Origin of the sequence: Antarctobacter sp. (genome assembly GCF_965277915.1) — a bacterium.
Taxonomy (GTDB): Bacteria; Pseudomonadota; Alphaproteobacteria; order Rhodobacterales; family Rhodobacteraceae; genus Antarctobacter.
This window is the reverse complement of the sequence record NZ_OZ255849.1, coordinates 1,087,671-1,201,595: the sequence shown is the minus strand read 5'-3', so window position 1 is coordinate 1,201,595 and position 113,925 is coordinate 1,087,671. Positions and strand designations below refer to the sequence as shown.

100 protein-coding genes, 2 tRNA genes, 1 pseudogene and 1 riboswitch (2 of these 104 running past the window's edge) are annotated in these 113,925 nt (G+C 65.9%); of the genes and pseudogenes, 39 read left to right on the top strand and 64 right to left on the bottom strand.

Annotated features, from left to right (window positions below; all coding sequences use genetic code 11):
- The 9 genes from ACQY5B_RS06645 to ACQY5B_RS06605 all read left to right on the top strand — a co-directional run.
- On the top strand, nt 1-1,058 hold the 3' portion of the coding sequence (locus ACQY5B_RS06645) for a PucC family protein (RefSeq protein ID WP_420325861.1). It extends 379 nt beyond the left edge of the window; only the last 1,058 of its 1,437 coding nucleotides appear in the window; its start codon lies beyond the left edge, outside the window; it ends in the stop codon at nt 1,056-1,058.
- A gap of 43 nt (nt 1,059-1,101) precedes the next feature.
- Entirely contained in the window at nt 1,102-1,869 is a 768-nt protein-coding gene (gene puhA, locus ACQY5B_RS06640; protein ID WP_420325862.1) for a photosynthetic reaction center subunit H, read from the top strand.
- Nucleotides 1,870-1,890: 21 nt separating this feature from the next.
- Nucleotides 1,891-2,532 (top strand): photosynthetic complex putative assembly protein PuhB, encoded by a 642-nt coding sequence (gene puhB, locus ACQY5B_RS06635; RefSeq protein WP_420325863.1) that lies wholly within the window; start codon nt 1,891-1,893, stop codon nt 2,530-2,532.
- Between the two features lie 10 nt (nt 2,533-2,542).
- Nucleotides 2,543-3,016, top strand: coding sequence for a photosynthetic complex assembly protein PuhC (gene puhC / locus ACQY5B_RS06630; protein ID WP_420325864.1), 474 nt, complete (start codon nt 2,543-2,545; stop codon nt 3,014-3,016).
- A 17-nt stretch (nt 3,017-3,033) separates the two neighbouring features.
- Nucleotides 3,034-3,330, top strand: coding sequence for an O2-dependent cyclase accessory protein (locus ACQY5B_RS06625; RefSeq protein ID WP_420325866.1), 297 nt, complete (start codon nt 3,034-3,036; stop codon nt 3,328-3,330).
- Entirely contained in the window at nt 3,327-4,451 is a 1,125-nt protein-coding gene (gene acsF, locus ACQY5B_RS06620) for a magnesium-protoporphyrin IX monomethyl ester (oxidative) cyclase (RefSeq protein ID WP_420325867.1), read from the top strand. Before ACQY5B_RS06625 ends, acsF begins: the two co-directional genes overlap by 4 nt.
- Before the next feature lie 61 nt (nt 4,452-4,512).
- Nucleotides 4,513-5,328 (top strand): putative photosynthetic complex assembly protein PuhE, encoded by an 816-nt coding sequence (gene puhE / locus ACQY5B_RS06615; RefSeq protein ID WP_420325868.1) that lies wholly within the window; start codon nt 4,513-4,515, stop codon nt 5,326-5,328.
- Nucleotides 5,318-6,532, top strand: a complete 1,215-nt coding sequence (gene hemA, locus ACQY5B_RS06610; RefSeq protein WP_420325869.1) for a 5-aminolevulinate synthase — start codon at nt 5,318-5,320, stop codon at nt 6,530-6,532. The genes puhE and hemA overlap by 11 nt, the downstream gene beginning before the upstream one ends.
- A 58-nt stretch (nt 6,533-6,590) precedes the next feature.
- Complete coding sequence (locus ACQY5B_RS06605) at nt 6,591-7,049, top strand: c-type cytochrome (RefSeq protein WP_420325870.1); 459 nt, start codon at nt 6,591-6,593, stop codon at nt 7,047-7,049.
- A 67-nt stretch (nt 7,050-7,116) separates the two neighbouring features.
- Here the strand turns inward: ACQY5B_RS06605 and dxs are convergent, their stop codons facing one another.
- The 13 genes from dxs to ACQY5B_RS06540 form a co-directional block, all read right to left on the bottom strand.
- Nucleotides 7,117-9,054 (bottom strand): 1-deoxy-D-xylulose-5-phosphate synthase, encoded by a 1,938-nt coding sequence (gene dxs / locus ACQY5B_RS06600; protein ID WP_420325871.1) that lies wholly within the window; start codon nt 9,052-9,054, stop codon nt 7,117-7,119.
- Nucleotides 9,055-9,161: 107 nt separating this feature from the next.
- Nucleotides 9,162-10,277 (bottom strand): photosynthetic reaction center cytochrome PufC, encoded by a 1,116-nt coding sequence (pufC, locus tag ACQY5B_RS06595; RefSeq protein ID WP_305972469.1) that lies wholly within the window; start codon nt 10,275-10,277, stop codon nt 9,162-9,164.
- 5 nt (nt 10,278-10,282) lie between these two features.
- Nucleotides 10,283-11,266 carry a photosynthetic reaction center subunit M gene (gene pufM / locus ACQY5B_RS06590; RefSeq protein ID WP_420325872.1) on the bottom strand — a complete coding sequence of 328 codons (984 nt, stop codon included), beginning with the start codon at nt 11,264-11,266 and terminating at the stop codon, nt 10,283-10,285.
- A gap of 2 nt (nt 11,267-11,268) precedes the next feature.
- Nucleotides 11,269-12,108, bottom strand: a complete 840-nt coding sequence (gene pufL / locus ACQY5B_RS06585) for a photosynthetic reaction center subunit L (protein WP_420325873.1) — start codon at nt 12,106-12,108, stop codon at nt 11,269-11,271.
- A 124-nt stretch (nt 12,109-12,232) separates the two neighbouring features.
- The gene (gene pufA / locus ACQY5B_RS06580) at nt 12,233-12,400 is read right to left on the bottom strand and encodes a light-harvesting antenna LH1, alpha subunit (RefSeq protein WP_043145809.1); all 168 of its coding nucleotides are present in this window, start codon (nt 12,398-12,400) and stop codon (nt 12,233-12,235) included.
- Between the two features lie 14 nt (nt 12,401-12,414).
- Nucleotides 12,415-12,564, bottom strand: coding sequence for a light-harvesting antenna LH1, beta subunit (gene pufB / locus ACQY5B_RS06575; protein WP_043145768.1), 150 nt, complete (start codon nt 12,562-12,564; stop codon nt 12,415-12,417).
- A 134-nt stretch (nt 12,565-12,698) separates the two neighbouring features.
- Entirely contained in the window at nt 12,699-12,923 is a 225-nt protein-coding gene (pufQ, locus tag ACQY5B_RS06570; RefSeq protein WP_043145765.1) for a cytochrome PufQ, read from the bottom strand.
- A gap of 3 nt (nt 12,924-12,926) precedes the next feature.
- On the bottom strand, nt 12,927-14,399 hold the full coding sequence (gene bchZ / locus ACQY5B_RS06565) for a chlorophyllide a reductase subunit Z (RefSeq protein WP_420325874.1): 1,473 nt from the start codon (nt 14,397-14,399) through the stop codon (nt 12,927-12,929).
- A gap of 61 nt (nt 14,400-14,460) precedes the next feature.
- Entirely contained in the window at nt 14,461-15,960 is a 1,500-nt protein-coding gene (gene bchY / locus ACQY5B_RS06560) for a chlorophyllide a reductase subunit Y (RefSeq protein WP_420325875.1), read from the bottom strand.
- A complete protein-coding gene (locus ACQY5B_RS06555) occupies nt 15,947-16,972 on the bottom strand; it encodes a chlorophyllide a reductase iron protein subunit X (RefSeq protein WP_420325876.1) in 1,026 nt (341 codons plus the stop codon). Before ACQY5B_RS06555 ends, bchY begins: the two co-directional genes overlap by 14 nt.
- On the bottom strand, nt 16,969-17,910 hold the full coding sequence (bchC, locus tag ACQY5B_RS06550; protein WP_420325877.1) for a chlorophyll synthesis pathway protein BchC: 942 nt from the start codon (nt 17,908-17,910) through the stop codon (nt 16,969-16,971). Before bchC ends, ACQY5B_RS06555 begins: the two co-directional genes overlap by 4 nt.
- A gap of 94 nt (nt 17,911-18,004) precedes the next feature.
- Entirely contained in the window at nt 18,005-19,156 is a 1,152-nt protein-coding gene (locus ACQY5B_RS06545; protein WP_420325878.1) for a methyltransferase, read from the bottom strand.
- 4 nt (nt 19,157-19,160) lie between these two features.
- Nucleotides 19,161-20,030, bottom strand: a complete 870-nt coding sequence (locus tag ACQY5B_RS06540; protein ID WP_420325879.1) for a polyprenyl synthetase family protein — start codon at nt 20,028-20,030, stop codon at nt 19,161-19,163.
- Nucleotides 20,031-20,117: 87 nt separating this feature from the next.
- On the opposite strand from ACQY5B_RS06540, the gene crtD reads away from it, so the two are divergent.
- Complete coding sequence (gene crtD, locus ACQY5B_RS06535; RefSeq protein ID WP_306043405.1) at nt 20,118-21,701, top strand: 1-hydroxycarotenoid 3,4-desaturase CrtD; 1,584 nt, start codon at nt 20,118-20,120, stop codon at nt 21,699-21,701.
- Nucleotides 21,593-22,537, top strand: coding sequence for a carotenoid 1,2-hydratase (gene crtC / locus ACQY5B_RS06530; protein ID WP_500862041.1), 945 nt, complete (start codon nt 21,593-21,595; stop codon nt 22,535-22,537). Before crtD ends, crtC begins: the two co-directional genes overlap by 109 nt.
- A gap of 6 nt (nt 22,538-22,543) precedes the next feature.
- Here crtC and tspO read toward each other — a convergent pair whose 3' ends face one another.
- From tspO to ACQY5B_RS06515, 3 genes are read right to left on the bottom strand one after another with little or no spacing between them, the layout of a single operon-like run.
- Complete coding sequence (gene tspO, locus ACQY5B_RS06525; protein WP_420325880.1) at nt 22,544-23,008, bottom strand: tryptophan-rich sensory protein TspO; 465 nt, start codon at nt 23,006-23,008, stop codon at nt 22,544-22,546.
- A gap of 6 nt (nt 23,009-23,014) precedes the next feature.
- Complete coding sequence (gene crtB, locus ACQY5B_RS06520) at nt 23,015-24,049, bottom strand: 15-cis-phytoene synthase (protein WP_420325881.1); 1,035 nt, start codon at nt 24,047-24,049, stop codon at nt 23,015-23,017.
- Nucleotides 24,046-25,614 carry a phytoene desaturase gene (locus ACQY5B_RS06515; protein ID WP_420325882.1) on the bottom strand — a complete coding sequence of 523 codons (1,569 nt, stop codon included), beginning with the start codon at nt 25,612-25,614 and terminating at the stop codon, nt 24,046-24,048. Before ACQY5B_RS06515 ends, crtB begins: the two co-directional genes overlap by 4 nt.
- Nucleotides 25,615-25,739: 125 nt before the next feature.
- Here ACQY5B_RS06515 and crtA point away from each other — a divergent pair, with 125 nt between their 5' ends.
- Genes crtA through bchO form a run of 4 tightly spaced genes read left to right on the top strand, consistent with a single transcriptional unit; the run spans nt 25,740 to nt 30,017 of the window.
- Nucleotides 25,740-26,450 carry a spheroidene monooxygenase gene (crtA, locus tag ACQY5B_RS06510; RefSeq protein ID WP_420328697.1) on the top strand — a complete coding sequence of 237 codons (711 nt, stop codon included), beginning with the start codon at nt 25,740-25,742 and terminating at the stop codon, nt 26,448-26,450.
- The gene (gene bchI / locus ACQY5B_RS06505; RefSeq protein ID WP_420325883.1) at nt 26,447-27,448 is read left to right on the top strand and encodes a magnesium chelatase ATPase subunit I; all 1,002 of its coding nucleotides are present in this window, start codon (nt 26,447-26,449) and stop codon (nt 27,446-27,448) included. The genes crtA and bchI overlap by 4 nt, the downstream gene beginning before the upstream one ends.
- A 5-nt stretch (nt 27,449-27,453) precedes the next feature.
- Nucleotides 27,454-29,121, top strand: a complete 1,668-nt coding sequence (locus ACQY5B_RS06500; RefSeq protein ID WP_428400349.1) for a magnesium chelatase subunit D — start codon at nt 27,454-27,456, stop codon at nt 29,119-29,121.
- A 5-nt stretch (nt 29,122-29,126) separates the two neighbouring features.
- Nucleotides 29,127-30,017 (top strand): alpha/beta fold hydrolase BchO, encoded by an 891-nt coding sequence (gene bchO / locus ACQY5B_RS06495; protein WP_420325885.1) that lies wholly within the window; start codon nt 29,127-29,129, stop codon nt 30,015-30,017.
- A gap of 4 nt (nt 30,018-30,021) precedes the next feature.
- Here the strand turns inward: bchO and ACQY5B_RS06490 are convergent, their stop codons facing one another.
- Nucleotides 30,022-31,194: an aspartate aminotransferase family protein gene (locus ACQY5B_RS06490; protein WP_428400329.1), complete on the bottom strand. Its 1,173-nt coding sequence runs from the start codon at nt 31,192-31,194 to the stop codon at nt 30,022-30,024.
- 474 nt (nt 31,195-31,668) lie between these two features.
- On the opposite strand from ACQY5B_RS06490, the gene ACQY5B_RS06485 reads away from it, so the two are divergent.
- From ACQY5B_RS06485 to ACQY5B_RS06470, 4 genes and pseudogenes are all read left to right on the top strand, one after another.
- Complete coding sequence (locus ACQY5B_RS06485; protein WP_420325887.1) at nt 31,669-32,544, top strand: MurR/RpiR family transcriptional regulator; 876 nt, start codon at nt 31,669-31,671, stop codon at nt 32,542-32,544.
- Between the two features lie 20 nt (nt 32,545-32,564).
- On the top strand, nt 32,565-33,530 hold the full coding sequence (locus ACQY5B_RS06480) for a TAXI family TRAP transporter solute-binding subunit (RefSeq protein WP_305972195.1): 966 nt from the start codon (nt 32,565-32,567) through the stop codon (nt 33,528-33,530).
- A gap of 234 nt (nt 33,531-33,764) precedes the next feature.
- Nucleotides 33,765-36,382 (top strand): annotated as a pseudogene (locus tag ACQY5B_RS06475) (TRAP transporter permease).
- Between the two features lie 23 nt (nt 36,383-36,405).
- Entirely contained in the window at nt 36,406-36,825 is a 420-nt protein-coding gene (locus tag ACQY5B_RS06470) for a universal stress protein (protein WP_420325888.1), read from the top strand.
- A gap of 199 nt (nt 36,826-37,024) precedes the next feature.
- On the opposite strand, the gene ACQY5B_RS06465 is transcribed toward ACQY5B_RS06470, so the two are convergent.
- The 10 genes from ACQY5B_RS06465 to ACQY5B_RS06420 all read right to left on the bottom strand — a co-directional run bounded on the left by ACQY5B_RS06465 (nt 37,025) and on the right by ACQY5B_RS06420 (nt 54,416).
- Nucleotides 37,025-41,086, bottom strand: a complete 4,062-nt coding sequence (locus ACQY5B_RS06465; RefSeq protein WP_420325889.1) for a translocation/assembly module TamB domain-containing protein — start codon at nt 41,084-41,086, stop codon at nt 37,025-37,027.
- The gene (locus tag ACQY5B_RS06460; RefSeq protein ID WP_420325890.1) at nt 41,086-42,969 is read right to left on the bottom strand and encodes an autotransporter assembly complex protein TamA; all 1,884 of its coding nucleotides are present in this window, start codon (nt 42,967-42,969) and stop codon (nt 41,086-41,088) included. Before ACQY5B_RS06460 ends, ACQY5B_RS06465 begins: the two co-directional genes overlap by 1 nt.
- A 95-nt stretch (nt 42,970-43,064) precedes the next feature.
- Nucleotides 43,065-43,592 carry a hypothetical protein gene (locus ACQY5B_RS06455; protein WP_420325892.1) on the bottom strand — a complete coding sequence of 176 codons (528 nt, stop codon included), beginning with the start codon at nt 43,590-43,592 and terminating at the stop codon, nt 43,065-43,067.
- Nucleotides 43,582-46,392 carry a 2Fe-2S iron-sulfur cluster-binding protein gene (locus tag ACQY5B_RS06450; protein WP_420325893.1) on the bottom strand — a complete coding sequence of 937 codons (2,811 nt, stop codon included), beginning with the start codon at nt 46,390-46,392 and terminating at the stop codon, nt 43,582-43,584. Before ACQY5B_RS06450 ends, ACQY5B_RS06455 begins: the two co-directional genes overlap by 11 nt.
- Complete coding sequence (locus tag ACQY5B_RS06445) at nt 46,389-46,664, bottom strand: sarcosine oxidase subunit delta (RefSeq protein WP_420325894.1); 276 nt, start codon at nt 46,662-46,664, stop codon at nt 46,389-46,391. Before ACQY5B_RS06445 ends, ACQY5B_RS06450 begins: the two co-directional genes overlap by 4 nt.
- 69 nt (nt 46,665-46,733) lie before the next feature.
- The gene (locus ACQY5B_RS06440; protein ID WP_420325895.1) at nt 46,734-47,984 is read right to left on the bottom strand and encodes a sarcosine oxidase subunit beta family protein; all 1,251 of its coding nucleotides are present in this window, start codon (nt 47,982-47,984) and stop codon (nt 46,734-46,736) included.
- Nucleotides 47,981-48,643 carry a TetR/AcrR family transcriptional regulator gene (locus tag ACQY5B_RS06435; RefSeq protein WP_305972186.1) on the bottom strand — a complete coding sequence of 221 codons (663 nt, stop codon included), beginning with the start codon at nt 48,641-48,643 and terminating at the stop codon, nt 47,981-47,983. Before ACQY5B_RS06435 ends, ACQY5B_RS06440 begins: the two co-directional genes overlap by 4 nt.
- Entirely contained in the window at nt 48,643-50,190 is a 1,548-nt protein-coding gene (locus ACQY5B_RS06430) for a trimethylamine methyltransferase family protein (protein ID WP_420325896.1), read from the bottom strand. Before ACQY5B_RS06430 ends, ACQY5B_RS06435 begins: the two co-directional genes overlap by 1 nt.
- Entirely contained in the window at nt 50,190-52,595 is a 2,406-nt protein-coding gene (locus tag ACQY5B_RS06425; protein WP_420325897.1) for a GcvT family protein, read from the bottom strand. Before ACQY5B_RS06425 ends, ACQY5B_RS06430 begins: the two co-directional genes overlap by 1 nt.
- 207 nt (nt 52,596-52,802) lie before the next feature.
- A complete protein-coding gene (locus ACQY5B_RS06420; protein ID WP_420325898.1) occupies nt 52,803-54,416 on the bottom strand; it encodes a PIG-L family deacetylase in 1,614 nt (537 codons plus the stop codon).
- 365 nt (nt 54,417-54,781) lie between these two features.
- On the opposite strand from ACQY5B_RS06420, the gene ACQY5B_RS06415 reads away from it, so the two are divergent.
- Nucleotides 54,782-57,100: a mechanosensitive ion channel family protein gene (locus ACQY5B_RS06415; protein ID WP_420325899.1), complete on the top strand. Its 2,319-nt coding sequence runs from the start codon at nt 54,782-54,784 to the stop codon at nt 57,098-57,100.
- Between the two features lie 20 nt (nt 57,101-57,120).
- Here ACQY5B_RS06415 and ACQY5B_RS06410 read toward each other — a convergent pair whose 3' ends face one another.
- Nucleotides 57,121-57,423 (bottom strand): hypothetical protein, encoded by a 303-nt coding sequence (locus ACQY5B_RS06410; RefSeq protein WP_420325900.1) that lies wholly within the window; start codon nt 57,421-57,423, stop codon nt 57,121-57,123.
- A gap of 116 nt (nt 57,424-57,539) precedes the next feature.
- A riboswitch (cobalamin riboswitch) is annotated at nt 57,540-57,743 on the bottom strand.
- A gap of 112 nt (nt 57,744-57,855) precedes the next feature.
- Here ACQY5B_RS06410 and ACQY5B_RS06405 point away from each other — a divergent pair.
- The 5 genes from ACQY5B_RS06405 (at nt 57,856) to ACQY5B_RS06385 (ending at nt 64,728) form a co-directional block, all read left to right on the top strand.
- Entirely contained in the window at nt 57,856-58,782 is a 927-nt protein-coding gene (locus ACQY5B_RS06405) for a LysR family transcriptional regulator (protein ID WP_420325901.1), read from the top strand.
- 70 nt (nt 58,783-58,852) lie between these two features.
- Nucleotides 58,853-60,961, top strand: coding sequence for a hydantoinase/oxoprolinase family protein (locus tag ACQY5B_RS06400; protein WP_420325903.1), 2,109 nt, complete (start codon nt 58,853-58,855; stop codon nt 60,959-60,961).
- A complete protein-coding gene (locus tag ACQY5B_RS06395) occupies nt 60,954-62,651 on the top strand; it encodes a hydantoinase B/oxoprolinase family protein (protein ID WP_420325904.1) in 1,698 nt (565 codons plus the stop codon). Before ACQY5B_RS06400 ends, ACQY5B_RS06395 begins: the two co-directional genes overlap by 8 nt.
- Nucleotides 62,651-63,865, top strand: coding sequence for an NAD(P)/FAD-dependent oxidoreductase (locus ACQY5B_RS06390; protein WP_420325905.1), 1,215 nt, complete (start codon nt 62,651-62,653; stop codon nt 63,863-63,865). The genes ACQY5B_RS06395 and ACQY5B_RS06390 overlap by 1 nt, the downstream gene beginning before the upstream one ends.
- Nucleotides 63,866-63,891: 26 nt before the next feature.
- A complete protein-coding gene (locus ACQY5B_RS06385) occupies nt 63,892-64,728 on the top strand; it encodes an NAD-dependent epimerase/dehydratase family protein (protein ID WP_420325906.1) in 837 nt (278 codons plus the stop codon).
- 24 nt (nt 64,729-64,752) lie between these two features.
- On the opposite strand, the gene ACQY5B_RS06380 is transcribed toward ACQY5B_RS06385, so the two are convergent.
- Nucleotides 64,753-65,229, bottom strand: a complete 477-nt coding sequence (locus ACQY5B_RS06380; RefSeq protein WP_420325907.1) for a MarR family winged helix-turn-helix transcriptional regulator — start codon at nt 65,227-65,229, stop codon at nt 64,753-64,755.
- Nucleotides 65,230-65,522: 293 nt separating this feature from the next.
- On the opposite strand from ACQY5B_RS06380, the gene ACQY5B_RS06375 reads away from it, so the two are divergent.
- Nucleotides 65,523-67,124 (top strand): acyl-CoA dehydrogenase family protein, encoded by a 1,602-nt coding sequence (locus ACQY5B_RS06375; protein ID WP_420325908.1) that lies wholly within the window; start codon nt 65,523-65,525, stop codon nt 67,122-67,124.
- A 753-nt stretch (nt 67,125-67,877) separates the two neighbouring features.
- The gene (locus ACQY5B_RS06370) at nt 67,878-69,152 is read left to right on the top strand and encodes a tyrosine-type recombinase/integrase (RefSeq protein WP_420325909.1); all 1,275 of its coding nucleotides are present in this window, start codon (nt 67,878-67,880) and stop codon (nt 69,150-69,152) included.
- 84 nt (nt 69,153-69,236) lie between these two features.
- Here ACQY5B_RS06370 and ACQY5B_RS06365 read toward each other — a convergent pair whose 3' ends face one another.
- The 7 genes from ACQY5B_RS06365 to ACQY5B_RS06335 all read right to left on the bottom strand — a co-directional run bounded on the left by ACQY5B_RS06365 (nt 69,237) and on the right by ACQY5B_RS06335 (nt 76,499).
- A complete protein-coding gene (locus ACQY5B_RS06365; protein WP_420325911.1) occupies nt 69,237-69,905 on the bottom strand; it encodes a hypothetical protein in 669 nt (222 codons plus the stop codon).
- Nucleotides 69,902-71,239, bottom strand: coding sequence for an AAA family ATPase (locus tag ACQY5B_RS06360; RefSeq protein ID WP_420325913.1), 1,338 nt, complete (start codon nt 71,237-71,239; stop codon nt 69,902-69,904). The genes ACQY5B_RS06365 and ACQY5B_RS06360 overlap by 4 nt, the downstream gene beginning before the upstream one ends.
- Nucleotides 71,240-71,630: 391 nt before the next feature.
- A tRNA-Glu gene (locus ACQY5B_RS06355) sits at nt 71,631-71,705 on the bottom strand.
- Between the two features lie 137 nt (nt 71,706-71,842).
- Complete coding sequence (gene recJ, locus ACQY5B_RS06350; RefSeq protein ID WP_420325914.1) at nt 71,843-73,597, bottom strand: single-stranded-DNA-specific exonuclease RecJ; 1,755 nt, start codon at nt 73,595-73,597, stop codon at nt 71,843-71,845.
- A 97-nt stretch (nt 73,598-73,694) separates the two neighbouring features.
- Nucleotides 73,695-74,669, bottom strand: coding sequence for a class II fructose-bisphosphatase (gene glpX, locus ACQY5B_RS06345; RefSeq protein WP_420325915.1), 975 nt, complete (start codon nt 74,667-74,669; stop codon nt 73,695-73,697).
- A 77-nt stretch (nt 74,670-74,746) separates the two neighbouring features.
- Entirely contained in the window at nt 74,747-76,033 is a 1,287-nt protein-coding gene (locus tag ACQY5B_RS06340) for a homoserine dehydrogenase (protein ID WP_305971726.1), read from the bottom strand.
- A gap of 145 nt (nt 76,034-76,178) precedes the next feature.
- On the bottom strand, nt 76,179-76,499 hold the full coding sequence (locus ACQY5B_RS06335; protein ID WP_420325917.1) for a hypothetical protein: 321 nt from the start codon (nt 76,497-76,499) through the stop codon (nt 76,179-76,181).
- Nucleotides 76,500-76,578: 79 nt separating this feature from the next.
- Between ACQY5B_RS06335 and ACQY5B_RS06330 the strand changes: the two genes are divergently transcribed.
- A complete protein-coding gene (locus ACQY5B_RS06330; RefSeq protein ID WP_420325918.1) occupies nt 76,579-77,166 on the top strand; it encodes a TetR/AcrR family transcriptional regulator in 588 nt (195 codons plus the stop codon).
- 77 nt (nt 77,167-77,243) lie between these two features.
- On the opposite strand, the gene ACQY5B_RS06325 is transcribed toward ACQY5B_RS06330, so the two are convergent.
- Nucleotides 77,244-77,648 (bottom strand): c-type cytochrome, encoded by a 405-nt coding sequence (locus ACQY5B_RS06325; RefSeq protein ID WP_420325919.1) that lies wholly within the window; start codon nt 77,646-77,648, stop codon nt 77,244-77,246.
- Between the two features lie 74 nt (nt 77,649-77,722).
- Nucleotides 77,723-78,181 carry a c-type cytochrome gene (locus ACQY5B_RS06320; protein WP_420325920.1) on the bottom strand — a complete coding sequence of 153 codons (459 nt, stop codon included), beginning with the start codon at nt 78,179-78,181 and terminating at the stop codon, nt 77,723-77,725.
- A gap of 127 nt (nt 78,182-78,308) precedes the next feature.
- On the opposite strand from ACQY5B_RS06320, the gene ACQY5B_RS06315 reads away from it, so the two are divergent.
- Together ACQY5B_RS06315 and ACQY5B_RS06310 are read left to right on the top strand one after the other, a co-directional pair.
- Entirely contained in the window at nt 78,309-78,719 is a 411-nt protein-coding gene (locus tag ACQY5B_RS06315) for a PaaI family thioesterase (RefSeq protein WP_420325922.1), read from the top strand.
- A gap of 11 nt (nt 78,720-78,730) precedes the next feature.
- Nucleotides 78,731-79,165, top strand: coding sequence for a DMT family transporter (locus ACQY5B_RS06310; RefSeq protein ID WP_305971720.1), 435 nt, complete (start codon nt 78,731-78,733; stop codon nt 79,163-79,165).
- A 9-nt stretch (nt 79,166-79,174) separates the two neighbouring features.
- On the opposite strand, the gene ACQY5B_RS06305 is transcribed toward ACQY5B_RS06310, so the two are convergent.
- The 3 genes from ACQY5B_RS06305 to ACQY5B_RS06295 all read right to left on the bottom strand — a co-directional run bounded on the left by ACQY5B_RS06305 (nt 79,175) and on the right by ACQY5B_RS06295 (nt 81,654).
- Nucleotides 79,175-80,152 carry an Ldh family oxidoreductase gene (locus ACQY5B_RS06305; protein WP_420325923.1) on the bottom strand — a complete coding sequence of 326 codons (978 nt, stop codon included), beginning with the start codon at nt 80,150-80,152 and terminating at the stop codon, nt 79,175-79,177.
- A 62-nt stretch (nt 80,153-80,214) separates the two neighbouring features.
- A complete protein-coding gene (locus ACQY5B_RS06300; protein WP_305971718.1) occupies nt 80,215-80,421 on the bottom strand; it encodes a histidinol phosphate aminotransferase in 207 nt (68 codons plus the stop codon).
- Between the two features lie 114 nt (nt 80,422-80,535).
- Nucleotides 80,536-81,654: a pyridoxal phosphate-dependent aminotransferase gene (locus tag ACQY5B_RS06295; protein WP_420325924.1), complete on the bottom strand. Its 1,119-nt coding sequence runs from the start codon at nt 81,652-81,654 to the stop codon at nt 80,536-80,538.
- Nucleotides 81,655-81,850: 196 nt separating this feature from the next.
- Here ACQY5B_RS06295 and ACQY5B_RS06290 point away from each other — a divergent pair, with 196 nt between their 5' ends.
- Nucleotides 81,851-83,137 carry a lipoprotein-releasing ABC transporter permease subunit gene (locus ACQY5B_RS06290; RefSeq protein WP_420325926.1) on the top strand — a complete coding sequence of 429 codons (1,287 nt, stop codon included), beginning with the start codon at nt 81,851-81,853 and terminating at the stop codon, nt 83,135-83,137.
- Nucleotides 83,130-83,813 (top strand): ABC transporter ATP-binding protein, encoded by a 684-nt coding sequence (locus tag ACQY5B_RS06285; RefSeq protein ID WP_420325927.1) that lies wholly within the window; start codon nt 83,130-83,132, stop codon nt 83,811-83,813. Before ACQY5B_RS06290 ends, ACQY5B_RS06285 begins: the two co-directional genes overlap by 8 nt.
- Nucleotides 83,814-83,890: 77 nt before the next feature.
- Here the strand turns inward: ACQY5B_RS06285 and ACQY5B_RS06280 are convergent, their stop codons facing one another.
- On the bottom strand, nt 83,891-85,084 hold the full coding sequence (locus tag ACQY5B_RS06280) for a pyridoxal-phosphate-dependent aminotransferase family protein (RefSeq protein ID WP_420325928.1): 1,194 nt from the start codon (nt 85,082-85,084) through the stop codon (nt 83,891-83,893).
- Nucleotides 85,085-85,212: 128 nt separating this feature from the next.
- On the opposite strand from ACQY5B_RS06280, the gene ACQY5B_RS06275 reads away from it, so the two are divergent.
- Both ACQY5B_RS06275 and ACQY5B_RS06270 read left to right on the top strand, forming a co-directional pair.
- Nucleotides 85,213-85,926, top strand: a complete 714-nt coding sequence (locus ACQY5B_RS06275; RefSeq protein WP_420325929.1) for a phosphatase domain-containing protein — start codon at nt 85,213-85,215, stop codon at nt 85,924-85,926.
- Nucleotides 85,927-86,002: 76 nt separating this feature from the next.
- On the top strand, nt 86,003-87,673 hold the full coding sequence (locus tag ACQY5B_RS06270; RefSeq protein WP_420328699.1) for an ABC transporter ATP-binding protein: 1,671 nt from the start codon (nt 86,003-86,005) through the stop codon (nt 87,671-87,673).
- A gap of 31 nt (nt 87,674-87,704) precedes the next feature.
- Here ACQY5B_RS06270 and ACQY5B_RS06265 read toward each other — a convergent pair whose 3' ends face one another.
- Complete coding sequence (locus ACQY5B_RS06265; protein ID WP_420325930.1) at nt 87,705-88,382, bottom strand: TIGR04283 family arsenosugar biosynthesis glycosyltransferase; 678 nt, start codon at nt 88,380-88,382, stop codon at nt 87,705-87,707.
- Nucleotides 88,383-88,442: 60 nt separating this feature from the next.
- Here ACQY5B_RS06265 and ygfZ point away from each other — a divergent pair, with 60 nt between their 5' ends.
- Both ygfZ and ACQY5B_RS06255 read left to right on the top strand, forming a co-directional pair.
- Nucleotides 88,443-89,180: a CAF17-like 4Fe-4S cluster assembly/insertion protein YgfZ gene (gene ygfZ, locus ACQY5B_RS06260; RefSeq protein ID WP_420325931.1), complete on the top strand. Its 738-nt coding sequence runs from the start codon at nt 88,443-88,445 to the stop codon at nt 89,178-89,180.
- Nucleotides 89,177-89,977 carry a fructosamine kinase family protein gene (locus ACQY5B_RS06255; protein ID WP_420325932.1) on the top strand — a complete coding sequence of 267 codons (801 nt, stop codon included), beginning with the start codon at nt 89,177-89,179 and terminating at the stop codon, nt 89,975-89,977. The genes ygfZ and ACQY5B_RS06255 overlap by 4 nt, the downstream gene beginning before the upstream one ends.
- Here ACQY5B_RS06255 and ACQY5B_RS06250 read toward each other — a convergent pair.
- The gene (locus ACQY5B_RS06250) at nt 89,962-90,438 is read right to left on the bottom strand and encodes a GNAT family N-acetyltransferase (RefSeq protein WP_420325933.1); all 477 of its coding nucleotides are present in this window, start codon (nt 90,436-90,438) and stop codon (nt 89,962-89,964) included. The genes ACQY5B_RS06255 and ACQY5B_RS06250 overlap by 16 nt on opposite strands.
- A 93-nt stretch (nt 90,439-90,531) precedes the next feature.
- A complete protein-coding gene (gene efp, locus ACQY5B_RS06245) occupies nt 90,532-91,095 on the bottom strand; it encodes an elongation factor P (RefSeq protein ID WP_305971708.1) in 564 nt (187 codons plus the stop codon).
- Nucleotides 91,096-91,310: 215 nt separating this feature from the next.
- On the opposite strand from efp, the gene ACQY5B_RS06240 reads away from it, so the two are divergent.
- The gene (locus ACQY5B_RS06240; protein WP_043146277.1) at nt 91,311-91,631 is read left to right on the top strand and encodes a DUF6280 family protein; all 321 of its coding nucleotides are present in this window, start codon (nt 91,311-91,313) and stop codon (nt 91,629-91,631) included.
- Between the two features lie 116 nt (nt 91,632-91,747).
- Here the strand turns inward: ACQY5B_RS06240 and ACQY5B_RS06235 are convergent, their stop codons facing one another.
- The 3 genes from ACQY5B_RS06235 to ACQY5B_RS06225 all read right to left on the bottom strand — a co-directional run bounded on the left by ACQY5B_RS06235 (nt 91,748) and on the right by ACQY5B_RS06225 (nt 95,188).
- Nucleotides 91,748-92,884 (bottom strand): hypothetical protein, encoded by a 1,137-nt coding sequence (locus ACQY5B_RS06235; RefSeq protein WP_420325934.1) that lies wholly within the window; start codon nt 92,882-92,884, stop codon nt 91,748-91,750.
- 175 nt (nt 92,885-93,059) lie between these two features.
- Nucleotides 93,060-94,496, bottom strand: a complete 1,437-nt coding sequence (locus ACQY5B_RS06230; protein ID WP_420325935.1) for a TolC family outer membrane protein — start codon at nt 94,494-94,496, stop codon at nt 93,060-93,062.
- Between the two features lie 38 nt (nt 94,497-94,534).
- Entirely contained in the window at nt 94,535-95,188 is a 654-nt protein-coding gene (locus tag ACQY5B_RS06225; RefSeq protein ID WP_305971705.1) for a protein-L-isoaspartate O-methyltransferase family protein, read from the bottom strand.
- A 171-nt stretch (nt 95,189-95,359) separates the two neighbouring features.
- On the opposite strand from ACQY5B_RS06225, the gene ACQY5B_RS06220 reads away from it, so the two are divergent.
- A tRNA-Cys gene (locus ACQY5B_RS06220) sits at nt 95,360-95,433 on the top strand.
- Between the two features lie 297 nt (nt 95,434-95,730).
- On the opposite strand, the gene ACQY5B_RS06215 is transcribed toward ACQY5B_RS06220, so the two are convergent.
- The 15 genes from ACQY5B_RS06215 to ACQY5B_RS06145 all read right to left on the bottom strand — a co-directional run bounded on the left by ACQY5B_RS06215 (nt 95,731) and on the right by ACQY5B_RS06145 (nt 112,667).
- Nucleotides 95,731-96,123 carry a hypothetical protein gene (locus tag ACQY5B_RS06215; RefSeq protein ID WP_420325936.1) on the bottom strand — a complete coding sequence of 131 codons (393 nt, stop codon included), beginning with the start codon at nt 96,121-96,123 and terminating at the stop codon, nt 95,731-95,733.
- Between the two features lie 225 nt (nt 96,124-96,348).
- Nucleotides 96,349-96,837: a hypothetical protein gene (locus tag ACQY5B_RS06210; protein ID WP_420325937.1), complete on the bottom strand. Its 489-nt coding sequence runs from the start codon at nt 96,835-96,837 to the stop codon at nt 96,349-96,351.
- Between the two features lie 60 nt (nt 96,838-96,897).
- The gene (gene katG, locus ACQY5B_RS06205; RefSeq protein WP_420328700.1) at nt 96,898-99,099 is read right to left on the bottom strand and encodes a catalase/peroxidase HPI; all 2,202 of its coding nucleotides are present in this window, start codon (nt 99,097-99,099) and stop codon (nt 96,898-96,900) included.
- 96 nt (nt 99,100-99,195) lie between these two features.
- The gene (locus tag ACQY5B_RS06200) at nt 99,196-100,767 is read right to left on the bottom strand and encodes a GMC family oxidoreductase (RefSeq protein WP_420325938.1); all 1,572 of its coding nucleotides are present in this window, start codon (nt 100,765-100,767) and stop codon (nt 99,196-99,198) included.
- A 13-nt stretch (nt 100,768-100,780) separates the two neighbouring features.
- Nucleotides 100,781-101,305 (bottom strand): twin-arginine translocation signal domain-containing protein, encoded by a 525-nt coding sequence (locus tag ACQY5B_RS06195; RefSeq protein WP_305972229.1) that lies wholly within the window; start codon nt 101,303-101,305, stop codon nt 100,781-100,783.
- A gap of 26 nt (nt 101,306-101,331) precedes the next feature.
- Complete coding sequence (locus ACQY5B_RS06190; protein WP_420325939.1) at nt 101,332-101,727, bottom strand: VOC family protein; 396 nt, start codon at nt 101,725-101,727, stop codon at nt 101,332-101,334.
- Nucleotides 101,728-101,846: 119 nt separating this feature from the next.
- On the bottom strand, nt 101,847-102,890 hold the full coding sequence (locus ACQY5B_RS06185; RefSeq protein WP_305972227.1) for an NAD(P)-dependent alcohol dehydrogenase: 1,044 nt from the start codon (nt 102,888-102,890) through the stop codon (nt 101,847-101,849).
- 69 nt (nt 102,891-102,959) lie between these two features.
- A complete protein-coding gene (locus ACQY5B_RS06180; RefSeq protein WP_305972226.1) occupies nt 102,960-104,591 on the bottom strand; it encodes a molecular chaperone GroEL in 1,632 nt (543 codons plus the stop codon).
- Nucleotides 104,592-104,656: 65 nt separating this feature from the next.
- Nucleotides 104,657-105,460, bottom strand: a complete 804-nt coding sequence (locus ACQY5B_RS06175; RefSeq protein ID WP_306043816.1) for an iron-sulfur cluster assembly protein — start codon at nt 105,458-105,460, stop codon at nt 104,657-104,659.
- A gap of 4 nt (nt 105,461-105,464) precedes the next feature.
- Nucleotides 105,465-106,487, bottom strand: coding sequence for an amidohydrolase family protein (locus ACQY5B_RS06170; protein WP_420325940.1), 1,023 nt, complete (start codon nt 106,485-106,487; stop codon nt 105,465-105,467).
- 81 nt (nt 106,488-106,568) lie between these two features.
- Nucleotides 106,569-106,943: an MmoB/DmpM family protein gene (locus tag ACQY5B_RS06165; protein ID WP_305972223.1), complete on the bottom strand. Its 375-nt coding sequence runs from the start codon at nt 106,941-106,943 to the stop codon at nt 106,569-106,571.
- Between the two features lie 25 nt (nt 106,944-106,968).
- Nucleotides 106,969-108,033 (bottom strand): aromatic/alkene monooxygenase hydroxylase subunit beta, encoded by a 1,065-nt coding sequence (locus ACQY5B_RS06160; RefSeq protein ID WP_305972222.1) that lies wholly within the window; start codon nt 108,031-108,033, stop codon nt 106,969-106,971.
- A 53-nt stretch (nt 108,034-108,086) separates the two neighbouring features.
- Nucleotides 108,087-109,145, bottom strand: a complete 1,059-nt coding sequence (locus ACQY5B_RS06155; protein WP_305972221.1) for a 2Fe-2S iron-sulfur cluster-binding protein — start codon at nt 109,143-109,145, stop codon at nt 108,087-108,089.
- 87 nt (nt 109,146-109,232) lie between these two features.
- Nucleotides 109,233-110,897 (bottom strand): aromatic/alkene/methane monooxygenase hydroxylase/oxygenase subunit alpha, encoded by a 1,665-nt coding sequence (locus ACQY5B_RS06150; RefSeq protein ID WP_305972220.1) that lies wholly within the window; start codon nt 110,895-110,897, stop codon nt 109,233-109,235.
- 513 nt (nt 110,898-111,410) lie between these two features.
- Nucleotides 111,411-112,667, bottom strand: coding sequence for an RNA polymerase factor sigma-54 (locus ACQY5B_RS06145; RefSeq protein ID WP_420325941.1), 1,257 nt, complete (start codon nt 112,665-112,667; stop codon nt 111,411-111,413).
- 98 nt (nt 112,668-112,765) lie between these two features.
- On the opposite strand from ACQY5B_RS06145, the gene ACQY5B_RS06140 reads away from it, so the two are divergent.
- Nucleotides 112,766-113,722: a hypothetical protein gene (locus ACQY5B_RS06140; RefSeq protein WP_420325942.1), complete on the top strand. Its 957-nt coding sequence runs from the start codon at nt 112,766-112,768 to the stop codon at nt 113,720-113,722.
- A 106-nt stretch (nt 113,723-113,828) separates the two neighbouring features.
- On the opposite strand, the gene ACQY5B_RS06135 is transcribed toward ACQY5B_RS06140, so the two are convergent.
- Nucleotides 113,829-113,925, bottom strand: partial view of a hypothetical protein gene (locus tag ACQY5B_RS06135; RefSeq protein WP_305972217.1) — the 3' portion only. The gene runs 83 nt beyond the window's last position; the window shows 97 of its 180 coding nt (coding positions 84-180); the start codon falls outside the window, past its right edge; it ends in the stop codon at nt 113,829-113,831.

Sequence of the window (113,925 nt, the reverse complement as noted above, 5' to 3'; positions counted from 1 at the left end):
ACGCGGTGCACCAACTTCCCTTCGCCGGAGAGGTGCTGGCGGCGCTGGCCTTCCTGATGACGGGGCTTGGCCTGCACATGACCCAGACCGCCGGGCTGGCCCTGGCCACGGACCGCGCCGATGCGGAAACGCGTCCGCGCGTGGTGGCGCTGCTTTACGTCATGTTCCTGCTGGGCATGGGGGGATCGGCGCTGCTGATCGGCTGGCTGTTGCGGGACTTCAGCCCCCTGACGCTGGTCCGCGTGGTACAGGGCGCGGCCGTCGTCGGCATCCTGCTGAACCTGATCGCGCTGTGGAAACAGGAGCACATGCGCCCTATGTCGCGCGCCGAACGCGAAGCGCCCCGGCCGCGCTTTGCCGAAGCCTGGGCCGACCTGCTGGCTGGCGGAGAGGCCGGGCGGTTGCTGGCGGTGGTCTTCCTCGGCACGCTGGCCTTCAACATGCAGGACGTGCTGCTGGAACCCTACGGCGGCGAGATCCTGGGCCTGCGCGTATCCACCACCACGCTCTTGACCGCCATCTGGGCAGCCGGCGCGCTGGCGGGCTTTGGGCTGGCGGGCCGGGCCCTGGCGCACGGTCGGGACGCCATGCGCATGGCGGGAACCGGGATTCTGACCGGGATCGCGGGATTCTGCGCGGTGATCTTTGCCGCGCCGTTGCAGGCCCCCGGGCTGTTCTTTGCCGGTGCCGGGCTGATCGGCCTGGGTGGCGGGCTCTTTGCCGTCTCGACCCTTTTGGCAGCAATGCGGATGCCCGCCACGGGACGGGCCGGGCACGGCCTGGCCCTGGGCGCCTGGGGGGCCGCACAGGCCACAGGCGCCGGGCTGGCCATCGCGCTTGGTGGGGGCCTGCGCGACTGGATCGGGGCGCTGGCCATTGCCGGCGACCTGGGCACTGCGCTGCAATCCCCCGCCACCGGCTATGCCTTTGTCTATCACATGGAAATCGGGCTGCTTTTCGTGACCCTCGCGGCCCTTGGTCCGCTGGTGCGCCTGCGCAGACAGCCCCCCACCCCGCAATCGGAGACCCGCATCGGACTTGCGGATTTCCCCACCTGAGACCCCGAGGCGAGCACACGGACACCCTGGAAAGGACAGACCAATGGTAGACCCCTTCTTTGGAAACTTCGACCTGGCGAGCCTTGCGCTCTGGCTGTTTCTCGTCTTTTTCGCCCTGCTGATCTACTATATCCAGCGCGAGAACATGCGCGAGGGCTATCCGCTCGAGAACGACGACGGCGATCCGGCGCCCAACCAGGGCATGTTCCCGGTTCCCGACGACAAGACCTTTGCGCTGCCCCACGGGCGCGGCACCGTTACCGTGCCATCGGGCCAGAACCGGGAACGGGCCGACCTGGCGCTGGCGCGTACCGCCGCCTCGGACGGGTTCCCCTTTGAGCCGACCGGCGACCCGATGGCCGATGGTGTCGGCCCCGCCTCCTGGGCGGCACGGCGCGACGTACCGGAACTGGACGGCCACGGCCACCCCAAGATCGTGCCGATGAATGCCACCGGCACCTTTCACGTCGCCGCCGGGCGCGACCCGCGCGGGCTGCCCGTGGTGGCCGGGGACGGCACCGTCGTCGGCAAGATTTCCGACATGTGGGTGGACGCGCCGGAACAGCTGGTCCGCTACCTGGAGGTGACGCTGGACGACGAGGCGGGCAAGCGGCTGATCCCGATGACGATGGCCCGCATCGGCAAGCACGGCGTTCGCGTGCGCTCGATCTTTGGCGCGCAGTTCGCGGGCGTGCCGCAACATGCCTCGCCACGGCAGGTAACGCTGCTGGAAGAGGAAAAGATCTGCGCCTGGTTCGGCGGCGGCACGCTTTACGCCAGCGCCGCGCGGCAAGAGCCGCAGCTGGGCTGAGACCCTGAAAGGAAAAGCGCCATGAGCCACGACGATTTCGCCTTCGAGCCGGTCCGCGGCCTGCCCGAACACCCGCCGGAGGGAGAGCGGATCCTCTGGCAGGGGCGTCCGGACTGGTGGGTGCTGACGGTGGAGGCACTGAACCTGAAATGGGTGGCGCTCTACTTTGCCGGGCTGGCGGCCTGGCGCTTTGTCACGCTGGTCGACCAGGGCAGCGCGGTTCAGGCCTTTGCGGCCTCGTCCCCCTTCCTGATCCTGGGCGCGATCGTCTGCGCGCTGCTGATGGTCGTCGGCTTTGTCCAGGCCCGGGCCACGGTCTACACGATCACCAATCGCCGGGTCGCGATGCGCATCGGTGCTGCGCTGACCGTGACGCTGAACCTGCCCTACAGCCAGATCCGCAGCGCCGACCTGTCATTGCGCCGCCGGGGCACAGGAACCATCGCGCTGGACCTGCTGCCCGGGGACGTGCGCCTGTCCTACCTGGTGTGCTGGCCGCATGTGCGCCCCTGGGTGCTGCGCCGCACGCAGCCCGCGTTGCGCTGCATCCCCGAGGCCGAAAACGTCGCGCGCCTGCTGGCAAACCAGGCTGAGGCCGAGATCGCGACGCCCCGCGTAGCCCGTGGCACCCCTGCCCGTCCCGCGACCCTGGCCGCAGAATAGAGGTTTCGCAATGTCCCGCACCGCCATGCCGCCCCGCCTGAGACGCCCCGCCGACGACAAGGAGCTTGTCCCGCGCGTCATGGTGCGGCTGGTTGGCCTGCTGATGCTGACGGTGCTGGCACTGGTGACCGCCGCCCGCCTGACCGACCGTCCGCTGGAGGCCCTGCCGCCCGGCGGCGCCGTGACCCTCAGCCGCGAGATCGTGCTGTCCGGCGACATGGCCGGTGCCGCGCGGGTCCACACGCCCGAGGGTGTGCTGATCGCCGATCTTGCGCCCGAAGAGGGCGGATTCATCTCCGGTGTCTACCGGGTCCTGCTGCACGAGCGTGGCAAACACGGCGTCGCGCCTGACGCCCCCGTCACGCTCTTGCAACGCGATACCGGAAGGCTCGAACTGCACGACCGCAGCACCGGGTGGCGCGCCGACCTGATGGGGTTCGGCGCAGGCAATGCCAGGGCCTTCGGGCGTTTGCTGGCGCAATGAGGGAAGGAGGCCAATAAATGGGATGGCTGACACATGAACTGGAAAGGGCGCACTGCACGGTAGAGATCTCTCACCGGTTCGAGAGCCTGCACGCGCATGTGTGTTTCGACAACGGCACCACTGTCTACCCGGGCGACAGCGTCCGGGTCCACGGACCTGAGATCATGGCGCCCTATGGTGAGGTGATCCGCGAGGCGCGCGAGGCGACGATTATCCGCGCCTCCGGGCTGGAACGGCTCTGGACCCGGCTGACCGGCGATTTCGAGGTTATGGAGCTCTGCGAATTCTCCTTCTCCGAGGAGGTCACGCTATGAACGTCCAGAACATGCACAGCGCCGACGCCACCACCGCCGAGGAAGGCCTGGCGATCCAGGCGGAACAGGCGAAGTTCGACAGCAAGGCTGCCACCGAGACGGCGATGCAGAACACCCTGCTGACGCCGCGCTTTTACACCACCGATTTCGACGAGCTGGACGCCATCGACGTCAGCCCGGTGCGCGACGACTGGGACCGGCTGATCGCGCAGATGGTCAGCGACCCGAACAAGGGCCATTTCAAGAAGAACGAGGACTGGGACCGGATCGACTGGGACGGGATGGAGCCGCAGTTGCGCAAGGAATTCATCGACTTCCTGATCTCCTCCTGCACTGCCGAATTCTCGGGCTGCGTGCTCTACAAGGAGATGAAGCGGCGCGGCACCAACAAGGACGTGACCCAGCTGTTCCAGCTGATGGCACGGGACGAGGCGCGGCACGCGGGCTTTATCAACGACGCTCTGCGCGAGGCAGGCGTGGCGGTGAACCTCGGCTTTCTGACACAGAAGAAGAAATACACCTATTTCCGGCCCAAGTTCATCTACTACGCCACCTACCTGTCGGAAAAGATCGGCTACGCGCGGTACATCACCATTTATCGCCACCTCGAGGCGCATCCCGAGCACCGCTTTCACCCGATCTTCAAGTGGTTCCAGGAATGGTGCAACGACGAGTTCAGCCACGGCGAGGCCTTTGCCCTGCTGATGAAGACCGATCCGAAACTGACCTCGGGCGTCAACGTGCTGTGGATCAAGTTCTTTCTCACGGCGGTCTTTGCCACGATGTATGTCCGCGACCACCAGCGCCCGGCCTTTCACAAGGCGCTTGGCGTCGATCCGGATTGGTACGGGCAAGAGGTCTTTGCCAAGACCAGCACCCTGTCGAAACAGATCTTTCCGATCACGCTGGACATCGACAGCCCGCGCTGGTCGGCCGGGCTGAAGCGGTTGCAACGGGCCAATGCCGATCTTGACCGCGCCCGCAAACAGGGCGGCGTGGCCGGGTTCGCGCGGCGGATCTCGGCGCAGATGCGGGCGGTGACCGCCTTTGCCGGGCTCTATTTCATCCCGGCGAAAAAGCATCGTCTGCCGGCCAGCACCCGGCTGGAGCCGGCCTATTGACTGACCGGGCGCATATCCCCCGGTGCCTCTGCGCAGGCGGCGCCTTTCGGCCGGGCCCATCATGACGGGCGCGCCATGGGTCGCCGCGCTGGCCGCGCTGTTTCTCTGGTGGTTTTCCACCGGGGCGATCCTGATCGCCGTTCGCATGGCAGACCGGCACGGCCCGCGCGCACGGCGAGCGGTCACGCTGGCGGGTCTGCCCCTGCTGGCACTGGGCGCCTGGGGCATTCACGTCACCCAGGGGCTGAACGGCCCTGGCGCCGCCTACTGGGCCTTCCTGTCGGCGCTGGCGGTCTGGGGCTGGATTGAATTGTCGTTCATGACCGGTGCGATCACCGGCCCCAATCCCTATGCCTGCCCCGGTGACCTGCCGGAATGGGAACGCTTTATCCGCGCCTGGGGCACCATCGCCTACCATGAGATGTTGCTGGCCGCGGTGCTGATCGCGATCTGGCTGCACGGCCATGACGCCACGAACAGCGTCGCCCCCTGGACCTTTACCATCCTCTACTTCGCGCGCATCTCGGCCAAGCTGAACCTCTTTTTCGGCGTACCCCGGATCAACAACGAGTTCATCCCCGAGGCGCTCTCGCACCTTGCCAGCCATTTCCGCGTGCAGCGGCTCAATTGGCTGTTCCCGGTTTCGGTCATGGCGCTGAGCCTGGCCACCGCCTGCTGGCTGGAACGGCTGGCGGCAGCGGCAATGCCCGGGGCGGCCACGGGGTTCGCCCTGCTGGCGGCCCTGACCGCGCTGGCGCTGCTGGAACACTGGCTGATGGTGTTGCCCCTGCCCGATGCGAAACTCTGGCGCTGGATGCTGCCCGCGCCCCGCCCTGCCAAGACGACACGACACCCGGAGGAACCTCATGGAATTTGACGCCCTGTTCACCGCCCAGCTCGACGCGCTCAAACACGAGGGCAACTACCGGATCTTCGCGGAACTCGAACGCCGCTGCGGGGCCTTTCCCGCCGCGCGCAGCCATGACGCCGACACGCCGGACGAAGTGACCGTCTGGTGTTCGAACGACTACCTCGGGATGGGGCAGCATCCGGCGGTTCGCGCGCGGATGAAGGAGGTGGTGGACCAGTGCGGCACCGGGGCGGGCGGCACGCGCAACATCTCGGGCACCAATGCGCACCACGTCGCGCTGGAACGTGAACTCGCCGACCTGCACGGCAAGGAGGCGGCGCTGCTCTTCACCTCGGGCTATGTCTCGAACTGGGCCGCGCTCTCGACCCTGGGCAGCCGGCTGGCGGATGCGGTGATCCTCTCGGACGCCGCCAACCACGCCAGCATGATCGAAGGCATCCGCCATTCCCGCGCGCAGAAGGTGATCTGGCGCCACAACGACCCCGAGGACCTGGACCGCAAGCTGGCGGCGCTGCCCGCCAATGCGCCCAAGATCGTCGCCTTCGAGTCCGTCTACTCGATGGATGGCGACATCTGCCCGATGGCCGAGATCGTCGACGTGGCGGAACGGCACGGCGCCATGACCTATCTCGACGAGGTGCATGCCGTGGGTCTCTATGGCCCGCGCGGCGGCGGCATCGCCGAGGCGCGCGGCCTGGCCGACAGGATCACCCTGATCGAAGGCACGCTGGGCAAGGCCTATGGCTGCATGGGCGGCTATGTCTCGGGCTCGCGCGCGCTGTGCGATTTCATCCGCAGCTTTGCCTCGGGGTTCATCTTTACCACCGCGCTGCCGCCGGCGGTTGCGGCCGCGGCCCAGGCCTCGATCGCGCATCTGAAGGTCTCGGACACCGAGCGCCGGCAGCAGCGCCGCCAGGTGGCGCGTCTGCGCGCGGCACTGGACCGGCGGGGCATCCCGCACCTGGCCAACGACAGCCACATCATCCCTGTGATGATCAAGGACCCGGTCAAATGCCGGATGCTGGCGGACATCCTGATGCGCGACTGGGGGATCTACGTGCAGCCGATCAACTATCCAACCGTGCCCAAGGGCACCGAGCGCCTGCGCTTCACCCCCGGCCCGCTGCATTCCGACGCCGACATCGACCACCTGGTCGAGGCGCTCACCGTGCTCTGGAAACAATGCGCCATCGCGCATGCGGTCGCCTGAAGGCTGGTCTCGTTTCCCGGCAGAACCGCACTACGTCATCCGAAAGGGAGAAGTACGAATGAAACCACTTGTGATAGCCGCCGCCTTCTGCGCGGTCGCGCCCCCCGTGCTGGCGGAAAGCCATGCGACCGGCGATCCGGAGGAAGGGGAAAAGGTCTTTCGACAGTGCCGAGCCTGCCACATGGTCGTCACGCCCGAGGGCGATGAAATCCAGAAGGGCGGCAAGGTCGGCCCCAACCTGTATGGCATCGCCGGACGAACGGCGGGCACCTACGAGGATTTCAACTACTCGGACTCGATGGTCGCCGCCGGAGAGGCAGGCCTTGCCTGGGACGAAGAGCATTTCGTGCCCTACGTCCGCAATGCCACCGATTTCCTCAAGGACTACCTCGACGACAGCTCGGCCCGGGGCAAGATGACCTTCCGCGCCCGCAGCGACGAGGATGCGGCGAACGTCTGGGCCTACCTGGTCTCTGTCGAGCCCGAACCCGAGCTGGACGAGGACAGCGCCGACTGACACATCGCTGGACAAGGATTCGCCGCGTCACCGGTCGCCGGGGGCGCGGCGTTTTCGTTTGCGCGGGTCAGCGCGCCAGGGCCAGCGGCGTCACCTTGGCTCGGGTGCCCAGCGCCCCCTGGGCGACATGGAAAATGTCACCGGCGGTCATCGCCGCGTCTGCGTACATCTCGTCCGGGCTGGCCTGTTCGATGATCCGGTCCGGCAGGCAGATGGTCCGGATCGCAAGACCACTGTCCAGCAGCCCCATCCGGGCCAGCGCGTGCAGCACGACGCAACCGAACCCGCCCTCAGCCCCCTGCTCGACCGTCACCAGCGCCCTGTGGGCAAGTGCGAGGCGGCGCAGAAGATCGCTGTCGAGCGGCTTGACGAAACGGGCATCGGCCAGGGTGACGGTATGGCCCGCCTCGCGCAGCGCGGCGGCGGCCTCTCGGCATTGCGTCAGGTGCGCTCCGCAGGACAGGATCGCGATATCTTCGCCCTCTTCCAGCACGCGGCCGCGCCCGATCTCCAGCACTTCGCCCCGTTCGGGAAGCGCGACACCAGTGCCAGCACCGCGCGGGTAGCGAAAGGCGATGGGCCCTTCGTCATGGGCGGCGGCGGTGGCGACCATGTGCATCAGCTCGGCCTCGTCGGCGGCGGCCATGACGGTGAACCCCGGCAGGTTCGACAGGTAGGCCATGTCATAGGCCCCTGCATGAGTGGCCCCATCCGCCCCCACCAGGCCCGCCCGGTCTATGGCAAAACGCACCGGCAGGTTCTGCAGGGCGACGTCATGCACCACCTGATCATAGCCACGCTGAAGGAAGGTCGAGTAGATCGCGCAGAAAGGGCGCAGCCCGCTGGCCGCCATGCCGGCGGCAAAGGTCACGCCATGCTGTTCGGCGATGCCCACGTCGAAGACACGGTTCGGAAAGCGTGCCGCCATCCTGGACACGCCGGTCCCATCGGGCATGGCTGCCGTAACGGCAACGATCCGGTCGTCGCGCGCAGCCTCCTGCGTCAGGGCCGTGCCGAATACGCTGGTATAGCTGGGCGCGGTGCCCGGTTTGGCGGGGCCGGCTTGCGGCCCGGTGGCGGGGTCGAACCTGGACACGCCATGCCCGCGGTCGGCGCTGGTTTCGGCGGGGGCATAGCCCTTGCCCTTGACGGTGCAGCAATGGATCAGGACCGGGCCGCGCGCCCGCGCCCGCGCCGCGCGCAGCACCGGCAAGAGCTGGGTCATGTCGTGACCGTCGATCGGCCCGACATAGTCGAATCCCAGTTCCTCGAAGAGCGTGCCAGACCCGCCCAACCCGGTCACCAGCTGGCGCGCGCGGCGGGCGCCGCTGCGCATCGGTTCGGGCATGGCGGCCTCCATCCCCTCGACCATCGAGCGCATCCGCGCCACCGGTTCGGCGGCGTACATGCGGCTGAGGTAGGACGACATGGCCCCAACCGGGGGCGCGATACTCATCTCGTTGTCATTGAGGATCACGAACAGCCGCCGCCCCGCGGCGCCGGCGTTGTTCAGGGCCTCATAGGCCATACCGGCGCTGATCGCCCCGTCGCCGATCACGGCGATGGCGTCACCCGTGGGCCGGCCCATGTCGCGGCCCACCGCGAACCCGAGGGCCGCGCTGATCGAGGTCGAGCTATGCGCCGCACCAAAGGGGTCATGTTCGGATTCCGTGCGCTTGGTGAAACCCGACAGCCCGTCCTTCTGGCGCAGGGTGCGGATGCGGTCGCGGCGCCCGGTCAGGATCTTGTGCGGGTAGCACTGGTGGCCCACGTCCCAGATCAGCTTGTCCTTTGGCGTGTCAAAGACCGCGTGGATCGCCACGCTCAGCTCGACCACACCCAGCGAGGACCCGAGATGCCCGCCGGTCTGCGACACGGCCGAGATCACCTCGGTCCGCAACTCGTCCGCCAGCGCGGCGAGATCCGTGTCGGGCATCCGGCGCAGGTCAGACGGACCGGCCACCCGGTCCAGCAGCGGTGTGTGGGGGTTGTCGGCAAGGGTCATGGCGCGCTCCTGTCGCTGGTCCGGCATGGCGCCACCACGGGGATGCAGACGGCGCGGCAGGCCGGACGAAAGGACCGGGGCGACGCAGCGCCGCCCCGCCCCGGGGTTCACTGGCCGTAGTCCGGCGCGTCAGAGGTCGCCAGTTCGGGCCAGTCGGCAATCACGTTGGTGCCCTGCAGAGGCTGCTGATAGCCCTTGTGACAGGTACGGCAGGCGACCTTGGGTGCGTCCCCCGCCACCGGTCCCAGCCGGTCCTCGGGCAGGACCTCGGCCAGCGGCACCAGGTAGTCGTTGTTCAGTTCCAGCACCATCTGGATGCCCAGGCTTTCGGTCGCCCATTGCGGCGTCACCTGCCCTCCGTCGTAGAAGGCGCGGGTGTTGTGGCAGAAGGTGCAGTTCACCCCCAGCGAGTTGGCGACGTAGTTCATCAACGCATAGGTGCGTTCCGCGTCCTGGATCGTTGGCACGCCTTCGTCCCCCGGTCGCGCGGCGACGCGGCTTTCGAGGTCGTGCACGCCGATGAGATCACCATCCAGCAGGTATTTCTCCAGCGCGTCGGAGGGCAGCGAGGTGTAGGAACTAAGCGGCGTCGCCCGGTTCTGCACTGCCGACCAGCCGGCGGCGGCCATGTTGACCTCGCCCATCTTGAACCAGATGTCGCTGGGCACGTTCTGGCCCCGGTGACAGGTCATGCAGGTGACGCCGACCTGCTTGTTGGCGTTCACATGCACGTCCCAGTTCTCGTTGATGTTGCGGGTCATCTCGATCATCCGGCGCGAGACGACCTTGGTGTATAGATTGTCCTCGCCGTAGGTTTCGAGATCGCCGTCGCCGTGGCAATAGGCACAGCCCTGCTCTGGCGCGACCCATCGGGTCATCGCCGCCATCAACCGGTTGAAGTTGGCGTCGGTCAGATCGCCCAGGATCTGGACGTTCTGGTAGATGTCGCCCGCCAGTTCCTCGCCCTCTTCGGGGACATAGGGCGGGTCATCGAACAGCTCGGCGATGGCCGGGTCAGGCACGGCGAGGTCGGATACGAACTCGGGCACCGACATGCCGTTGCCGCGCGGGCCGGTCTGCAGGCTGTCGGTCTTGTATGGCTGGCCCAGCGCCATCACGGCAACCACGGCCACCACCACCGCGCCCGCCACGCCGGTCAGGATCGCCGGGCGTTCTATATCGGTGGGGTGCTCGCGGTTCCATTTGTCAAACCATTTGAACATCGCGCTCACTCCCGTCCGATGAAGGCTTCGTAGGTCCCGTAGGCCTCGTAGCCATAGCTGCCGTCATACATCGGCGCGAAATGGTGTTCCTGCGCCCAGATGAACCAGTTGTCGACGACCGTTCCCGTCAGCAGGATGCCGATGCCGCCGGTGATCGGGGTCAGCACAGCAAACCACCAGGCCCAGCGGTGAATGCCCTCCATCGTCGCGTTGAACCCCATCGTCCAGCGCCAGAACAGCGCCGCCCGTTCCGAGGCGGTGCCCCGGTCGACGATCTGTTCCAGCTCGCGGTCGCCGCCGAACCGGCTGACCGCCAGGATCGTTGCGCCGTGCATCGCGAAGAGCAGCACCGAACCGTAAAGGAAGACGATCGAGAGACAGTGGAACGGATTGTAGTAGAGGTTGCCGTAGCGGATGCTGAACGCGGTGGTCCAGTCGAGGTGCGGGAAGATCCCGTAGGGCACCGCCTCTGACCAGGATCCCATCAGGATCGGCCGGAACAGGCCCAGCACCAGGAACAGCCAGATCGCGCTGGCAAAGGCCCAGGCGACATGTTTGCCCATCTTGTGCTGTTCGGCCAGCAGGTAGGTGCGCAACCACCAGGTACAAACCGCAACCAGCAGGAACAGCGATGCGATGATGTACCAACCGCCGTCGTTCAGCGGCGGGATGGTCAACCCGTATTCCGGGCTGGGCGGCTCCAGCGCCAGCCAGAATCCCTGGCGCAGGAACTCGGGTATCGACCAGCCGACCTGCGCCAGCATGTTGAGCCCGATGATGAAGATCGCCAGCGCGCCGGTGGCCAGGCTGATCATCCCGGTCCAGCCCAGATAGATCGGCCCCAGCTGGGCGTTGCCCACCCAGCCGACGAGGCGGCTGAAACCGGGGGTGACGATACGTTCCGAGGCAAGGTCGTTCTCGTTATCCATGCCCCATTCGGCCGGCCCTTCGACCTGAACCTGGGTGAAGATGTTCTGATATTCGCTCATGATCACATTCCCGCCTGAGAGGGCCAGATCGGCAGATCGAGCCACCAGTTCCACCATTCCGGCCAGCCGCTGGTCCAGACCGGCCCCGAGATGATGATGCAGACCGCCGAGAAGAAGACCGCGTTTATCGCCAGCAGGAAGCCCAGCCGGTGAATGCCCAGTGTGCCGATCGAGTAGCCGATGAAGTCACGGAAGAAGCTGTCCTCGTGATCCGGCGTCTTCATCTCCTCGCCCTTCTCAGGATTGGCTGCCGAGAGGATCAGCCCGCCATGCAGCGCCAGGGCCAGGGTGGTGCCGAAGAACAGGCTGACCGCCAGCATGTGCGCGGGATTGTAGTGGAAATGCAGGTAGGCGTAGCCGGTGTTGCTGACCCAGTCGAGGTGACTGAAGATGCCATAGGGAAAGCCATGCCCCCAGGCGCCCATCAGCACCGGACGAAAGATCACCAGCGTGACATAGGCCAGGATGGCAAAGCCGAAGGCGAAAGGCACATGATAGCCCATCCCCAACTTGCGGCAGATCTCGACCTCGCGAAGGGCCCAGCTGATGAAGGCGCCGGTGGCACAGATCGTTATGATCTGCCACAGCCCCCCTTCCATCAGGGGCGCTGCCCCCAGCCCGTAGGACAGGTCGGGCGGTGCGATGTTGATGAGCCAGGGGTTGAAGGTGCCCTGGTGGGCCGCCCCCCAGAAGATCAGGATGGTGCCGAGGGCCGCAAAGAAGGCCATCGTGACACCGAAGAAACCGACATAGAAGGGGCCGACCCAGAAATCGAAGAGATCCCCGCCGATCAGCGTCCCCCCGCGGACGCGGTACTTTTTCTCGAAGCTGAGCAACGCCATCGTATTTCCCCGCTTTTGGCGGCCCGTTCGATCAGATCTCAAGCCGTCGTTAAGGTGTGAGGTGCGCGTTCGCTGCGGGCGGGCCGGCCGCCCGCAACGCTTTCATGGGACGATTGTCCCCTGGTCACTCATCGGCCGCGGCACGCGATGCGGCCGCGTTCTCGAACCAGTTGACGCCGTTCGACAGAACCACGAGGTGGATCATGACGGCCAACAGGAACAGGAAGACGCCTTGCGCGACGAACACGCGGCGAGGATCGAAGATGAGCCAAATCTTGTAGAACTTGGACACGTCCATATCCTTTCCTAGAACCAGGGGGCCCAGATGTAGGTTGCCAGGTGGGCAACCACTGCGACCGCCGCGAACAGCCAGAGGCCGCTCATGTAGACGGAATGCAGTTCCTGGGCCTGCTCGTCGGTGAGACCTGTGAAGGACAGGTCGTTTTGATCAGCCATAAACTTTCCTCCGGAACGCTATGCTGACGCCGCGAACCCCGCGGCCGGGTCCCTTGGGGCCTTCACGGTCCCTCAGGGGGTCTGTCCGCCCGTGACGGGCAGTCAGGTCGGATCTCGGTGGCTGCCCCTGTGGGTCAGACCGAGAAGATCATCGGCGTGATCCGGTCCGCCTCGCGCCAGGCGCGGGCCAGCGGGCCGTGCAGGTTCAGCGACCTCTGGCGGATCACCGCCCGCGCCCAGCCGATCGTTTCCGAGGGCAGCGCAAGCAGGAAGATCAGGGTGAAATAGACGTGGAACTCGGCCCGGCGCCGGCGCCGGACATGCGTCTGTCCCAGGCTGCTGGATGTGACGTCGGTCATCGGTCAGTCCTCCTTTTGGAATGGGCCGGCTAGGCCAGAAACTCTCTCGACAGCGGCCAGGGCCACGCGCTCGGCGCCCGCGCGCTGTGCGTCCTCCTCGGCGGCGTCGCGCAGCGTCTTGGCCGCGGAAATGCGTGTCAGTACCGGATGCGCGGCCACAAGGCGGTCCAGCGCGCGGCTGGCATCCTTGTCCCAGGGCAGGTTTCGGTGCAGCGGTGTCGGCGTCGCCTGTACCGCGTCCATCTCGGAGCCCAGCGGCAGGATGTGGAACAGTGCGTCGAACAGGCCGTTGCAGACCTCCTGCAACAGGTAGGTGGCCCCGGCGTAGCCCATTATCGGCGTGCCGGTGGCGCGGCGGATCGCGGCGCCGGGAAAGCTGGCCGGGATGAAGGCGGGGCTGGGTCCGTAACCGGACTTCAGCTCTGCCATGTACATCTTCTCGTTGATCGACCCCAGCAGCACCAGTGGCCGGTCGCGGGCGATCATGGCGCGGATCGCGTCGTTGTCGGTCTTTTTCCCCGCGCAACGCGAAACGGCAAAGGCGCAGGGCAGGCCCAGGTCGCCCTCCAGGTACTGGCGGATGCCGCGGGCATAGGTCTCACCGGCGACGATGCCGAAAGTCGCGGTGGCAAAGAAATCCTGCGTAACCGATCGCCAGAGGTCCCAGACCGGCTTTATGGTCGAGTGTTTCTCGCGCTCGATGAAGGGTTCGGGATCGAGCTCCAGCAGCTCACCCAGCTTGCGCAGGAACAGCGTCGTGCTTTCGACCCCGATGGGGGCCTGCAGGTAGGGTTTGCCCAGCACCTCGGCCAGGCCGCGCCCGTATTCACGGTACATGACGACGTTGGCGTCGGCATTCACCAGGTTGCGCATCTCGGCCAGGTGGGCCCCCATGGGCATCACCATGTTGACCTCTGCGCCGATCCCCTCAACGAGGCGACGGATCTCGGCCAGGTCGCTGGGCATGTTGAAGACGCCGTACGTGGGGCCAAGGATATTGACCCGGGGTGGCGCCCCTTGCTCGCGCTTTTTCTCTTTGGGCATCCGCCCCTTGGTCATGCCGAATTCGGTGAACAGCCAGGTCATCGCCCGGTCGGCGGCCTGCCACTGGTCCTCGTCGATGGTGCGCGGCAGGAAGCGCTGAATGCTGGTGCCCTGGGGCGTGACCCCGCCGCCGATCATCTCGGCGATCGAGCCGGTGACGACCACGGCGGGCAGCGCCGGATCCAGCGTACCCCAGGCACGTTTCATCGCGCCCTCTGTGCCGTCACGGCCCAGTTCCTCCTCGCCCAGCCCGCTGACCACGATGGGCAGTTCATGCGGCGGCAGCGCATCGGTGTAGTGCAGGACGGAGGTGACGGGCAGGTTCTCGCAGCCCACGGGGCCGTCGATGATGACCTGCAGGCCCTTGACGGCACAGAACGCATAGACCGCGCCCCAGTACCCCCCGGCCCTGTCGTGATCCTGAATCAGCATGGAGCACCTCCCCGGCTGGCAGCAGGGCGTAGAGGCGGCCGAATATGAAATGTCCCCCCCCTCATATCATCTGCTCCGCCTTGGCGGCGCGAGCCTTCTTTTCCAGTTTCTTGAGGTTCAGCGCGCGGAAATCCGGGCGCAGTTTGGGCGCGCCCTCCCAGACCCCCGCAGTATCGCCTTCGCCGACGCCTTCGAAAAAGGCCTTCATCCGGTCCATGCGGCGCTTGTTGCCGATGGCCGCATTCACGACCTCGGCCAGGCTCCCCGCCCCCGCCGGTCCCATCAGGGGCCGGGCCGAGATCAGGTTGGTGAAGTATAGCGCGGGAATGCCCAGCGCCTTGGCCTTTTGCACCACCGGCGTCGTGCCGATGGCGAGGTCCGGGCGCAGCCCTTCCATCGCGGCCAGGTCATCCTCCAGCGAGGCGCGGAACCTCACCGACACGCCCCGGGCGCGCAGCCATTCGGCATCTGCCGCGGACCAGGGGGATTTCGCGCAGGCGGTCCCGACATAGGGCACCTCGGCGCCGCTTTCGATCAGCAGGCGTGCCACCAGCAGTTCGCTGCCCTCGTAGCCCGACAGCGTGATCCGCCCCTTGATCGGGGCCGCCTCCAGCGCCCTCCGGATCGCGGGCAAAAAGGCATTCTGTGCGGCGGCCACCCTGTTCGTTGACAGACCAAAGGCCTCGCCGATGCTGGCCAGCCAGGCGGCCGTGCCGTAATGGCCCACGGGCGCGCTGCCCACGATCGGGCGCCCGGCGGCCTGGAACTCGCGCACGGCAGCGGTATAAAAGGGATGGATGGCAGCGACGGCGCCACAGTCCAGAGCCGCGTACAGCTCGCGCCACTCTCGGCACGGCACCACGGGTCCGGCGGCCAGTCCCATCGGTGCCAGCATCGCGCCAATCATCATCGGATCGGCGGGAAACATTTCTCCCAGCAGGGTCACGGTGGGCAGGTCGGATACGCCGCCCTCGGGCGCCGCCACCGGCCCGGCCTCGACCTCGCGACGGGCATAGTTGAGCATCGCGCCCGCCAGCACGTCCTTGGCCTCGGCATGGGTGGGAATGCCGAAGCCCGGCACGTCGATGCCCACGATGCGCACACCGTCGATCTCGTCCGGAAGCAGCCGCAGCGGCACGCCGGAAGCGGTCGGCACACAGAGGTTCGTGACCACGATGGCGTCGAAACGGTCCGGATCGGCAAGCTTGTGCACCGCCTCGCGGATGTCCTCGAACAGCTTGCCGGTCACCAGGCTTTCGGAATCGAAAGGCACGTAGCCCACCGACCTCCGCGCCCCGTAGAAATGCGACACGAAGGTCAACCCGTAGACACAGCAGGCCGACCCGGACAGAACCGTGGCCACCCGTTTCATCCGCAGCCCCACGCGCAACGAGCCGAAGGCCGGACACATGCTTTGCGGTTTGTCATGGGGGCCTTGCGGGTAGTCGCGGGCGTATTGATCCAGCAACTCGCTTTGACCGGCGCTGCGCGCGACCCGGTCCAGGTCGGCGGCGGAATGGCAACCGTCGCCCCCCGGGCTGGTTGGTTCAGGCGTCGTCATAGATCACCTCCAGCGACTCCACCGGATTGGCGTTCTTGCCGCGCATGTCGGCATCGGTGGCAGGGACCAGCGTCACGCCCGCCCCGGTGTCCGAACCGTCGAAGAGCGCCAGCAGGGCGTCCTGATCCAGCGGCGCGGGCCGTACCGGCGGCGCGTCCGAGACCGCCTGAGACAGGCCGGCGAACAGCTCGCCCCATTGGCTTTGTGCCGTGCCGACGATCTGGTAGTTCGCGGATTTCTTGCGCAGGTCGTCGTCCTGCGGGATCGCCGCCAGCACCGGGATGTCCACGGCCCTGGCAAAGGCCTGCGCCTCGCCCGAAAGATCGTCCTTGTTGACGACCAGGCCCGCCACGCCGACGTTGCCGCCCAGCTTGCGGAAGTATTCCACCGCCGAGCAGACGTTGTTGGCGACATAAAGCGATTGCAGGTCGTTCGAGGCGACGAGGATCACCTTCTGCGCCATGTCCCGCGCGATCGGCAGGCCGAAACCGCCGCAGACGACATCGCCCAGGAAATCCAGCAGGACATAGTCGAAGTCCCAGTCGTGGAACCCCAGCTTTTCCAGCAGTTCGAACCCGTGGATGATGCCGCGTCCGCCACAGCCGCGCCCCACCTCGGGGCCGCCCAGTTCCATCGCGAAGACACCGCCGCGCTTGAAACAGACATCGCCGATCTGGACCTCTTCACCGGCCAGCTTTTTCTTGGTCGAGGTCTCGATGATCGTCGGGCATGCCTTGCCGCCAAAGAGCAGTGAGGTCGTGTCCGATTTCGGATCGCACCCGATCAGCAGCACGCGCTTGCCCTGTTCGGCCATCATGTGGCTGAGATTGGCCAGGGTGAAGGACTTGCCGATGCCGCCCTTGCCGTAGATCGCGATGATCTGGGTCTTGCTGGTCGGTTCCTCGGTGATCAGGTCGGCCAGGTCCTCCTGCGCTTCGTCGCGCAGCCTCTGGTCGAAGGTCTTGAGGTCGGGCACGTCGGTCTCGGTGTGTTTCTGCACGTCGTCCTTCACGCTGCTTCCTTCCAGTTGAGTATCATTTTCAGGCAGGCCGGGTCCTCGAAGGCGGTCCGGTAAGCCCCGGCGGCCCGCTCGGCCGGCACCGCATGAGAGATCAGCCCGGCCAGAGACAGCGCGCCGCTTTCCACGAGGGCGCGCACGGCGACGAGGTCCTCGCGCTGCCATTCCGCGGCGACCCGCAGGCGGGCCTCGCGCATGAAGGCGGGCGGAAAGGCAAAGTGCAGGCCGTCAGGATAGAACCCGGCCAGGACGATCTCGCCGCCCTTCGCAAGGCGTCCGATCAGCTCGTCGAGGATCGCGGCATTGCCGGAAGCGTCGTATATCGCGCTGTAGTCGCGGCGGGGATCGTCCTCGGGCGCTATGACCTCATAGCCCTCGGCGCCCTGAAGACGATTGGCCTGGCACTCCCAGACGATGGGCGCCGGGGCACCGGCCGCCACGGTCAGGCGCGCCAGCAGGCGGCCAAGGACCCCGTGACCGACGATCAGCTCGGGCATCCGCTTTTCCAGGCCCGCCATCGCGTGCCGCGCGGTGGCGGCCAGCGCCAGCAAGGCGCCTTCGGCCCCCAGGGCGGGATCTATGCGCGTGACCCGCGCGGCGTCGGTGACCAGCACGCCCGCCGCCCCACCGAACAGGCCATAGGCTCCGTCGAAACAATCGGCCCCGGGCACAAAGACCCGGTCGCCGGGGCGAAAACCGGTGCCGGACGCGGTTTCGACCACTTCTCCTGCGGCCTCGTAGCCGGGCACCAGCGGATAGCCCATGCCCGGAAAGGGCGGCATGGCGCCGAACCAGAACAGTTTTTCGGTGCCGGTGGAAATCCCCGAATGCGCGATCTCGACCACGATGTCGCCCGCGCCGGGCACCTTGAGGTCGAGCTGTTCCAGGGAAAGATCCCCTGGACCATTCAGAAGGACAGCGCGTGTCTGCATGTTCGCCCCTCCCCCATTTTTTCGTCCGCGCGGCGGGCGTCGCCGTCGCGGCCGTTCTCAAATGTCAGGGTAACACGACGCAAATATGTGTCAATTAAACTTTACACTCTTGATTGTCAGGACGCCGTGCCACGAGGACAGAGGTGATGTAGGGACGCGCCGTGTATGGCCCCTCGATGCCATCGAACCCGGCCTCCCTGCACAGGGCGGCGATGCGGCCGGCAGAGCGGACCCGCCCGGTGCCCATCGACATGGTGTAAAAGGAAAAATAAACATCCGTCGCCCGATCCGGCCGCGCACCACCCGACATCGGTTCCGACACGATCAGGCGCCCGCCGGGTGGCAGAGTTTCCAGCACGGAGGCCAGCAGGGCGCGCACGGTCGTGTCGTCGTGGTCGTAGAGAACCCGCACCAAGGAAATGGCATCCGCCCCCCGGGGCAGCGCGTTCTCTCGGAAACTGCCGGGCGCCAGGGCGACTCGGTTCGCCAGACCGGCACGGGTCAGTTCCGCCTCTGCCAGCGGCATGACCCCCGGCAGATCGAACAACACCCCCCTCAGACCGCGATGGCGCCGCAGGGCTTCGGCCAGGAAAACCCCGGCCCCGCCGCCCACATCCATCAACCGCGAGACATCTTTCAATGAAACCGCCCGCAGGGTGTCCTGCGCAACCAAACGCTGCGAGCGGGCCATGAGATCGGAATAGCGCGCCGCGACCTCGGCCGGGATTTCCCCGGTCTGGCCGAGGACATAGGGCCAGAATCGCGCCATCTGCGTCTCAGCCTCCCCCCGCAAGAGCGCAACCGGATCGGCCATGTCGGCATAGAAGGCGCGGTTGTGACGGATCATTCCGGTCAGGCCGGGAACGCCAAGGATCGCCGCCCCCTTGCGGGCGAGACCAAAGGCGCCATCCCGCCGCCGCCGCAACAGGCCCAACGCCGCCCCCGCCTGCAGCAGCGCCGCCATGCGGTCCGCTGCGATGCCGGTCTCTGCCCCCAGCACATCGGGCGGTTGGGCACCGTCCAGTAGGCGGTCCAGCACGCCAAGCTCGACAAGGGCTGCCAGCACCTGGGCCGAGACGAACCCTTGCAATATGTCGAAGATCTCTGCCCCATCACGCCGGGCAAGACGAGCCCCGAAGGGCAGCCGCGCCGCCCAGTCCTGCACGCCGGGGCGCGACACCAGCCGCGCCAGCCAGCCGCCGCGACGCCTGCGGCGCGGGCCGGGCTGGTCGGCGGAGGCCACCACCCGCTCAGGCCCGGTAGCGCGCGGGCACGGCCGGCATGATCTTGTCCGCCTGGTGGCTGACCATCTGCGCCAACATGGCCTCCCCCGGGCAGGAGGGGATCGAGGCGATGGCCGCCGCGAGGATCTTGGAGAGGTGATCGACCGCCCCGCCGATGCCCATTTCGCAGACCGCGTTGGGCCGACAGTGCAGGTCATCCTGCCCTACCGGCTTGCCCAGCGACTCTTCGTCCAGCAGGGCATCGCGCAGATCGTCGGCCACCTGGAAGGCCTCACCGATGAGGGCACCCAGGTCCAGCCATTCTTCGGGGGCGTGGCCCGCCGCGATGGCCCCCATTTCGGTCGCCGCGATGAACAGCGCCGCCGTTTTGGAGCGGTGATAGGCGCCAAGGTCGATCTCTGCCTCGCTTTCCCAACCCTGCCCGGCGCAGATGCCTCCGGGCATCCCCGTGCGCCGGCTGAGCGCCAGGAGCAGTTGCGCCCCCCGGTCGGTATGATCCACCGTCGCCCGCGCCAGCACCTCGAAGGCCAGGATGATGAGGCTATCGCCGGTCAGCACCGCCAGCGGCTCGGAATAGGCGCGATGCACCGACGGTTTGCCGCGCCGCAGGTCCGCGTCGTCGAAACAGGGCAGATCGTCATGCACCAGACTGGCGCAATGGATCAGTTCCAGCGCGGCCGCGGCGGCATCGGCCAGCGCGGGTCGGTCATCGCCACAGGAGGTCGCCACCGACAAGAGGATCGTCGGGCGGATGCGTGCGCCACCGGGCTGTGTGGCATACGGCAAGGCAGAGGCCAGTTTCGCCGGGGCCGCCGCCCCTTGCGACAGCGCCAACGCCCGGGCTATCGCCCTTTCGATCCGTGCGGTCATGGGCATGGGCCACCTCCAGTATGTAATTATGAAATTACATTTGTTGTGTCAATTATACTGGACACATCCAGGCACCGAGTCAATAATTGCCGCATGACGCCTTCCGGGTTCAGCACGCATCAGGGGTGCGACGTCCTTATCGTCGGCGCCGGGATCGGTGGGCTGGCCGCCGCCGCGCGGCTGGCCCACGCCGGCCTTCGGATCACGGTGGTCGAACGCGCCCAGCGTTCCGGCGGCAAGATGCGCTGCCTGCCCTCGCCCGCCGGGCCGGTGGACGCGGGCCCAACCGTTCTGACCTTGCGTCCCGTGCTCGACAACCTGTTCACCAGCCTGGACGAGCGGCTGGATGCGCACCTGGAGCTGATCCGCCAACCCCTGATCGCGCGGCACTTCTGGCCGGACGGGTCGCGGCTGGACCTCTTCGACAGCGAACCGGATAACCTGGAGGCGCTGCGCGCCTTCGGCGGCGCCCCCGCCGTGGCGCAGTTCCGCGCCTTCTGCGACAGGGCGCGCGCCCTGTTCGAGGCCTTTGACGGCCCGGTGATGCAGGCACCTGATCCCTCGCTGGCCGCGCTCGCGGGCCGAACCCTGCGCGCGCCCGGCCTTTTGCGCCACATGGCCCCGCATCGCAGCCTGGCCTCGCTTCTGGTGAGGACATTCGACGATCCGCGTCTGGCGCAGCTGTTCGGGCGCTATGCCACCTATGTCGGCGCCTCGCCCTATCGCGCCCCTGCCCTGCTGTCGCTGATCTGGCAGGCGGAATTCGCGGGCGTCTGGAAAATCGCGGGCGGGATGCACCGGCTGGCCCAGGCGCTGGAAGGGATCGCGCGCACGCGCGCGGCACGGTTTTTCCACAACGCCCATGTGGCCCGGATCGACATCACCGGTGGCCGCGCGCGGGGCGTCACCCTCGCAGATGGCAGAACGCTGCGGGCAAAGCGTGTCCTGTTCAACGGCGACCCCCGGGCGCTGGCAATCGGCGCCCTGGGTCCGGAGGCTGTTCCCGCGGGCGGCCAGAGCGGCAAACGCCAACGCAGCCTGTCGGCCCAGGTCTGGGCTTTCGCGGCACGGGCCCGGGGGGTGGAGCTGGCCCATCACAACGTCTTCTTTCGCGCCGATCCGAAACCTGAATTCGACGCCCTGTCGCGTGGGACGCTGGTCGCGGATCCCACGCTGTACATCTGCGCGATGGACCGGGGCGGACTTGCACCGCCACCGGATCTCGAACGGTTCGAGATCATCGCGAACGCCCCGCCGCTTCCCGCCCCCGACCAGGAGCCAGACCAATGCCGCACCCGTTGTTTCGACACCCTGACCAGGGCGGGGCTGCACTTTGCCCCGATGCCGGACGCGCAAAGCCTGACCACCCCGACGGGGTTCGAGAGCCTGTTTCCCGCCTCGCAAGGCGCACTCTACGGGCAGAGCCCGGAGGCGCTGATGGCCGCCTTTCAGAGACCGAAGGCCCGCAGCCCGGTGCCGGGGCTCTACCTGGCGGGCGGCGGGGCGCATCCGGGGGCGGGTGTCCCGATGGCCATGCTCTCCGCCCGGCACGCGGCCGAGGCGATCTTGTGCGACCGAACTTCGCCCTTGCCGTCCCCCCGAACGGCTACGCCTGGTGGTACGTCGACGGCATCCGCGACGGCGGCGGGCGGGCGGTCAGCGTCATCGCCTTCATAGGTTCGGTGTTTTCGCCCTGGTACGCCTGGTCCGGGCGGCGCGACCCAGAGAATCATATCTGTCTGAACGTCGCCACCTATGGACCGGGCGGGCGCTTTGCCATGACGGACAGGGGGCGCGGCGCGCTGCGGCAAACGCCACAAAGCCTGACCATCGGCCCGTCCTCGCTGCACTGGCAGGACGGCCAGTTGGACATCCGTGTCGACGAGCGCGGCGTGCCCCCCCTGTTCGGGCGCCTGCGCGGGCGCATCACGGTGACGCCCTCGGCCCTGACGCAGGTCGAACTGCCCCTGACGCCGGACGGGGCGCATGTCTGGCGGCCCTTCGCGCCGACCTGCCACATCGACGTCGACCTGGACGCACCCGGCTGGCGCTGGCAGGGGCATGGCTATTTCGATGGCAATTTCGGTACCCGGGCGCTGGAAGAGGATTTCGACAACTGGACGTGGGGGCGCTTTCCCACCGGCTCGGGCAGCACCTGTTTCTACGACGCCCGGCGACGGGACGGGAGTTCGCTGGCCACGGCGATCCGCTTTGACGCGGAGGGCCCGGCCCGGTCGGTGACACCGCCGCCCCCGGCGCGGTTGCGACGCTCGCTCTGGCAGGTGGCGCGGCAGACGCGGGCCGACCCCGGTCAAGCGCCGCGGCAGGTACAGAACATGCTGGACGCGCCCTTTTACAGCCGCAGCATGGTGACGACCCGGCTGGACGGGACGGAGACGACCGGCGTCCACGAGGCACTGGACCTGCGCCGTTTTCGGTCTGCGCTGGTCAAGCCGATGCTGGCGCTGCGCGTCCCGCGCAGGGCGTGCTGGTCCTTCGGCCCAGACACCTGAAACAGGTCAGGCTGGTGCCACGTCCGGGTTGCGGCGCAAGACCGACAGGTTCAGCGCCCAAGCCACGGAGACCCAGCAGAGATACGGCACAAAGGCCAGGCCCGCCCAGGCATCGACCTGCCAGAGCGCAACCAGGCAGGCCGCCACCGCAAGCCAGAGCGCGCTGAGCACCACCAGTCCTGCCCGCATCCGCCGCAGCCCGAAAAAGACCGGCGTCCACAGGGTGTTGAGCGCGATCTGAAGAGCCCAGAAGGCCAGGGCAAGGCCATTGTCCGGCGCCAGGGCCACCCGCGCACCCGCAAAGGCCATCAGCAGATAGAGCGTGGTCCAGGTCACCGGAAAGGCCCAGTCCGGCGGCGTCCAGCGCGGCTTGTCCAGAGACCGATACCAGTCGCCCGGCGGAAACATTCCGCCGGTGGCCCCCGCCGCGAAACAGGCTGCGAGAAAGATCAGGAAGGTTATCCAGAACATGCTCTTCTACCTAGCGGCGGGCATGGGCGCCATCAACGGCGCGCGGCGGTTTTGTTCCTGCATTTTCAGCGCGACCAGCGCCTCGTGCAGGCTCTCGCTCCAGTCCGGCGCGGCGTCCTTGGCGGCGGCGCGCACCAGGAAATCGGTTTCCGGCAACGTGCGCGCATGGATCACCGCCGAGCGCGGCAGCGCCACCGTCAGACCCGCGCGCAGGCCCGACAGCATCAGCCAACCCAGTTTTTGCGCCCCCGTAGTCCGGGCGCGCCGGGTGATGGAGTCATACCCGTTGCGTACCACCGCGCCGCCGATCCCGGCATAGATGAACCGCGCCGCAAAGATCCCCGGACGCGTCGAGAGAGGCAGCGCGGCAATCCCGGCCTCTGACCGGTGGTACAGTTGCCCGGCTTCGCGCAGCAAGCGCTTCAGGACCAAGGCCAGTTCCGGCGACGCACGCGGCTTGCGCAACAGGTCGGCGGGGTCGACGCCCGCCCCCTGCAGCCAGTCGGTCGGCAAATAGAGCCGCCCCTCGCGCGCATCCTCGCCAACGTCGCGTGCGATGTTGGTCAACTGCATGGCGACCCCCAGGTCGCAGGCCCGGGCCAGCGCATCACGGTCGCGTACCCGCATCAGCACGCACATCATCGCCCCCACGGCCGAGGCGACACGGGCCGAATAGGCGCGCAACTCCGACAGGGTGGCATAGCGGCGGCCCATCGCATCCCAGGCCAGCCCCTCGAGCAGGGCATCCGGCAAGGCGCGCGGCATGTCGAAATCCTCGATCACGGCGGCAAACGCGCGGTCGGCGGGCGCATCGAGGGGGCGGCCCGCATAGGCCCGGTCCAGCCTGTCATGCAGGCGCAGGACGGCATCCGCCTTTTCCAGTTGCAAATCCACCGCGTCATCCGCCAGGCGGCAGAAGGAATAAAGCGCCAAAGCCGGCTCGCGCACCCGGGTCGGCAAGAGCCGCGATGCCGCATGGAACGACCGCGACCCGTGCCGGATCGCCTCGACGCAATGGGCCATGTCATCTGGCGCGATCATTCCGCCGCCACCGGCAGGCTCGGCACCGCTTGGGCATCAGGCACCAACTGGTCCAGGATCTCGGCGCTGCCGACAACGCCCGGCAGACCGGCACCGGGATGCGTGCCCGCGCCCACCAGGTAGAGGCCCTGCACCTCTTCGCTGATGTTGTGTGGGCGGAACCAGGCGCTTTGCAGGATACGCGGCTCTATCGAGAAGGCCGCGCCATGAGGGCTGAGATACCGGTCCCGGAAGGTCTCTGGCGTAAAGACCAGCGACTGGGTCAGGTGCTCGGACAGCCCCGGCAGCAATTCCCGTTCCAACACCTTGCGAACGCGGTCCCGGTAGCGCCCAGCCATATTCGACCAGTCGACACGCGTCTTGTGACCAAGGTGCGGCACGGGACTGAGCGCGTAAAAGGTGTCGCCGCCATCAGGGGCGACACCGGGATCGGTGATGCTGGGACGATGGACATAAAGGCTCATATCCTCGGCCAGGTGGCCCTTGATGAAGACATCGCGCAGCAACCCGCGGTAGCGCGGACCGTTGAGGATCGTGTGGTGACCCACGTCCTGCCATTTGCCGCGCGTACCACGGGTGCCGAAGTACCAGACAAACAGGCTCATCGACCAGCGTGTGCGGCGCAGTCGCGGCGAGGTCCAGCGGCGTCGGCCATGGCCGCGCAGAAGATGGTCGTAAGTGTGCCCGGCATCGGCGTTCGAGACCACGATATCCCCAGGCACCTCCTCGCCCCCGGTCAGCCTGACGCCCCGGGCGCGCCCGCGCTCGACCCGAATTTCATCGACCTCGGCCCGCTGGCGGATCACCCCGCCCTGCCCTGTCACGACATTGGCCATCGCCTCTGCGATCCGGGCCACGCCCCCCATCGCGTAATGCACGCCGAAGGCGGATTCTAGATGGTTCACCAGCGCATAGATCGAAGTGACATGACAAGGGTCGCCACCGATGAATAGCGGATGAAAGGACAGCGCCATGCGCAACCTCTCGTCCCGCACGCAGCGCGCCGCGTGGCCATAGACCGACCGATCCGCCCGCAGGCGCGCAAATGTCGGCAGCACGCGGATCAGGTCGGCCAGCCGATGCATCGGGCGACGGCCCAGGTCCTCGAACCCGATCCGGTAGCGTTCTTCACTGTCGCGCAGGAACCGGGCGTATCCCGCGAGGTCGCCGGGCGAGAGGCGCGCCACCTCCTGCCGCATCGTCCCGGGGTCCGGGCCAACCCGAAACCGCGCCCCGTCCGGCCAGCGGATCTCGTAGAAGGGATCGAGCGGACGCAGGTCAACGTCATCGTCGAAACGCCGCCCGCAGGCTGCCCAGAGATCGCGAAACACCTGCGGCACGGTGACGATCGTCGGGCCGAGGTCGAAACGGTGCCCACCCTGATGGATGGCCGATCCACGCCCGCCGGGCGTGTCCAGCCGGTCCAGAACCGTGACGCGATACCCCCGGGTGCCCAGCCGCATCGCGGCGGCAAGGCCGCCCAGCCCCGCCCCTACAACGAGCGCCTGCGGCGCCTCGGGATCGACCGGCCTGTGGCTATGAAAGGAGTCTGCGCCTGTAAACATTACCCAAGCCTACATGTGTAATTCTAAATTGACAATCTCGTATCGAACCCCTTCTCTAAGAGGGGTTTCCATGTCAGGGTACCCTGACACCAGCCAAGGAAGGCCAGCCAAGAGGAGGAAAGGCCATCCAGGTCGTCAGCCTGAGTTTCTTTCGCTTTCCGCACGGGGTCAGCCGGCTCTGGGCCTTTGCGATGATGGGCCTTGCGCGCCCGGCCCTGCGTCGGACCGAAGGCATCGGCTTCTGGAAGCTCTGCGGCTCGGGCACGGGCGAAGGCTTTACGCCACTGCCGGAAACCGGGGTCTACGCGATCCTTGCTACGTGGCCGGACCTGCAAAGCGCCCGGCGCCAGACCCGCGACGCCCCGGTCTATCGGCGGTATCACAGACGCGCTGAAGACAGCTGGACCGTGTTCCTGTCCCCGGTTTCGGTCCGTGGGGCCTGGTCACGGCAAAGCCCGTTCGAGGTGGGCGACACAACGGCCGTACCCGGCCCCGTCGCGGCGCTGACCCGGGCCACGCTGCGGGTGTCAAACCTCTGGCGGTTCTGGCGCCGGGTTCCAGACATCAGCGCCGCCATCGGGACCGACCCCGCCGTCTCCTTCAAGATCGGCATCGGAGAGGTTCCCCTGCTGCACCAGGTGACCTTTTCGATCTGGCCCGACAGCGCCAGCATGTCCCGCTTTGCCCGCGCCGACGGCCCACATGCCCGCGCCATACGCGCCGTGCGCGAGGGCGACTGGTTCCGTGAGGAGCTCTACGCCCGGTTCCGCATCCTCGGCGCCAGCGGTCGCTGGCCGGGCGGGCCTCACCTGACACCAGCCGGACCGAAGCCATGACCCAGAGCTTTCCCTTTTCGGCCATCGTCGGCCAGGACCAGATGAAGCAGGCGATGATCCTGACCGCCATCGACCCCGGGCTGGGCGGCGTGCTGGTCTTCGGCGACCGGGGCACCGGCAAGTCCACCGCCGTGCGCGCCCTGGCCGCGCTTTTGCCGCCGATCACCGTTGTTGCGGGCTGCCCGGTCAATTCCGCGCAACTGGATGATGTCCCCGACTGGGCTGGTCCCGTCGACGAGACATTGACGGAACGCCCGACCCCGGTCGTGGACCTTCCGCTGGGCGTGACCGAGGACCGCGTGACCGGCGCGCTGGATATCGAGCGTGCCCTGACCCGTGGCGAAAAGGCCTTTGAACCCGGTCTGCTGGCAAGGGCCAATCGAGGCTATCTCTATATCGACGAGGTCAACCTGCTGGAGGATCACATCGTCGACCTCTTGCTGGACGTGGCACAATCGGGCCTCAACGCCGTTGAGCGCGAGGGTTTGTCGATCCGCCATGCCGCACGCTTTGTCCTTGTCGGCTCGGGCAACCCCGAGGAGGGCGAGCTGCGTCCGCAGTTGCTGGACCGGTTCGGCCTTTCGGTCGAGGTCCGCTCTCCCGACAGTATCGAAGAGCGGGTGGAGGTCATCCGCCGCCGCCATGCCTTTGAAACCGATCACGACGGTTTCATGGCCGGCTGGCAGGCCGAGGATGCCGCGCTGCGCAGCGCCATCCTGGAAGCGCGCGCGGCCCTGGCGGGAACGGCGCCAACCGAAGAGGTGCTGACAGATTGCGCACGGCTCAGCATGGCGCTTGGGGCTGACGGCCTGCGCGGCGAACTGACCCTTTTGCGGGCAGCTCGGGCGCAGGCGGCCTTTGAAGACACCGCGATCACCCGCGACCACTTGCGTCAGGTGGCGCCATTGGCGCTGAGCCACCGGTTGCGCCGCGATCCCCTGGACGAGGCGGGATCGGCCGCGCGGGTCGCCCGCGTCGTCGCCGAGACCCTGCCATGACCGTCATGCCCTCCGACTGGATGCGGGCGCAGCGGGCGCTTGCGGCGCTGGCCATCGACCCGGCGGGGCTGGGCGGCATGGTGATCCGGGCACGGCCCGGCCCTGTGCGCCAGCGGCTGGAAGATGGGCTGGGGGTATTGCCGTTGCCGCTGCGCCGGGTCCATCCCGGGCTGGACGATATCCAGCTCTTTGGCGGACTCGATGTCGCGGCATCGCTTGCGGGCGGAGGACTGGTGCGCCAGCCCGGCCTTGTAGCCCGAGCCGCGGCGCTGGTCATGCCAATGGCGGAACGGGTCCCGCCCGGGCTGACAGCGCGTCTTGCCGGTGTGCTGGATGGCGACACGGGGCATTGCCTGATCCTGCTGGACGAGGGCGCCGACCCGGACGAGACCGCGCCGCAGGTCCTGACCGACCGGCTTGCCTTTCACCTTGACCTGTCCGAAATCCGGGCCACGGACGCCCTGCTGCGCCTGCCAGCCCCGGCGGACATGGACGCTGCGCGGGCGCACCTGCCAAGGGTCGAGGTGCCGGATGATCACCTTGCGCAGCTTGTCCACCTGGCCGCGCGCTTTGGCATCCACGGTTTGCGCGCGCCGCTGCTGGCACTGCGCTGCGCGCGCGCGCTGGCCGCGCTCGACCTTCGGAACCGCGTAATAGCGGAACACCTGCGCGAAGCGGCGGAACTGGTCTTGCCCAGCCGCGCCACGCAGATCCCCCAGGCACCGGACGACAACGACAGCCCGGAACCGCCACCGCAAGACGAGAGCGAGGCGCAGGGCGATGGCGCCGCGATAAAGGATCTCCCGGACGAATTGCTGGTCGAGGCCATTTCCGCCATCCTGCCGCCGGACCTGCTGACCCGGCTGGACCGGGGGGGCCCCACGCGCGGTGGCGGACAGGGCTTTGGCGCCGGGGGCAAGCGCAAGGGCAACCGACGCGGGCGGCCCCTCCCCTCTCGGCCCAGTCGCCCGGACGGGCGCGCACGGATCGACGTGGTGGCAACGCTGCGCGCGGCCGCGCCCTGGCAACCGCTGCGGCGCGCGGCGACGCCCGGCAAGAAACATCTGATCATCCACCCCGGCGACCTGCGCCTGCGCCAGACCGAGGAGCATTCCGACCGGCTGGTGATCCTGGCGGTCGACAGCTCGGGGTCTGCCGCGCTGGCCCGTATGGCCGAGGCAAAGGGCGCCGTCGAGCTTTTGCTGGCACAAGCCTACGCCAAGCGCGATCTCGTGGCGCTGGTCACCTTCCGCGACACCTGCGCCGACGTGCCCCTTCCGCCGACCCGGTCGCTGGTACAGGCCAAGCGCCGCATCGCCGCCCTGCCCGGCGGTGGCGGCACCCCCTTGGCAGCGGGTCTGCGCGCCGCGCATGACCTGGCGCTGCAAGGGCTGCGCAACGGGCAAAGCCCCTGCCTGGCGCTGCTGACGGACGGGCGCGGAAACATCGCCCTGAACGGCAGCCCGGGCCGCGCCGCCGCCGCTGCCGATGCCCGCGACATGGCCCGCCTGTGGCGGGGACTGGGCCTGCCCGCCATCGTGATCGACACCGCCAACCGGCCCGGTGCCGAAGGCGCCGAGCTGGCGGGCTGGCTGGATGCTCGCTACCTCGCCCTGCCGCGCGCCGATGCGCGGCGCATCAGCGCCGCCGCCGACGCCGCCCTGTCGGGATAGCCGCCGTGGACTGGGACAGGGATCTGCCCGGCTGGCCGCATAGCGGCCTGTCGCGCCGCATCGCCCAACGCCCGCACCTTTGGCATGTGCAGGAAACCGGGACCGGCGACACGGTTCTGCTATTGCACGGCGCAGGCGCATCGACCCACAGCTGGCGCGACATGATCCCCCTGCTGGCCGGGCAGTTCCGGGTGGTCGCAGTGGATCTGCCCGGCCAGGGGTTCACACGGCTGGGCAGCCGCGCCCGTTGTAGCCTGACCCACATGACAGAGGACATAGCCACGCTATGTGCCGCGCAGGGCTGGAACCCCGCCGTGATCATCGGCCATTCCGCCGGGGGGGCCATCGCGCTGAACCTAGCACGCAGGCTGCGGCCCGCGCCGGCGGTGATCTGCCTGAACGCCGCGCTGGGGCGGTTCGATGGCGCGGCGGGCTGGCTGTTTCCGATCCTGGCCAAGCTGATGGCGGCGACGCCGCTGGCGGCAATGGCCTTTACGGCCGCAGGGGCCAGCCCGGCGCGTACCCGCCGCCTGATCGCCAGCACCGGCAGCCGGTTGAGCGACGAAGGCATCGGTTTTTACGCCCGGCTGACCGCCGACCGCGAGCATGTGGACGGAACCCTGCAGATGATGGCCCGCTGGAATGTCGACCCGGTGCTGGACTGGCTGCCCCGGATCGAAACGCCCTGCCTGATGCTGGCCGCAGAAGGCGACCAGGCCGTGGCGCCCGAGATTTCGCGACGCGCCGCCGCCCGCCTGCCCCTGGGCCAGTTCCGGGCAATTCCCGGTCTTGGCCACCTCGCGCATGAAGAGGACCCCGACGCCGTGATGCGCCCACTGCTGGATTGGGTGTCGGACCTGCCGCCCACCCTTGGTTCCGCCGCCAAGTCGCGGTGAGTCCCTACAGCCCCACCGCCGTGAAGGCGCGGGACAGCTTGTCGACCAGTTCCGACGCCTGATCCTCTGTCAGGATGAAGGGCGGGGCCAGCAGGACATGTGCGCCCTGCTTGCCGTCGATGGTGCCGCCGTTCGGGTAGCAGATCAGGCCCTCGGCAAAGGCCGCCGCCTTGATCTGGGCATGTATCTTGCGCGCGGGGTCGATGGGCGCCCCTGTGGCGCGATCCTGCACAAGTTCCAGCCCCAGGAACAGCCCCCTGCCCCGGATGTCGCCGACATGGGAATGCTGGCCGAACCGATCCTCCAGCATCCCGCGCAGAACGGCTCCCATCGGATGCACGCGGCCCAGCAGGTCATCGCCGACCAGCCTGTCCAGCACCGCGCCCGCCGCCGCACAGGCGACCGGGTGGCCGACATAGGTGTGGCCGTGCTGGAAAAAGCCGCTGCCCTGCGCAATCACATCGTGCATGACCTCGGTGCAGAGCATCGCGCCGATGGGTTGATAGCCCGCGCCCAGCCCCTTGGCCACACAGAGAATGTCCGGCGCCACCCCATCCTGCTCGCAGGCATACAGCGTGCCGGTCCGGCCCATGCCGCACATCACCTCGTCGAGGATCATCAGGATGCCGTGGCGGTCGCAGATCTCGCGGATCCGCTTGAAATACCCGGGCACGGAGGGCACCGCGCCCAGCGTGGCGCCCACCACCGGCTCTGCCACGAATGCCATGACGGTCTCCGGCCCGACGCGCGCGATCTCGTCCTCGATCTCGGCGATCAGCCGGTCGCAATAGTCGACCTCGCTCTCGCCCTCTTGCTGGCCGCGATAGGCGTAGCAGGGCGAGACATGGCAGACCTCCATCAGGAGCGGCGAGAAAGGTTCGCGCCGCCAGGCATTGCCGCCGGTGGCCAGGGCACCCAGCGTATTGCCGTGATAGCTTTGCCGGCGGGCGATGATCCGGCTGCGACCCGCCTCGCCGCGTTCGAGGTGGTACTGCCGCGCAAGCTTCAGCGCCGCCTCCATCGCCTCGGAGCCGCCGGAGACGAAATAGACGCGGTTCAGGTCACCCGGCGCAAGCGCCACCAGCCGGTCGGCCAGAGCCTCGGCGGGCGGAGAAGTGAAGAACCCGGTATGGGCAAAGGCGATCTCGGCCAGCTGGCTTCGGATCGCCTCTGTCACGTGGGCGTCGCCGTGCCCCAGGCAGGAGACGGCCGCGCCGCCCCGTCGAGGTAGGCCTTGCCGGACTGGTCGTAGAGATAAGCCCCCTCGCCTTGCCGGACTGGTCGTAGAGATAAGCCCCCTCGCCGCGGGAAACCGCGGGCGGCGCCTTGACGCTGCTGCGATGGAAGACATGGGACATGGGCGTTTACCACCTTGGTTGTGCACCTTTCTCGGCCCGCCGGCGCGCGCCTCTGCCGCCAGTTCAGCGGGGGTCATCGGAAGGGCATCATGATCGGAGTCGGGACGTCGGGCGCCGTTGGGCGCGGCCTTGGTTTTCACGGTAGGTTCGGATGACGCGAAGTCATGGCCCATGACACAGGCACTTTTCGGCTAAGCTGCGAACAGGAACGTTTGAAACATATGTTTCTCATGTTGACAAGATTCAAAACATATGAAACACCCTGAAACAGTCGAAACGATCCAGGAGAGCGGATGCCGGCCCAGCGTCTCGAAGCGCGCATCGCGCACCGCTACGGCGGGTTGAGCCACAAGCTCCGGGAGGCGGCGGACTACGTCATTGCCCATCCCGTCGAGGTGGCCACTCGTTCGCTGCGGTCTGTTTCGGCGGCAAGCGCGGTGTCCCCGGCCACCTTTTCGCGGCTGGCGCGGGCGCTGGACTTCGCCAGCTACGAAGAGCTGCGCGAACTGTCGCGCCAGGCCATCGGCGACCAGGTGGTTTCCTTTGCCGAGAAGGCAGCGCAATTGCAGACCCCCGGCGAAGAGGATGCCTCGATGCTGGACCGGCAGGCCGGGGCCTGCATGTCGAACATCGCCAGCCTGGCCCAGGGGATCGACCGCGAACGCCTGCAAGAGGCGGTGGACGCCCTGGCCCAGGCGCGCCGCGTCACCGTTTTCGGGGCCTTCGCCTCGCACGGGATCGCCGAGCATCTTGCCTACCTCGCCAACTATTTCCAGTCCGACTGGACCGTCCTGTCGCGCGCGGGCAGCGCGCTGTCGGCGGCGATCGGGCTGTTGGAACCGGGCGATGTCTTTCTGGTCATCACCAAGACCCCCTATGCCCGCCGCGCCGTCCTTGCCACGCAGATGGCCCGTGAAAGCGGTGCAACCACGATTGTTCTGACCGACACCCACGCAAGCCCGGCACTGATGCATGCCGACCTCGGCTTTTGCGTGCCGTCGGACAGCCCGCAGTTCTTTTCCTCTTACGTGGCGACTCTTGCGCTCATGGAAACTCTGGTTGCGATGATCGTCTCGCAGTCCGAAGATGACATTGGTGAAAAGATTCGCCTGGTGGAGGAAAGAAACCGACGCCTGGGAGATTTCTGGGCGGACGAGAGCTCACCATAACGACAACAGGAGAGAAAGTTATGTTCGACAATGTGAAACTCGGCGCCGTCGTGGCACTGGGTGTTGCGTGCGCGGCACCGATGGCTTCGGCGCAAGAGTTCATCTCGATCGGCACCGGCGGTGTGACCGGGGTCTACTATCCCACCGGCGGTGCGATTTGCCGCCTCGTCAACAAGTCCCGCAAGGAACACGGCATCCGCTGCGCAGTCGAGTCCACCGGCGGCTCTGTCTACAACATCAACACCATCAAGGCCGGCGAGCTGGAATTCGGCGTCGCGCAGTCCGACTGGCAGTACCATGCCTACAACGGCACGTCGAAGTTCTCCGACAACCCGTTCCCGGAAATCCGCGCGGTGTTCTCGGTCCACCCCGAGCCCTTCACCCTGCTGGTGCGGGGCGACAGCGGCATCACCGGCTTCGAGGAACTCAAGGGCAAGCGCGTGAACGTCGGCAACCCCGGCTCGGGCCAGCGCGCCACGATGGAAGTTGTCATGGATGCCTTCGGTGTCACCATGGACGATTTCGCGCTCGCGACCGAGTACAAGGGCTCGGAAATGGCCAAGCAGCTTTGCGACGGCAACATCGACGCGATGATCTACACCATCGGTCACCCGGCCGCCGCCATCAAGGAAGCCACCACCACCTGTGACGTGAAACTGGTCGATGTGGTCGGCGAGCCGATCGACAAGCTGGTCGCCGACAACCCCTACTACCGTGTCGCCACCATCCCGGCCGGCATGTACGCGGGCAACGACGCGGACAACACCACCTTTGGCGTGGGCGCCACCTTCGTCACCTCGGCCGATGTCTCCGAGGACGTGGTCTATGTCGTCGCCAAGGCCGTGATGGAAAACATCGACGACTTCCGTCAGCTGCACCCGGCTTTCGCCAACCTCGACCCGGCACAGATGGTCAAGGACGGCCTCAGCGCACCGCTGCACCCGGGCGCCGAGAAAGCCTACAAGGAACTGGGCCTGATCGAGTAATCCTCGGGCCACGGACGGCGGCAGGGCAATCCTGCCGCCGTTTTTCCTTGGCAGGACAAATTTCTTCGAAGAGATTTGAGATACGCCTCATGCGTTTGCCGGCGCCGCCAGGGCGGTGCCGCAACATTATCCTCGGACGCGCCCACCGCCGGGCGCGCACGATCCAATGTCTTCGAAGGCATTTGCAGGGCATCCCGAACCGCCCACGACAAACAAGAAACACAGGGGGACATCATGGCCGATCCACAGGCTCAGGACCGCAGCGCCGACGACATGGTCGCCGAAGCGGATACCGGCGCGCGCAACCCGCAGGCCAGATGGCAGGCGCAGCTGATCATCGGCACCTGCATCGTCTGGTCGCTGTTCCAGCTCTACATCGCCTCGAAGGTGCCCAGCTTGCTGGCGACGACCACCGGCATCAGCTTTTTCGCCAATGTCGTGGCTCAGGCGCGTTTCGTGCACCTGGCCTTTGCCATCGCCCTGGCGACAATGGCTTTCCCGCTGACGAAATCCGCCCCGCGCGACCGGATCCCGGCCTATGACTGGGCGCTTCTGATCCTGGGCGTCTCCGCTTGTCTCTATCTCGTGGCCTTCCGTTTCCAGATCGCGGACAGGCCCGGCCTGTGGAACACGACGGATGTCACCATGTCGGCCATCGGCATGATCGTTCTGATGATATCGGTCTACCGGTCCCTGGGCCTGCCACTGGTCATCATCGCCTCGTGTTTCGTCCTCTTTGCCTTCTTCGGCGGCTATTCCGAATGGGCGCGGAACATCACCAACTACGGCGGCGCATCGTTGTCCAAGGCGCTGGGTCACTACTGGATGCAGACCGAAGGGGTCTTTGGCGTGGCGCTTGGCGTCTCGACCACGATGATCTTTCTCTTCGTGCTGTTCGGCGCCCTGCTTGACCGCGCTGGCGGCGGCAACTGGTTCATCCGGGTGGCCATCGCCCTGCTGGGCGCGCTGCGCGGCGGACCGGCCAAGGCATCGGTCCTGTCCTCGATGCTGACCGGCATGATCTCCGGCTCGTCGATCGCCAACACGGTGACAACCGGCACCTTCACCATCCCGCTGATGAAGCGCATCGGCTTCCCGGCGGAAAAGGCCGGCGCGGTCGAGGTGGCCAGCTCCACCAACGGCCAGCTCACGCCGCCCGTCATGGGGGCCGCCGCCTTCCTGATGGTGGAATACGTCAACATCCCCTACATCGACGTGGTCAAGCACGCCTTCCTTCCGGCGGTGATCTCCTACATCGCGCTGCTCTATATCGTGCACCTTGAATCGCTCAAGATGGGCCTCAAGGGGCTGGAGAAACCCGGCCGCCGGATCGGCGTCATCATGATCCTGATCCTGTTCCTGTCGGGCTTCATCTTCCTTGGCATCTGCGCCTTCCTGATGATCGGTCTGCGCGGCATCCTGGACCCGATCATGGGGGATTCGATCTATGCCGCCGTTGCGTTGGTCGGCGCGCTTTACATCACCCTTGTCTGGCTGGCATCGCGCTACCCGGACGTCGAGGAAGACACCGAGGGCGAACCCTCCGCCCCCGCCTGACGCCGACGCTGATCGGCGGGCTCTACTTCGCGGTGCCGATCTTCATCCTGGTGTGGAACCTGATGATCCGGACCGACAGCCTCGACCGGCTCTCGCCCGCGCTCTCGGCCTTCTGGGCGACGATCTTCATGATCATCATCGCCCTGACCCACCGTCCGCTCAAGGCGCTTTTCCGCGGTGAGGGCCACGTTGCAGAGGCCGTGGCCGGCTGGGCGGATTTCGTGCAGGGTCTGATCCTGGGCGCACGCAACATGATCGGCATCGGCGTCGCCACCGGCGCCGCCGGCATCATCGTGGGCACCATCAGCCTCACCGGCGCCCACCAGGTCATCGGCCAGGTGATCGAGGTGCTCTCGGGCGGCAACCTGATGATCCTGCTGATCCTCGTGGCGGTGCTCTCGCTGATCCTGGGGATGGGCCTGCCGACGACGGCCAACTACATCGTGGTCAGCTCGCTCATGGCCCCGGTCATCGTCAGCGTGGGCGCGCAGGCGGGCCTGATCGTGCCACTGATCGCGGTGCACATGTTCGTCTTCTACTTCGGCATTCTTGCGGATGACACGCCACCAGTGGGCCTTGCGGCCTACGCCGCGGCGGCGATCTCGCGCGGGGACCCGATCAAGACCGGTGTCCAGGGCTTTGCCTATGACATCCGCACGGCGCTGCTGCCCTTCCTGTTCATCTTCAACACCGACCTGTTGCTGATCGACGTGGGGCTGCTCAAGGCGATCTTCGTCTTCTTCATATCCCTCACGGCGATGTTGCTCTTTGCGGCCGCAACCCAGGGCTATTTCATCGCCAAGTCGCGGCTATGGGAGACCGCGGTCCTGCTGCTGATCGCCTTCATGCTGTTCCGGCCCGGCTTCTTCCTCGACCAGGTGAGCGAGAAGTACAACAGCGCCGAGGGACCGGCCGCGCTGGCGCTCATGGCCGATGTGCCAGAGGGCAAGGACGTGCGGATCACCGTGGAAGGCCCGGATTTCGACACCTTCGAAGTCAGGCCGGTGACCATCGTTCTGCCCTCCGCCGGGGCCGAGACGCTGGATGCCCAGGGCCTGGTGGTCAACGAGGAGGACGGCAAACTGCTACTCGACGAACCCTTTGGCGGGCCGGACCTGATCCAGCCGGTCAGCGGGCAGGAGTTCGACTACTACGCCGACGATCCCGTCCAGATCACCCGGGTCGAAGTCGAGAACGAGCGCATGCCCAAGGAGCTGTTCTTCATCCCGGCACTGCTGCTCTTGGCGGGTATCGTCCTGGTGCAGCGCCGTCGCGCCACCCAGGCACCGTTCTGAGCGGCTCAAAGAGGAGAGACGATATGTACAGCAAGATCCTTCTCGCGGTCGATCTGAACGACACCAGCGGCGCCGCCCGCATCGCCGAGTACGGCGGCAAGCTCGCCCGCATGTGCGATGCCGAGGTGCATGTGATCAGCGTTGTGCCGGCGATGGGCTTCGCCCTCGTCGGGTCAGCCTTCGCCGGTGATTTCGCCGGCACGATGATGGAGGAAACCCGCGCCAAGATGCACAAGTGGATCGACGAGGTGCTGGGCATCGAGGCAAATATTCACGTCGATCAGGGCACGGTCTACGACAAGATCATCCGCACCGCCGAAGACATCGGCGCCGAGGCGATCGTCGTCGGGGCCCACCGCCCCGAACTGCGCGACTACCTGGTCGGCCCGAATGCCGCGCGGGTGGTCCGCCACGCCAAACAGTCGGTCCTGGTGGTCCGCTGAGATCAAGCCAGACGCTCGACCAAGACGGCCCCGGTCCTCTCGGACCGGGGCCGTTTGCGTCTCGGCCCATTGCAGCACCGGCGCTCGGCCTGTTTCCTGCGTACTCCGGAAGCGAAGGAACAGGTGCAGCCTGTCCAATGGGTCGGCGGGCGGGCGCCTTTGCGGCAAAGCCGCAAACAGAGCCGTCCCGCCGACGCCGTCAGTAATCCCGTTCGAAAAACACGCCCAACCCGCTCGACCCGTCAGAGCCGAGGCGGCCACGCACCGTCACGTTGGAATTGACGTTCAGGTTCAGGTTGATCTCGGTCTTGCCCTTGGCGTCGACACTGACGTCGCTGTAGAGGTTCTCGCCCAGGTAGGCTCCGACACGCGCGCGCGCCGTCCCGTCATCGCTCGTTCCCACGTCCAGGTCCGCCACCCCCAGGCCGCTGCGCAGGGATTCCGTGAGGCCCAGACCGCCTCGGCCCGACAGGGTCCGGATGGCCGAGGCCAGCTGAACCGCCTGCAGCGCGGAAAGCTCCGTCGCCGAACGGCCAAAGAGGAAAAAGGACATGGCCTCGTCCTGCGGCAGGTCCGGGACGGACCCCACGCTCAGTTCGGGCGACGAGGCCGGCCCCTCGATGGTGATGGTGATATCCGTGTCCTCGACGCGCGTGCTGGCAACGAAACGGACGATGGGATCGAAACTGCCGCGCAGGAATACAGCGCCCTCGGTCAGCTCCAACCGGCGGCCCAGAAGGTCCAACCGGCCGCGGATCAGCTCGAACTGTCCGACCGGCACGATATCCGAGGTGGTGCCGCTCAGGCGCAGGCTGCCTCCCAGTTCCGCGTCCAGCCCCCTGCCCCGCACGAAGATACGGTTCTCCGCACGGACCGTCACGTCCAGAGGAAAGGCGGGCAGCGGCGCCCCGGCGGCCTGTGCGCTGCGGTCCAGTCCTGCGTAGCGCAGGGTCACGGCCACGTCGCCCGGCATGCCCCGGTGTTCCAGCCCGTCCAGCGCCGCATAGCTGGCGCCGATGTTCGGGATCCGTGCCTCGACCTCGCCGAGGTCGATGGTGCCGGCGATCCGCGCACCGCCGGTCAGGGGCCCCTCGATGCGGATGCGCCCGTTCGCCGAAGTCTCGAACAGGTCCGGCTGGCGTACGACCGCGCTCCGCAGGCGCAGGACCAGCCCCGCATTGAAGGGTGCCGCAAGGGCCACCGGACCTTCCAGCGACACGCGTCCGCCGCTGTCCAGTGTGCCCTCCATCGACACGTCGGCGCGCCCGCCGGACAGACGGATCTGGCCGCCCAATCCGCTCAGCACGATGTTCTGTGCCGGTGCCGCGAAACGCGCGCCATCGGTCGAGATCGTGCCCGAGACGGAAGAGAGCGCGGGCGGGCCGGAGATCCCGAGGTCGAAGCGCGCGATGCCGCTGACCACCTGGGGCGCCAGCCGCCCGTTGGCCAGGGAGAGCGGTGCCGAACCGGTCAGCGCCACGTCAAGTCGGCTGAAGTCGGCGGCGGCAGAGCCGCGCAGACGCGCGCCGATGCCCGCCGGGCCACTTCCGTCCAGAGACAGTTGCCAGGGGCCGCCGCTGCGCCGGGCGCTGCCGGTGACCTGCGCCCCGCCGGGCAGGTCCGGCACGATCTGGCCGAGGTCGGCCAGCGCCACGACCAGGTTCAGATCCGCCATCTCCTCGGGGCCATAGCTGCCGGTCACCCGGGCGTCGATGCCGTTGGCGTCCAGCATGGCCTGACCGATGCGGTAAGCGCCGGTGTCCAGCCGCTCGACCTGCAGGTCCAGCCGCGAATTGCCGGCCAGCAGCGGGTCCACGGTGGGATTGCCGATGCCAAGCCCCTGCCCCCGGACGACTGCCGTCAGGTTCAGCGGCCCGTCCAGCACGCCACCCGAGGCTTCGGCCTCGATCTGGGCCGCGCCGCGCAGGTTCTGCCCTGTCAGCCGCGACAGGGGCGCCAGCGAGGCCGCGCTGGCGGTCAGTTGCCCGTCCACCTGCGGACCATCGGCCCCGGCAGGGTCAACCGTGCCGGTGAACCGCGCGTTCACGACCCCGTCCAGCCGCAACGGGTCAAAGCGGATCGCCCCGTTCCCGCTGCGCGTGGCCTTGACGCTCAACGCGGTTCGGCCGACCAGCAGCGGATCGATTTCGGGGAGGCCCAGGCGCAGGTCGGTCACGCGCCCCTCGGCGCTGACGTCGAAATCGGCCCCGTCCAGGCTGCCCCTGCCGGTGACGGTCAATTCGGCGCTGCCACCCAGAGCGCGCCCGGCCAGCCCGGAAAAGCCCGACAGGCGGGCCAGCGTCGCCTCGAGCCGCCCGTCGGCAAGCGGCACATCGGGGCCAAGATCCACCGTGCCGTCAAAGATCAGCCGCCCGGCGCGGGCGAGGTCCCCCTCGGCGCCCAGCGTCCAGACGTCACCGGCCTGATCAGCGCGCAGCACCAACGTGGTCGGCCCGTTCAACTCGGGCAGGACAAGCGCGGTTTCACGAATGCGCGCCTCGGCCCGCAGGGTACTGGCACCGGTGGCCAGCGTACCGCCACCCTCGATCCGTGCCTCGGGCGTGACCAGCAGGAGTTTCTCGGCCCGCAACCCGGCTTCGTCGCGCACCGCCTCGACCTGCAGGCTGCCGACGCCGGCAATCAGCGGATCGACCTGCGCGATGCCGGTGGCGAGGCCCCGCGTCGTGCCATCAAGGGCCAGGTCGAAACCGCCCGTGACGGGGGCCACCTCGCCCCGGATCGTCAGATTGGCAGCGCCCTCAAGCGCCACGCCCGACAAGGCGGCAAAGCGAGACAGATCCTCGGCCGCCAGCCGCAGATCCGGGGTGACACGCGGGTTCAATGTCTCGGCGTCGGTAAAGGTGAGCGTGCCGGTCAGGCCATAATCGGCCCCCGACAGGTCAAGCCCGCGAAGATAGAGCGGCGCACCGGGCTGCCAGTCGACAGAGAGCGCACCGCGCAGCGTCGTGCCCACGGCCTCGGCCAGGGCCGGATCGGCCAGGGCCAGTCCACCCGCTGCCAGCATCAGGTCGCCGGTCACGCGGCGGGCATCGCGGTCGATCTCGCCCACACCGCTCAGCAGCAGGCGGTCCGCCTGCCCGGCCCCTGTGGTGATCCGCTCGGATTGCAGGCGCAGCGCCCAGCCATTGCCTTGCGAGGCGTCAAAGGAGCCTTCCAGCGTGACGCCGGTGACATAGACCTCCTGTCCCGGCAGCGGCAAGAGCACCTCGTCGCCTTCGGGCGGGGTGATCTGCCCTTCGAGTGCAAGGCGTTCCGGCCAGCCGTCGCCGTTGATGGCGGCAGAGCCGGTCAGGAGAAGCGCCTCGGCGCTCAGCCGCAGGTCCTGCAGGGCAATGGCGCCATCCGCGCTGCGCGTCGCCTCGGCCTTGAGCGCGATGTCATCGCCCAGGAATTCGCGGTAGGCGGGCGCCAGCACCGGCGCCAGGTCGCCGCCGATGTCCAGCGAAACGCGCTGTGTCTCGGTATCGCCATCGGCCCGCAGGACCACCTGTCCCGCCAGACGTTCGACGCCATCGGTCGACAGACGCAGGCGTGCTTCGAAATCGTCGATGGGCGCGTCGCCGGTCAGGCTGAGCGCCACGGCGGGTTCGCCTTCAAGGCCAAGCGCGCGCGCCGCAAGACCGCCGGCCGGCTCCTCGAAACTTGTGTCGAGCGTCAGTACTCGGCTGGTGTTGGAATAGGCCCCGGACAGGCGCAGGTTACCGCCCTTGTCCAGCCGCTGAACCTGTAGTTCCGCGTTGCCGTCCCCGCCCGACAACCGGGCATTGCCGGTGACGCGGAGCACCAGGTCCTCGGTGGCGACGGGCGCGCCCAGCGCCACTTCGCGCAGGTCAAGCTGCGCGAGGTTCAGGGAGACCGGCAATTCGGGCAGTTGAAAGGCGCTGCGGGCCTCTGGCGCGGGTGGCGCATCGCTGGCCAGCGGCACCGGCAGGCGCGGCATATCGATCCGGCCCACGGTGATCTCGTCGATTTCGACCGCGCCGCGCACCAGCGCGGTCCGCGTCCAGGTCATTGCCACGTCGGTGGCGGTCAGCCAGACGCCATCCTCGTCCGCGATGGTGATCCGGTCGATCGTCGCGCGCGAACTCAGCGCCCCGGCAAACCCCTCGATTCGCACATCGCGCCCCGAGTCCGACAGCGCGTCTTCCAGCAGCCCTTGAAGATAGCCGCGATCGTCATCTTGTGCCAAGGCCGCCAGCGGCCAGAGCGCCAGCAGCAGAAAGAACCTCAATAGTCGCATCAGAACGCCTGCCCGATCCCGATATAGATCTGTACGCCTTCGCCCGTGTCGCCACCCACCGGTCCGGCCACGTCAAAGCGGATCGGTCCGACCGGCGTGTCATATCGCAGGCCCAGACCCGCGCCGGCGTGCCAGTCGCCCGACCCATCCACGAAACTTTCTGTCCCGACATAGCCCGCGTCGGCAAAGCCCACGACACCGATGGTGTCGGTCACGTCATAGCGGACCTCGGTCGAGAGGCCCATGAAGCTGCGCCCGCCCAGGCGCGTCCCCGAATAATCCACGTCAAGGGAGCGGTAGGGCTGGCCCCGCACGGTGCCTCCGCCGCCCGAATAGAGCAGGAAGTCCGGCGGCGCGGTCTGCGCATCCGGTCCGAACAGCCCGGCCAGTTGCAGCCGCCCGGCCAGAACCAGCGACTCGTCGGTGCCAAAAGCCCGGTAGCCGCGCAGGTCCAGCGCATAACGCGCACCGGATTCGCCGTCGCTGACGATGGAAAACGGCTCCAGCTCGGCCCGCAGGTACAGGCCCTCGGTCGCATCCAGCGGATCGTCCCGCCGGTCGATGGTGAACGCCGTCGGCAGCGACAGCAGGGTCAGCATCCGCGTCGGATCGCCCGGCAGGTACAGATCGGTGATGCGCGAGCGGCTGTAGGAAATCCCCAGCTCACCGCTGACCTGCTTGGAAAACTCTCGCGTGACCCCAAGGCCCAGCGTGAACGAACGGTCGATGTAGTCCGGCTCGTCGTCGTAGCTGAATCCGGTGGTGGCAAAAAACATCGTGTCGGCGCCGTAGACGGCCGGTTTCTCGAACCGGGCGTTCACCTCATAGTCGGGCCGCATGCCAGAGCCGCCCAGCTGGGTGGCCTCGCCCTCGACCCGCAGCCGCTCGGCCCCGCCAAAGAGATTGCGGTGCAGCCAGAACCCCGACAGCCCGACGCCCTCGGACGAGGACAGTTCGGCGCCGAAGCCGAAGCGGCGCGGCTTGCGGTCGGTGACGTCGATCATGATGTCGAGCGTATCGTCGGGCCCGCCCTGATCCGCTTCCGAAACGGTGACGGACCGGAAGGTACCGGTGGCCCGCAGGCGCTGCGCCGCGTCCTCGACCTCGACCGGGTCGAAGGTCTGGCCGCGCGGGATGCCCGCGATCTGGCGGATGCGGGCCGCGCGCACCGCGCTTTCCGAAGTGACGACCACGTCGCCAAAGCGGAACTGCCGGCCCTTTGAAACCGCAAGGGACACATCCAGTCGCGCATCCGGATGGCGCGCGGTGATGGATTGATCGGCGATCCCGGCCTTGGCGTAGCCCACGGCGCGCCAGCCATCGACCGCCGCCTGCGCGGTGTCGCGCACCACGGTGGCGCGGGCCGGTTCCCCGCGCGCAAAGCCCTCTGGCAGCGGGGTGCGCTTGTGGACCGGGGCGACAAGGGTCTCGCCAAAGGTAAAGGTCGGCCCCGGGTTCACTCTCACCTGCACGTCGCCGATGCGGTCGGGCACCGAGAACGGCGGAATGGTCGCAGCCTCGCGACCGTCGAGCTGGATGCGCACGACCGCCGAGTAATAGCCCTGCGCATATAGCGCCTCGACGAGGCGGGCGTAATCGCCCTGCGCAGCGGCCAGGACGTCTTGCGGTGCGCGGTCCTCCTCACCTTCCAGCTGCGACAGAATCGAGACCGAGCGCAGGCTCTGGATCAGCCCCTCCTGGTCGGGTCCGGCCACGCTGAAGGTCAGATTGTCATAACTTTCCGCCGCATGCGGAAGCGTCAGGCAAATGCCTGTCAGCACGGAAAAAACGGTGCCACGAAGGGTGGCACGCAGCCGCCCGGCCCCTGCCGGACGCTGGGTGCGCAGGTTTGCGCGCGTGGATATATCTAGACGTTGCCCCATGCCTCTACCCTATAACATGTGACTCCGGCGCAAAGAGGCAAATTGCAGTCCCGAGTCACTTTCGCGCGGGGTCTGCCCCGCATCACGCAACCGGGTCAGCCGAGGGCCGCGACCAGTCGGGACAACCGCAGCCAAAGCGCCGCCGACTCGGACGCCGGCACCCAGACATCGGGCCCCTGACCATTGTCGAGGACAAGGCAGGCATGGCCGCCAAAGACCCCCGCCGCCGAGGGGCTGCCCGCCGGGGCGGACAGGCAGGCGTCCTGCAGGTCGCGCGCGCCGTCTCCGGTGATCGACAGCACCAGGTAGAGGTCATCCGCCGGACTGACCGCAAACCCATCCTGCCAGCCCGGCGCCATATCCAGCTGCTCGGGCGTGATCAGCAAGGCCCGATCACGGGCGATGCGCAGGGCAAAGGGGATCTGTGGGCGGGAGGCCAACAGGCCCAGCAGGGGCGCGCCGGGGGCCAGCGCCCCGATGGCGGCATCCAAGTCGCCCGAGATCAGCGCCGCCCCCGTCGCCGCCAGGCAGGCGACGGACACACCCTGCCCCTGCAGGACGCTGCCCGGCGCGGGGCTGGGCGTGGTCCAGAGCGTGCTGTCGTCGGGCAGGTCAGTCGGCAAGGCGGGTTCCCTCCGGGTCAAAGGCGCAGGGCGCGCAAATTCGTGCGGTGCGGTGTTGCCCCAGGTGGAAGACGCCCAGCGTATCCCCCTTTCGGTCACGTCCGGCGTCGACAAGGGCGAGGGCGACGGCGCGGTTCAGCGTCGGGCTGTGGTATGAGGACGTCACGAAACCCAGCGAGCGCGCGGGTCCGTCCAGCGGCACCAGATGCGCGCCGGTGGGCAGCGGCGCGCCGTCACAGTCCAGGCCGACCAGCTGGCGCCTGTCCTTGCGCATGGCCTCTGGGGTGAACAGCGCGCGGCGCCCGAAATACTCGTCCTGCCGCCGCTCGCGCGGGCGGCTCCAGCCAAGATCCTGCGGCATGGTGATGCCGTCGGTGTCCTTGCCGATCAGGATGTAGCCTTTTTCGGCGCGCAGGATCATCAGCGCCTCCAGCCCGATCCAGTGACCGTCAAGCGCCTCGCGCGCGCCGTCCAGCACGGTCATAAAGCCGGGCGCATGACGCGCGGGCACGGACAGTTCCCAGCTGGCATCGCCGGTAAAGCTGACCCGGGCCGCGCGCAGCGGGATATGCTTCCAGCGGGTTTCCACGACCTGCATGTGGCGCAGCGTGGTGACGTCACCGGGCATCCCGGCGGTTTCCAGCGCCATGCGCGCCTGCGGACCGGTGACACTGAGCGTCACCCAATGGGTGGTCACGTCGTGGACAAAGACGCGGGACGGATCGAAACGGTCCTGGCGCGCCTCTTCTAGGATCAGGCGCACGTGATCGACATGCGAGGACGAAGCGGAAAGGATGAAACGATTGTCGTCCAGCCGCAGGGTGACGCCGTCATCCGCCACCACGCCATTCTCGCCCAGCATGAAGCCATAACGCGCACGACCCGGTTTCAGCGTGGACATGGCGACATAGCCGCAGAAATCCAGCAGTTCCGCCGCCCCCGGACCGATCACCTCGATCTTTCCCAGCGGCGAGGCATCGTAGAGACCAAGCGTTTCGCGCGCGCCCTTCGCCTCTGCCTGCGTGTCGCTGTAAATGGCGGGACGACGCCAGCCGCCGTACTCTCCGAACGTGGCGCCAAGGGCCGCGTGCTGCGGCTCCAGCGCAAGACGCTTGAGCGGGTTGAACAGCGCGCCGCGCCGCATCCCGCCAATGCTGGTCAGCGGCACGGGCGTGAAAGGCGGGCGATAGGTGGTCGTGCCGGTCTCGGGGATCGTGTGCCCGGTCAGTTCCGACATGGCGGCCAGGCCGGCAAAGTTGGACGAGCGCCCCTGGTCGGTGGCCATGCCCAGCGTGGTATAGCGCTTGAGATGCTCGACGGAACGATAGCCCTCTTGCGCCGCCAGTTTCACATCCTTGAGCGTCACGTCGTTCTGCGGGTCAATCCAGACGCGGCCCTTGCCCTTCGGATCCGGGCGCATGGGAGCAATCGCCCAGGTGGCGCCAGCGGCGTTCGGGGCCGGTCCCGCGCCGCCGCCCGCCGCGTGCCCCTCGGCCAGGGCGGCGTTCAGGCCGAATGTGCCATTGGCCGCCCCCGCCGGGATCAGTGCCGAGGTGCCCGGGCGCGGGATCAACGCGTCCCTGTCCGCGTCCCAGTCCAGCTTGCCCCCCGCCTGGCAGTGCAGGTGCACGCTGGGCGTGTAACCGCCCGAGACCAGCAAGGTGTCCGCATCGATGTGCTGCCCTCCGGCATTGACCGCACCCAGACCGCGCGCGCTCCTGGCAGCGTCAATCCTTGCCCCACGGCGCACTTCGACGCCCTCGGGGGCCTCTGGCGTGTCCGCCCGGGCATCCAGCAGGGTCACGCGGCATCCCGCCTCTGCCAGCGCCGAGGCCACGGGGTAACTGCCGTCATTGCCCGTCGCCACCACGACCCGTCGTCCGGCCACGGCGCCGTAGAGCACGAGATGGTGCAGCGCCGCTTCGGCGGAGATGATCCCCGGCAGGTCGTTGTTGGCGAACCAGAGCGGACGTTCGATGGCGCCCGCCGCCAGCACCACCCTTGCGGCCCGAATGCGCCAATGGATGTCGCGCGCGCCCCGCTGCCAGGCCGCGAAAAGCCCGTGATCGAAGGCGCTCCAAAGGGTCGTATCGGTCAGCACGCGGCCACCGGCCGCCTGGACCCTCTGCACGGTTTCGTCCGCGAACTCCCGCCAGGGGCCACCGTCGATCTCTCCGCCCCGCCAGCGCAGGGCGCCGCCGGGGGCGCCTGCCTCGTCCAGCAGCCAGACCGTGGCCCCCTGCCCCGCCGCGGCCCGGGCCGCCGCCAGACCGGCAGGACCGGCCCCGATCACCAGCAGGTCACAACGGGCATTGCGCTGCGGCACGTCGCCGGGCGGACGGTTCGACGGATCAAGGCGACCAAGGCCCGCCATGCGGCGGATCATCGGCTCCCACCGCATCCAGCCGCCCGCCATGAAGGTCTTGTAGTAGAACCCCGCCGGCAGGAAGCGCTGCGCGAGATCCATCAGACCCAGAGGATCGCGTGAAGCCTTGCGGGTGTTGACGGCCCGCAGGTCCATGCCATCACGCAGCGGCGTCAGCGTGGCACGGCAATTGGGCGTGGAGATCCCGCCTTGGCCGACATCGAACAGCGCGTTCGGCTCCTCTCCACCAAGACCCCAGAGCCCGCGCGGGCGGTGATACTTGAAACTCCGGCCAAGCACGCGGGTCCCGGAGGCCAGCAGCGCCGAGGCCAGCGTATCGCCCGCGTATCCCGTGTAAGCCTCTCCGTCGAAGGTAAAACGCAGGGGCCTGTCCCGGTCGATCTGCCCCAGCGTCGGATGGCGCCAGCCGCTCATGTCCCGGCCTCCCGGCGCCCGGGCAGCGCCGCGACGTCCAGCACCTCGCGGGTGACGGTATCGCGGGTCAGCAACAGGAATTCACCGCAGGTGAGATGCACCCAGACCTCTTGCGCCCGGCCTTTCGGCGCATCCGCGCCGTAGAGGTAATCGGCCCAGGCCGCATCCGTGACCTCGGGCGCCGGTTCAGGGCGGTGCTTGCCCGCCTCGGCGGCAAAGTGGAACTCGGTCTCGTCGCGGGGACCGCAGAAGGGACAGGGAAAAATCTGCAACGGGTCACTCCTCTTGGCTGCGGTCCGCGCGCAGGGACCGTTCGCCGGGACGGGATGTCCGGGTCCGGGTCAATGCGCGATCCCCGAACCCGCCGCCTCGTCGATCAGCCGGCCCTCGGCAAAGCGGGCCAGGTCGAAGGGACGCGAAATGTCGTGGTGGTCGCCGGTGGCCAGCATATGCGCCAGCAGCCAGCCGCCCGCGGGGATCGCCTTGAAGCCGCCCGTGCCCCAGCCGCAGTTCAGGAACAGCCCCTCGGGTCCGGCGGGCCCGAGAATGGGCGAGCTGTCGGGGACCACGTCCACCACCCCCGCCCATTGCCGCAGCAGTTTCAGCTGGCCGAAGGCGGGAAACATCTCCAGCAGGCCGGAAACGATCGTTTCCTGCATCGGCAGGTTGCCGCGCTGGCCATGCGTGGGCACCCGGTCCAACCCGCCGCCAAAGACCAGTTCGCCCTTGTCGGACTGGCTGACATAGGTGCCGGTGCCCAGGTACAACAGGACCGTGTCCAGCATCGGTTTGACGGGTTCGGACACGAAGGCCTGCAAGGCGTAGTCGTGGACCGGCAGGCGGATGCCCAGCGGCGCGACGAGGCCCGGCGTGGCCCCGGCGGCGGCGATGCCCAGGCGGTCGCAGGCGATGGGACCGCGGTCGGTCTCGACCCCCGTGATGCGCCCGCCCGTGGTGCAGATCCCGGTGACGGTGATGCCCTCGATGATATCCACGCCCAACGCGCTGGCGGCGCGGGCATAGCCCCAGGCCACCGCGTCGTGCCGGGCGATGCCGGCGCGGCCCTGCCAAACGCCGCCGAGGCACTGGTAGCGGGCATCGGGGGCATCGTTCAGCAACGGCAGGCGCGCACGTGCCTCCTGCGGCCCCATCAGGTTGCCGTCCACGCCGTTCAGCATCATCGCGTTGGCGATGCGGGCGCAGATCTCCATCTGCATCGGCGTGTGGGCAGCGATCAGCATGCCGCGCTGGCTGAGCATGACGTTGTAGTTCAACTCCTTGCTCAGCCCCTCGTAGAGGCGCAAGGCCAGGTCGTAGAGCGCAACGCTTTCGGGATAGAAATAATTGGACCGGATCACCGTGGTGTTGCGCCCGGTATTGCCGCCCCCGATCCAGCCCTTTTCCAGCACGGCGACCCGCCTGACACCGTGTTTCCTTGCCAGGTAATAGGCGGTTGCCAACCCGTGCCCGCCACCGCCGATGATGACCGCGTCATAGGCGGGTTTCGGATCTGGCTTGCGCCAGGCCGGGCGCCAGCCGCGGTGGCCGCGCAGCCCTTCGCGGGCAAGCGCAAGGGCGGAATAGCGGGTCATTCGGTGAGGCTCCGGGCGAGGCGCTTGAAGTCTTCGACCTCACCCGGCGCGGGGTGCTGGCCGGTGAAGCAATAGAGATACCCTTCGACGCGGGACAGGCGATCCTCCAGCGTTTCGGACAGTTCGAGGGCGTAATAGCCGATCTGCTGGTAATAGAGCACCCGGGCACGAATGTCGGCCTCTTGCGACGTATAGCCGTGGCGGGTGAACATCTCGGCGATGGCCTCTTGCCGGGCCGTGTCGGACCGGTCGAGGGCGGCGCGCACCTTTTCGTCGCGGCGCGCCCATTCGCGGACCGCGAAATCCAGCCGGTGGTTGAAGCCCTTCGGGTCCACAACGCACCGAAAGAAATTGTTGAGCGCGGCGGTGATGGTCGGCGCGGGCATCCCGGCATGGGCAATCATGACGCCCGTGTTGGTCCGTTCCCATTCGGCCAGCAACTGGTCCAGCAGGTCCTGCCGGCTCTGGAAGTACCAATAGAAGGACGAGCGCGAGACGCCCAGGCGCGCGCCGATGGTCAGCACCTTGACCGATTGCACACCGTCGGAAATCAGGACCTCCATCGCGGCCTGCAGCCAGTCCTCTCGGGTGACCTTGGTATTGCCGGGGAGGTCGGGAGCCTCGGCCCGGAGCTGGTTGCCGGTGTCCTGTCCTGTCATCAATCCGCCGGCGGCGCACCGCCCTCCCCGGTGCGTTTGGCGATGAAACGGTCCAGCGCGGCCAGCCTGTCGCCGGTGGCGCAGGCCGGGGCCTTGTGATCGGCCAGGATCTTCTGCCAGAGCGCCAGCGCGCGGTCGTTGGCATCCAGAGATCCGCGCTCCGTCCAGGTGCCAAAGTTCGACCAGTCGGCCACCAACGGTTCGTAGAAGGCGGTGGCGTAGCGTTCCATCGTGTGCCCACATCCGAAGAAGTGCCCGCCGGGCTGCACCTCGGCCAAGGCATCAAAGCCGATTTCGGCGTCTGAACAGGGTGTTGCCGCGCAAAGCTCTGCCATGACCTGAACCATCTCCATGTCGGTGATGAACTTCTCATAGCTGACGGTCAACCCGCCCTCGATCCAGCCCGCCGCGTGGATGACGATAGAGGCGCCGGACATAAGCGCGCCCCAGGCGCTGATCTCGGTCTCATGCGCGGCCTGGGCGTCGTTGGTGTTGGCGGCGCATCCGGCCGCGTTGCGCCAGGGCAATCCGACAAGACGCGCCAGTTGCCCGGCGGCCAGGCTTGCCTTGACCTGTTCGGGGGTGCCGAAGGCGGGTGCGCCGCTTTTCATGTCGACGTTCGACGCGAAGGACCCGTAACAGACCGGCGCGCCCGCGCGGGCCAGCTGGGTCAGGGTGATCCCCGCCAGGGCCTCTGCATGGCTGAGCGTGACCGCGCCCGCCACCGTGACCGGCGCCATCGCCCCCATCAGGCAGAAGGGAGTGACGACCGAGGGCTGGCCGTAGCGGGCAAAGTCGATCAAGCCCTGCGCCATCGGAATGTCGATCTGGCGCGGCGAATTGGTGTTGATGATCGTGTAGCAATGCGGCTGCGTGCGCAATTCGACCTCGGAGAGGCCACGGAATTCGGCGATCATCTCGAAGGCGTCCAGCGCCTGGGGCGTGCCGCGGGAAAAGACAAAGGGCACCTTGTCCGAGATGCTGAGCTGCATCCGGGTAAAGGCGTAGTGCCGCAGGTGCACGGGAATGTCCTGCGGTTCCACCCCGGGTGAGAGCATCTGGATCGCATCGAAATGCTGGACCAGTTTCGTCAGTTCCTCGACATCGCGCAGGGTGCCCGCGCGGCGGCCGCGCAGGAGGTCGGAACAATTCGGCGCCCCCGCCCCGGATTGAAAGGCCAGCGTGCCCAGGGCCATGTCCAGATCGCGCGACGGATCGCCGCCGCGTAGGGTGAACCGGCGCGGAGCCGAGGCCAGGGCGGCCTCGACCACCTCTGGCCCAATGCGGACCATCTGGCTGTCCTCGTCGACGATACAGCCCGCCTGCGCATAGAGTTTGCGGGCCTCGGGCAGCAGCACCTTGATGCCCAGTTCTGACAGCACGCGCAGGGCGGTGGCGTGGATGGCCTCGATGCGGTCCTGCGTGAAAACGGTTTGCGGCGTGAACGGGTTGGTCAATTGACGATAATTGACCTTGCGGGCCGGGGCCGCGTCGTCGCCACCGCGTTTGCGGCGGCGACGGGCCGGGGTCTGTGTCTCGGCCGCCATCAGACCGGCTTGCCGCGCATGGCGTTGCCCGCCGGATCGTAGGGCGACGGCGCGACGACGCGGGCGGGCCGTTCTGCACCGACCACATGGACGGTAAGTTCCGTACCCTCTGTCGCCGCGTCCGCATCCATCATGGCCAGGGCATAGGATTTGCCCAAGGTGTGGCCATATCCGCCCGAGGTGACAAAACCCACGCGCTTGCCATCCTTCCAGACCGGTTCATACCCGCTGGCATCGGCATCCGTGGCATCGACCTCCAGCGTGACGACACGGCGTTTCGGGCCCGCCGCGCGTTCCTTCAGCGCGGCCTCCTTGCCGATGAACTCCTTGTTCCAGTCGATCCAGCGGTCCATGCCGGTTTCACCCGGCGTGTAGCCTTGGGTAAATTCCGCCGACCAGATGCCGAAGGATTTTTCCAACCGGAGCGAGAGCATCGCGTTGAAGCCGTATTCCCGGATTTCCTGCTCGGCTCCCGCCTGCAACAGCAGTTCGCGCAGCTTGATGTGATCGCCCATGCGCACGTTGATCTCGTACCCCAGTTCGCCGGCCACGGACATGCGGGCGACACGGGCGCGGAACAGGCCCACGTCCAGCGCGGCGCAGCCCATGAACGGCAGATCGCCAGCACCCTCGCAGACCTTCTCTATCACCGCGCGTGAGCGCGGGCCGGTCAGCGCAAAGCCGCAGATTTCTTCGCCCAGATCGCGGATGCCTACACCGTCGTCCAGGTGATCCTGGAACCAGCGCATGTGCCATTCGCGCAGGTAGTAGCTGCCCATGATCCACCAGATGCCGTCGCCCCAGTTCATCACCGTCAGGTCGCCCTTGAGCCGCCCGCCCGGTTCCAGCATCGGTGCCAGTTTCGCCCGGCCCGGTTTGGGCAGTTTCGAGGCCATGATGCGATCAAGCCATTTTTCCGCGTTCGGCCCCGTGACCTCGAACCGGGAAAAGCCGGTGATGTCGATCAGGCCGACCTTCTCGCGGACGTGGCGGCACTCCTCGCCCACGATGTCAAAGGCGTTCGACCGTTTGAGCGTCGGCGTCTCCTCGAACCCCTGCGGTGCAAAGTAAAGCGGCACCTCAAGATCCCAACTGCAGCCCCACTTGCAACCAGCCACATCCATCGCGGAGTGGGCTGGCGCGGTCTTCAGCGGGCGGCCGGCGGGCAGCTGCTCGTTCGGGTAGGTCATCACGAACCGGCGCGAGTAGAACTGGCCCGTGGTTTCCTTGATATAGCGCTTGTTCTGGGCGTAGTCGCCATAGCGCGCCACGTCCATCGGCCAGGCGTCGGCCTCGGGCTCGCCATGAATCATCCATTCGGCCAGCGTCTTCCCGACGCCGCCACCCTGCAGGAATCCCGCCATGACCGCGCAGGCGGACCAATAGCCACGCTTGCCGCGCACAGGCCCCACCAGCGGGTTGCCATCGGGTGAGAAGGTGAAGGCGCCGTTGACCCAGGTCTTGACCCCGGTGTTTTCCAGCACCGGGTAGCGGTGGAACCCGCAGGTCAGCTCGTGTTCGATCCGGTCGGTCTGTTCCTGGAACAGCTCCATCCCGTAGTCCCAGGGCGCGCCGTCCATTGCCCAGTGTTCGTGCTCGACCTCGTAGATGCCCAGCAGGAGGCCCTTCTGGTCCTGCCGCATGTAGGTGAAACCTTCGAGGTCGACGGTCATCGGAACCTCGAAATCCAGCGCCGCGATCTCGGGGATGTCCTCGGTCACGAGGTAATGGTGTTTCAGCGGCGAGACGGGCAGTTCGATGCCGGCCATGCGGCCCACCTGTTTTGCCCAGAGCCCGGCGGCGTTGACGACATGTTCGCAGGTGATGGTGCCCTTGTCGGTCACCACCTTCCAGCCGTCGGCGGTCTGTTCCAGGCTCTCGACCTTGGTGTGTTCAAAGTAGCTGGCACCGCGTTTCTTGGCGGCCTTGGCATAGGCATGCACGGTGCCGGTGGTGTCGATATATCCCTCGCGGTCGGCCCACATGGCGCCAAGGATGCCCTCGGTCGACATGATCGGGCAGCGGCGCTGCGCCTCTTCGGGGGTCAGAAGTTCGCAATCGTCGATGCCGATGGACTGGAACACGCGATAGTTGGCCTGCAGCCATTCCCAGCGATCGGGCGTGCCCGCCAGGGTCAGCCCGCCGGTCATGTGCAACCCGATGTTCTGGCCGCTTTCCTGTTCGATCTCCGAAAGCAGGTCGATGGTATAGGCCTGCAGCGCGGCCATGTTGGGATCGGCGTTGAGCGCGTGAATGCCCCCCGCCGCGTGCCAGGAACTGCCGGCCGTCAGGACGGACCGTTCCAGCAGGCAGACATCGGTCCAGCCGAACTTGGCAAGGTGATACAGAACCGAGGCGCCGACGACGCCCCCACCGATCACGACCACGCGGTAATGCGTATTCATTTTCCGTCCCTCCCCGGATTCGTTTTTGACAGGCTAGGAGGGGTGCCAGCCCAAGTATAGACAGAAATGTCCAGAGTTTTGCCCAAGAGCGACATGCCCGCCAAACGACAGCACGCGGCGCGGTGCCTTGCGCGTCTTTCTCAAAAGCGTTTGAAGCGGTCTGTCAGTGTCGCGCGCGATGCGCAGGCCGGCGCACCGCATGGCGCCTCAGGCAGTCACATCCTCGGACACGTCGCCGCCGTCCTCTTCGGGAAGGTCGAAATTGTCCCACTTGGTGGCATGCGGCAACATCAACTGCTCATAGAAGCCGCCCGCGCCAAAGGGATCGCCCCCGCCGCGCGACGGATCGGGGTTCGGGTCTGGCACGGGAGCGGGCGTTGGGTCTGGTTCGGCCAGTGGATCGCCCTGCCATCTGCCTGCATAGCTGTCCAGGAATTGCGCATAGAGCCCGCCCGGGGCAAAGGCATCGCCGGTGACCGGCTGCCCCGGCTCCGGGTCATCCGGGTACGGATCCTCTGGCGTGGGGTCTTTCGGCGTCGGAACGACCGGCTCCGGATCCTCCGGTTCCGGGTCTGGCTCTGGCCCTGGCAAGGGGTCTTCCACCCTCTCTCCATCCACCAGCCTGTATTGCTCGGACACGTACTCGCGCAGGACCCAGTCGGTGTAAGGTTCGCGCAGGTCCCCGTTCTCGTCGGTCACGGCCGGGTCGAAAGAGGCGTAGGTCTCGAAAACCGAGATCACAAGCGCAGTTTCATCCGGGGTCAGGTTCTCTTCCCCAGCCCAGCTTTCATAGCCGGTGTACAGGGTCACACCGACGTCCTGGCCATAGAGTTCCAGCGCCGCCTTGGCGAACTCGGTTGCGTGGACGTGATCGCTGTGCTCGATCTCGCTGGTGTCGTCCTGCAACATCACCTCTTGCGGGGCATGCCGCGTCATTATCGCCCCCAGGACCTCGGTCAGTTCGTCCGAGGTGTAGGTCACCGCGCCGTCCACGGTCGTGACCTCGGCCAGTTGCCCTTCGGCCAGCCGTTCGAGACTGCCAAATCCATAGGCCTGGGTGCCCGCGCCGTCGATCCCGTCGGGCGTACGCAGGAAATACAGGCGCACCTGCGGCGCATCGGCCAGGTAGCTGCTTTGCACCTCCCAGGCCTCGCCACCGACGTCTAGGGTCACGGTCTCGTCCACCCAGGAATCCGGGCCAGAGCCCGCCATCTGCGCATAGGCGGCTTTGGCCCCGGCCTCGCGCGCCTCCCAGTAGTCGGCGCCCTGCCCGGCATCGCCCGCGGTCAGGTAGACCGTGGTCATCGGGTCGCCCGCGGCGATGGTCTCGGCAATGGTGGGGTTCATGAACAGCAGGTCATCGTCGGCATGCGCGACGATGGCCATGTCACCGCCCGGGTCCGCGGGGCTGAGCGGCTCGACCGTCAAATCGATCACCGAGGGATCAAGGCCGGTGGCCGCATCGGTCAGATCGGCAACGGGCAGTCGGACGGGCACCTCGGCCTGCATCTGCGCAAGCGGATGGTCGTCCTTGAGGATCGACATCACGCCATCACTGTCGATCTGGGCCGAGAAGGTCGCGGTTTCCCCGGCCACCAGCGCATCCTCGGCCACCAAGCGATAGCTCTCGTCGCCCTGGCTGAAATCGAAGTAAAGATCGGCACTGGCGCCCATCTGCCCAAAGACCAGTTGCGGCGCCTCTCCGTGAACGCCCAGCGCCATCAGCGGCTTTGACGCGCCATCGCCCAACATGTCGAACTGCACCGCCACATCGATGCGCAGCGGGCCGGTGAACAATCCGTTCAAGGTCGGCAATGCCATTTACCCAAGATCCCTGTCCTGGCGCAGGCCCTTCGGTGCCGGGGGCCTGCCGGTCCGGTCCAGGCGCGGGGCGCGCTCGGATATGGCCATAAAAAAGCCACACTCTCACCTCGCGTCACCTTACACATGCCAACATTGCGCGAGTCCGGTTTTGGGATCCAGCGCCGGGAAACACTCTGTTCCGGGTTCGCAGACGAAACAAAGCCCTCTGCTCGCGCCGACTTGTGACAACTTTGACCCAAAGCCGCGCAACGCCGTGACCCTTCTGCCACGCAGGCGCCAACAAGGACCGGCCCACCGACCCGAATCGCAACGAGGGCCGCGCATGCGCCTATGCTGTCGCGACCCCAAGACGGATCCGACGGATGCCCCTTCCCCTTCGCCGTATCGCCGCCCTTACGATGCTGCTGGCCTGTAGCCTGATGCTGCCCCGCGCGCTGGCGGCACAACCGGAGGGTCATACCGGCTGGCCTGGCGACTGGCAGACCTTCTGGTCCTCCGGAGAGGCATTTCTGATTCTGCAACAACGCGGCGACGCGGTCAGCGGCACCTACCAGCCCGGCGGCGGCACCGTCGCCGGCGTAACGCGCGACGGAGTTCTGCGCGGCACATGGTCCGAGGGTGGGGAAAGCGGCGATTTCATCTTTGTTCTGTCGGCGGACGGGCAAAGCTTTGCCGGGCGTTTCGGGTCAGGTGACTGGTGGAACGGGCATCGCGCCGCGATCGCCCAGCAACAACGCCCCGCCTGGTTCAGCGGCGCCACTCCGCAGGCGACGCTGCGCAGCATCCTCACCGCGGGCAATGACGCCATCTACCACGGGCGCGAAGGCCAGGTACGCTGGATCGAACCGTTGCTGACTTACGATAGCCCGGACGGGGACTCGTCGGACCGGGAACGTCGGCGGCGCGCGCTCTGGCACATCCTCGACATCTCGACTTTCCGGCTTTGGGATGCACCGGTCCCGCCCGCCGGGGCAGAGCCTGGCGAGACGCTGGCCTTCGAGATCAGCCCGGCTGGCACAAGCGCCGGCCACAGCCTACGGTTCCGCCTGGGAGCTGATGGACTGTGGCAACTGGTCGTCCCGCCTGCCGTGATCCTGCAGGCAGATCTGGAACGACTGATTGATGCCCGGGGGCACGACACGCTGGAGGCGCTCGAACGGGCGCGAGCCGGCAGTCCGCGCATGGTGATGATGGACTTTCTCCTTGGTGCCAATGACTGGGTCGGCGCGGGCGATGCCCGTGCATTGCGGGCGCTGAACCTTGATCACGTTCCGCGCCAGTTGCGCCGGATCGAGGGCGCGCTGATGGCCGATTACCTCCGCCAGAGCATCGACCGGATCGGTTTTGTCTACTGGCAGGAGATCCCCGACGATCCCAACCGCCCCCTGCCGTATGTCTACTATCGCCATCCGGTCGGCGACATCACCATCGCGCCCACGGACATCCTCGACGACGAGGGGCGCACCGTGGAGCGGCGCTGGCGTTTCTCACGCGAGACGATGGCAGAGTTGCCAGACATCTACGCGGCCCTCGAAAAGATGCCTCTTGCGCCCGGCCTGACCACGCAACCGCCCCTGTCACAGTTCTTTGCCACGCGGCAGGCGGTCCTTGCGCGTGCCGGTTGGCTGCAAGCCGAGGCCTGGGGACTGGAGACCTGGCAATGGATGGGAGTGCTAGCCTACCTAGGGGTCATGACGCTGGTGCTGATGACAGGATCGGTCGTCGCGCGCCGCCTGGCGGGACGGGATAGCCAGAGGGGACGCCTTGTGGGACAGTTGGCCGGCCCGGTCGGCTTGATGGCCGTCGCCTTGCTGTTCCTTGACGCCAGCGAGCGGCTGGGCCTGACGTTGCGGGCTTTCGGCGTGATGTCGGGCCTGTCCGCGATGCTGCTGATCCTGGCCGGCGCAGCGCTGACCTATCGTATCGTCTCGCTGATCTTTGACGCACTTATGACCAAGGCGACGCAGACCCTTGCCTACACGGACGAAATCGTACTGTCGCTGGCCCAGGGATTGATGAAACTGTTGATCGTCGTCGGGGCGGTGATCGGCTGTGCCGATGTTGCCGGCCTGCCCTACGAAGGGGTCCTGACCGGCCTGGGGATCGGCGGCGTGGCCCTGGCCTTTGCCGCACGCGAAACCGTGTCCAACATCATCGGCGGCGCGATCCTTCTGTCCGACCGTCCCTTCCGCAAGGGCGACCTCGTCGAGGCAGCCGACTCGCTGGCCGTGATAGAAACGGTGGGCCTGCGTTCGACGCGCCTGCGCAAGCTGGACGACACCCTGATGATCGTGCCCAACGCCCAGCTTTCTGACCAGGTGATATCCAACTGGGGCAGCCGGCGGAGGCGTCGCGTACTGATGAAGATCGGCCTCACCTACGAAACCCCGCGTGCGCAACTGGAACAGTTCGTGGCGCGGCTGATGGAGATTTACCGCGATCAACCGGAGGCCGAGACCGACAATGTGACGATCGGCATCACGTCGCTGGGCCCCCACAGTATCGACATCGAACTATGGGGGCACTTCCGCGTTTTCAGCTACGAGGCGCAGATCGCCGCGCAACAGGCGCTGATCCTCGATATCCTGTCCCTGGCCGAAGAGCTGGGCATCAACTTTGCCTACCCGACGCAGACCGTGCACCTGGCCGCAGACAATGGGTCAGGTCCGACCACGGCATAGATTGCGGCGCAAAGCTCCGGTCAGATCGACAGCCGCCGTTTCCGCGCGCCGCCGCGTCGTTGCGGCTGGGGCAAGGGCAGGTCCAATGGCACCGCCGGGCACCGGATCGAGTGATGCAGCAAGTCGCAGAACACCGCCACCGCCGGATCTGTGCCCGCAAACGGCTGGGCACAGGTCCAGGCATGCAGCGCCTCTTCCTTGTAGCTTGCACATCCCGGCAGGCTGCCCAGCCATTGCATGTAGCCCATGCTGGCCAGTTCCCGGGCCCGTTCCGGTGTCTCGGCCCGTGTCTGCAATAGGGTCAGTACCCGTTCGATCGTCATCGCGCCCTCCGCGCAAGGCTGGGGCGGGGATCATGGATCGGCGGCAGGACGGGTGGCAGGTTGCCATTCGTCTTTCGCGTCTCCGGGGCACCCCGCCCGGGTTGAGTGGCTTGGGCGCAAGGCGCCCGGCGATGGCAGGTCTCCTGACTTGCGGGTCAAGGCGCTGTCCCGAACCTTCCCGGGCCTTGCGGCCCAGTGGTCACTTCGGGATGGCTCGCCGCTTACAGTTGCGGGGGCAGTCGCGGACTTGGGACAAAGCCCCTCACCGCGTTCCCTTTTCAGACCGCGCGGGCGCGGTCACCATCTGTGGTCAAAGTGGCGCAGCGCTCTCGCCCGGTCAAGCGGTTCGGGCCGGATGACTTGCTTGAACGCTGCAATACCGCCCCATGTCCGCCGCTTGCGCCGATGCAACGCAGGCGACAGAGTGCAGGCATGGGCCAGATCACCGTCAAACAGCTCGAAGCCTTCGTGCAGGTGGCCGACCTGGCCAGCTTTCGTCGTGCAGCGGAACGGCTGAACACGACCCAGCCCAATATCTCGACCCGGATCTCGGCGCTGGAATCGCTACTGGGGCTGCGCCTGTTCAACCGCGACGCCGGGTCGGTCCGGTTGACGCCGACGGGCCGGACGATGCTGCCCCGAGCCCGGGCCGTTCTGACCGCGATGGACGGGTTCGTCGCCGCCGCTGGCGAAGATCACCTGTTCGAGGGCGTGCTGCGTCTCGGCGTGACAGAGATGATCGTGCACAGCTGGCTGGGCCCCTTCCTGCGGGCGCTCAAGGATCGGTTTCCGGCCATCGACGTGGAACTGACGGTGGATCTGTCCGCCAATCTCTCGCCCTCGCTGTTCAGCCGGGGGCTGGACCTGACGTTGCAGAGCGGCCCGTTCGGGCGGCAGATCTCGGGTGGCGTGGACCTTGGCGCGTTTCCACAGGTCTGGGTCGCGGCGCCGGGCCTGGGCCTGCAGGGCCGCGCGCTGAGCCTGCGCGACATCGCGCGGCACCCGGTGTTGACCCATGCCCGTGGCACCCTGCCCTTCGAACAATTGCGCGACCATGTCGCCTCGCACCCGGACCTGGACGTGCGGCTGGTGCCTTCGACCAACCTTGCCGCCTGCCTGCAGATGACGCTGGACGGCCTGGGGCTGGCCTGCCTGCCAGAGATCATGCTGCGCGACCAGATCGCCGCCGGGCGGCTGGTGCCCCTGCGCTACCTTTGGGTGCCGGACCCGCTGCGCTTTCGGGCACGTTACGACGCGGGGCTGGCGCCGTCCTATGTCGCCCGGGCGGCCGAACTGGCGCAGGAGGTGGCGCGCGCGCACTTGGCGCCCCCAGAGGATAAGAAAACTCGATCCTCCTGATCCGATCAAATAATTGGATCGCATGATGTCAGGTCGCTAGGCTCGACGGGACCACCGACAGGAGCCCATCATGCCCGAACCGCTTTATCGCCTTGGCGTCGACATCGGCGGGACCTTTACCGACGTGGTGCTGGAAGGGCCGGACGGGCTGACCTCGACCAAGGTGCTGACCACCCATGCCGCCCCTGAAGAGGCCATCGTCGAGGGGCTGCACCGGGTTTGCGACCTCGCAGGCGTGGCCGCGAGACAGATCGCCCAGGTGATCCACGGCACGACGCTGGCCACCAATGCGCTGATCGAGCGACGCGGCGCAAAGACGGCGCTGGTCACGACCGCCGGCTTCCGCGACGTGATCGAGATGCGCACCGAAAGCCGGTTCGAGCAATACGACCTGAACCTCGTGCTGCCCGAGCCGCTCTTGCCCCGGAACCGGCGCTACACAGTGAATGAGCGCATGGACGCGGACGGCGGTGTCCTGATCCCGCTGAACCGGACCGAGATCGAAACCCTGGCCGAAACCCTGCGCGCGGGCGGATACGGCAGTGTCGCCGTGGGCCTTTTGCACGCCTATGCCAATGACGCGCATGAGCGCATGGTGGCCGAGGTGCTGGCCGAAGCTTTGCCCGGTGTGGACATCTCGCTGTCCTCCGAGGTCTCGCCGCAGATGCGCGAGTACGAGCGTTTCAACACCACCATCGCCAACGCCTATATCCGCCCGCTGATGGCGTCCTATCTTGGCCGGCTGAAGGAACGGCTGGCGCACGAGGGGGCCGATTGCCCCGTCTTCCTGATGCATTCGGGCGGCGGCATCCTCTCGCTGGAAATGGCGGCGGAATTCCCGGTACGGCTGGTGGAAAGCGGCCCCGCCGGGGGCGCGATCTTTGCCGCCGAGATCGCGGCACGGCACGGGCTGGACCGGGTATTGAGTTTTGACATGGGCGGGACGACGGCCAAGATCTGTCTGATCCGCGGGCATACGCCCAAGACGGCGCGGGTCTTCGAGGTGGCGCGCAGCTACCGGTTCAAGAAAGGTTCGGGGATGCCGATCTCGATCCCGGTGATCGACATGGTGGAAATCGGCGCCGGGGGCGGCTCGCTGGCTTCGGTGGATGCGATGAACCAGATCCGTGTCGGCCCGGAAAGCGCGGGATCGGAACCCGGCCCGGCCTGCTACGGGCGCGGCGGCACGCGACCCGCCGTCACGGACGCGGACCTCGTCCTGGGCAAGCTGGACCCAGCAAATTTCGCCGGCGGCTCCATCACGCTGGACCCGGACCGCGCCGAGGGGGCGCTACGGGCAGAGATCGGAGACACGCTGGAGATGGACGCGCTGGAAGCCGCTTACGGTCTGGCCGAGGTGGTGGACGAGAACATGGCAAATGCCGCGCGCGTGCACGCGGTGGAAAACGGCGAAGACCTGGGCCGTTACACGATGATTGCCTTTGGTGGCGCCGCGCCACTGCACGCCGCGCGGCTTTGCGAGAAACTGGGCGTTGCGCGCTGCCTAGTGCCACGGGGCGCGGGCGTGGGATCGGCCATCGGGTTCCTGCGCGCGCCCTTCAGCTTCGAGGCGAACCGCTCGGTCTTTACCCGGATGCGGGAGTTCGACGCCGCGACGGTCAAGGCGCTGTTCGCTGAACTGCGCGACGAGGCGGAAAGTTTCGTGCGCACCTGCGATGCCACGGCCCCGATAGACGCCGAGGCCAAGGTCTTCATGCGATATGCCGGTCAGGGTTGGGAAATCCCTGTTCCCGTCCCGCTAAAGGACATGGCGGCGCCCGATGCCGACCGGCTGCTGAGCCGGTTCGAGGCCGAGTACACCGCCTTGTTCGGCCGCACGGTCGAGGGGCTGGAAGCGGAAATCACGGTCTGGTCGGTCAATGCCTTCACCACCCGGCCCGCTGTTGAGCCTGTTGCGCCGACCGCGCGCGCCGACGAGAGGACTGGCGAGGGCACCCGCCCGCTCTTTGACCCCGCGCGCGGCGCGCGGCTGGCCGCGCAGGTCCTGCCGCGCGCCGATCTGCCGACGGGCACCTTTGTGACCGGTCCGGCGCTGATCATAGAGGACGAGACCACCGTCGTTGTTCCCGCCAGCCGCGAGGTCGTCGCCCTGCCGGATGGCACGCTGGACGTGCGCCTGCCGCACCCCCCAGATCAGAAGGACGCCGCCCATGACTGAACCGTCGAAGGTCGCCTACCAGGTGATGTGGACCCGCCTGATCTCTGTCGTCGAGGAACAGGCACAGGCGCTGGTGCGCACGGCCTTTTCCCCCTCTGTCCGCGAGGCGGGGGACCTGTCGGCCGGGGTCTACGACGCCGAAGGGCAGATGCTGGCACAGGCGGTCACCGGCACACCGGGCCATGTCAACGCGATGGCCGATGCCGTGGGCCATTTCATCCGCCGTATCGGTCGGCAGAACATGTTTCCCGGCGACGTCTATCTGACCAACGATCCCTGGGAGGGCACGGGTCACAAGCATGACATCACCGTGGTCACGCCGGTCTTTCGCGACGGGCTCTTGATCGGTTTCTTCGCCTGCACGGCGCATGTGACGGACATCGGCGGGCGCGGCTTCGGCGCCGATGCCAATGACGTGCACGAGGAAGGGCTGTACCTGCCGATCATGAAATTCGCCGAGCGCGGCGAGGTCGACCGGACGCTCTTGCAGATCATCCGCGGCAACGTGCGCGAGCCGGACCAGCTTGTCGGTGACATCCACGCGCTGGCCACCTGCAACGAGATCGGACAGCGGCGTCTGCTGGAGATGATGGAGGAATTCGCGCTCTCCGACCTCGAAGGCGTGTCCGATTTCATCCTCACCAACTCTCGCAAGGCCACGCTGGAGCGGATCAATGCGCTGACACCGGGCAAGGCCAGCGGGCACATGCGGATCGACGGCTATGCCACGCCCATCGACCTGCATGTGCATCTCAGCATCGAGGCTGACCGCATCCTCTGCGACTGGACCGGGACCAGCGGTGTCGATCCCAAGGGGATCAACGTGCCGATGGTCTATACCAAGGCCTATGCCTGCTACGCGCTGAAATGCGCCATCGCGCCGGAGATCCCGAACAACGCAGCCTCTCTGGCGCCCTTCGAGGTGACGGCACCCGAGGGGACCATCGTCAACGCCCCCTTCCCGGCGCCCGTCGCCCTGCGTCATGTCATTGGCCATATGGTGCCCGACACGGTCTATGACGCGCTGGACAAGCTCTTGCCCGACACTGTGCCCGCCGAGGGCGCCGGCTGCCTGTGCAATTTCATGCTGTCCTTGCGGGCTGCGCCGGGGGCCACGAATGCGCGACGGGCCGAGGTGCTGACATTCAACTCTGGCGGATCGGGCGCGCGGCCCTCGCTGGACGGGATGAGCGCCACGGCCTTTCCCTCGGGCGTGATGACCATGCCGGTCGAGGCCACGGAACAGGCCGGGCCGGTGATCGTCTGGCGCAAGGAGCTGCGCCCGGACTCGGGCGGCGAGGGGCAGTTTCGCGGCGGGCTGGGCCAGTTCATGGAGGTCGGTGCGCGCGAGGGCCATGTCTTTGACTTCTCCGCCATGTTGGACCGGGTTGACCACCCGGCGCGCGGGCGGCGCGGCGGAGGCAGCGGCGGCGCCACGGTCATTGCCCGGTCGGACGGAACCGCGATGCGCGGCAAGGGGCGGCAGAGCGTTCCCGAAGGGCAGCGCGTTTTGATGGAATTCCCCGGCGGCGGAGGCTATGGCACGCCGTCGATGCGCGATCCGGCCCAGGTCCGCCGTGACCTTGCGCTGGGTTACATCACGCCCGACCACGCGGCCCGGCATTACGCCGTTACGCCCGAAGAGGCCGCGCAGATCATGAAACGTGCCCAAGACGGAGAGGTCTTTTGATGGCAGCCCCCGGTTTCTCCCCCACGCCCACGAAATCCTCCTACGACGTCGTCATCATCGGCGGCGCGATCATGGGTTCTGCCACCGCCTGGTTCCTGTCCGACAACCCCGATTTCAACGGGTCGGTTCTGGTGGTGGAACGCGATGCCAGTTTCGCGCAATGCTCGACCGCGCACACCAACTCCTGCATCCGGCAGCAGTTCTCCGACCCGCTGAACATCCGCATCTCGCAGTTCACGGCCCGCTTCATCAAGGAACTGCCAGAGCGGATGAACGATAGCCGCGTGCCCCGGCTGGACGTGCAGAGCTATGGCTATCTCTACCTGGCCAACACCGAAGAATTTGCCGATGTCCTGCGCCGCAATGCCGAGGTACAGCGGGCCGAGGGTGCAGGCACCGAAATCCTGAGCCGGGACGAGATCGCAGCGCGCTATCCTTTCTACCAGCTTGACGACATCCTTGCCGGGTCGATCAATACCCGCGACGAGGGCTATTGGGATGGCGGCACGCTGTTCGACTGGTTCCGCCGTTCGGCCCGCGACCGGGGCGTGGAATATGTTGCAAACGAGGTCACGGGCCTGACCCGCGAGGGCGGTCGGATCACCCATGTGACGCTGGCCAGCGGCGAGCATATCGCCTGCGGTCATGTGGTGAACGCCTCTGGGCCGCGCGCGGCGCGCACGGCGGCAATGGCGGGGATCGACCTGCCGGTGGAGCCGCGCAAGCGGTTCACCTGGGTGTTCTCTGCCGAAACGCCGCTGGACCGCGAATTGCCCCTGACCATCGACCCTACGGGTGTGCACGTCCGGCAGGATGGGCCGACGACCTACCTTGCCGGGGCCGCGCCCGAGCAGGATCACGCCGTCGATCCGGATGATTTCGCGATGGATCATGCCCGCTGGCAGGAGCATGTCTGGCCGATCCTCGCCACGCGCATTCCCCAGTTCGAGGCGATCCGCGTCGTGACCGAATGGGCAGGGCATTACGCCTACAACACGCTGGATCAGAACGCCGTTCTGGGACCACATCCGGAGATCGGGAACTTCCTCTTCCAGAACGGGTTTTCCGGCCACGGATTGCAGCAGAGCCCAGCCATGGGGCGCGGATTGGCGGAATGGCTGACCTACGGCGAATACCGCAGCCTCGACCTGACGCCCTACGGGTTCGAGCGCATCGCCGAGAACCGCCCGATGATCGAACGCGCGGTGATCTGAGACACGGCAGAAGGAAAGGACACGACATGAAAAAACTCGTTTTGACCGGCGCCGCGGGGCGGCTGGGGTCCTACCTGCGCGAACCGCTGTCGCTCCTGGCCGAGGAACTGGTGTCGACGGACATCGCGGAAAGCATCGGCACGCTCTACCCCGGGGAACGATATGCGTGCGCCGACCTGGCCGATCCGGAGGCCATCAGCGAAGTTATCAGGGGGGCCGACATGGTGGTGCATTTCGGCGCCATCGGGGACGAGGCCCCGTTCGAGCAGATCCTTGGCCCCAACATCGTCGGCGCCTACAACGTCTGGGAGGCGGCGCACCGGCACGGCGTGCGGCGCGTGGTCTACGCCAGTTCGATCCACGCGGTCGGCATGTACCCCCGGCAAGAGCGGATCGGCACGGATGTGCCGCACCGGCCCGACACTTTCTACGGTCTGGCCAAGTGTTTCGCCGAGGACCTGGCGCGCATGTACTGGGAAAAACGCGGGGTCGAGGCGGTCTGCCTGCGCATCCTCTCCTGCGCACAGGTGACGGGGGCGCGGGCGCTGGGAACCTGGCTCAGCTACGGCGACCTGGTTCAGTTGGTGACCCGGGCGATCGACACGCCGACGACGGGATTCACGGTTGTCTACGGTGTGTCGGACAACGACCGCTGCCCGGTGGACAATTCGGCGGCGCGCTACCTTGGGTATGCGCCCAGGGACAACGCCGAACAATTCGCCGCGCAGATCCTCGCCGCCGAGGGGCCGGGCGACCCGACGGACCGGGCACAGATGTGCCACGGCGGGCCGTTTGCTGCGGTGGACCTGGGGCAGAGCGGTCAGGCACAGATGGATATCGTGGACGATCGCAAGGAGACCTGAAAGCCCCCTTGACGGTGCCACGGCTCAGCCGCCGGCGCCGTTGCGGATGTTCAGCATCTTGCGCAATAGGCGCTTCAGTTCAGCGGTTTCGGTCAGGGACAACCCGGCGGCGGCGCCGGTTTCATGCTCGGCCAGGATCGGCGCCAGAACCGCAACCCGCGCCTCGCCTGCCTCTGTCAGCCAAAGTTCCATCGCGCGCTTGTCGTCCTCGGGAACACGGCGCAGGATCAGGCCCTCGTCCTCCATCTGGCGCACCATCTTGGTCATATGCGCCCGCTTGATGCTGAGCGCCTTGGCCAGCATGCCCTGCCGGATGCCCGGGTTCTCGTGCAGGACCATCAGGACCGTCAGTTCACCCGGGCGGATGTCCTCTGCCTCGAACGAGCGAAAGAAGCCCGCAAAGCTCTTCAACTGGGCAAGGCGCAACAGAAAGCCCAGAGCCTCGGACAGCGGGCCAAAATGCACCAAGCCGTCCGGGCGGTCCTTGCGCTGATCATCCACGGCAACATTCCCCGTCGCCCCGTCCGGCGCGGACACCTGCCCCCTCAGTACACATGGCCATGCAGATCCCCCCAACATTCGCTGTTTGCGATATCATTATTGTTTCCCAGTAGACAATTTTTTCGATTCGAGTCAAGATCACGCCCGTCAGACAAGGGGGGCTCCCCCGGCCGTGCAGGAGGAGACATGGCCAACGTCCAGAGGCATCAGCGCCAACCTACCGGCGCAGATGATGCCATCCAGGGCGCCTTCGCGCGCCGCGTCGACGCGCCTCCCGTCGAGAAGGTGACCCGATGACTCCAGAATTGCTAGCACAGATCCTTGCCCGCACCCCAGGTTGGGCAGAACAAGCCGCACCCGCCGGGTTGGACGATACCGCCGTTGCCCAGATCCTGGGCGAGACATTCAAGCTGGCCGAGGAAACCTTGGCCCCGCTGGCCGCCAAGGCGGACGAGACAGGCTGCCGGGTCGAGGGCGGACGCGTACGCACGCCCGAGGGCTATGGCGCCGCCTACCGCGCTTTGGGCGAAGGTGGCTGGCTGGCCGCCGATCTGCCCGAGGACCTCGGCGGCATGGGCCTGCCGCTGGCGCTGCATGTCGCCGCCGCGCTGCCGATGGAAGGCGCCGCCCTGCCCTTCATGATGCTGCCCGGTTCCAGCCGCGCGGCGGCCTTTTGCCTGGCCGCCAATGCACCGGGCCTTGCTGCCGAATGGTGTCCGAAATTGGCCGAGGGCACCTGGGCCGCGACCATCTGCATTTCCGAACCGGATGCCGGGTCGGACGTGGGCCGCATCCGTACGCGGGCCGAGGCGGATGGTGACGGCTGGCGGATCACGGGCACCAAGTGCTGGATCAGCTTCGGCGATCACGACATGACCGACCGGATCGGCCACCTGCTGCTGGCCCGCACCGGCGCACCCGAAGAGGGCACGCGGGGATTGTCGCTTTTCCTTGTGCCCAATGTGACCGATGCAGGGTCAGCGAACGGCATCCACGTCGAGCGCATCGAGGAAAAGCTGGGCCTGCACGGCTCTCCCACCTGCGTGCTGCGCTTTGACGGGGCCGAGGGCGTGATGATCGGCGCGCCGGGGCGTGGTCTGCCGGCGCTGTTTCACATGATCGAACGGATGCGCCTGCAGGTGGGCACGCAGGGGGCGGGTGTCGCGGCCGCCTGCGCGCGCCTTGCCCGCAGCTATGCCGAGGACCGCCGTCAGGGCGGCGTCCCCTCTGCCCCGCCCGTCGCGCTGACCGCGCATCCCGACATCCAGCGCATGCTGCTGACGCTGGATGCCCGCGCGATGCTGCTGGCGGCGCTGGTGCTGGAAACCGCAACGGTGCTGGACCTGGCCAGGGAAGGCGATGAAAGCGCGGCGGTGCTGGCCCCCTTCCTGTTGCCGCTGGCCAAGACCTTTGGCGGCGAGATGGGACAGGACAACGCCAGCGACACGATCCAGGTGCTGGGCGGGGCCGGTTATACCCGCGAATGGCCCGCCGAACGATATTTCCGCGATGTCCGGATCACCACGATTTACGAGGGCACCACCGGCATGCAGGCGCAGGACCTTGTCCTGCGGCGCCTGCTCAAGGACGATGCGGCGCTGGCTGCCTTCCTCGACCGCGCCAAGGCCGCGCCGGGCAGCGCCAACCTGACCGGGCGCTTTGCCGCGCTGGTCACGCGCCTGCGCGAGGCCGCGCCCAACGCCAGGCTGTATGCCGCAGACGCAGTCCTGCGCGCCGCCTGGGTCGCCCAAAGCGCGGTCCTTGCCGAACGCCTGAAAGGCCTGAGCCCCGACAGCGATCGCGCCCTGGATCTTTGGATGTCGCAGGGATCGGCGCGCATGGCCATGGCGGAATCGGGTGTCGACTGGGCACTGACACAGGCCTCCAAGGATTAACCCGGTGCGGGACACGACCCGCCTGCACCGCATTTGTCGAGGCGGCCCTGATGGTACCGAAACGACCTGCGCTGGTGGCCCAGTGGATGCGCTGCGTGGCGGACAACCTTGCCGCCCCGTCCTGCCAGCCCCGGGACAACATAGCCGGCATCACTGTCGAGATGGTCGAATGTCAAACCTCAGTGGCCTCGATCGCCGGCATAGGTCCGGAAGCCCCCACTTGTTGCCGACAATTGCCGACATTCGGGCCGAGTTGCTGCACGCCGATCCTTCCATTTCGCCGCTCGAGATTACGGACCTTTCCGCCGCGAAACCGACATCGAACCAGCTGCGGCGCCGCGAAACGAAACAGCGATACAGGTGGCGCCGAGAGGATTCGCCTCGATCCTGACCATGGAAAGGATCGTCGCGGTCCTGACGTGCCTTCCCAACGTACTGGTGATCATCCTGTCCGTCGGCCGGCGACTGTGGCATCCGGCATGACCTGCGCCTTGCAGGCGCAATAGACCACGGTCTGGACGCGTCGTGAGCACATGCTCATCGACCCATTTCGGCGAAGGGCTTTTCGCTGATCTTGGAGAGAAGTGGCAGCCCGTAGGCCTAGGATCAATTCGACGCAGAGTTTCCAAAATCACAGAATCATGGTATAAATTACTGTTATTATTACTAAAAATAACTCATCAGTGACTGCGCCCTAGATGTTGCCAACAGGCATCCCGGCGTCTCTGGGTAGAAGAATAAAGGTTCGATGCCATGCCAAGGAAAGCTCAGCAACCGCTGACGGTTTCATTCATCAATGCTCTGAGAGGAACGCCGAAGACACAACGCCACTTCGACAGAACCGGCGCGGGCCTACACCTCCTAGTCGGCCCAGTTGCCGAAGACGCAACTGAGTATCAAAAACGGCATCCTCCAAAGTCATGGGTCATTCGCTGCAATGTTGAAGGAATACGGTTCGAACGTGGCTTGGGCAGTTATCCTGACGTCAGCTTGAAGGAAGCCCGCCATCGCGCCCGGTCGATCCAAACGGAGCTTCTGGAAGGCAAGAATCCATTCAAAAAACAGGATGATGTACGAAAAAGACGCCAGGCAGCTGCCAGGTCAACCAAGAAGCAGACTCAAGGCAAGCCCCAATCGTTCTCCGAAGCTGTGCTAAGATACTACAAACTCAATAAAGATGGGTGGACTCAACAGCATGCGAAGATTTGGATCGCCATGTTTCGCAACCATACATTCGAAAAACTTGGAAATAAATCAATAAGTGAAATATCATCAAACGAAATCAGCGACCTACTAACTCCAATAATTCTTGAAAAGCCTGAGACTGGGAAACGATTGCGGCAAAGGATCGAAACAATCTTTGACTGGTCGATCGCTGCCGGGCACTATTCGGGGAGCAACCCGGCAAGGTATCGGTCCAGACTACAGCATTTGCTGCCGAAGACAAAACATCGCCCACAACATAGAAAGGCGCTTCCCTGGAAAGACGTGCCTTCGTTCTGGACCAAACTCAAGACGCAAGAATGTAATTCAGCACAGGCACTGAAATTCCTGATCCTCACATGCACTAGATCGGGAGAGACTCGAGGAGCCGATTGGGGTGAGATCAACTTGCCAGACGCAATATGGGTGATACCAGCTGAACGCATGAAGGCCCACGACGAGCATAGAATACCATTGTCAACAAGCGCACTTCGAGTCTTGGAAAAATGCAAAGGAATGAACGATAGAGTCGTTTTTCCCAGTGATCGAGTTCGACGTGACGGTTCAGAGTTCTTAGGAGAAAACGCGTTGACCTCTTTTCTCAAAAAATCCATGGGACGAACCGACTTTACACCCCATGGATTTAGAAGCTCTTTTCGTGACTGGGCCAGCGAATATGCGCAAATTCCTCGTGAGGTCTCCGAAAGAGTTCTTGCACATAAAGTCGGAAGTGTTGTCGAACGCGCTTATGCAAGAAGCGATCTATTGGAGCTTCGACGCGAAGCGATGGAAAGATGGGCGAACTTCATTGATGGAAACGAGTAGATGCGGCATTAGGCACTCTCGCCAGAAAAGAATGGCCCCAAGCTGCCTCTGGACGAAGATGTTGCGGACGACCACTTGGGATATTTAGGGCTGGCGGATTCCAGAATATCCGAGGGTTTTCAGTGCCTCAATGAGCCCGGCCTCAAAAGTTTGGAAGGATGGAAGTAGCCTAAGGCGGTTCAAGTCCTGACTCTGCCCCAAGCTGGCGTACGGTATCGGAGGGGATCTGCGTCTTTTCCCTGTCGAAAGACTGCTTTGAATTTGACACATCTCTGCTTTCGGGTCACCAATAGCCTCAACGGCACTTGCGTTGTCTGGAATAAAAGACAGATCGAAATCTACTCCAGTCCCGAATGCCGAGCGGATTGCGTCTTTGTCTGCCAGGCACCAAGTTTCGGTTTCACGTCTTGGCGCAACAATCACACATCGTTCGCGCCGAAAATTGCAATTTATTTGAACCTTTTTACAAAGAGCGCAGGTGCGATTCGGCAAATTTTTCTCCTGCGCCGGGGAACCGGTGTCTCCATGTACAAATAGCAGGCTGAATGCCTCACTAGCTGCGCAAATTTTTTCCGCTGCCGCGTCGAGTTCACGTATAGCGACACCGAATACGTCGACCGGGTAGTCAGGAACCATGGCTTCGGGGCCATTCGCTTGTTGAACTAGATTGAGTACAACACGAGGCAGCAAAGTCTCAAAATAGCGTTTATCAGTCTGGCCCTCCACAAATAGGGCCCACGCCAAATAATTCATGCTGCGTCAAACTTTCTGCTAAGAAGTTGCTCAATCTCATAACGCGTAAGGCACTGTTCAGGATCAATCAGATCGCTCATCTCTGATGGCGATCCTCGCATCCTCGTTTTCTTCAGTATGCCCTTTTCCGTAGTTACGTTGACAACGTCAGCCGCTATTATTTCCCTGTTCTGCAAGTTCTTCATGACCGCAGGGGAGTGGGTATTGATGATTACTTGAAAATAGTCTTCCGAAAAATTTTCTGTTGAAGATCTTATTAATTCAACAAGCGCTGGAATCCTTCCCTCGTGTATTCCATTCTCCGGCTCTTCAAAACACAAAAGCCCTTCGCGTTCTGGATCATTCAATAAAGTGATGAGAGCGAGAAGCCGCAGTGTACCATCAGAGATCACTCTAGAGCTGAAGCGTAGGCCGTCGGCCATCTCAATCTCGTAGGCATATTCCTTCTGGTCTCTAGATGTAACACTATGAACTTTGCGAACGGAGGGGATGAGCTGCGATAGTTGGCTCGAGATGTCGTTAAGAACTCCCTCGGGCTGCTCAGTTGTCGTTGTATCTGACTTCAACCGGTCCAACACAGCAGCTAAGTTTGATGCAGAAGGCAGCATTGTTTTCTCGACAAATCGATCACTCTCACCACGTGCTTCGCTTGGACTTATTTCGAGAAAACTTGGGTGACCTAGAAAATGCTTGACTGCATAAAGATGTGGGAACTCTGCTGTTTGAACGGTTGAAATTCCAGTTCTTGATGCATCATTCGCCGGAATGCGAGTAGGGCGCCCTTTCTTATTGGGGCCATCCTGCCGAATGAGAAAAGACTTTTGCCCGTCGTCACCAATTTCTGTATCTAAAAATGGTGTCTTCCGCATGTTTCCGCCATACGCAATATTACTCGATTGTTGAGTAAATTTACTTTTTTCGTCTTGCTTCTTTATTCTCTCACATTTTTCGCGCGCTACTACGATCTTATCGATATTACCCAAGCTGTCTGTTTCTGCCGTGAGGCAGACTTCGTATCGGATACGTTGTGTTTTCAGATCGTATTTTGTGCCGAACTGGTCGACGCCCGAAACGGGAAGGAGAACCTCTACTGCGAGCGACATTGTTTTGGCACTTCCATGAGGTGTTCGCCTGAACAACTCTAGAGGTTCGCCTCTTAGTTTTGTCATCGCTGAGCGCACATCTTCAGTAACGAGTTCCGCTAAAAGCTCAATTGCGTCGAATAGATTAGACTTACCACTGGCGTTAGGTCCGACGATTGCCGTGAAGGGCACTAAGTCGATGGCAAAATTGTCGAAGGTCTTGAAGCCATCAATCTCTAGCCTAGTGATCATCTTTGGTGTCCATCCATCTCATTTGAAGAATGCAGGCAATCTGCCCTTCCGAGTAGCCAGTTCTAGTGTAAGTCAGCCAGACCCGGAGGGCTAGGCGGCAGGGGGTACTCAAAGCAGACGTGTGGACGAACCGCAGCGAAACGCATCTATCCGCCCTCCTACAGGTTCCGGGAATGCTGCCCTATACTGCTGAGGTGACTGAATCGGTTCCAATCAAAATTGACGCAGCTATCGTATACAAGGCCACCAAAAGTTGCAGATGAAGTTCAAGATCAGCTGACACCGCGTTGACTCTGCAAGAGCAAACGTGTCCACAACCCCACGCGGCTAGGTAGAAGCAAAGGTGGAAGCCGCCATGGATTGCTTGTAACTACCTGATCTTATTTGGAAGTGGCAGCCCGTAGGGGAATCGAACCCCTCTTTCCAGGTTGAAAACCTGGCGTCCTAACCGATAGACGAACGGGCCACTCTGGTCCGCCGTGGCGCTGTCTGTGTGACCATCGCTGCGGCGTGAGGCGGGTTCTATGAAAAGCGCGCGGTGCTTGCAAGCACAAAATTCAGAAAATTTCGCACCCTCGAAACAAAGTCCAAAAGCACCCGTTTTCAGCCCTCGCCAGCAGCCGGCGCGGCGTCGTCGAGGCGCATCTGTACCGTCGATCGACCTTGCCAGAAATTCACGTCCAGCTTGCCCGCAAGGTGGAATCGCCCCCCATTGTGGTCCTCCAGCGCCGGCCCCAGCGGTCCGTCGAAGGCCGAGAAGAGAATCGCGTCCAGCGACGCGCCCATACCGTCAGAGACCGTCAGTTTCAGGTGCCCTTTCCCGACCCGCCGCGCGTAGCGGATCTGCAAGTCGGGCAGCACGAATCGTGGCCCCGGCACCGCGGCACCAAAGGGACCGGCGCGTTCCAGCTGTTCGACCAGTTCGACACTGGCCGCGCTCGGCATCAAAAGCCCGTCAACCCGCAGATCCGCCGCACCGCCCTGCCCCGCACCCTGGCGTTCCAGCAGCTCGGACAGGCGCGCCATCGCCGGTTCCAGTTGAGCACGCAGCACTGTCAGCCCGGCGGCCATCTTGTGCCCGCCACCCTTGACCAGCAGACCCTCGGCGGCCAGCTTCTGGATCGCCGCACCGAGGTCGACACCGGGTACCGACCGGCCCGATCCCTTGCCCTCGTCCCCCTCGAAGCCGATCACGATGGAGGGCCGGTTGGTCTGTTCCTTGAGGCGCGAGGCAACGATGCCCACAACGCCCGGATGCCAGCCGTCCTCGGCCGCCCAGACCAGCGGCGCCTCCAGACCCCGCGCCTCGGCCTGGGCCAGCGCGGCCTCGCGGACGGCGGCCTCTATCTCGCGTCGCTCGGTGTTGAGTTGGTCCAGGCGTTCGGCCATCGCCTGCGCCTCCGCCGGGCTGTCGCACGCCAGCAGGCGCGCGCCAAGGTCCGCCTTGCCGATCCGCCCGCCCGCATTCACCCGCGGCCCCATGACATAGCCCAGGTGATAGGCGGCAGGCGCCCGTTCCAGCCGCGCCACGTCCGACAGCGCCACCAGGCCCGGACGCGCGCGGCCCGCCATGACCCTCAGCCCCTGGTGAACAAAGGCCCGGTTGACGCCTTTCAGGGGCGCCACGTCCGCCACAGTCGCCAGCGCAACCAGGTCCAGGGCCGCCATCAGGTCGGGCCCCCTGGCCCCCGCGTCGCGCAACTGGCGCCCGGCCTCGACCAGCATCAGAAAGACCACCGCCGCCGCGCAGAGATGCGCCAAGGCGCCATCCTCGTCCTGGCGGTTGGGGTTCACCACGGCCACGCAATCGGGCAGCGTCTCGCCGCCCAGGTGGTGGTCCAACACGACAACATCCGCGGCCCCCTTGGCTGCGGCAATGGGCTCATGCGAGAGCGTGCCGCAATCGACGCAGAGGATCAGGTCATGCTCGGCGGCCAGAGCCTGCATGGCGGGAACATTGGGCCCATAGCCCTCGTCGATCCGATCGGGAACGTATAGCGTCGCCTGCCGCCCCATCTGCCGCAACCAGTCCAGCAGCAACGCCGCGGAACTGCCCCCGTCCACGTCGTAATCGGCAAAGACGGCTATCCGTTCGCGCCCGCGTACCGCCTGCAGGAACCGCTCCGCCGCACGCTCCATGTCCTTGAGCGATCTCGGATCGGGCATCAGGTCGCGCAGTTTCGGCGCCAGGTAGGACTCCGCCTCGTCGGCACCGACGCCCAGCCGGGCCAGCACGGCGCAAAGCGCGTGGTTCAAACCGCTCCGCTGTACCAGCGCCTCGGCCTGCCGGGTCTCTTCGGGGCCGGGACCGACCCAGCGCCGCCCGGTCAGACTGCTTTCGACCCCAAGATAAGACAAACCCTCTCCCGGCTTCTTTTCTCTGAAAATACTTCCGGGGGAGTCGACCGAAGGGAGACGGGGGCAGCGCCCCCACCTTCAGACCGCCCCACCCCGCTCAAACGTTGTGGTCGACCGGGTTGCGATAGCTCATGCGCCGGACGGAGCCGGTCTTGGACCGCATCAGCAGCGTTTCCGTTGTGACCCAGCCGATCTCGCGCTTGATCCCCGGCAGCAGGGAGCCGCCGGTCACGCCGGTGGCGGCAAAGATCACGTCGGCGGTCACCATCTCGTCCCGGGCATAGATCTTGTCCAGGTCCGAGATCCCCGCCTTGGCCGCGCGGCCACGCTCATCGTCGTTGCGGAACAGCAGGCGGCCATAGATCTGGCCGCCCATGCATTTCAGCGCGGCCGCGGCCAGCACGCCTTCGGGCGCGCCGCCGGACCCCATGTACATGTCGATCCCCGTCATGTGCGGTTCGGCGCAGTGCATGACACCGGCCACGTCACCATCCGTGATCAGACGGATCGAGGCCCCGGTCGAGCGGACCTCGGCGATCATTTCCTCGTGGCGGGGCCGTTCCAGGATGCAGACGGTGATGTCTCCCGGGCCACAGCCCTTTGCCGTGGCCAGCGCCGATACGCGAGTGGCGGGCGGCATGTCCAAAGTCACGATCCCCTCGGGGTAGCCCGGACCGATGGCCAGCTTGTCCATGTAGACATCCGGCGCGTGCAGCATGCTGCCGCGCGGCCCCATCGCAATCACGGTCAGGGCGTTGGGCATGTCCTTGGCGGTCAGCGTGGTGCCTTCGAGCGGGTCCAGCGCGATGTCCACGCCGGGACCCGCGCCATTGCCGACCTCTTCGCCGATGTACAGCATCGGCGCCTCGTCACGCTCACCCTCGCCGATGACGACGACACCCTTGATGTCCAGTTTGTTCAGTTGTTCGCGCATCGCGTTGACGGCGGCCTGGTCGGCGGCCTTCTCGTCGCCGCGGCCGATCCAGTCGGCACTGGCGATGGCGGCCTGCTCGGCCACGCGAGCCAGGCCGAGAGAGAGCATGCGGTCGTTGAAATCGATGGGGGTGGACATGGGATTTCCTCGAAAAACTTCTGATTATTCGTCTACCCGGCGGTTTCCGCCGGGGCAAGGCCGCCGGCGGTTCCGTCTCAGACTTCCTCGATCCGCAGCGCCACGGGTGCGGTGATGACGACGCCGGTGGCCTCCATCGCGGAGAGCGCCTGGTCCAGCGCGTTGCGCGTCGTCTTGTGCGTCACGATCAGCACCGGCGCGCTGTCGTCGTTGTGGCCGTACTGACGCATCCGGTTGATGGAAACGCCCGCCTCGCCCAGCGCGGTCGCCACCTTGGCCAGCGCCCCCGGCTTGTCCGCCAGGGTCATGCGCAGGTAGTAGGGCGCGGGCGTGGAGGCGCGCGCCGGGACTGCCTCGACCAGGCTTGCCGCGGGACGGCCAAAGGTCGACACCCGCAGGCCCCGCGCCACGTCCATGACGTCGCCCATCACGGCGCTGGCCGTCGGGCCTTCGCCGGCACCGGCACCGCGCATGACGATCTGCCCCACCTGGTCGCCCTCGATCACCACCATGTTGGTGCCGCCCTGCAACTGCCCCAGCGGCGAGTTCGCCGGCACCAGGCAAGGCGCCATGCTCTGCTCCAGCCCCCGGCCAGTCATCCGCGCGACACCCAGCAGCTTGATCCGAAAGCCCATGTCGGCGGCCTGGCGAATGTCTTCGACGGTAACACTGCCGATGCCTTCCAGCTCGACCGCGTCGAAATTCACCTGGGTACCGAAGGCGATGGACGACAGCAGCGACAGCTTGTGCCCCGCGTCGATCCCGCCCACGTCCAGCTGCGGATCGGCCTCCAGGAACCCCAGCGCGTCGGCCTCGGCAAAGGCCTCTTCGTAGGTCAAGCCCCCGTCCTCCATCCGGGTCAGGATGTAGTTGCAGGTGCCGTTCATCACACCCATCACGCGCTCGATGTCGTTCCCGGCCAGCCCCTCGGTCAGCGCCTTGATCACGGGAATGCCCCCGGCCACCGCCGCCTCGAAACGCAGCACCGCGCCATGAGCCTCGGCCAGCGCCGCCAGCGCCTGGCCGTGGTGGGCCAGCATCGCCTTGTTGGCGGTGACAACATCCTTGCCCGCCTTCAGCGCCGCCTCGACAGCCGCCTTGGCCGGCCCGTCGCTGCCGCCCATAAGTTCGACAAAGACGTCCACGTCGTCGCGTGTCGCCAGCGCCACCGGGTCATCTTCCCAGGCATAGCTGGACAGGTTGACGCCGCGATCCTTGTCGCGGGTGCGCGCGGACACGGCGCTGATCTCGATGGTGCGGCCCGACCGTTCGGTCAAAAGCGGCGCCTTCTGGCGCACGATCTTGACGACGCCTGTGCCCACGGTCCCCAGACCGGCAATACCTAGACGGAGTGGCTGGGACATGGGCGGGCTCCTTTTTCCCTCGGGGTCAATTCGAGGTCGGAGTTATCGCCAAGCCTCGCCGGGGACAAGGGCGACAAGCCGCATGAGAGCCTTCGGCGGCCTGATCCCCAAGCCTGATGCACAAACGCCCCGCACCCTGCGGCGCTCACTCGGACCGAAGTGCCTCTGCCTTCTGTCGCAGCTGCAACAACCGCCGATCGACACCGCGCGGCGCCACATCCACACGCTGCAAACGGTTGGCCCGCGCCTTCAGCGCCGCCACACGCCCCTCGACTGCGGCGGCCTCGCCGGGGGTCGCCCTCGGCACGGCCCCGTTCAAAAGCGCCTCCAGCGGCAAGAGATCCGGATAAGGCGCGTCCGCCACGCCCGGCGTCTGCGTCGCGTCCAGTTCCGGGAACTGGGTGCAGCCGGTCAGGGCCGCCAGGGCAGCGGCGCAAAACAGCGGATGATGGAACCGAACAGGCATGTGTCAGTCATGCCCCAGCCCGCGCGGGCTGGCAAGCATGCGGGTTGATCTGAACGCCTGTTCAGATATTGATGGCAGCATGGCACGCACCCAGGGAAGCCACGCCGGGATCACCGGCCCACGCATCCGCGACGCGGCGCTGCGGCTCTTTGCCGAACATGGATTTGCCGCCGTCTCGATGCGCCAGATCGCCTCGGCGGTGGGCCTTCAGGCAGGCGCGCTCTACAATTACACGCCCGACAAGCAGGCGCTGCTGTTCTCGCTGATGAAGGAACACATGGACGACCTGCTGGGCGATCTCGCCCGCCTGCCGTCGCAAGACTCGCCGCTGGCCCGGCTCGAAGCCTTCGTCCGGTTTCACATCGCCTTCCACCTGGAACGCCCGGAACTGGTCTTCATCGCCTACATGGAACTGCGCAACCTCACGCCCGAGAACTTCGCGGTGATCGAGGGCCTGCGCCGCGACTACGAAAACGCGCTTGAGCGGATCCTGAGCGACGGCGTCGCCTCGGGCAGTTTCGATGTCCCCGATACCAAGCTTGCGACCCTGGCCGTGATCGCCATGCTGACGGGCGTCACGACCTGGTATCGCCCGGACGGCCGCCTGAGCATTCCCGAGGTCCAGAACCTCTACTGGGACATGGTGCGCAAGTCCGTCTCGGCCTGACAGGCGCAGCCTGTCCCAAGGGTCGGTGGGCGGGCGTCTTTGCGGCAAAGCCGCAAACAGTCCCGTCCCGACGGCCCTCAGCGTTCCACCTGGATCGATTCCAGGTATTCCGCCAGCGCCACCAGCTTGCGCGGCGTCGGGGTCGGCTTGCCGTCGCCGCTGTCATAGGGCACCAGGTCGCCTTCCAGCAGCGCACCGAACTCCGGCATCCAGGACGCAGAACGGTCCGACCGCGCATAGCCGTCGATGATCGACATCACCTTGGCCCGCGGAAAATCGTTGCCGTGGCGCACCTTGATCAGCGTCAGGTTCTTCGGCGCAACGCTCATTGCGCGCGCCATCTGTCCATCGCCCTTGCCATCCGCGCCGTGACAGACCGCGCAATTCTCCATGAAGAGCGACCGCCCGTCCGAAGGACCCGGCATCGCGGTATCCTCGACACAGCCCGCCAGCGCCAGTGCCGCCACCAGCCCGAGAGTCATTCTGACCATTCCTGCCCCTTTCATGCCTGCTGTCCCCGCTTCCTGCCAAAGCGCCACCGCCTCGGCAAGCCCGTTCAGCCGCCGTCTTGCAGCCCCTCCACATGGGCCACCACGTCCAATAGCCCCTTCGGCGTCATGATCACCTCGCCCGAAGGCGCGCGCCACTCGACCAGGGGACCGCTCAGCTCGGCCCCGAACTCGGGCATCGACCCGCGATGAAACTTGCCCGGGTAGCCGTGAATGGTCTCCATGACCATTTCGGCGGGAAAGACGCCGCCGTTGGCCAGCGTCAATCCGGTCAGGTCCGGAGGGGCCACGGGCAGGTCGGCGCCAAGCCTGCCATCGCCGCGCCCCCTGGCGCCGTGGCAGCCCGCGCAATTGGCCGCGTAGATCCGCGCCCCGGCGTCAGCCAGGTGAACCCTGTCCTGTGACGGGCTGAACCAGCTCCGGCTGGTTTCGCCCTGCCACGGCCAGAAAACCGCGCACCCGGACAGCGTCATCAGTGCAGCCCCGGCCAGTATCCTCAAGTGCATGTCCCGCTCCATCTTGCTGTCCGGTTCCCGAACCGATCGTCCGCCCGGCGGATCGCACCCGCCGCAAGGGCGCGTGACAGTGCCCGCGCCTCCGGTCATAGTCGCGCCGGAACGACGGGAGGTCCACATGCTCGATCCTGCCACCGCGCAGCATCTGTTGAAAGAGAATTTCGCGCCCTGGGTCCAGGCCCTGCAGCCCGAGATCACCGAGATCGGCCCCGATCAGGCGGTGCTGGAAATCCCCCTGCGCCCCGAGATCGCGCGCATGGGCGGCATCGTCTGCGGCCAGGCGTTGGCGACGCTGGCGGATACGGCGATGGTCTTTGCCTGCGCCGGACGGCTGGGCCGGTTCGAGCCAGTGGCCACCACCAACCTCGAGACGCGTTTCCTCAGCGCGGCCCGCGGCGATGCCGTGCGCTGCACCGCGCGGGTGATCAAGGCCGGGCGGGCGATGATCTTTGCCGAGGCGCTGCTGATCCGATTGCCGGACGCCGCCACGGTGGCCGCCGCCAGCGCCACCTTCTACCTGCCGTCATGAAGGGATCCGGGATGACACAATACGCGGTAGTCATGTTGCTGGCGGGAATCGGCATTCCGACACTGGCCGCGCTCAACGCGGCGCTCGGGCAGCGGCTCGGCTCTCCGGCGGCGGCCGCCCTGGTGCTGTTCTGCGTGGCACTGATCTCGACAGGGGCGGTCTGGGCCCTGATGGGCGCCAAGGGCTTCGGCGGTCTGGCCTCGGCGCCCAGGCACCTGCTTTTGGGCGGTTGCCTCGTGGCCTTCTACGTTTTGTCCGTCACCTATATCGCGCCGCATTTCGGGGTCGGCAACGCGGTCTTCTTCGTGCTGATCGGGCAGCTCATCAGCGCGGCGGCGATCGATCACTTCGGTCTGTTCGGCGCGCGGGTCTCTCCGCTGACCCTGACACGGGCGACGGGAATCGCGGTCATGGCGCTGGGTGTCTGGATCACCCAGCGCGCCTGACCGCATATCTCAGGCCCCGGCGAGCGACCGCAGCTGGTGCCAGAGGGCATCGGGGACGTCCACGGCCTCCTGCACGGCCCGGCCCGCGCCGGGCATCCTCGCGCCCTCGTCCTGCGCGACCACCCGGCCCAGCTCCGCCAGTCGGTCGTAGAACGCCCCCTGCCCCGGGTCGATCAGCATAAAGTACTGGCCAAGATCATGCGGCGCGCCTTGGGGCGCCTTGAGCGGGGCAACCTCCGAGCTCAGCACCCCGCCGCCCAGGCAGGCGGCGAGGATCTCGGCCATCAGGCCAAACCCCCAGCCCTTGTAGCCCCCGGCACTGGTCAGCGACCCGGTCAGCGCCGCCTCGGGGTCGGTCGTCGGCCGGCCCTCGGCGTCGACAGCCCAACCCTCGGGAATGGGACGGCCCGCCGCCTTGGCCATCGTGATGTGGCCCAGCGCCACGGTGGTCGTGCTCTGGTCGAACATCATCGCCACGCCGCCCTTGCCGTCGGGCACCGCAAAGGCAATCGGATTGGTGCCGATCACCCGGGTCTTGCCACCCGGCGCGGCCACGATGGGAGAGGCATTGGTCAGCCCCAGCCCAAGCGCGCCGCCCCGTGCGATCTGTTCGGTGAAATAGCCCAACGCGGTACAGGTATGGGCATGATGCAGGGCGAGGCTGACCACCCCCGTCTCATGCGCGGCCTCCAGCGCCAGCGGCAGGGCCGCGGCAAAGGCGGGCTGGGCAAAGCCATGCGCGGCATCGACACGGATTTCCGAGGCCCGCGGCCGGCTGATGCCCGGCACCGCGCGGCCATCGACCCGCCCCGAGTTCAGCTGCTGGCAATAGCTTTCAAGGTAGTAGAGGCCACAGATCCGGTTCCCGCGCGCCTCGGCCCAGGCGATGGCCCGGGCCATTTCCGCGGCAATGGCCGGGCCCGCACCATGCGTGGCCAGGGCGGTTTCTGAAAGGCGCTGGATTTCTGCAACGGCGATTTCGGGCATTCAAGGCTCCTGCATGTTTGGCAGGACCCTAATCCGCGTTGGCCGAAACGAAAAGAGAGGGGTCAGAACCGTTCGAAACGTTGTTCATGGCGGCGCAGCGCCAAGTCGAGCCGGGTGATCAGGTGGTTGAGCAGGACTGCAACGATCAGGACCGGCCCGAGGCCCCACCACGACCACATCAGTACAAAAACCCAGAGCAGGTTGACGAAGATCAGGACCATGTTGGCGGCCGTGTAATCCTCGACCGGTTGCGGATGACGGTTCTCCATCGCGGTGCCTCCTGCTTGCGGCTGCATGCAGGTGACAGTCTAGCGTATCCGGCCTGCAAGTCAGGTCAGGATTCCGCGATCAGCTGAATTTCCAGTTAATGCGCGCCGTTTCGCCTATGCGGATACGGATTCCCGGGCAGCGGCCAGTGCGGCCGGCAAGGCCTCTGCCAGAACCGCCAGGTCCTCGGCCCGCCCTGCGCTGATGCGGATACAGCGGTCCTGCGGCGCGACAAAGGGCATGCGAACAAAGATCCCGCGCTCGATCAGCCCGGCCAGCACCGCGCGGGCAAAGTCGCCGTCACGCCCGCAATCCACCGCGACGAAATTCGTGGCCGACGGCAGCGTGGTCAGCCCGTTCGCCTCGGCGATACGGGTGATCTCGTCCCGCGCCTCCGCGGTCAGGCGCAGGACCTCGTCGAGCCACTGGGTGTCCTGCAGGGCCGCCAGCGCCCCGGCCAACGCCATCCGGTTCATGCCGAAGTGGTTGCGGATCTTGTCAAAGGCACGGATCACCGGTGCGGCCGAGATCGCATAGCCAATGCGCGCCCCTGCCATGCCATAGGCCTTGGAAAAGGTACGCAGGCGCACGACGCGGTCGTCCTCGGGGTCGATCCGGGGCGCGGTGCCCTCGGGCGCGAATTCAATATAGGCCTCGTCCAGGGCCAGCACACAGCCCTCGGGAAGCGTCTCCAGAGCCGCCTCTATCGAAGCGCCCGAATGCCAGCTGCCCATCGGATTGTCGGGGTTGGCAAGGTAGATCAGCTTGGCGTCGACCTCTGCCGCCTTCTCGATCAGGCCTCCCAGGTTTTCGTGATCGCTGGCATAGGGGATCTTGTGCAGCACCCCGCCGTAGCCGTTCACATGATAATTGAAGGTCGGATAGGCCCCGTCTGACGTGACAACCGCGTCACCCGGCGCCACCAGCAGCCGGACGAGATAGCCAAGCAGCCCGTCGATCCCCTCGCCGATCAGGACATTTTCCGGGGCGCAGTCCAGGTGCGCGGCCAGCGCGCCTTTGAGATCCAGATGCGAGGGATCGGCATATTTCCAGACCTCCGCCGCCTCGTCCTGGATCGCGGCAATGGCGAAGGGGGACGGGCCGAAAACGCTTTCATTGGCGCCAAGGCGGGCCTTGAACTGGGCTCCGCGGGCGCGCTCCTGCACCTCGGGCCCGACAAAGGGCACGGTTTCGGGCAGGGCGGCGATCAGGTCTGGGTAACGAGGTCCGGTCATGCCGCATTTATGAAACGCGCATCGCTCGCGTCAACGTATGAATTTGCCCCGCGCGACACGGGCGGTTTCACCACCGCCGGGAACGGGCAGCGCAAGGCACAACCGGCGGAGCGCCGCGTGCGCCGTGCCGCCACAGCTTGACCCCGGCGGGGCAAAAGGCCAGTTTCCGGCGCGAGCAGGACAAGAAAGATCGCCGATGACGCGCCAGCCGCCGCCCTTCGCCCCTTTCGAATGGATGATCGCCTGGCGCTATCTGCGCGCCAAACGCGCCGAAGGCGGTGTTTCCGTCATGACCTGGATTTCCCTGATCGGCATCACGCTGGCGGTCTTTGCACTGATCGCGACGCTGGCGGTGCGGTCCGGGTTCCGGGCGGAATTCGTCGATACCATCGTGGGCGCCAATGCCCATGTCACCGTCTACCACATCCAGCGCACCGGCGAGGACGGGCAACCGACGCGCACCCTGCCGGAGTACGAGGCAATGGCCGAACGCGTGCGCGATGTCCCGGGCGTCACCCGCGTGGCCCCGCTGGTCAAGGGCCAGGTCATGGCCACCGGCAAGGGCCGCAACGCGGGTGTCGAGGTCTTCGGCATCGCCGAGGCCGACCTCGCCGAGATCCCGCGCATCGCCGATATGGAAACCGGCGTGGGCAATATCGTGGATTTCGACATGGGGATCGCCATCGGGTCGGGCGTGGCGCAGATGCTGGGCGTGGGGCTGGGCGACACGATCGACCTGATCTCTCCCAACGGGGTCAAGACGCCGTTCGGGGTCAGCCCCAGGGTCAAGAGCTACGAGGTCACCTATATCTTCACCGCCGGACGCTATGACATCGACCGGACGCGGGTTTACATGCCCTTCGAGGAGGCGCAGCTGTACTTCAACCGCGAAGGCGTGGCGGATGAACTGGAAATCACTGTCGAGGACCCCGAGCAAGTCGAGCAATACACCCGCGCCATCGGTCAGGCCGCCGGCAGCGGTGCGCTGGTCTGGACATGGCAGGACGCCTCGGGCGGGTTCCTGCGGGCGCTGGACATCGAGGACAACGTGATGTTCGTGATCCTGTCGGTGCTGGTGCTGATCGCGACGATGAACATCGTGTCCGGGTTGATCATGCTGGTCAAGAACAAGGGCCGCGACATCGGCATCCTGCGGACGATGGGGCTGACCGAGGGATCGGTCATGCGGGTGTTCTTTATCTGCGGGTCCTTCACCGGGCTGATCGGAACGGCGCTCGGAGTGCTTCTGGGATGCCTCTTCGCGATCTACATCGACCCGATCTTTGCCGCCGTGAACTACCTCTCGGGCGGCGGAGTCTGGGATCCTTCGATCCGGGGCATATACGCGCTGCCCGCAGAGCTGCACCTGAAAGACGTGCTGTCGGCAGTGGGCCTGTCGCTGGGCCTGAGTTTCATCGTCACGATCTTTCCGGCCCGACGCGCGGCCCGGATGAACCCGGTGGAGGCGCTGCGCTATGAGTGACACGGTCCTGCGCCTGACGGGCATCGAAAAGAGCTATAACAAGGGTCTGCCGAACGAGGTGCAGGTCCTGCGCGGGGCCGACCTAGAGGTCGCCCGTGGCGAGGTCGTCGCATTGGTCGCCCCCTCGGGTGCGGGCAAGTCGACGCTGTTGCACATCGCCGGCCTGCTGGACACGCCGGATTCCGGCACGGTCGAGATCGGGGGCGAAGAGATGCAGAACCGCAGCGACCGGCGCCGCACGGCGGTGCGCCGCGCGGATGTCGGCTTCGTCTACCAGTTCCATCACCTGCTGCCCGAGTTCACCGCGCTGGAAAACATCGTACTGCCGCAACTGGCCAACGGCGTTGCACGCGGTGCCGCCGAAAGCCGGGCGCTGGCCCTCTTGGACAGCGTCGGCATCAAGCAGCGCGCTGCGCATCGCCCCGCTGCCCTGTCGGGCGGCGAACAGCAGCGGGTGGCCTTTTGTCGGGCAATGGCCAATGCGCCGCGCCTGCTGCTGGCGGACGAACCCACGGGCAACCTCGATCCTTCGACCTCGGACCGGGTGTTCGGCGCGCTGATGACGCTGGTGCGGGACACCGGGCTGTCCTGCCTGATCGCCACCCACAATTTGGACCTGGCGGCCAGGATGGACCGACAGTTGCGGCTGGACGCCGGTGGGTTGCAGGCGGGGTGATCGCCTGCCCCTCGCGCCTGCACGTCGGGCTTGCCCGTCCCTCCTGTCCGGGCCTGGCCCGAAAACAGACCTGGCGTCTACGCCGTCACGACCTTGACCGCCGCCTCCAGCGCCCCGGCGCCGTGCGGGATGTCCAGCGCCGTCAGCCCGGCCTCGACCGTGCCGATCAGGCCAAGGATGCCATGCGCGTTCACATGCCCCATGTGGCCGAAACGGAAATAGCCCGAGCCACTGGGATCGTCCGGGTCGCCCACCCGCAGGCCGACGCCCAGCACCAGCCCCGCCTCTTCGCGGCACCACTCTCGCAGACGGTCGCCCAGGGGCGCGCCCAGTTGTGCGGCCGTAACCGCGTGCGAGCGATACGCGCGATCCGGCACGTTCAACCGGAACGGTCCGCCCTCGGCCCAGACCTCTCCCGCCGCCCAAATTGCTTGCGCCAGCCGGGCGTGACGCGCCCAGACCGCCTCGATCCCTTCCTCGCGGATCATGTCCAGCGCGGCGCGCAGGCCGTAGAGGTGATGCGTGGGCGCGGTGCCGCCGAAATACTGGTAGAACATCGCCGGATCCGCGCGCGGCCCCCAGTCCCAATAGCGCGAGACGCGCGGCATCGCGCGTCGCACCTCTACCGCGCGGGCATTGAAAAAGACAAACCCCAGACCCGGCGGCACCATCAAACCCTTTTGCGAGCCGGTCACCATCACGTCCGCGCCCCAGGCATCCATGCGGAACTCGTCGCAGCCCAGCGAGGCAATACAATCGACCATCAAGAGTGCCGGGTGCCCTGCCTCGTCCAGCACTGCGCGCAGCGCGGCGATATCCGACCTGACGGACGAGGACGTATCCACATGCACCGCCAGCAGAGCCTTGATGCGTTGCCCCTCGTCCGCCAGCAGGGCCGCACGGACACGATCCGGGTCGATGGGCGAGGTGCGCCCGTGGTCGATGACCTGGACCTCGGCGCCGACCCCCTGTGCCATCTCGGCCCAGCCGTGACCGAAGGCACCCGTGGTGGGCACCAGCACCGCCTCGCCCGGGGTCACAGTGTTGGACAGGGCCGCCTCCCATGCGCCGTGGCCATTGCAAATGTACATTGCCACCTGTCCGTCCGTCTGTGCCACATGGGCCAGGTCGGGAACGATGCCCGCCACCATCTGATGCAGGTCCGGCGAATAGATGTCGGGCGCCGGGCGGTGCATCGCCTGCAAGACGCGATCGGGCATCATCGACGGCCCCGGCAGGGCCATGTGGGGACGGCCGTTGGACAAGGGCATTGGCGACTCCTGTAACTGTGCGGCGCGACGTTAACGGGCGGCGGCCTGCCGTCAATATCTGCCCTTGCTGGACAGGCCGCGGAATGCCGCGTAAACCGCGCGCCTGAAGGTCGGGGATCCTATCGCGCATGCTGGTAAAACTCTGGAACAGGCTGGACAAGGCGGAGCGCAGGCTGCGCCGGTCGTTTGGCACGGATATCTCGACGCCCGAGGCGCGGCGTTGGGCCGCCCTGCACTACAACCTGTTCGACCATGCCTTTCTGCGCGTGTTCTGGACCAATTTCTTTCAGATCGCACCGGGGGTCTACCGGTCGAACCAGCCGACACACCGGCGGTTCGAACGCTATGCCGCGATGGGCATCCGCACCGTCGTCAACCTGCGTGGCGAGGACAAGTTCGCGCATTATCTCTTTGAAAAGGAAAGCCTCGAGGCGCTTGGCATGACCCTGATCGACGCCAAGCTCTGGGCCCGCGAAGCCGCACCGCGCAAGCGGATCGTCGGTGTGATCGACGCCCTGCGTGCGGCGGAACGGCCCATGATGTTCCACTGCAAGTCCGGGGCAGACCGGGCCGGTTTCGTGGCGGCCATGTACCTGCTGATCTTCGAAAACGCCCCCATCGCCGTGGCCAAGAAACAGCTGGGCATCCGCTACATGCACCTGGATTTCACCAAGACAGGGGTTCAGGACTATATCCTGCGGGTCTTCGAGGCGCGCCAGGAGCTTGGCGAGATCGGATTCGAAGCATGGATCCGGAACGAATACCAGGCCAAGGCGATCCAGCCCGCATGGGAGGCACGCCGCCCCGAGATCGACTGTGCCCGGGAGATGATGGTTGGCTGAGCCGACGGGCGCACCTCGCCGTCGGGGCCTGTTTCTCTGGCTCTGGCGGAACTACCTGAAACGCTACGCCGGGTTGATGGCGCTGGCGATGGTCTTCATGTCCATCGAGGGCAGCATGTTCGGCCTGCTCAGCTACATGATGAAGCCGATGTTCGACGATGTCTTTGTCGGCGGCAATACGGATGCCCTGGTCTGGGTCGGGCTGGCGGTCATGGCGATCTTTTTCGTGCGGGCCGTGGCCAGCATCGTGCAGAAGGTGCTGCTGACGCGGGTCTCGCAGATGTCGATGGGCGACATTCGGCAGGACCTGCTGGAACACTTGATGCGGCTGGACCCCGGGTTTCACCAGGAACACGGCCCCGGCTACCTGATCCAGCGGGTCGAAGGCGACGTGAACGCGATTGCCAAGGTCTGGAGCACGCTTGTCACCGGCGCCGGGCGGGACGTCGTCGCGCTGATCTCGCTTTTCGGCGTGGCACTGGCGATCGACTGGCGCTGGACGCTGGTGGCGCTGATCGGCGCGCCCCTGCTGGTCTTTCCTTCCGTGCTGCTGCAGCGCTTTGTGCGGGGCAACGCACGCCAGGTTCGCGATATCGCGGCGCGCCTCTCGACCCGTCTGAACGAGGTTTTTCACGGCATCACTCCGGTCAAGCTCAACCGGCTGGAAGGCTGGATGGCCGGGAAGTACCGCCACCTGACACGGGCCCGCATCCGGGCCGAGACGCGCAGCGCCGCCGGGCAGGCCTCGCTGCCCGGGCTGATCGACCTGATGTCGGGGATCGGCTTTGTCGGCGTACTGTGGTTCGGCGGCGGAGAGATCCTTGCCGGCGAAAAGACCGTGGGCGATTTCATGGCCTTCTTCACCGCCATCGGCCTGGCCTTCGAGCCTCTGCGCCGACTGGGCGCCGTGTCCGGGGTCTGGCAGGTGGCTGCCGCCTCGATCGAGCGGATCATCGAGGTGCTGGACACCCAGCCCGCGATGCGTGACCCGGACAGTCCCCAGCCGCCGCCCGACGGCGTGCCGGGCATCACCCTGCGGGACGTGCACCTCAGCTTTGGCGACACGCAGGTGCTGCGCGGCCTGACGCTCGAGGCGGCGCCAGGACAGACCACGGCGCTGGTCGGGGCCTCCGGTGCGGGGAAATCGACAGTTTTCAACCTGCTGACCCGCATGGCCGACCCGCAGGCGGGCACGGTCGACATCGGAGGCGTGCCGGTGGCCGCCCTGCGGCTGGACGATCTGCGGGGCTTGATCTCTGTCGTCAGCCAGGAGGCGCTGCTGTTCGACGAGAGCCTGCGTGACAACATCGTGCTGAACCGCGAGGTGCCCGAGGCGGACCTGCAACAGGCGTTGGACGCGGCCCATGTCTCGGACTTCCTGCCGCGGCTGGAGGCGGGGCTGGAGACACAGGTGGGCACGCGCGGCTCTCGCCTGTCCGGTGGCCAACGCCAGCGTGTCGCCATCGCCCGGGCCCTGCTGCGCGATACGCCCGTGCTGCTGCTGGACGAGGCGACCAGCGCCCTGGACGCCCAGTCCGAGGCCGTGGTGCAAGCGGCACTGGAACGGCTGTCCGAAGGGCGCACGACGCTGGTGATCGCGCACCGCCTGTCGACCGTCCGGAATGCCGACCGGATCGTCGTCATGGAAGCGGGTCAGGTCGTCGAGACCGGCACCCATGACGAACTGATCGCCCGAGGCGGCACCTATGCCGATCTGTATCGTTTGCAGTTCGACAAGGCCGAGTGATCCCGGCAGATAGCGCAGTCGGAAACCGCTCTCAGCGCCGGTAGCGGCGCGCCAGCGCAGAGACATCGGCCCCTGCGAAGTAGCGGGCCAACGTGCCAAGATTCCGTGCCCCGCGCCGCAGCCAACCCTCGCGGCGGTACTTGTCCGCCGAGGTCACGGCGGTCGCCGGCAAGCCACTCAGGCGAGTTTTCAGCTGCCGGGCCAGTGCCACGTCCTCCATCAACGGCATGTCGGGATAGCCACCCGCGGTCTCCAGGACCTGGCGGTGGATCAGCAGCCCCTGGTCGCCATAGGGCAAGTGAAACAGCCGCGACCTCAGGTTGGCCCAGCCTGCCACCCAACGCGGCATCACTCCCTGCGCATCGAAGCCTAGCTGGAAGTGCCAGGCCCCCGGCTGCGTCAGCACAGGCAGAACCGCCTGCGTCCAGCCCTTTGCCAGGTGGGTATCGGCATGAAGGACAAGCAGCCAGTCGCCTTCTGCCGCAGCGATTCCGCGCCGAATCTGCCCCCCGCGCGAAGGCGGTCCGGTCACGATCCGGGCGCCCGCCTGCCCCGCGATCTTCAACGTCGCATCGCGCGAGCCACCGTCGCTGATGACCAGTTCGCGGATCAGCCCGGCCTGCAGACCTTCGCCGAGGCTGCCCAGACAGGCCGGCAGACCGCCTTCGGCATCGAGCGTGGGGATCACAATGGAAATCGGTGCGCGCATTGGCCTGTTCGCTTGTTGCCTAGGCGCCTATATGCGACCCAAAGGCAAAAGGGAAAGCGAATGGCAGACGAAAAGCGAAAGGTCCTGCGGGTGCGCGGCGCCGAGGCACGCGACTTCCTTCAGGGATTGGTGACAAACGACGTCTCCGGGCTGGACCGGGGGCTGGTCTATACTGCCCTGCTGACGCCACAGGGCAAGTACCTTGCCGATTTCTTCATGGTGCCCGAGGGTGAAAACGTGCTGCTGGACCTGGACGCCGAGCAGGCGCCATCGGTGTTGCAGCGGCTGACTATGTACAAGCTGCGCCGCCCGCTGGAGATCGAGGAAACCGATCTGGTCGTCAGCCGGGGCACGGGAGAGCCGCCAGAGGGCGCCTTTGCGGACCCCCGCCACCCCTCGCTTGGCTGGCGGGGCTACGCCGGGCAGACAGGCGACGCGGCAGACTGGGAGGCCCTGCGCGTGGCAGCCTGCGTCCCGGAAACCGGTGTCGAGCTGACGCCGGACACCTTCATCCTCGAGGTCGGGTTCGAACGGCTGCACGGGGTCGATTTCCGCAAGGGCTGTTTCGTCGGTCAGGAAGTAACCGCGCGGATGAAGCACAAGACCGAACTGCGCAAGGGTTTGGTCACGGTCGAGGTCGAGGGCAGCGCGCCCGTCGGCACCGAGATCATGGCCGGCGAGAAACCGGCGGGCACGCTCTATACCCAAGCCGAGGGCCGCGGCATCGCCTACCTGCGGTTTGATCGCGCCAAGGAAGACATGCGCGCCGGGGATGCCGTCGTGCGCATGCTGCCATGACCTGGCAGGCCCGCATCGCCAAGGCGCTGGGGGCCACTGTTTCCGATGCCCACCCCCTGCAGGGCGGCGATCTCTCGCAGGTGTTCCGGGCCGACCTGGCAGATGGGCGCCGGGTGGCGGTCAAGCTGGGCGCGCTGGTTGGAACCGAGGCACGGATGCTGACCGCCATGCGGGCCACCGGGGCAACGGTGCCGCGGGTGATCTGGGCCGGGGACGATCTGCTGTGCCTCGAATGGCTGGACGAAACGCGCCCCTCCCCCGATGCGTGGCAGGCCCTGGGCGAAACGCTGGCGCGCCTGCACGCTGTGACGGGGCGCCACTACGGCTGGGACACGGACTATGCCTTTGGCCGGGTCCGGATCGCAAACGCGCCCTGCGACAACTGGCCGGACTTCTGGGCCGACCGCCGGCTGCGCCCCTTCATTCCCGATCTGCCCGCCCCTCTGGCACGGCGTATCGAGGCACTGGCAGCCCGCCTGCCCGAGCATCTGCCGCAGGCCCCTGCCCCGGCGCTCCTGCACGGTGACCTGTGGACCGGAAACGCGCTCTTTTCGGGCGACAGTGCCTACCTGATCGACCCCGCCTGCTATCACGGGCATGGCGAGGTCGACCTCGCCATGCTGGAGCTATTCGGGCAGCCCGACGCGGCTTTCTGGACCGGGTACGGCGCCTGCGAACCGGGCCGCGGGACTCGCCGCCCGATCTACCAACTGTGGCCCGCGCTGGTGCACCTGTCCCTGTTCGGCGCGGGCTATCGCGGCCTGGTCGACAGGTTGCTGGATCAGCTTGGCGCCTGAAGCGGCTTTTCGAAAACCTGCACCGCCAACCTCGCCCCGGCTCCCTGCATCATGGCGGTACTGGCCTCGTTGAAATCATGTACGCGGGTCACCCATGAGCCACAGCCCAATGCCGCGCTCTCGGCCTCGAACCGGGCGACCAGGCGACGGGCCAAGCCGCGGCGCCGCCAGATCGGCGCAACGTAGACATGGTCCAGAAGCGCCATCTTGCGGGCGTGTTCCAACGCGGTTGCCGGCTGGTCGATGACCTGCCACAGCAGGTAGGCCCGCGCCACGCCCTCTGTCCGGTAGATCAAGGCGCGCGCACCTTCGGCCATCCTGTCCGCGAGAAAGCTTTGCAGATCTTTCTGTGCTCCCTCGGCGTGGAAACGCCAAGGCACATCGTTGACGTGGTGCGCGTTGAGCGCGGACAGCATCTCTGCCAATGCGGGAATGTCGCTGTCAGTTGCGGTGTCGATCATGAAAAAGGCCTCCTGGCATTGCGCCGGAGGCCCTTTCGTCAATGATATGTCACCCCCGGCAAGTTCGGGGGTATGTGCGCGCGAGCCCCGAGGTCAGGCGCGCTCGGCATATTCCATCGTTTCGGTGTTCACGACGATGTCCTCGTCCTGTCCGACAAAGGGCGGCACCGTGATGCGCACACCGTTGTCCAGAACGGCGGGCTTGAAGCTGTTGGCCGCGGTCTGGCCTTTGACCACCGGCTCTGTCTCGGCGATCTTGCAAACGACCTTTTGCGGCAGCGTCGCGTTCAGCGCCTCGGTGTCGTAGAATTCCACGACGATCGTCATGCCGTCCTGCAGGAAGGGGCGGCGCTCACCGAGGATATCCGCGGGCAGTTCGACCTGGTCGAATGTCTCGGTGTCCATGAAGGTCAGCATGCCGTCATTCTCGAACAGGAACTGCATGTCCTTCTGTTCCAGGCGCACGCGTTCGACCTTGTCGGCGCTGCGGAAGCGTTCGTTCAGCTTGGATCCGTTGCGCAGGTTCTTCATCTCGACCTGGGCAAAGGCGCCGCCCTTCCCGGGCTTGACGTGGTCGACCTTGACCGCGACCCAGAGACCGTCGTTGTGTTCCAGCACGTTGCCGGGGCGGATTTCGTTACCGTTGATCTTGGGCATGGTCAGAACCGTGGCAAAAGGTTGATGATAAGTTGACGGATCCTATATCTGGACTGTTAGCGTCTGGCAAGGCAACGTATGTCGTGCTGCACCTGCAGAAATCCATGCATAACATGCATGGCAGCTATGCCAAATCGGGGTATCCGAATCGGAACGAATGGTCCATAACCCGCGTTACGCCAGAAAACACAAGAGCAATAATCAAAGGTCGAAACATGAAGGATTTCGTTGACAGTACCGCGTTCAACGCTGAGCAAGGCAACCGCGCCCGCAAGCTGTTCGCCGCCGTGGTGCTGGCTGCACTGGACGATGCAATCGCCGACGACAAGAAGTACGGCAATGGCCCCGAACAGATCGCCCGCTGGGCGCGCTCGCGCGATGGACGCGAAGTGCTGTCCTGCGCCGGGATCGACCCCAATGAGCGCGTGGTTTCGGGACTGATGGAATTCGTGGGCAAGGGTGTGCGCACCTCTGTTGCCCTGTCGCGTGAAGAAAGCGAGCGCCGTCATGCAGCGCAGCAGGCCGAAGCCGCCTGACCCCAAACCATTCGAAGACCTATGAACTGACGCGCCCTTCACCGGGCGCGTTTTTTCATGGCCGAACGCATGACGTTGCGTCAATTCCGGAGGGTCCCGCAGCCCGCCGGCCGGGGTCAGTCAAAGTCCTGGTTCATCATGACGCGATGGATCTCGCGCCTTACCAGTTTACGCACGTTGCGGGTAATCCGCTCTCCAAGTGCGCCCTGCAATTCGCGCCGCACGATATCGGCGACCATGCCTTGCAGCACTTCTTCGCTCAGCTCGGCCACGGCGGATTTGGCCGTCGTCTCGGCCAGCGACCTGTCGGCGGAGGACACGTCGGCCTGGGTGGCCGGGGGCGCGGACGGCGCATCCGAACCGTGATCTTCCCAATCCAGCGAATCTGCCGTCCCGGCATGGCGGACAAAAGCGGGTTTGGCATGCAAGTCTTCGGCGTCTGGGGCATCCGGGGCGTCGATTGCCGCCCCTGAAGGCTCTGCCGGTGCAAGGTCATCCTCGCCGGCGGGGCCTGTCTCGGTCTCAACACCGTCGCCAAGCTGTTCGAAAACGGTTTCCTGCGCGGCGGCGGCAACCAGTTCTTCGATCACCCCGTCGGGGTCCGGCGCCTCACCCTCTTCGCCGCTTGAGACGGCAATGCTATCCTCGAGCGAAGCCGCCTCGTCCGACGGATCGTTGCCGGACGCCGGAGTCCAGTCCTGCGACTGGCGCTGAAGCATCGCTTCCAGCGTTGCGATCTTGCGTTCGATCGTATCCTCGTCAGCCTCCGCCTCTTCGGCGGCAAGAACCTCGTCGAGATCCAGCGGCTCGCCATCTTCCGTCCAATCGGCGTAGTCGGCGACAAGATCCGGCGTCTCCCCTGCCTCGTCGGCCTCGTCGCGTTCCAGAAGATCGGTCAGGCTGGCCCGTAGCGCGGCGATCTGCTCCGCCTCCGCGAGGTCCTCTGGCACCGGATCCTCTGGCAGATCGGTCGGCGCACCGTCGAGCACATCGTCAGCCATATCCGACGGATCTGATCCGGGTTCGCGATCACCGGGCTCCGCGATACGGGTCTCTGTCCAGTCGGCAACTTCGGGCAGTTCCCCGGCCGCATCGTCCTGTCCAAGGACCAATGTCGCCACGGGTGCCGGCGCCTCATCCGCCAGTTCAGGCAGATCAGAGGTCTCCGCCCGCGTCATCGGCGCATCCGGCAGTTGATCGACTTCATCCTCCGGCACGCGCAGCGCGGGCGACAGGACCAAGCGCTCTGCCATCTCTGGCGGAGCGCTCCGGCTCGGGCGTCCTTCTTCGGACACCAAGCGGCGGATGGAGGACAGCACGTCCTCTATTTCGACGTTCGTTACGGAATTCGACATTGTCCCTGCCACTCTAGCCTCGGGGCAGAGTGTACCTGCAAAGCGGGATCGCGCACAACAGATGCGAAAAAAACTACTCTTTTCCCAGCGCCTTCAGGACACGGTCCAGTTCGGCCCCCTGTTTCGACCGGTTGCGCGGCGCTTTCTTGACCAGGTTGTAATAGGCCGAGGGATCGAAAGATGGCACATCCAGGTGCAAGGCTTCGGCAGTCAGAAGGCCTAGCGACGACAGCACTTGGTACGAGGCGATGGCCTCATCTACCTGCGCCCCGACAAGGCTGGCGCGGGCATCGAGCAGTTCCTGCTCGGCGTCCAGCACGTCCAGCGTGGTCCGCGCGCCCAGCTTGGCCTCTTCCCGCACGCCGCGGAAAGCGACGGTGGCCGCACGCACCTGTTCCTCGAACGAGGTCCGATTGGCACGTGCAACGCGCAGGTTGGCATAGGCCTGGCCCACGTTCTGTTCGATTTCCGCAAGCACCACATGCAGGCGCCCGCGCTGCGCGTCACGGTTCGCCACGGCCTGGCGTTCGGCAGAATCAAGCCCGCCACCGGAATAGATCGGACCGCTGGCGCCAAGCGTGATCGAGCCACCGCGCGAATACGAGGAATTGTCGAAATTCTCGGTAAACCCGTAGCTGCCTTCGAGGCTGACCGTGGGTTTCTTTGCCCCCTTGGCGATCAGGATGGCCAGTTCCGCTGCAGTGACCGAGTGCTGCTGGGAAATCAGTTCCGGATGCTGGTAAAGCGCCTGTTTCTTCGCCTCTGCCACGCTGGTGGGCAGCTTGGGCAGCGAGCGCGGATTTTCCAGGTTGCGCGGCTTTACCCCTACGGCAGCAAGGTATTCCTCGCCCGCGACGATAAGGTCCCCCTGCGCGGCGGCCAGCGCGGCCCGCGCCTGGGCCAGTCGTGCCTCGGCCAAGGCAACGTCGGTCCGCGTCACCTCTCCCACTTCGAACCGGTCACGGGCGGCGCGCAGTTCCTGCTGGATGACGCGCACGTTGTTTTCGCGCAGCGCCGTCGTCTCGGCAAAGCGGCGGATGTTCATGAAGGCGGACACAGCGCGCAAGAGCACCTGCTGCTCGATCGCCACCAGTTGCGCACGCGTGGCTAGAACCTGTTCCTTGGCGGCATCGAGGCCCAGCTTGTTGCGGCCACCGGCATACAGCACGATTTCGGCAATCAAGTTGATGCTGGCGGTCTGGTTGATCCGCCCGCTTTCCACGAAGAAACCGAAGCTGTTCGTGCTGCCGCTGTAGCCGTATTCGCGGCGGATACTCCCGGTCCACCGCAACACCGGACGCAACTCGGCCAGGGCCTGGGCCACATCCTCATCCGCGGCACGCAGCGTGGCCCGGTTCTGTTCCAGCAACCCGCTGTTCATGTAAGCCGCGGTCAGAGCCTCGGCGAGTGTTTCAGACCAGGAGGGCGTCGCCATCGCCGCGACAAGCGCGATGCCGGCAGCCCCCCGAATGCATGTTCTGCGAATCCTGCCCAGCACCGCTATCCCCATTGCCCCGTTTGCCCCGGCCTTGTTTTCATCCGCCCCGACTAAAGAGCGAACGCGGCCTTTTTCTCAAAACCCTGAATGACCGGCGCCGTACCGTTGAAGGCAAAGCGCCAGTTGATGTGACCGTCCAGCTTGTGACCGATTTTCACGGTGCCAAGCGCGTTCTCCATGAAGATGACCGCGATACGACCGCCGTCCTTGAGCTGCGCCTCCAGCCCTTCCGGCAGAACCTCGACACCGCCTTCGATCACGATGGCATCGTAGGGCCCGTGTTCCGCGGCGCCTTCGGTCAGGGCGCCGGCCTGCAGCACGACGTTGTCGGCGTGATGCTCCGTCAGAAGCGCCTGGGCTTCGTCGACGAGGCTTTCATCCTCTTCGACCGCGACCACGGCTTCGGCGATGCGGGCGATGACGGCAGAGGAGTACCCATACCCAGCACCGATATCCAGAACGAGGTCCGCGTTGGTCAGGTTCAGCGCATCCAGGATCTTGGCAAAGACCCGCGGATCCAGCAGAACGCGTCCCTCTGCGAGGTCAACATGCTCGCTGGCATAGGCGGCCTCGATGCGGTCACTGGGCACAAAGGCCTCACGCGGAACGCTCAGCATCGCGTCTATGATCGGAAACTCCGTGACGTCCGACGGGCGTACCTGTGTATCGACCATCATCCGGCGGCGGGTGGCGAAGTCTGTCATGCACTAAACTCTTTCGTTCAGAAGCTTGGTAGAGGTTGTGCCACAACTGGTTTGACGCGGCAATGACCCAAGCCAGCAAACTTTGCGAGTGTGACCGCAGAACCCGCCAAAGGTGATTTGAGAAATCTGCTTGACGGGGATCGAGGTTGCGCCTAATCAGACGGCCACTCTGGCGAGTTGGCGGAGTGGTGACGCAGCGGATTGCAAATCCGTGTACACCGGTTCGATTCCGGTACTCGCCTCCACCTTATTCTATCGAGCCTTTCGGTATTTTGCGGCCCCGCCAGGGGGCCTAGGTATCGCACGGCTTACAGGGCGCTTTTCAGTCCCCGGGTAATCCCAACGGTTACCCGCAAAAGGCCGTCGGTGTCTCTCCTCGCGGCCCTTGGTTATTCTCAGCGATAGCACCTGTTCAGGATGTCAGGCCCAGCCCCGAATGGTGACCGAACTCCGGAGTCGAGCGGCGGGTATCCCAGGATTCGAGGCAGACCTCGGCCAGAGCGTTGACTCACTCGGCCTTGGCCAACTCGGCCGTGCCCGTGTCAACCATCGGCGCAACCTGCGTCCGGCCGGTACGCAGCGCGGAGACATGCCAGAATACGGGCCGGCCCGCGATACAGGGTGAAGGATCTCGCACCGGCTGCCGCCAGTGTGGGACCGGTCCGCGCCGCGTACAACGCAATCATCACTGCCCCCCTTTCCGGCCACTTGGCCCTCTGGGCCGCCTTGCGCCCAGCTATTTCGGCTTTCGTCAGATTGCGATGCACCTCTTCGGTGACCTGCGGCACCTGAGCGGGGTAGCTTTCAAAGACGTTGCCCGAATGGCGCAGGCCCCTGTCCATACAGACCTCGACTTCTTTGAGCGCACAGCCCGCCGTGGCCGCCGTGCCCCGCATATCCCAAGGGCGCATCTCGTCGTGGATGCGCGCCTTCATCGGTCTGGGAGGTCAGTAGCAGCGGCTGTTCCCGGACGAAAATCACGCCGGCGACTGATATATCGCATTTTGCCTCGGCTCCGGCCAAAGGCCGAACGGCTACGGCCTCCACGACATTTTCGGGCGTGTCTGAGTGTAGGACGGCTAGCCGGCTCGCCCCCTTTCCTGCACCGACAGACCGGCGGGAATCACCGGTCCCAAGTGTCCATCAACCTATGACGCCGCCTAGCTCTCTTCCAGCCCAAGAAGTTTCGTCAAGCGTCGGGCAAGCTCCTTTTCGGTCATGGCGCCGCCGATTTCCTGGTTGTCCAAGGCCCCGATGGCAGCGCGCGTCTCATCGTCGATGGGTGAGAAAAAGCCGTTCTCCGAGGTCGCCAGGACGAAGCGGCGCGCAAATGAATTGCCCCGGATCTCACCCAGCATCTGCAATTGGCGCCCGTTGGACTTGTCCGCCAGGACCACGCGGTTGTTAAGACTGACCTTGACGTAGGGCTCTGGCACCTCGCTTTTCGAAGGCGCCTTGAGATCGTGGATCATCAGGCCCTCGGGCTTGGGCTCTTCTCGGCGGCGCGCCTGGTCCTGCTTCATCTTGGTAAAGCCGCCGTTGCTGATCGTATCGGCCAACCGCCGGATCGTGCCTGAATTCTCCTGTATCAGCTTCCGCGCCTTCACGTCCTCGGGTCTTGGTCCGTCCCGCTTGGAAAAAATATCCATCCCTGTTCCTCCCTGGATGATGGGGGAACCGCGCCCGGCGGATCCCCCGGTTGCATTGCCTCAGGCCAGATCGAAGCGGTCCGCGTTCATGACCTTGACCCAGGCGGCGATGAAGTCACTGACGAAATGATCCTCGTTGCTGCCGCTGGCATAGTATTCGCTGAGGGCACGCAGCTGCGAGTTCGAGCCGAAGACCAAGTCCACCCGCGAGCCGCTCCATTTCTTCGCCCCGCTTGCCCGGTCGCAGCCCTCGAACAGCCGTTCGGACGCGTCCACCGGCAGCCACTCGATCTCCATGTCCAGGATGTTGCGGAAGAAATCATTGCCCAGAACGCCCGGACGATCGGTCAAGACGCCGGTGGCCGAGGATTGGTAGGTCGCGCCCAGGACACGCAAGCCGCCGACAAGCACCGTCATTTCCGGCGCGCTCAGTCCCAGCAGTTGCGCCTTGTCCACCAGAAGCGCCTCCGCCGGGTAGGTAAAGGCGGTCTTCTCGTAGTTGCGGAACCCGTCCGTGGCCGGTTCCATCGGCTCAAAGGACGCGGCGTCGGTCTGGTCTGCACTGGCATCCGTCCGCCCCGGGGTAAATGGCACCCGAACCTCGCGTCCACCATCGCGGGCCGCCTTTTCGATGGCGACGGCGCCGCCCAGCACGATCATGTCGGCAAGCGAGACCAGTTTGCCTCCGGAGGCGTCCCGGTTGAAGGCGTTGCGAATGCCCTCGAGCACCTCCAGCACAGACGACAGGCGGGCCGGTTCATTCGCTTCCCAGTCCTTTTGCGGGGAGAGGCGGATGCGCGCGCCATTGGCGCCGCCGCGCTTGTCCGACCTGCGAAAGGTCGAGGCCGAGGCCCAGGCCGTCCAGACCAGATCCGCCACCGACAGGCCAGACCCAAGGATGTCCCGCTTGAGGCGTGCGGCGTCCTCCTCGTCGATCAGGGCATGATCGACCGGCGGCACCGGGTCCTGCCAGATCAGATCCTCGTCCGGCACCTCCTTGCCCAGGTAACAGGCGCGGGGCCCCATGTCGCGGTGGGTCAGCTTGAACCAGGCCCGGGCAAAGGCTTCGGCGAATTCCTCGGGGTTCTCGTGGAACCGCTTGGAGATCGGGCCATAGATCGGGTCCATGCGCATGGCCATGTCGGCGGTGGTCATCATGACCGGCACCTTGGCGGTCGAGGCATCGACCTGCGGCGCGTGATCCTCCTCCGCCAATCCCTTGGCGTGCCAGATATGCGCGCCCGCGGGGCTTTTCGTCAGCTCCCAGTCATAGCCGAAGAGCACGTCGAAATAGCCCATGTCCCATTGCGTCGGGTTCGCGGTCCAGGGCCCCTCGATGCCCGAGGTCGTGGTGTCCACCCCCTTGCCGCTCTTGTGCGCGTTTCTCCAGCCAAAGCCCATTTCCTGCAATGCGGCGGCCTCTGGTTCGGCGCCGACCAATGCCGGGTCACCCGCCCCATGCGCCTTGCCGAAGGTGTGCCCGCCGGCGACCAGCGCCACGGTTTCCTCGTCGTTCATCGCCATCCGGCCGAATGTCTCACGGATGTCACGGCCCGAGGCGAGCGGATCGGGGTTGCCGTTGGGCCCCTCGGGATTGACGTAGATCAGCCCCATCTGCACGGCGGCCAGCGGGTTGGCCAGATCGCGGTCGCCGGAATAACGGCTGTCGCCCAGCCATTCGGTTTCCGTCCCCCAGAAGATGTCCTCTTCGGGCGCCCAGACGTCCTCTCGCCCGCCGGCGAAACCGAAGGTGCGGCCCCCCATGCTCTCGATGGCGACGTTTCCGGCCAGGATCATCAGGTCGGCCCAGGAAATCGCGTTGCCGTATTTCTCCTTGATCGGCCAGAGCAGGCGGCGCGCCTTGTCCAGGTTGCCGTTGTCGGGCCAGGAATTCAGCGGCGCAAAGCGCTGGGTCCCGGTCGAGGCCCCGCCGCGCCCGTCCGCGGTGCGATAGGTGCCCGCGCTGTGCCAGGCCATGCGGATGAAGAAAGGACCGTAATGACCATAGTCGGCGGGCCACCAGTCCTTGCTGTCGGTCATCAGCGCGGTCAGGTCCGCCTTGACCGCGTCCAGGTCCAGCGCCTTGAACGCCTCGGCATAGTCAAAGCCCTCGGGCGCGGGATCGGCCACGGGCTGATGCTGGTGCAGGATCGTCAGGTTGAGCTGGTTGGGCCACCATTCCCGGTTGCCGGTCCCCGCCACGTTGGTTGCCCCGTGCATCACGGGACATTGCCCCGCCTGACGCATGTCGTTTCCGTCCATCATTGTCTTCCTCGTACGGTCTCTTGTCGGTTTTTGCCCCCGCGTGCCCGGGGGACGTGGCGACGGCCCGCGCCGTGCGGGCCGTCGAAAGCGTGATCAGATGTTCTGCCGGTTCATCTCTGCGGCGATGAAATCCGCCTGCCGAATGGCCAGCGCCACGATGGTCAGCGTCGGGTTTTCCGCCGCGCCGGTGGTGAACTGACTGCCGTCCGAGACAAAGAGGTTGGCAATGTCGTGCGACTGGCCATGCGCGTTGACCACCCCGTCCTGCGCATTGGCCGACATGCGGTTGGTGCCCAGGTTGTGCGTCGACGGATAGGGCGGCGTCGGAAAGACCCGCGTGGCCCCTACCGCATCGTAGATCGCCATGCCCTGCTTGTAGGCGTGGTCGCGCATCGCGATGTCGTTGGGGTGATCGTCGAAATGCACGTTGACCACCGGCAGGCCGTGCGCGTCCGTCACATCGGCGTTCAAGGTCACGCGGTTGGTTTCCTGCGGCATGTCCTCGCCCACGATCCACATGCCGGCCATGTTCTCGTAGTGATCCAGCGCGGTGGTGAACTCGCGCCCCCAGGCGCCCGGATCGAGGAAGGCCGCCATGAAAGGCAGGCCCAGCGCCAGCGTCTCGAGCTCGTACCCGCCGACGAACCCGCGCGAGGGATCGTGCCGCGCCTCGTCCTGGATGATGCCGGCCATCGTGGTACCGCGCCACATGCGCACCGGCTGATCGAAAACCGCGTAGACCGACCCGGTGGTGTGCCGCATGTAGTTGCGCCCCACCTGCCCCGAGCTGTTGGCCAGCCCGTCCGGGAACATCGACGAGGCCGAGTTCAGCAGCAGTCGCGGACTTTCGAAGGAGTTCCCGGCGACACAGACCACCCGCGCCTTCTGCAGCTGCAGGTTGCCATCCGCGTCGAAATACTCGACCCCCGTCACCTTGCCGTCCGCATCGTGCAGGATGCGCGCCGCGTGGCAGTTCTCGCGCACTTCGAGGTTGCCGGTCGCCTCGCCGCGCGGAATGTCCGTATAAGCCGCCGACCACTTGGCGCCCCACTTGCAGCCCTGGAAACAAAAGCCCGTCTGCTGGCAGGCCATGCGGCCGTCATTGTCGGCCGAGTTGATCGCCATGCGGCCGGTGTGGACCTCTTCGTAGCCCAGGGCGCGCGCGCCCTTCTCGAAGACCTTGAAGTTGTTGTTGCCCGGCAGGCCCGCACGGCCATTGGTACGGGTCACGCTCAGTTTGTCTTCGGCCCGGGTGTAATAGTCGTCCATTTCGCGCGGGTCGATCGGCCAGTCCAGCAGGTTGGCACCCGGCACGTCACCATAGGTCGTCTTGGCCTTCCACTCGTGATCCTGAAACCGAAGGCTGGCGCCCGCCCAATGCGTCGTGGTGCCGCCGACAGCCTTGACGATCCAGGCAGGCAACCCGGCGAAATCCCTGGCCACCCGCCAGTCACCCGAGGTCGTGCGCGGATCGGTCCAGGCCAGCTGGCCAAAGCTGTCCCACTCGTCGTTGATATAGTCGTCCGGCAGGTAACGCCCGCCCGCCTCCAGTGCCACGACGGACACGCCTTTCTGGGCCAGTTCGTTGGCCAGAACGCCGCCGCCCGCGCCGGTCCCGATGATGACGACGACCCCGTCGTCGGTCAGGTCAAATGGTGCAGTCATTGCTCTTGCCCCCTCAAAGCCAGTTGATGTCGTCGAAACCGCGATACAGGTAACCGCCTTCGGAGTAGCTCTCGCCCTCGTAGCCGAAGATCGGCCAGACGGCCTTCTGGTTATAAAGACCGGTCACGAGGCCGCCCCGGATCTGCTGAAAGAAGGCGCTGTCCTCGATGCCGCGCAGCACCGCGACGCGGTCGCGTTCCCAGCCGATGTCGAGGTAGCCGGAATGCCCGGTGGCGCGCGCCGCCTCGTTCAGCATGGCGACACCGGCCTCGATGGCCGGGGCGGCCTCGGCGGTGTCGTAGCCCTTGACGGCCAGCGCATAGAACCGATCGGCGACCTGGTCATGCGGGTAGATGTCCCGCGCCATCTGGATCAGCACCGCCATCGTACCGGGCGCCAAGTGATCCACCTCCATCGCCCAGTTCTCGGCCTCGGCCCGACCGGCGACAAAGCCCGCGCCGATGGCAAAGCTGGCGCCCAGCGCCGCGCTTTGCGACAGCAACTGGCGACGTGTCAGGGTTTTCATTGTCTTGGACATCGTCTCTCCTCCTCCTTGGATCCGGGTCACTGGAAACGGCCGCCGCGCTGCAGCACCTCGATCTGGTAGCCGTCGGGATCAGCCACGAAGAAGAAGCGGGCGAAGGGCTTGCCGTCGTGATCGAAGCTGACCAGCTTGCGCGGCGAGAGACCGGCAGCGGTAAAGCGCGCATGTTCGGCATCGACGTCCTCGACGCTGAAGGCGAGGTGGCCATAGCCATTGCCCAGGTCGTAGGGGTCGGTCGCGCCGGAATTGACGGTCAGTTCCAGTTCGAAACCGGTCTCGTCGTTGGACAGGTAGATCAGCGAAAACCCGTCGAAATCGACGCGCTGCGCCACCTCCAGCCCGAATGCCTCGCGGTAGAAGGCGATCGAACGGTCCGCGTCCAGCACGCGGATCATGGAATGAATTGCCTTGGCCATGTCTGTCCTCGGTACTTGGGTATCAGGGGCCCTGCGGCGTGCCGTGGGGAGGACGCCGCAGGGCGGGACCGCCCCGCCCCGCGCCTTGCGGCGCCGGGAAAGGCGGTCGGGGAGTAACTTCAGGGAACGATCACGCCGCGCCCGGTAAAGCGCCGGTTCTTGAAGTCATCTATGGCCTGGTTGATGTTCGCCAGCTTGTATTCGGTCTGGTGCATCTTCACCTTGCCGTCGGCGTTCAGCTCCATCAGCTCGACCAGTTCGATGTAGTCGCCCACGAGGCTGCCACCGATCTTGATCTCGTTGGCCACCAGGTCCAGCGTCGGGATCTCGATCTGGCCGCCATAGCCGACCATGATCAGCTCGCCGCCCTGACGGAGCAGCTTCCAGCAGATGTTTTCCACGCCCAGTTCACCGACGAAGTCGATCACCACATGGGCGCCGCCGCCGGTGATGTCCTTGACCTGCTCGATCAGGTCCGGGCCGCCGTCCAGCACCACGTCCGCGCCAAGATCCTTGGCCAGTTGCTGTGCCGCCGGTTCCCGGTCCACCGCGATCACCCGCCCGCCGCTGATGTGCTTGAGGCATTGCAGCGCGATATGGCCCAGCCCGCCGATGCCCAGAAGCACGGTCCAGGACCCGGGATAGGACAGCCGCGCCGCCTTTTTCGCCGCGCGGTAGGCGGTGATGCCCGCATCCGCCATCGGTGCGACGGACAAGGGCGTGATGCCGGTGTTCAGCTTGATGAGCGATTTTTCCGAGGTCTTGAAATACTCGGCAAAGCCGCCATCTATCCCCAGCCCCGGAAAGGTGCCGTGATCGCAGTACATGTCATGGCCATAGCGGCAGTTCAGGCAGATGCCGCAACTCTGGAACGGGTGGCAGATCACCGCGTCGCCCGGCTTGACCGAGGTCACGGCGCTGCCGACATCCTCGACCCAGCCGGCGTTTTCGTGGCCCATGACATAGGGCAACAGGCTGCCCTGGGTGTCCATGATGTCCTTCCAGACACCTTCGATGATATGGAGGTCGGTCCGGCAGAGCCCCGCCGCACCGACCTTGACGACCACCTCGTTGGGAGCTGTGATTGTGGGGGGAGGAACGTCTTCAATCTTCAGCTCCACGTTCATCGCGGGGTCGTATTCGTACAGTCTTGCAGCCTTCATGGTCTTGTCTCCTGATCTGAGGGATGTGGCGGCGCGGCGGGTCCGTACCCGTCGCGCCGCGTGACGGGGTTAGGGACGACCCAGCAGCTCGGCGCCGCCGCCAAGGGCCGGGCCCTCGGTCGGGTCGGCCTCGCCTTCGTCCAGATCGCCCACCAGGGTCTCTGTGGTCAGGATCAGGGTCGCGACAGAGGCGGCGTTGACCAGCGCAGAGGCCGGAACGCGCGCCGGATCGATGATCCCCGCCTCGTACATGTCACCGAAGGCGCCGGTCGCCGCGTCGTAGCCATGTCCCTTTTCGGCCCCGGCCACCGTCTCGGCCACGGCGTCAGGATCGGCCCCGGCGTTTGTCGCGATGCGCCGAACGGGCTGCGTCAGGACGGAACGGACCAGCTCGATCCCCTTGCCGATGTCCCCGATCGCCGAGAGGTTCTCGAGCACCGGCGCCGCCTGCGCCAGCGCGGTCCCACCCCCGGCGACAACACCGTCCTCGGCCGCTGCGCGCACGGCACAGAGCGCATCCTCGATCAGCTGGATCTTGCGTTTCTGCTCGACCGGGGTGAAGCCGCCCGCATAGATGATCGCGCTGCCACCCGAGAGCTTGGCCAGCCGCTCGCGAAGCTTGTCCTGCTCGATGTTCGGCGGCGCCACCTCGTACATGCGCTGCACCTGGTTGCGGCGGGCGACGACGGCGTCGTGATCGCCTTCGCCCCGCAGGACGCTGGTCGACGAGGAGCTCGAGCGCACCATTTCCGCCCCGCCCAACTGCGCCAGGGTCACGTTCTCCAGCTTCTTGCCCAGGTCGCGCGACAGCACCTCGCCGCCGGTGATGATGGCAAGATCATCCATCATCGCGGTGCGCCAGTGGCCGTATTCCGGCGGGTGCACGATCAGGAACTTGCCCGCGCCGCCGTTTTCCAGCAGGCGGATGACCACCTCGGGCGCGATCTCCTCGGCGATGATGGCCAGCGGGCGACCCTCGCCCTCGGCAATCTCGATCGCCTTGTCCAGGATCGACGGCTGAAGGATCTTCTGATCCGTCATCAGGATCAGCGGGTTACGCAGCACCGCCTCCATGTGCTCACGGTCGGTGACCATGTGGTGCGAGATGTAGCCGCGCTCGAAGGACATGCCTTCCATGACTTCCATGGTGGTGTCGATGGTGACGCCGAAATCGGCCGAGATGACGCCCTCGCGGCCCACCCGGCGCCAGGCCTCGGCCACCAGGTTCCCAAGTTCGGGATCGGTGGCGGAGACGCGCGCCACGGCCTCCAGGTACTCGGGGTGATCCTCGCAATCGCGCGAGGTCTCGTCGATCTCGGCCACGATGCGGCTGACCGCCATGTCGATGCCCTTGCACAGATCGACCGGCTTGACGCCACTGTCCGTCGACGCCACGCCCTTCTGGATCAGCGCATTGGCCAGCACGATGGCGGTGGTGGTGCCGTCGCCGGCGACCTCGTTGGTCTGCATCGATACCTCGCGCACGACCTGAGCGCCCATGTTCTCGAAACGGTCGGTCAGCTCGATCTCGGATGCGATCGACACCCCGTCGCGGGTGATCAGCGGGGTGCCCACGGGGCGATCCACCATCGCGTTCAAACCCTTCGGTCCCAGTGTCGGCTCCACCGCCGCCGCCAGCCGCGCAACACCGCGTGCCAGCGCCTTGCGGGCAAAGTTTCCGTGTACAAGCAATTTGGCCATGTCTTCCTCCTTCGCCGCACGGGGCTCCGTGGGCGTCTCCCTGATTTCTCTTGGTTGTCAGTCGGTCAGCGCCGGGTGGCGTGTTCCTCTCGCGGCGGCACGCGGCCCGCGATGAAATCCACCAGCGTCGGTCCCTCGGGGCCGATCTCGACCTCCTTGTAGCGGGTCGATGCCAGTCCACGGCACAGCGCGCCGTTGAATTCCATGTTGATCCGCGTGCCTTTCAGCCGCACCAGATGCGTCGCCAGTTCCTGCGCCTCGATGGCCTGCCCTTCCCAGGTCGGAAAAGCCAGATCCTCCGGGTTTTCCGCCAATCCCTGGTCAAGCAGCAGGTCGCGATAGCGCGGCTTCTGCCGCTCTTCCTCTTCGCCATGCATGGTGATGCGATCGAAGCCAGCCAGTGTCAGCGAGACGATCTCCGCCTCGGTCAACCCCTGGGCCTGCAACGCCAGCAGCATGACCTCTTGCCGCCGGTCAAAAGCCTTGGCGCGGAAGGTGTCGACCACCTCGGCCAGGTTGGCCCCGTCGCAGTATTGCGCAAAGACCTCTTCGAACGGCTTGCCGCTGTTCACACCCTCGTTGACCTCGTCGCCAAAGCAATGGTCGTTCAGCGTGACCTGCACCTCCTGCACCCAGGGCAGCGCGCAGACCTCTGCGCGGATCCCGAAGGCCATGAGGAAGGCAAAGTTGGGCGAGCACCAGTAGGTGGGCAGGCGAAACTCGACCTCGACGCGCTTGGAGCCGATGACCTCGGCACGCTCGACGAATCCCATGTCGGTGATGGGTTCGTCGAGCTCCGGATCGGTCACCGCCTCAAGGCTTTCCCAGAGCTCGCACTCGAGGTCCGCCTTGATGATGTCCGTCAGCATGGCCTTACTCCGCCGCGATCTGGACCGGGGCGCCGGCGAGCTGCCGCTTCTTGGCCTCGACGTCGATGCCATAAAGCCGCGCCGCGTTCAGACCCAGGATCTTTTCCTTGATCTCGTCGGTCAGCTGCACGCCGCGTTCTTCGGCGATGTCGTCGGGGATCTGGAAGTTCCAGAACTTCTCGACCAGCCAGTTCGGCGTCCAGATAGCGTAGTCCGAGCCGAACAGGATCTTGTCCTCGCCGACCCAGAACAGCAGCTCTGCCATGACCTCGGCGAAATAGCGCGGGCGGGCATGGATGAAGGGCAGCGCCACGGCGAGACCGGCATAGACGTTGGTTTCCTGCACGGCGATCCAGCAGAAATCGTCCAGGCGCGGCAGGCCGCAGTGTTCCACGATCCAGTTCAGGTTCTGGAAGTCGGTCGCCGCATAATCCACGTCATCGACGTTGAACGCGTCCTTGGACAGCGGGATGATGGTCGGGCCCTTGTGGACGTGGATGTTCTTGATGCCCAGCTTCTCGCACAGCTCAAAGCACTTGTAGGCGGCCGGATCGTTCAGCGCCCAGCCCTTGCTGTCGCCGTTCCATTCCGCCGTGTACATCTTGACGCCCTGGATATCGAAGTTCTCTTTCATCCAGTGGATGTATTCCAGCGCCTTTTCGCCATCGCGCGGGTCGAAGCTGCCATTGACGATAAAGCGTTCGGGATGCCGCTTGGCCATCTCGGTCGACCGTTCGAGGCAGCCGAACCCGTTCTTGTAGAAATCCCTCAGAACGGTCGTCTGGATGATCGCCATGTCATCCGGCCCGTCGACAAAGAGATCGCGATAGATGTCGTCCTCGGAGTATTTCTCGAACCGCGCCTTTTCCCACAGTTCTTCCTGCGGGCTGAGGTTGGTGTGGTAGGCGTAGAAACACTCGATGAATTGCTTGCCATGCACGTTGGCCTGGTTCTCGGGGCTGCCGTCCCAGAAATGGGTGTGGCCGTCGAGAACGAAGATTTCCTTGCCGTCCGGTGTCTTGTACATGAGATCCTCCCTGGAATTCTGTCGGTTTGGCTGGGGATGAGGGGGCCGGTGCGCCCGGCCCCCCGTGGGGCTGGCAAGCCCTCAGATGTATTCCATGACCTCGTTCATGTCGCCGAAGAGGATGACGGTGTCGTCATCGACCCGGACCATCCGGCCATAGTGGGTGGAGGTGTTGACCTCGAAGGTCTCGGCGGTCATCTCGCGGCCCAGGAACTCGGTGATCTCGCTCATCTTGAAGATCAGCTTGCCTTCGCCGTCGATCCGGATGGTCGCCGGGTTGTAGGTGATCGTGACCTTGGGGTCGTTCTCTTCCATGAACTCGGCGATGGCCCTGGCCTCGACACTGTCGTTCATGGTGACGCCGCACTGGTGCGAGACCTCGCGCGAGGTCAGGTCGATGTCCTTCATCGACTTGAAGATGTTCTGCTTGGTCGCGTCACGCGCTACGTTTGACATCAGTCTTTTCCTTCTTGTGTTGCGATTAGCGGCTGAGGCCGAGTTCCCCGAGGATCTGGCTGATGCGCTCATGCGACACGGCCTTCACATCCTCGAACGAGACGGGCTTGGAATGCGGTTGCGACCAGATCGGCTGCAGCGCGGAGGCGGCCTTGTCGGCCAGGTCGCCATGCTTGTTCAGCCAGGACTGGAACAGCGCCTTGTTGTGGGCACCGTGCTGTTCGTCGTTGGCCAGCAGGTAGATCAGGTCGACCGTGTTCGCGAGGTTGCGCTCGTAGTCGGCCTCGGCCGCCGAGATCACCGGGGGCGTGATGAAGTCGTTGTTCGCCGCCGCCGCCTGCATCAGGAAGCCCGAGCGGAACAGTTCGCCCACCAGCGGTTCAAAGACGATGTTGATGGCGAAATACTGTTCGAGGTAGTCCTCGCAGCCCATGATCGTCTCGATCGCCTCGCGGCAGGGCTGCCAGATCGGGTCCTCCAGCCAGGCCTGCTTGCCGAGCGTGTCGTCCCAGCCCTCGATGTCCATGCCGATCTCGGCCAGGTACAGGGTGATGTCCTGGGACAGGCGCATCTTGTAGGACGAGTTGGTCAACGTGGCGTTGTTGATCATCTGGGTGTAGCCGTAGCGCTGCGCCTGCATGAGCGAGGTGCCAAGGCCGAATTCCGCATGTTTCCACGCGCCCAGATGCTTTTGCAGGATCTTGGTCCAGACCTTGTCGAAGGCCGCAGGCGCGCCGGCCTTGCGGGCGTTCGAGATGACGCTCTGCACCATCGTCTCGATCTTGGCCTGGCGCTGGTAGTGGGTGCGTTCCCACTCCTGGTCCGGCGCGCGGAAGGCGTGCCAGTTCGACGACAGCGCGGCGGTGTTGTCCTTCTGGTAGGCGCCGCCGCCCTTGCCGCCCTCGAACTCGATGATCCAGTTCTGGATCAGGTAGCGTTCGGGATCGGGCTGGACGTCGACGGTGACGTCCTCGTAGTGGGTCGCCCGCTTGCCGCGCGGCTCGAAGTAGTTGTACTTGCGGCTCTTCGAGCCGACGAAGACGGCCGCGCCTGCTGCCCCGGATCCCACCGAGCTTGATGTTGCTACCATAGTAGCCTCCCTTGTCTGGTTTTACGTTCGCGTCACTTGCGTTCGGGCCGGTATCAGTGGCCCGAAGAACCGGAAGTGGGCGTGAACTTGTCGTAGAAGATGCGGTCCGTATCGAAGTCGTGCATGAACAGGACCGGTGTCAGCGCGTCGATCATCGGTGGCGGACCACAGGCGTAGACGTCGCCTTCGCCGTCGATCCCCAGTTCCTTCAACCGCCGGTCGACGCATTCGTGGACAAAGCCGCGCTCGCCGGCCCAGCCGTTGCCCTCTTCCTCGTGGCTGAGCACGGGGATGAATTCGACACCAGGATGCGCGTCCGTCAGGGCACCGATCTCGTCCAGCTTGAACAGGTCGGACTGCGACCGGGCACCGTAGAAGAAGTAGACCGGGCGGTCCTCGCCGCTGGTCAGGTGGTCATTCAGGATCGACCAGACCGGCGACATGCCGGATCCGGCACCAACCAGCACTACGGGTCCTTCCCGTTCTTCGCGTCGGAAGCACATCCCGTAGGGTCCTTCGACGGAGACTTCGGCTCCGGCCTTGATTCCTCCGTCGTCGAGTTCGTTCGAGAACCGTCCGTCGGGGTATTTCTTGATGATGAAGGAGAGTTTTTGGGTTTCGCTCGGCGGATTTGCCATGGAGAACGAACGTGTAATCTCCTCCCCCGCTTCCGTCCTGACCGTGATGTCGACATATTGGCCCGCCCAGAATTTCAAAGGCGCATCCAGTTCGATCTGGACGCCACGAATGTCGTGGGTCAGCTTTTCAAAGCCGGTGATCTTGCCGCTGAACTGCTTGACCGGGATGGACTTCGACAGCACCTCCTCGTCGTAGTTGAGCAGTTCGATCTCGACGTCGCTCCAGGCCAGGGTGCGGCACATGAGGACGTGGCCGCTGTCCTTTTCCATGTCGTTGAGCGCGAAGGTCGAATATTTCAGCATCTCGGTTTCGCCGTCCAACTGGACGCATTTGCAGGCCGAGCACTGCCCTTCCTTGCAACCGTGCGGCAGGGCAATGCCCTGGCGGAATGCGGCGTCGAGGATGGTCTCGTTCTCCTCGACCTCGAATTCCACGCCAACCGGTTCCAGTCGGACTGTGTGGACGTCCGTCATCTTTTCTTCTCCCTGATCCTTCTCACGCCCCGTCCGGGCGTCGGGTCTGGTGGGGAAGGCCGCGCACGGCCTTCCCGGTTTTCTGCGTCAGTTGCAGGGATTGATGGTGAAGCCCGCGCGGTATTCCGCGATGTGGGCCTCACGCTCGGCCGGCGACATGGCGCGCAGAGCGTTGAGCGGCGAAGCAAGGGTGTTGCCGCGGACGTGCTCCAGCTTCCACATGTCCTTGTCGTCGAACCGCAGGTGCGGCTGCGGCACCAGCGTCTCGCCGTCTTCGCGGACGAAGTTGAGGTCCTTGATGGCGTCGGCCAGGTCCCAGCCGTCGTACATCGACTCCCATTCGCGCTTGCCCGAGAACTTGCCCATCGCCGGGGTCGGCCGGCCCTGGTACTCGTCCGCGAAGGCCTCGACGGCGGTCCAGCGATCCAGCTCGTGGGCGAAGGTGTGCAGCTGCCCGTCGATCTCGTCGACGACCATGTCCTCGCGGATCAGGCAGGGCACGAGGCAGGACCAGCAGCGGTGCGGATAGACGTAGCCCACGTCCTCGTTGAAGGTGATGACCTTCTCGCCCGGCGTGCTCAGTTTCGCGTGCCACTTCCAGAATTCACCGAATTCGGCATACCAGCCCGGGTACTTGTGCTCGAACCACTCGAAGTCCTTCTCGGTCTGGGCCTCGATCCGCCAGAAGTTGACGGGCCAGCCGACGGTGAAGAACTGGGCGACCTTGTGGACGTAGTTCTTTTCGGTGATCCGCTTCCAGGCTTCCTGAACGTCGTCGTGGTGGATTTTCACGCCGTACTTTTCAAGCGGCAGCATGTAGGTCCGGTAGTAGTCTTCAAAGATCCACCGGTGCCACATCTCCGCGTAGGATTCCTTTTCCTTGTCGCGGTTGGTGGTGCCGTACTCGATAAAGGTCCCGATGGCGGCGTCCACGATGGCATGGTTCTGCCAGAAGGCGTAGCGCAGGTCGCGTTCCAGAAGCAGGTGGTTCTCCGGCTCTTTCAGCGCGGCCATCAGCAGCGAGTGACCGTTGCCGATGTGGCGGCTTTCGTCCGACTGCACCGACAGGAACACGGTCGGCAGCGCATAGTCGCCATTCCGCGCCGCTTCAGAAGGCATGGCCACGAAGAGCGTGTTGGTGAAGGCGGTCTCGGCAACCACCGTCAGGTACATGCAGGCGGCGGTCATCGTGTCGCCCGTGATGAACCCTTCGCCGAACTGGCGGCCGATGGTGGTGGCGTAGCACTTGCCAAAGGCCTCTTCGGTGATGTCGAAGCCCGCCGGGTCGATGTAGTTCTCCATGTACCACTTCTTCAGGTTCATCTGAATCGTGGAGTGACGGAATTCATCGACCATCTGCATGGTAAAGCCGGTGCGCAGATCCTCGCCCGGCGACAGGCGTGCGACCATCGCCATCGAACGCGCGGCCGAGATTTCCGGGAAGGGGATGATGGCCAGGAAGAGCTTCATCCACTCGATCCAGCGCGGCTCCACGTTGCGGAACATGTCACCGCGCAGGGCGGCATCAAGTGCGCCATAGACGCGGTTGTCCTTTTCCTCTTCCATCGGGAAGTAGGAACGCAGGACCTGTTTCATCGGGTCACGCGGGGCCTTGGTGATCTTGTAGTCCGTGGGGAAGGTGCTTGCTTCCTGGACATACGTGGGGTTCCACCCGAGATCCGAGATCTTCTTGGTGGCCTCCCCGACCGAAATGCCACGCTGAGACGTGATTTTGTTCAACGTCAAAGTCATGCCATGAGCCTCCTTTCAAGCTCTGCGGCCGGTAGACCGACCGCTGTTTCAGGCGACAGGCGTCGCCGGTTCATTGGCCGGACGACACAGCGTCCGGCACGGATCACGGCAAAGGTTGGAAAGTCCGGCCCACCGTCAGCGCCTCCGGCCTGTATCCGGCTGCGAGGAATTGCTGCGGTGCGGCTTCCACTCCTTCGTTCTTGCGCGCCTGCCATCGGGGCGAGGCGTCATGTTGTGCCAATCCAATAGGCAAGCGGCGTTCCAGACCGGGCCAGAAAGGGCGAAAAAAGAGAAACTTCCCCATTATCCGTCTGGTTTTGTTAGTTTTTATTTTTTGATTTTTTCTTCGGCACCCCAGGTCTGTTTCCTGGGAAACTGCGTCAGGACGTCACAGTGTTACGCAGCGTTACACCAGGACGTTACAGTGAACGCTGGACATTACGGACGGCCGTACTACGGCGTTACACTTGCCACTGGGCAATGACGCGCAAGCTCATGGGAAGATGGGTGTTTTCAGGCCGGTTTGCGCCGCAGTGCAGCACGGGCAATGCCGCAGTCCTGCCGGTACTTCGCGGCGACACGGCGCGAGACGGCGATGCCCTCATCGCGCAGTTGCCGGGCAAGATCAGCGTCCGACATTGGTGAGGTCGGGTTCTCTGCCTGGACAAGCGCCCGGATGCGGGCCTGGACCTGCGCCTTGCAATGGCCCCCGCTAAGCCGAGAAACCGATCCGGGGCAAAGGGTGCGCGCGGGGATCACTCCCTGCGGGGTCTCGATGAGGTAGCCGTTCATGACACGGCTGACCGTGCTGGTGTGAAACCCCGTCGCCTCTGCCAGGTCGGCCTGTGTCAGGGGGCGCAGCGCGGCGTCTCCGCGGTCCAGAAATCCGGTCTGACGGGCGATCAGCGCCTCGATCACCTGCCGGGTCGCGGACTGGCGCAGGTGCAGAGCGAATTTCAGACCGCGCGCCTGCTTCAACGCCTCGGCTAGGTCCGGGTTGTCCCCGGACCGCGGAATGGCCGCGATTTCGACGGTGGGCTCCGTGTCACGGTTGAACCGGACCTTCCAGGCCCCGTCCTCGCGCGTCACACGCGCGTCGGGTTCGCGGGTCAGGGCCGGGTCCACATCGAACCGCGCACCGGGTTTCGGATCCAGCGTGCGGATCTGCGCCAGGCAGGCGCTTACGGTCTCGGTGGAAAGCCCCGCCTTGTCGGCCAGCGCATCCGCCCCTCCGGTCTGCAAGGTGTCCAGATGCGAAAGCACCGCTTCCATCTCGGGCGAAACCTCGCCCCGTTCGGTCAATTGCAGATATAGGCACTCGCGCAGATCCCGCGCGAACAACCCGGTGGGCGAAACCCGCTCCTGCACCAGCTTCAGGGTCGCTTCGACCAAGGCCTCGCGGATACCAAGATCCCGCGCGATCCGGCCAAGATCGGCCTTGATCCATCCGCTGGGCTCAAGGTCTTCCATCAACAGGGTGATGATCCGGGCCATCAGGCCGCCGCGCGACAGGAGATCGGACAATTCCGCTTGCACATGGGCAATCAGGCTGCCCGCGCCTTCGGCAAGGGTTGCCTCCAGCGCGTCGCTGGCGCCGAGGCCGACCAGGAACCGCCGCCTTGGCCGGCGCACCAGAAGATGCGGATTGACCTCGGCCACTTGTGTCAGCAGTTCGGTCACTTCCGCCGCCGTCAACCGCAACAGTGCCATGGATTGATGCAGGACAAACGTCTGCGTCTGCCGCGTGACATGTCCCAGCGCCGGCGTCATGCCACCCGCGCCTTTTGCAGGGCGCTCGTGGATTTTTCTGGCCGCAAAGCCCCCCCCGCGCCTAGACTGGCCACAACCACAACGGCGAAATCCCGGACATGACCCAGAAATTCCCCTTTGGCGATATCGCCGCACTGGGCAGCGCCCCGCCCGAGATGTCCTATCCCGGCCTCTCTCCGCAATTGCTGGCGCGGACGCGCCAGCTGTGGTCGGTGCGGGGTCTGGATTTCGACGGCGCCTGGCGCCACGCGATCCGGCAAATGCCGGGGTTCCGCGCCCTGCCCCGTCTCGACGACACGGCGACCAGCGCGCAGGTCGATCTGGTGTTTCTGTACGATCAGTCCCTGATCTGGGTAAAGGCAACCCATGCAGCCGCCCGCCGCGGACATGCGCACGGGGTGCCTGGCCTCGACCCCGCGCAATGGCACGGGCTTGCGGCCCTGACCGCGCGCCTGACCGAACAGATGACCGCGCTCAGGATGCTGGCGCTGACCGACCTGCCGCTGCCCGCGATGCAGATCGCGCGCTCTGTCTCGGAAGACGTGGACATGCTGCTGGTTCTGCTGGTGCGGCGCAAGCTGGCCGCACGTTTCATCGCCTGCCGCACCGTCGAAGAGGCCAGCAGTTTCTGGCGCCGCCATATCGCGGGCGGTCGGGCCTTTCGCGCGCTGACCGAGAAACTCTACGAGATCGGATTGGACTACTCGCCAGACACCGAGTACGGGCGCTGGCGCAAGGACGTTCTGGCCAATCTCGGCGCCGCTGTTCACAGCAATGCCTTGGCCACCCCCGGCACCGACCGCCAAGCCGGCGCCCATCTCGGCAATGACAACAGCCTGCATTTCGCGACCTTCAGGATTCATGAACTCTGCGCCTATGCCCAATTGATCAAGCCGGACCTGGTCGAGGCATTGACACGCGCCGCGACAGAGCCGCCCGAGAACGACCCGCAGGCCGATCTCGCCGCCCCCCTGAGCGCGATCGTCGTCAACCAGATACAAAGCCTCTCACAACCCGCCCCCGCCCCTTCGGCCGGTGGCGCGACCCGCCACTAGGGCGGGTCCGCACGGCTGCCTGATCCACCGCCTTGGCGGCGAGAACGGCACCCTTGGCCCCGCCCACCGAGGGCGCGGGGCCAAGCCCCTGATGGGGCCGCATGACTCAGTGCATGCTTTCCTCGGTTTTGCCGAGCTTGCCCTCGGCAATCCAGCGCGCCGCGAGGACAAAGGCGCCCATCGCGAAATCCTTGCCGTGCTCG

Coding starts and splice junctions, on each gene's coding strand:
- puhA (WP_420325862.1), top strand. CDS start 1,102: ATGGTAGACCCCTTCTTTGGAAACTTCGACCTGGCGAGCCTTGCGCTC.
- puhB (WP_420325863.1), top strand. CDS start 1,891: ATGAGCCACGACGATTTCGCCTTCGAGCCGGTCCGCGGCCTGCCCGAA.
- puhC (WP_420325864.1), top strand. CDS start 2,543: ATGTCCCGCACCGCCATGCCGCCCCGCCTGAGACGCCCCGCCGACGAC.
- ACQY5B_RS06625 (WP_420325866.1), top strand. CDS start 3,034: ATGGGATGGCTGACACATGAACTGGAAAGGGCGCACTGCACGGTAGAG.
- acsF (WP_420325867.1), top strand. CDS start 3,327: ATGAACGTCCAGAACATGCACAGCGCCGACGCCACCACCGCCGAGGAA.
- puhE (WP_420325868.1), top strand. CDS start 4,513: ATGACGGGCGCGCCATGGGTCGCCGCGCTGGCCGCGCTGTTTCTCTGG.
- hemA (WP_420325869.1), top strand. CDS start 5,318: ATGGAATTTGACGCCCTGTTCACCGCCCAGCTCGACGCGCTCAAACAC.
- ACQY5B_RS06605 (WP_420325870.1), top strand. CDS start 6,591: ATGAAACCACTTGTGATAGCCGCCGCCTTCTGCGCGGTCGCGCCCCCC.
- dxs (WP_420325871.1), bottom strand. CDS start 9,054: ATGACCCTTGCCGACAACCCCCACACACCGCTGCTGGACCGGGTGGCC.
- pufC (WP_305972469.1), bottom strand. CDS start 10,277: ATGTTCAAATGGTTTGACAAATGGAACCGCGAGCACCCCACCGATATA.
- pufM (WP_420325872.1), bottom strand. CDS start 11,266: ATGAGCGAATATCAGAACATCTTCACCCAGGTTCAGGTCGAAGGGCCG.
- pufL (WP_420325873.1), bottom strand. CDS start 12,108: ATGGCGTTGCTCAGCTTCGAGAAAAAGTACCGCGTCCGCGGGGGGACG.
- pufB (WP_043145768.1), bottom strand. CDS start 12,564: ATGGCTGATCAAAACGACCTGTCCTTCACAGGTCTCACCGACGAGCAG.
- pufQ (WP_043145765.1), bottom strand. CDS start 12,923: ATGACCGACGTCACATCCAGCAGCCTGGGACAGACGCATGTCCGGCGC.
- bchZ (WP_420325874.1), bottom strand. CDS start 14,399: ATGCTGATTCAGGATCACGACAGGGCCGGGGGGTACTGGGGCGCGGTC.
- bchY (WP_420325875.1), bottom strand. CDS start 15,960: ATGACGACGCCTGAACCAACCAGCCCGGGGGGCGACGGTTGCCATTCC.
- bchC (WP_420325877.1), bottom strand. CDS start 17,910: ATGCAGACACGCGCTGTCCTTCTGAATGGTCCAGGGGATCTTTCCCTG.
- ACQY5B_RS06540 (WP_420325879.1), bottom strand. CDS start 20,030: ATGCCCATGACCGCACGGATCGAAAGGGCGATAGCCCGGGCGTTGGCG.
- crtD (WP_306043405.1), top strand. CDS start 20,118: ATGACGCCTTCCGGGTTCAGCACGCATCAGGGGTGCGACGTCCTTATC.
- tspO (WP_420325880.1), bottom strand. CDS start 23,008: ATGTTCTGGATAACCTTCCTGATCTTTCTCGCAGCCTGTTTCGCGGCG.
- crtB (WP_420325881.1), bottom strand. CDS start 24,049: ATGATCGCGCCAGATGACATGGCCCATTGCGTCGAGGCGATCCGGCAC.
- ACQY5B_RS06515 (WP_420325882.1), bottom strand. CDS start 25,614: ATGTTTACAGGCGCAGACTCCTTTCATAGCCACAGGCCGGTCGATCCC.
- bchI (WP_420325883.1), top strand. CDS start 26,447: ATGACCCAGAGCTTTCCCTTTTCGGCCATCGTCGGCCAGGACCAGATG.
- ACQY5B_RS06500 (WP_428400349.1), top strand. CDS start 27,454: ATGCCCTCCGACTGGATGCGGGCGCAGCGGGCGCTTGCGGCGCTGGCC.
- ACQY5B_RS06485 (WP_420325887.1), top strand. CDS start 31,669: ATGCCGGCCCAGCGTCTCGAAGCGCGCATCGCGCACCGCTACGGCGGG.
- ACQY5B_RS06480 (WP_305972195.1), top strand. CDS start 32,565: ATGTTCGACAATGTGAAACTCGGCGCCGTCGTGGCACTGGGTGTTGCG.
- ACQY5B_RS06470 (WP_420325888.1), top strand. CDS start 36,406: ATGTACAGCAAGATCCTTCTCGCGGTCGATCTGAACGACACCAGCGGC.
- ACQY5B_RS06465 (WP_420325889.1), bottom strand. CDS start 41,086: ATGCGACTATTGAGGTTCTTTCTGCTGCTGGCGCTCTGGCCGCTGGCG.
- ACQY5B_RS06460 (WP_420325890.1), bottom strand. CDS start 42,969: ATGGGGCAACGTCTAGATATATCCACGCGCGCAAACCTGCGCACCCAG.
- ACQY5B_RS06450 (WP_420325893.1), bottom strand. CDS start 46,392: ATGAGCGGCTGGCGCCATCCGACGCTGGGGCAGATCGACCGGGACAGG.
- ACQY5B_RS06440 (WP_420325895.1), bottom strand. CDS start 47,984: ATGACCCGCTATTCCGCCCTTGCGCTTGCCCGCGAAGGGCTGCGCGGC.
- ACQY5B_RS06435 (WP_305972186.1), bottom strand. CDS start 48,643: ATGACAGGACAGGACACCGGCAACCAGCTCCGGGCCGAGGCTCCCGAC.
- ACQY5B_RS06430 (WP_420325896.1), bottom strand. CDS start 50,190: ATGGCGGCCGAGACACAGACCCCGGCCCGTCGCCGCCGCAAACGCGGT.
- ACQY5B_RS06425 (WP_420325897.1), bottom strand. CDS start 52,595: ATGAATACGCATTACCGCGTGGTCGTGATCGGTGGGGGCGTCGTCGGC.
- ACQY5B_RS06420 (WP_420325898.1), bottom strand. CDS start 54,416: ATGGCATTGCCGACCTTGAACGGATTGTTCACCGGCCCGCTGCGCATC.
- ACQY5B_RS06415 (WP_420325899.1), top strand. CDS start 54,782: ATGCCCCTTCCCCTTCGCCGTATCGCCGCCCTTACGATGCTGCTGGCC.
- ACQY5B_RS06410 (WP_420325900.1), bottom strand. CDS start 57,423: ATGACGATCGAACGGGTACTGACCCTATTGCAGACACGGGCCGAGACA.
- ACQY5B_RS06405 (WP_420325901.1), top strand. CDS start 57,856: ATGGGCCAGATCACCGTCAAACAGCTCGAAGCCTTCGTGCAGGTGGCC.
- ACQY5B_RS06400 (WP_420325903.1), top strand. CDS start 58,853: ATGCCCGAACCGCTTTATCGCCTTGGCGTCGACATCGGCGGGACCTTT.
- ACQY5B_RS06395 (WP_420325904.1), top strand. CDS start 60,954: ATGACTGAACCGTCGAAGGTCGCCTACCAGGTGATGTGGACCCGCCTG.
- ACQY5B_RS06390 (WP_420325905.1), top strand. CDS start 62,651: ATGGCAGCCCCCGGTTTCTCCCCCACGCCCACGAAATCCTCCTACGAC.
- ACQY5B_RS06385 (WP_420325906.1), top strand. CDS start 63,892: ATGAAAAAACTCGTTTTGACCGGCGCCGCGGGGCGGCTGGGGTCCTAC.
- ACQY5B_RS06375 (WP_420325908.1), top strand. CDS start 65,523: ATGACTCCAGAATTGCTAGCACAGATCCTTGCCCGCACCCCAGGTTGG.
- ACQY5B_RS06370 (WP_420325909.1), top strand. CDS start 67,878: ATGCCAAGGAAAGCTCAGCAACCGCTGACGGTTTCATTCATCAATGCT.
- ACQY5B_RS06365 (WP_420325911.1), bottom strand. CDS start 69,905: ATGAATTATTTGGCGTGGGCCCTATTTGTGGAGGGCCAGACTGATAAA.
- ACQY5B_RS06360 (WP_420325913.1), bottom strand. CDS start 71,239: ATGATCACTAGGCTAGAGATTGATGGCTTCAAGACCTTCGACAATTTT.
- glpX (WP_420325915.1), bottom strand. CDS start 74,669: ATGTCCACCCCCATCGATTTCAACGACCGCATGCTCTCTCTCGGCCTG.
- ACQY5B_RS06340 (WP_305971726.1), bottom strand. CDS start 76,033: ATGTCCCAGCCACTCCGTCTAGGTATTGCCGGTCTGGGGACCGTGGGC.
- ACQY5B_RS06335 (WP_420325917.1), bottom strand. CDS start 76,499: ATGCCTGTTCGGTTCCATCATCCGCTGTTTTGCGCCGCTGCCCTGGCG.
- ACQY5B_RS06330 (WP_420325918.1), top strand. CDS start 76,579: ATGGCACGCACCCAGGGAAGCCACGCCGGGATCACCGGCCCACGCATC.
- ACQY5B_RS06325 (WP_420325919.1), bottom strand. CDS start 77,648: ATGACTCTCGGGCTGGTGGCGGCACTGGCGCTGGCGGGCTGTGTCGAG.
- ACQY5B_RS06320 (WP_420325920.1), bottom strand. CDS start 78,181: ATGCACTTGAGGATACTGGCCGGGGCTGCACTGATGACGCTGTCCGGG.
- ACQY5B_RS06315 (WP_420325922.1), top strand. CDS start 78,309: ATGCTCGATCCTGCCACCGCGCAGCATCTGTTGAAAGAGAATTTCGCG.
- ACQY5B_RS06310 (WP_305971720.1), top strand. CDS start 78,731: ATGACACAATACGCGGTAGTCATGTTGCTGGCGGGAATCGGCATTCCG.
- ACQY5B_RS06305 (WP_420325923.1), bottom strand. CDS start 80,152: ATGCCCGAAATCGCCGTTGCAGAAATCCAGCGCCTTTCAGAAACCGCC.
- ACQY5B_RS06300 (WP_305971718.1), bottom strand. CDS start 80,421: ATGGAGAACCGTCATCCGCAACCGGTCGAGGATTACACGGCCGCCAAC.
- ACQY5B_RS06295 (WP_420325924.1), bottom strand. CDS start 81,654: ATGACCGGACCTCGTTACCCAGACCTGATCGCCGCCCTGCCCGAAACC.
- ACQY5B_RS06290 (WP_420325926.1), top strand. CDS start 81,851: ATGACGCGCCAGCCGCCGCCCTTCGCCCCTTTCGAATGGATGATCGCC.
- ACQY5B_RS06285 (WP_420325927.1), top strand. CDS start 83,130: ATGAGTGACACGGTCCTGCGCCTGACGGGCATCGAAAAGAGCTATAAC.
- ACQY5B_RS06280 (WP_420325928.1), bottom strand. CDS start 85,084: ATGCCCTTGTCCAACGGCCGTCCCCACATGGCCCTGCCGGGGCCGTCG.
- ACQY5B_RS06275 (WP_420325929.1), top strand. CDS start 85,213: ATGCTGGTAAAACTCTGGAACAGGCTGGACAAGGCGGAGCGCAGGCTG.
- ACQY5B_RS06270 (WP_420328699.1), top strand. CDS start 86,003: ATGGCGCTGGCGATGGTCTTCATGTCCATCGAGGGCAGCATGTTCGGC.
- ACQY5B_RS06265 (WP_420325930.1), bottom strand. CDS start 88,382: ATGCGCGCACCGATTTCCATTGTGATCCCCACGCTCGATGCCGAAGGC.
- ygfZ (WP_420325931.1), top strand. CDS start 88,443: ATGGCAGACGAAAAGCGAAAGGTCCTGCGGGTGCGCGGCGCCGAGGCA.
- ACQY5B_RS06255 (WP_420325932.1), top strand. CDS start 89,177: ATGACCTGGCAGGCCCGCATCGCCAAGGCGCTGGGGGCCACTGTTTCC.
- ACQY5B_RS06250 (WP_420325933.1), bottom strand. CDS start 90,438: ATGATCGACACCGCAACTGACAGCGACATTCCCGCATTGGCAGAGATG.
- efp (WP_305971708.1), bottom strand. CDS start 91,095: ATGCCCAAGATCAACGGTAACGAAATCCGCCCCGGCAACGTGCTGGAA.
- ACQY5B_RS06240 (WP_043146277.1), top strand. CDS start 91,311: ATGAAGGATTTCGTTGACAGTACCGCGTTCAACGCTGAGCAAGGCAAC.
- ACQY5B_RS06235 (WP_420325934.1), bottom strand. CDS start 92,884: ATGGCAGAGCGCTTGGTCCTGTCGCCCGCGCTGCGCGTGCCGGAGGAT.
- ACQY5B_RS06230 (WP_420325935.1), bottom strand. CDS start 94,496: ATGGGGATAGCGGTGCTGGGCAGGATTCGCAGAACATGCATTCGGGGG.
- ACQY5B_RS06225 (WP_305971705.1), bottom strand. CDS start 95,188: ATGACAGACTTCGCCACCCGCCGCCGGATGATGGTCGATACACAGGTA.
- ACQY5B_RS06215 (WP_420325936.1), bottom strand. CDS start 96,123: ATGAAGGCGCGCATCCACGACGAGATGCGCCCTTGGGATATGCGGGGC.
- ACQY5B_RS06210 (WP_420325937.1), bottom strand. CDS start 96,837: ATGGATATTTTTTCCAAGCGGGACGGACCAAGACCCGAGGACGTGAAG.
- katG (WP_420328700.1), bottom strand. CDS start 99,099: ATGGACGGAAACGACATGCGTCAGGCGGGGCAATGTCCCGTGATGCAC.
- ACQY5B_RS06200 (WP_420325938.1), bottom strand. CDS start 100,767: ATGACTGCACCATTTGACCTGACCGACGACGGGGTCGTCGTCATCATC.
- ACQY5B_RS06195 (WP_305972229.1), bottom strand. CDS start 101,305: ATGTCCAAGACAATGAAAACCCTGACACGTCGCCAGTTGCTGTCGCAA.
- ACQY5B_RS06190 (WP_420325939.1), bottom strand. CDS start 101,727: ATGGCCAAGGCAATTCATTCCATGATCCGCGTGCTGGACGCGGACCGT.
- ACQY5B_RS06185 (WP_305972227.1), bottom strand. CDS start 102,890: ATGAAGGCTGCAAGACTGTACGAATACGACCCCGCGATGAACGTGGAG.
- ACQY5B_RS06180 (WP_305972226.1), bottom strand. CDS start 104,591: ATGGCCAAATTGCTTGTACACGGAAACTTTGCCCGCAAGGCGCTGGCA.
- ACQY5B_RS06175 (WP_306043816.1), bottom strand. CDS start 105,460: ATGCTGACGGACATCATCAAGGCGGACCTCGAGTGCGAGCTCTGGGAA.
- ACQY5B_RS06170 (WP_420325940.1), bottom strand. CDS start 106,487: ATGTACAAGACACCGGACGGCAAGGAAATCTTCGTTCTCGACGGCCAC.
- ACQY5B_RS06165 (WP_305972223.1), bottom strand. CDS start 106,943: ATGTCAAACGTAGCGCGTGACGCGACCAAGCAGAACATCTTCAAGTCG.
- ACQY5B_RS06160 (WP_305972222.1), bottom strand. CDS start 108,033: ATGGTAGCAACATCAAGCTCGGTGGGATCCGGGGCAGCAGGCGCGGCC.
- ACQY5B_RS06155 (WP_305972221.1), bottom strand. CDS start 109,145: ATGACGGACGTCCACACAGTCCGACTGGAACCGGTTGGCGTGGAATTC.
- ACQY5B_RS06150 (WP_305972220.1), bottom strand. CDS start 110,897: ATGACTTTGACGTTGAACAAAATCACGTCTCAGCGTGGCATTTCGGTC.
- ACQY5B_RS06145 (WP_420325941.1), bottom strand. CDS start 112,667: ATGACGCCGGCGCTGGGACATGTCACGCGGCAGACGCAGACGTTTGTC.
- ACQY5B_RS06140 (WP_420325942.1), top strand. CDS start 112,766: ATGACCCAGAAATTCCCCTTTGGCGATATCGCCGCACTGGGCAGCGCC.